Source organism: Knoellia terrae (assembly GCF_048606435.1).
GTDB lineage: Bacteria > Actinomycetota > Actinomycetes > Actinomycetales > Dermatophilaceae > Knoellia > Knoellia terrae.
Genome location: NZ_JBMBWH010000001.1, coordinates 335,004 through 449,259 on the forward strand (window position 1 = coordinate 335,004; position 114,256 = coordinate 449,259).

The window sequence follows — 114,256 nt, forward strand, 5'->3', positions numbered from 1 at the left end:
TGGACCTCGGTGATCGCGACCGTGCTCTTCGGTGCGATCTTCGGCGCCATCTGGGCCGCGGTCGGCTTCTCGGTCACCGGGGGGCAGCGCGACTTCACGTCCGTCACCCAGGTCGTTGCGACCAAGTACGAGGTGCTGACGGAGCACAAGCACGCCGCCCGAGGGCGGGAGCTGCTGCGCGAGATGGACCCCATGGCCGCCGCCCAGGCCGAGCTGCGACGCGCTCAGGAGTCGGCGCGGACGGCGCCGGCTCCGGACCGCGCCGGTGCTCCCGACGACGGACCGGCTTCGCAGAACCCCGTGTGAGGCAGCACCGCTCAGGTCTAGCCTGAGCGGCATGGATGCTCCCTCGTTCGGACCGCCGCTGGAACCGCTGCCCGAGGACTTCGCGTCGGTTCTCTGCGTCGTCGCCCACCCCGACGACATCGAGTACGGAACCGCGGCGGCGGTGGCCCGTTGGACCGAGGCCGGCAAGACCGTCACCTACTTCCTGCTCACCAGGGGCGAGGCCGGCATCGACACCATGGCGCCGGGTGAGGCAGGGCCGGTGCGCGAGGCCGAGGAGCGTGCGAGCGCGGCCGTCGTCGGGGTGACCGAGGTCGACTTCGGCACCCACCGGGACGGCACTGTCGAGTACGGCCTGGACCTGCGCCGGGACATCGCCCGCGAGATCCGGCGCCGCCGACCGGACCTCGTCGTGACCGGGGACTACGGCGACCGGTTCGTCGCGGGCATGCTCAACCAGGCCGACCACCGCGCGGTGGGACTGGCGACGGTCGACGCGGTCGCGGACGCGGGCAACCGCTGGATCTTCCCGGAGCTCGTCGACGACGGCTTCGAGCCGTGGCACGTCGGGATGCTCGCCTTCGCGGGCACGCCCCGGCCCACCCACTACGTCGACGTGTCGGACAAGGTCCAGCAGGCCGTCGAGTCCCTCGAGGCGCACACGGCATACAACTCCGCGCTGCCGGACGAGTTCCCCAAGCCCGACCAGCTCGTCCCGATGATCCTCGAGATGGGTGCCAAGGCGGTGCAGGCCGACGGCGTCACCCACGCCCTCGCGCTCGACGTGGTCGTCAGGCGCTGAGGTCACCGTCGCCCGAGCAGCGTTGCGACTCAGGCGTTCTCCTCGCGCACGTCCGCGATCCACGCCTCGACCTCAGCGCTGGTGCGGGGCATCGCGGCCGAGAGGTTCTCGCAGCCGTCGGCGGTGATGACGATGTCGTCCTCGATGCGCACGCCGATGCCGCGGAAACGCTCGGGCACCTTGAGGTCGTCGGCCTTGAAGTAGAGGCCGGGCTCGACGGTGAGCACCATGCCCTCCTTGAGCTCGGCGTCCATGTACTCGCTGCGCGTCGCCAGGGCGCAGTCGTGGACGTCGATCCCGAGGTGGTGCGAGGTGCCGTGGACCATCCAGCGGCGGTGGTACTGGCCGTGCTCGGTGTCGAGGGTGTCGTCGACGGACACGCCCTCGGGCAGCAGGCCCCACGCGTGCAGGTGCTCGGCGACGACGCGGATGGCGGCGGCGTGGATGTCCGAGAACTTCGCACCCGGCTTCGCGGCAGCGATCCCCGCCTCCTGCGCGGCATACACGGCGTCGTAGACCTCGCGCTGCGCCTCGGTGAAGGTGCCGCTCACGGGGAGGGTGCGGGTGATGTCGGCGGTGTAGAGGGCGTCGACCTCGACGCCGGCGTCCAGCAGCACGAGCTCGCCGTCGGTGACGTCGCCCGTGTTGCGGATCCAGTGCAGCGTGTTGGCGTGGTCGCCGGCGGCGCAGATCGAGTCGTAGCCGACGCCGTTGCCCTGGTGGCGGGCGTGCAGGCCGAAGACGCCCTCGATCCAGCGCTCGCCCCGACCGAGCGCGACGGCCTGCTCGAGCTCGGCGATGACCGCCTCGAAGCCGACGTGCGTCGCGGCGACCGCCTCACGCATCTGCTCGATCTCGTACTCGTCCTTGACCATTCGCTGCAGCGAGAGCGCGTGGGCGAGGGCGTCGTCCTGCTCGACGAGAGAGTCCTGCTCGGCGCCGTTGTCGACGCGGGCGGCGTCGAGGCGGGCGGTGAGCTCGCGGTCGGCGTCGCGCACGAGGCGCACGGTCACCTCGCCGGCGTCCTTGGCCGCGGCAGCCTCGAACTCGTCGATGTGGCGCGCCGCCAGTCCGAGCTCGAGCTCGATGTCGGCCAGGCTCGGGCGGGCGCCGACCCAGAACTCGCCGTAGCGGGCGTCGGCGAAGAAGTCGTCGCTGTCGCGCTCGCCGAGCGGGCGGAAGTAGAGGATCGCCTCGTGGCCGTCGTCGGTCGGCTCGAGGACGAGGACGGCGTCGGGCTCGCGGTCGGCACCGAGGCCGGTGAGGTGGGCGAAGGCGCTGTGCGGGCGGAAGACGTAGTCGGTGTCGTTGCTGCGCATCTTGAGCCCACCCGCGGGCACGATGAGCCGCTGCTTCGGGAAGGCGGCGCTGACGAGCGCCCGGCGCTGCGCGGCATACGGGGCGGACGCGGCCTGCTCGGTCGCCTGCGGGCGTCGCTCCGCCCAGTCCTCACGGACGAAGCCGCGGAACTCCTCGGTCGTGGGACGGGCGCGGTTCTCTGCCTGCTTCTGCTCTTCGCTCACCCGCCTATGGTGGCACGCGTGTCCGCCTACGACGGGGTCACCCTCGGTGACCGCATGCGCCACCATTTCGGGGACTCGACCGAGCACCTCTACGGCGTCCTCGTGCGGCTGCTCGCCGACGACTGGGACCGCGGTGGGGTCGTGCGCGACGTGCTCGCCGGTCACGAGGACGCGCCGCCAGGGGACATGGTGCAGCTGCGGCTGCTGGCCGGCATCCACCGCGTGGTGCTGCGCGGGGACGCACCCGAGCTGGCGGCGTTCTACCCGTCGGTGGGTTGGACGGCGGATCGGTATGCCGTGTGGCCGGCTCTCGAACCGGTGCTGCGGGAGCACGTCGCCGAGCTGCGCGCGGGGCTGGAGGTCGCTCCACAGACCAACGAGGTCGGGCGCTCGGTGGCACTGCTCGTGGGACTGTCGGAGGCGGTGCGGCGCACCGGGCTGACGCGGGTGCGGCTGCTCGAGCCCGGTGCCTCGGCCGGGCTCAACCTGCTCGTCGACCGGTTCCAATTCCTCGGGGACGGCTGGGTGGCCGGCCCGGTCGATGCTCGCCTCGTCCTCGACGGGTGCGGCGGTGCGGGATTCGTGCCGGCGGACTTCGAGGTGCGCGAGCGACGGGGCTGCGACCTGCACCCGATCGACGTGGCCGGTCCGGACGCGGAGGCCTATCTGCGCTCGTTCCTCTGGCCGCACATGCCCGAGCGCGACGGCCGCCTCGTCGCGGCGCTCGCCACGGCTCGCGAGCACCCGGTGGTGGTGGACCGTGCGGGTGGCGCGCAGTGGGTGCGCGAGCAGCTGGCGTCACCCGTCGCTGACGGCGTGCTCACGGTGGTGTGGCACTCGATCACCCGACAGTACTGGCCGGCGCCGGAGTTCGCCGCGATGCTCGCAGCCGTCGACGAGGCGCGCTCTCGTATGCCGGTCGTCCGGGTCGCGCTCGAGGACCCCGACCCGCTTCCCGTTGCTGGGAGCTGGGTGCCCCAGGTCGAGGTCGACGACGACGTCATCGCCCACTGCACCCACCACGGCCCACCCCTCATCCTCGCTCCCGCTCGCCTTTCGTGACCTATTGGTCGCAGGTTGCGCGCGGGAAGGTCAGAGGGCGGCGTCGGGGGCGAGGCGGCGGGCCTGCGCGGCGCTGAGGTCGTCGGGCATCGTCTGGCTCGACATCTCGGCCTCGACCCGGCGGTGGTAGATGTCGATCTCCTCCGCGACCCGGGCCGCGTCCCAGCCGAGGATCGGTGCGGCGAGGGCGGCCGCATGGGGAGCGGCGGCGAGCCCGCGGTCGCGGGCCTCGATCGAGATCCGGGTGCGCCGGGTGAGGATGTCGGTGAGGTGCACGGCGCCCTCGGTGGCCGCCGCGTAGACGATCTCGACCTTGAGGTGCGTCTCGCCGCCCGGCAGCAGCTCGCCGAGCGTGGGGTCGGCGTTGATGAGGGCGATGAGCTCCATCGTCAGCGTTCCGTAGCGCTCGAGCAGCGTCTCGACGTGCTCCTGGTCGATGCCGGCGGAGCGGGCGAGGATCTGCGGGCGCTCGCTCAGCCACTCCCAACCGACGGCCCCGGCGAGCGGCACCTTGTCGGTCGAGGACGGCGCGGCAGCGACCTCGAAGTCGCTGACGGCCTCGTCGACCGCGTCCTTGGCCATGATCCGGTAGGTCGTGTACTTGCCGCCGGCAACGAGTGTGAGGCCGGGCACCGGTGTGGCGACGACGTGCTCACGCGAGACCTTGGTCGTCTCGTCACGGTCGTCACCGGAGATCAGGGGGCGCAGGCCGGCATACACGCCGTCGATGTCGTCACGCGTGAGGGGAGTGACGAGGACGGAGTTGGCCGTCTCGAGGAGGTAGTCGATGTCGGCGGCCGTGGCGGCCGGGTGCGCCTTGTCGAGCTGCCAGTCGGTGTCGGTGGTGCCGATGATCCAGTGCTCGTCCCACGGGATGAGGAACAGCACGGACTTGTCGGTGCGCAGGATGACGCCGGTCTCGGAGCTGATCCGGTCGCGGGGGACGACGAGGTGGATGCCCTTGCTGGCCCGGACCCTGAGCGGACCGTCCTCACCGAGCATCGCCTGGATCTCGTCGGACCAGACGCCGGCGGCGGCGATGACCCGGCGGGCTCGCACGTCGAACTCCTCGCCGGTGCGGTTGTCGCGCGCCCGCACCCCGACGACGCGGGCGCCCTCACCCTCGCCCTCGCGCAGCATGCTCACGGCCGCGACCCGGTTGACGACGTGGGCGCCGTGCATGGCCGCCGTCCGGGCCAGCTCGAGGACGAAGCGGGCGTCGTCGACCTGGGCGTCGTGGTACTGGATCGCCCCGGTGAGGGCGTCGGGCCGCAGGCTCGGCATGAGCCGCAGCGCCGCCTTCTTGCCGAGGTGCCGGTGGCGGGGGAGTCCGGCCGTCTGCCGCACCCCGAACGCGAGGCCGTCGTAGAGCGCGATGCCCGACCCGACGTAGAAGCGTTCCCACGCGGGCTTGCTCAGCGGGTACATGAAGGGCACCGGCCGCACGAGGTGCGGCGCGATCGTGGTGAGCAGGAGGCGGCGCTCCTGCAGGGCCTCGTGGACGAGCCCGAAGTCGAGCATCTCGAGGTAGCGCAGACCGCCGTGGATGAGCTTGCTCGAGCGCGAGCTGGTCCCGCTGGCGTAGTCCCGCGCCTCGATGAGGCCGGTGGACAGCCCTCGGGTCACCGCGTCGAGCGCCACGCCGCAACCGACGACCCCGCCTCCGACGACGAGGACGTCGAGCTCCTCACCTGAACGCAGCCGCTCGATCGTGGACACGCGTGCCGCGGGGGAAAGGGTCACGGGTCCGAGCATAGGCGCAGGTGAGGGCCTACCCTGAGCCCCATGCCCGCCTCCCAGCCCGTCTCCCGCCGGGTGCTCGTCAGCTCCACGCTGACGTTGGTGGGGGCCGGCTTCGCGCTGCGGAAGCCGCCGGAGACCGCCTCGGCCAAGGCAGGCGGAGCCGCAGCACCGGCCGCCCCGTCGCCGTCGGTGGTGCCCACCGTCGACCGCGCCGCACTCACGGCTGCCCTCGAGGCGCACCGCACGGCCCGCGGCGGGACCATGGGCCTCGTCGTCCACGACCTGCGCAACGGGGCGCGCTTCTCGTGGCGCGAGTACACGAACGAGTCGCTCAGCACCATCAAGGTGCTCATCCTCGTCGCGTGCCTGCGCAAGTGCCAGGACACGGGAGTCGAGCTCACGGAGAAGCAGCACGGCCAGGCCCGCCGGATGATCCAGTCGAGCGACAACGCCGCCACCGACGCCCTGCTCGCCTGGGTGGGCACCCCCGCCGTCCAGCAGGCCGCCGGTCTGCTGGCGATGAGCGCCACGGTCGTGCGCGGTGGCTCGGCCGGCGGGTGGTGGGGTTACAGCACGACCACGCCGGCCGACCTCGTCACGCTGCTCGACGCACTCGCCGTCGGGACGCCGGTCATCCACGCCGGCCACCGCGGCTACATCCGTCACCTGATGTCGGGCGTGGTGCCCGCGCAGAGGTGGGGCGTCGCCGACCCGCCGCTGCCCGAGAGCGTCTACACGGAGACCAAGAACGGCTGGGGACCGATGACCGGCGGCTACCGGCTCAACTCGATCGGTCGCGTGGTCGGCGACGGCCGCAACTACACGATGGCCATCCTCACCCGCAGCCCCCAGGGCTTCCGCTACGGCAGGCAGACGGTCAACGGCCTGTCCGAGATCGTCCACGACGCGCTGGTCCTGCCGCTCTGACCGGCCGCTCCGCCCGGTCCGGAGCGGACGGACCCGCCGTCGCCGACGTGACGGACGCAGCGTCCCCGCATGTCCGACGCGCCCCGTGGGTACTGCCGGTGTCCCAGCCCACGCGTTGCCGGCTCGTGCCGGCGGGAAGGAGACGAGCATGTCGAGCGACAGCAGCCGGGTCACCGACGAGCCGTGGGAGGAGTTCCACCGCGTGGTCAACATGACCTCGCGCGAGCTGCGCGACTGGCTCATCGTGCGTGACGCCGACGAGCTCACCGAGGCGCTTCCCGACCGCGCCGGCAGCGACAGGGGACGCGCCGTGCTCGCCACCGCCGGCCAGGCGGCGTGGCGGCACCAGCTGATGTCCATCGGCCACGACCCGCTCAAGCCGGCCGACTGAGCGTGGTTCCCGCCGGAGCGGCCGGGCCTGCGACACCCGACACCGCCGACGCCTCGACGGTCCGTGCCGCCGCCGAGGAGCACTTCGGGCACGACCGCCTCCTGCCCGGTCAGGAGGAGGCGATCTCGGCCCTGCTCGAGGGCAGGGACGTCCTCCTCGTCTCGCCGACCGGGTCGGGCAAGTCGCTGACGTACCAGCTGGCCGGGCTCCTGCTGGGCGGCTGCACGATCGTCGTGTCCCCGCTGCTCGCCCTCCAGCAGGACCAGGTCGACTCGCTGCGCCGGGTGGGTCTGGGTGCGGCCCGCCTGAGCTCCGCCGAGTCGGAGACGGCACGGACGAAGGCGATCGAGGACGCCCGCGCCGGGAAGGTCCGCTTCCTCCTCCTCGCCCCCGAACAGCTGGCCGACCGGGACACGCTCACCCGGCTCGCTGCCCTGCGTCCCGCTCTGGTCGCGGTCGACGAGGCGCACTGCGTCTCGACGTGGGGGCACGACTTCCGGCCGGACTACCTCCGCCTCGGCGAGCAGGTGCGGCGGCTCGGCTCCCCACGCGTCGTCGCGATGACCGCGACGGCCGCCCTGCCGACGCATCGCGACATCGCCGAGCGGCTGGGCCTGCACGACCACGAGACGGTGGTCACCGGCTTCGAGCGCGACAACATCGCCCTCGCGGTGACCCGCTGCGACGACCCCGACGACCAGCGGCGACGGGTGCTGGACCTCGTCGACGAGCTGACCGCCGGGGACGGCTCGGGTCTGGTCTACTGCCGGACCCGCAAGGGCGCACAGGCATACTCCGACGCCCTCGCGGAGCGCGGCCACCGCGTCGGGTGCTACCACGCGGGCCTCGGCACCCGTCGGCGCGACGAGGTGCAGCAGGCCTTCATGTCGGACGCGCTCGACCTCGTCGTGGCGACCTCCGCCTTCGGGATGGGGATCGACAAGCCCGACATCCGCTGGGTGGTGCACGCCGACGTCCCGGAGTCGCCGGACACCTACCACCAGGAGGTCGGGCGGGCCGGTCGCGACGGGGAGCCCGCTCGTGGGGTCCTCGTCTACCGACCCGCCGACCTCGCGCTCGGTCGGTTCTTCTTCTCTCCGGTCCCGCGACGCCAGGACGTGGTCGCCGCGGCGGCGGCGATGGAGGCGACGGGCAGCGACGACCCGGCCACGGTCCGCACCCACGTCGACCTCGGTCCGCGCAGGACGGCCCGGCTGGTCAACCTCGTGGCGCTGGCCCGGCAGACGTCCGGCGACACCGAGCCCTCCCTCCACGAGCTGGTCGACACGGTGGTCGCTCGCGCCGAGGCGCAGAGGCGGCTCGAGAGGTCCCGCGTCGAGATGATGCGGGCCTATGCCGAGACGACCCGTTGCCGCAGTGCCTTCATGCTGGGCTACTTCGGTGCTCCCGTCCGGGAGCGCTGCGGCTCGTGCGACAACTGCGTCGAGGGGCTGGCCGGATCGGAGGGCCACGAGGACGACGCCCCGTATGCCGTGCAGAGCGTGGTGCGCCACCAGGAGTTCGGTGCCGGGACGGTGACCGACGTGGTCGACGACCGCCTCACGGTGCTGTTCGACGACGTGGGCTACCGGACGCTCGCCCTCGAGCTCGTCGAGGACGGCGGACTCCTGGAGGAGGCGTGAAGCGGACCTGCGGGGGTACGTGTCCGACATGAGGGCAGCAGTCGCCGCAACGGGGACGTGGACCGACCCCGACGGGATCCGGTCGCCGTCGGGGGAGGTTCATGCCTGGTTGTCCGGGACCAACCAGACGCTGTGCGGCCTCTCGTTGCACCGGTCGCAGCTCCTCCGCTTCCCGCACATCGAGTGGCTCGACGTCCAGCCGGCCACCGGTCGCGACGCCGACCGAGTGGCCGCGGTGTGCCCACGCTGCGCGGCAGGAATGGGTCGCCGCCGCGACGAGCGTCCATGGACCCGCGCCAACCCGCGGCCCTGACACCGCACCGGCACCGGACGACCGACCAACCCGGCCCAGCCACGCAGCTGAGGCGAACGCCGCTGTGAGGGAACGCACGCGGCATACGTGGTGTGCGAGGCACGGCGGCAGGCAAGGATGGGCGCCATGCAGTTCGGACGCAGCTACGAGGAGTTCGAGGTCGGCGCGACCTACCGGCACTGGCCCGGGAAGACGGTCACCGAGTACGACGACCACCTCTTCTGCCTGCTCACCATGAACCACCACCCGCTGCACCTCGACAGCAACTACGCCGAGGAGACGACGCAGTTCGGCAAGAACGTCGTCGTGGGCAACTACGTCTACTCGATCCTGCTCGGCATGAGCGTGCCCGACGTCAGCGGCAAGGCGATCGCCAACCTCGAGATCGAGAGCCTGCGCCACGTCGCGCCGACCTTCCACGGCGACACCCTCTACGGCGAGACCCGGGTCCTCGACAAGTGGGAGTCCACCTCCAAGGACGACCGCGGCGTCGTCCACGTCGAGACGATCGGCTACAACCAGGACGGCACGGTGGTCTGCATCTTCCGCCGCAAGGTCATGGTGCCGAAGGACAGCTATCTCGAGGCCCGGGGCGGCGAGCAGCCCGGGCGACCGGTGCCGCAGCCGGACAGGAACTGGCCCGGTCCGGACAGCCCCACCGCCTGAGCGCGGCTGGCACGCTGGCGCCCATGACGTCACGCATCGCCCACACGACCGTCGATGCCCGCGACGCGTACGCGCAGTCGCACTGGTGGAGCGAGGTGCTCGGCTGGTCGCAGGACCCCGAGGACCCCAACGAACCCGGTCATGAGGAGTGCATGATCTTCAGTCCGGACGGGAGGCAGCGGCTCCTCTTCATCGAGGTGTCCGAGGGCAAGACCGTCAAGAACCGGCTCCACCTCGACCTCACGCCCACCGACCGCTCGCGCGACGAGGAGGTCGAGCGGCTCCTCGCGCACGGCGCAACGATGCACCGGGACCTCCGCACGCCCGAGGCCGGCTGGGCGACGCTGCGCGACCCCGAGGGCAACGAGCTCTGCATCCTGCGCAGCGAGGCCGAGCGGCCCGACCCGTACGCCCACCTCGTGCGCTGAGCCCTGCTCCACCGGATCCCGAGCGGCTCGCGCCTAGGCTACGACCGTGAGAATCGACCTCCACACGCACTCGACGGCGAGCGACGGCACCCAGCCGCCGGCCGAGCTCGTCGCCGAGGCCAGGGCGGCGGGCCTGGACGTCGTGGCGATCACCGACCACGACACGACGGCCGGGTGGCACGAGGCGACCCGAGCAGCGGTCGAGCAGGGGGTCGACCTCGTGCGAGGCATCGAGATCTCGTGCAGCCGCCACCACGAGAGCATCCACCTGCTCGGCTACCTGCCCGATCCCGACGACCAGGAGCTGGCCCTCGAGCTGGCCCGGGCTCGCGAGAGCCGGATCGCCCGGATGGACCGCATGATCCGGCGGATGGCCGACGACGGCATCGACATTACCGTCGAGGAGGTCCGGGCACAGGTCGCGCCCGGTGCCACGCTCGGCCGGCCCCACCTCGCCGACGCCCTCGCGGCCAAGGGTGTCGTGGCCAACCGTGACGACGCCTTCCGCGAGCTGCTGCACGACGGCAGCCCCTACTACGTCGGCCACTACGCACCCGACCCGGTGACCGCGATCCGGCTGGTCCGGGAGGCCGGCGGGGTCCCCGTGCTGGCACACCCCTTCGCGATGCGCACGGGCACCGTGACCGACGCGATGGTGGAGGAGCTGGCCGGTGCCGGCCTGGCCGGTCTGGAGGTGCACCACCGCGACCACTCCGGCGCCGACGTCGAGCGCGCCCTGCGCCTCGCGCGGCGCCACGACCTCGTCGTCACCGGCAGCAGCGACTACCACGGCGCCGGCAAGCTCAACCGGCTCGGCGAGCGCACGACGGCACCCGAGCAGTGGTCCCGTATCGTCGAGCAGTCCCACGGCGTGGAGGTGGTCCGAGCATGACCGACGGCGTCGAGCGCCCTCAGCACAGGCAGGACGAGGTCGGGAACCTCGTCCTCACGCTGTCGTGCCCCGACCGGCCGGGCATCGTGGCAGCGGTGAGCCAGCGACTCTTCGAGCACCGCGCCAACATCGAGGAGAGCCAGCAGTTCAGCGACCACCGCACCGGCCGCTACTTCATGCGGGTCCGCTTCGCCACACCGCCCGACGGGCTCGACCTCGACGGCTGGCGCGAGCAGGTCGCTGCTGTCGCAGCGGAGTTCGACATGACGTGGGAGCTGCGACCGGCCGCGACGGCATACCGGGTGCTCGTCATGGTGAGCCGGTTCGGGCACGTCCTCAACGACCTCCTCTTCCGCTGGAAGTCCGGTCAGGTCAACGCCGACATCGTCGGCATCGTGAGCAACCACCCGGACCTCGAGCCGATGGCCCGCTCCTACGGCATCCCGTTCCACCACATCCCCGTCACCCGCGAGACCAAGACCGAGGCGGAGGCGCAGCTGCGGGAGGTCGTCGCCGCCCACGACGTCGAGCTCATCGCCCTCGCCCGCTACATGCAGGTGCTCAGCGACGACCTCTGCCGCGACCTCGGGGGCCGGGTCATCAACATCCACCACTCGTTCCTGCCGAGTTTCAAGGGGGCCAGGCCCTACCACCAGGCCTACGCCCGTGGTGTCAAGGTCATCGGGGCGACGGCGCACTACGTCACAGCCGACCTCGACGAGGGCCCGATCATCGAGCAGGACATCCACCGCGTCGACCACCGCATGGACGCCGAGGACCTCGTCGCCGCCGGCGAGGAGGTCGAGTCGCGCGTCTTCGCCCGGGCGGTGACGTGGCACTGCGAGAGCCGCATCATCCTCAACGTCGACCGCACCGTCGTCTTCAGCTGACCTGTGGACGACGTCCGGGACGTGTCGGTGCTGCTGGCTAGGTTGGCCGCGTGAGCGCCCAGAGTGCCGGGAGACCGGTCCAGACCGAGCTCGGAGGCATGCCGCCCAGGCTGTATGCCGCGAGCCCGTCACGCCTGCTCGCCCACGTCGACTGCCCGCGCCGCTACCGGATGCAGTACCTCGACCGGCCCCGACCGGCGCAGCGCGTCCAGCGGGCGCACACGTCGTTCGGCCTCGCCGTGCACAACGCCCTGCGCGACTGGTGGGACCTGCCGCGGGAGCGACGCACGGCCGAGGCCGGGCGCGAGCTGGTGCGCAGCTCATGGATCGACGTCGGATTCCGTGACCCCGAGCAGTCGGCGCAGTGGCGCCGCCGCGCGCAGGATCACGTCACGGCATACCTCTGCGGGGTGGACCCGGACCGGCAGCCCACGGGTATCGAGCGCACGGTCTCGTTCGTCAGCGGCGCGCTGCGGGTCACCGGGCGGATCGACCGGCTCGACGACCGTGACGGCGAGCTCGTCGTCGTCGACTACAAGACCAGCCGCAGGGCGCTCGGGAAGGACGACGCCCGGACGTCGCTGCCGATGGCGCTGTATGCCGCGGCCGTCTGGAAGATGTTCCGTCGCCCCTGCCTGCGGGTCGAGCTGCACCACGTCCCGTCGGGGGAGGTGGTCGGCCACACGCACACCCCGGAGTCGCTGACGCGCAAGGTCGACGAGGCGAAGTCGATCGCCCGCGACGCCCAGCGTGCCGACGCGGACTTCGCGCAGAGGGGTGTCGAGTCGGCGCTGTTCCCTCCGGTCGTCGGGCCGCTCTGCACGTGGTGCGACTTCCGCGCCCACTGCCCCGAGGGCCAGGCGGCCGGTCCGGAGAAGTCCGGCTGGGCCGCCCTCGAGGACGAAGGTGCACCCCGGGCGACCGAGGTCTGACAGGGCCCGGCGCCTTGTCTCCCATGAGGGCCTCGAAGCCGCTACGGTGAGCTGACCAGCGCAGACGTCGAGTCGAGAGGCTTCACGATGGTCCCGAAGGACACCACCTTCCTTGGCTGGCCCGTGCTGCGGCAGCTGGCCAGCGGCGACTTCCTGGGGCGGGGGGCGTCGGTCACGTCGCGCCGCACCCGCGACATCCAGCCACGGACGAGCACCGCCGACCGGGTCGTCCAGAGCGTGTGTCCCTACTGCGCCGTCGGGTGCGGGCAGCGCGTCTTCGTCAAGGACGAGAAGGTCGTGCAGATCGAGGGGGACCCGGACTCGCCGGTCAGCCGGGGGCGGCTCTGCCCCAAGGGTGCGGCCAGCGAGCAGCTCGTCAACTCACCGACGCGACAGACGCACGTGCTCTACCGTGCGCCGCGCGCCACCGACTTCCAGCGGATCGGCCTCGACGAGGCCATCGACATGGTGGCGGACCGCTTCCTCGAGGCGCGCCGCAACGGCTGGCAGGAGCTCGACGACAAGGGCCGACGCCTGCGCCGGACCATGGGCATCGCCTCGCTCGGGGGAGCCACCCTCGACAACGAGGAGAACTACCTCATCAAGAAGCTCTTCACCGCCGCCGGCGCCATACAGATCGAGAACCAGGCGCGTATTTGACACTCCTCCACGGTTCCCAGTCTGGGGGCCTCGTTCGGCCGCGGTGGCGCCACGCAGTCCTTGCAGGACATGGCGAACGCGGATTGCATCATCATCCAGGGCTCCAACATGGCCGAGTGCCACCCGGTGGGGTTCCAGTGGGTCTCCGAGGCCAAGGCCCGGGGCGCCCGGGTGATCCACATCGACCCGAGGTTCACCCGGACGTCGGCGATCGCGGACACCCATGTGCCGATCCGCGCCGGCTCGGACGTCGTGCTCCTCGGGGCGCTGATCAACCACGTGCTGTCGAACGACCTCTACTTCCGCGACTACGTCGTCGCCTACACCAACGCGGCGACCCTGGTCAGTGAGGACTTCGTCGACACCGAGGACCTCGACGGGGTGTTCTCGGGGTTCGACCCGGCGACCGGCAAATACGACATGTCGTCGTGGGGCTACGCCGAGCGGGAGGATGCCGACGGTGCGGCCGGCGCCGGCGGCGGTAGTGAGATCGACGACCCCGGCGGCGACGACGGTGCCAAGGACTCCGCCCGGGCCGCCCCTCACGCGCTGGGCGCCGCGGGCGCGGCGATGGAGCACGCCAAGGTCGTGAGGGACGAGACGCTCGAGCACCCGCGCTCGGTCTTCCAGGTGCTGAAGCGGCACTACTCGCGCTACACGCCCGAGCTGGTGCAGCAGATGTGCGGCATCCCCGTGGACCAGTTCCACGAGGTCGCCCGGGCCCTGACCGAGAACTCGGGGCGCGAGCGCACCACCTGCTTCGCCTACGCGCTCGGGTGGACCCAGCACAGCCTCGGTGCCCAGTTCATCCGCACCGCGGCCATCCTCCAGCTGCTCATGGGCAACATGGGCCGCCCCGGCGGCGGGATCATGGCCTTGCGCGGCCACGCGAGCATCCAGGGGTCGACCGACATCCCCACCCTGTTCAACCTGCTGCCGGGCTACCTGCCGATGCCGATGGCGGGGCTGCACGACAACCTCGAGCAGTACCTCGGGTCGATCTCGTCACCGAAGCAGAAGGGGTTCTGGACCGAGGCGGACGCCTACACGGCCAGCCTGCTCAAGGCCTGGTGGGGTGACGCCGCGACGCCGGAGAACGACTTCTGCTTCGACTACCTGCCGCGCCTGACCGGGGCCCACGGGACCTACCAGACGGCGATGGCGATGATCGATGACGAGGTCGACGGCTACTTCGTCCTCGGCCAGAACCCAGCCGTGGGATCGGCGCACGGGAAGATGCAGCGGGAGGCGCTCTCGCACCTCAAGTGGATGGTGGTGCGCGACTTCCAGCTCATCGAGACCGCGACCTTCTGGAAGGACGGACCCGAGGTCGCCTCGGGGGAGACCAGTCCCGAGGACATCGAGACGGAGGTCTTCTTCTTCCCGGCCGCCAACCACGTCGAGAAGTCCGGCACGTTCACCCAGACCCAGCGGATGCTCCAGTGGCACCACCAGGCGGTGAAGCCCGTGGACGACGTCCAGAGCGAGCTCGACTTCTTCCACGAGCTCGGGGTGCGCATCCGCGAGCGGCTTCGCGGGTCGACCGACGAGCGCGACCGGCCGCTGCTCGACCTCACGTGGGACTACCCCCGTGACGAGCACGGTGAGGTCGACGCCGAGGCGGTGCTGCGGGAGATCAACGGCCACCACGTCACGGGTGACCGTGCCGGCCAGCTGCTCGACAAGTTCGCCGACATGAGAGCGGACGGGTCCACCGCGGGCGGCTGCTGGATCTATACGGGCGTCTTCGCCGGCGGGGTCAACCGGTCCGCCAACCGGGTGCCCGGTCGAGAGCAGGACGAGGTCGCGCCGGAGTGGGGATGGGCCTGGCCGATGAACCGTCGGATCCTCTACAACCGTGCCTCCGCCGACCCGCAGGGCCGACCTTGGAGCGAGCGCAAGAAGTACGTCTGGTGGGACGAGACGGAGAGGACGTGGGTGGGCAAGGACGTCCCCGACTTCCCGGTCGACCGCGACCCGTCGTTCCGCCCCGACCCGGACGCGGGTGGGCCCGCGGCCATCGCCGGTGACGACCCCTTCATCATGCAGGCCGACGGCAAGGGCTGGCTCTTCGCCCCGAAGGGCATGGTCGATGGGCCCCTGCCCACGCACTACGAGGCACAGGAGTCACCGGTCACCAACGTCCTGTACGCCCAGCAGAGCAACCCGAGCCGGCTGATCTTCCCGCGCAAGGACAACCTGTGGAGCCCGTCGGGCGACGGTCCCGGCACGGACGTCTACCCCTACGTCTTCACGACGTACCGGCTGACCGAGCACCACACGGCGGGTGGGATGAGCCGCTGGCTGCCCTACCTGTCCGAGCTCCAGCCGGAGATGTTCTGCGAGGTCTCCCCGGAGCTCGCGGGTGAACGCGGCCTCGTCAACGGGGACTGGGCGACGCTGGTCTCGGCCCGCAGCGCCATCGAGGCCCGGGTGCTCGTCACCGACCGGATGAAGCCGCTGACGATCAACGGCCACACCGTCCACCAGATCGGGCTGCCCTACCACTGGGGCGTCGGCAAGGACGCCGTCGTCGAGGGTGACGGGGCCAACGACCTGCTCGGCGTCGTCCTCGACCCCAACGTGCAGATTCAGGAGTCCAAGGTCGGCTCCTGTGACATCCGACCGGGACGACGACCCCACGGGGAAGAACTGCTGCGCCTGGTCGCCGAGTACCAGTCGCGGGCGGGCACGACGGTCGAGACCGGTTCGGAGCACGCCGACCCCGTACCCGCCGAGACGGCGCGACGCCGTGCAGCCACCCGGGATCCCGGGGGCGGCGACGGCGGCGGGGACACCGAGGATCGTGGCGACGACAGCGGAGGAGGGCACTGATGCGGTACCTCGAACGACAGCTCAGCGGACCGACGGACCCGGCTCCGGACGCCGGGTGGAGTGACGCGCCCCGTCGCAAGGGGTTCTTCACCGACACCTCGATCTGCATCGGCTGCAAGGCCTGCGAGGTCGCGTGCAAGGAGTGGAACGCCGTCCCGCTCGACGGCCTGGCGCTGTCGGCGAACTCGTACGACAACACCGGCGGCCTCGGAGCGAGCACCTGGCGGCACGTCGCGTTCGTCGAGCAGACCTCCGACCGGATCAGCGCGGCCCGGGAGTCGGGCCGTCGGCTGGTCGAGCTGGGGATGCCGGGGGTCGGTGCGCCGGCCGAGCCCGCGCCCCCGACGGCGGCTGCCCCGGCCGGGTACGGCACGCTGCCGGCACCCGTCGACGGGCACGGGCCCGACCTGCGCGACATGCTCAGCGAGACCGTGGCGGTCGAGGACGGGGCCTCCCCGCACGGAACGACCGTCGACGGCGTCCCGATGGTCGGCGCCCTTCCTGAGTTCCGGTGGCTCATGGCCTCGGACGTGTGCAAGCACTGCACGCACGCCGGGTGTCTCGACGTGTGTCCCACCGGTGCGCTGTTCCGCAGCGAGCACGGCACGGTGGTGGTCCAGCCGGACGTCTGCAACGGATGCGGCTACTGCGTCGGCGCCTGCCCGTTCGGCGTCATCGAGCGGCGCTCCGACAGCAGCACCACCGTCCGGGGCGACGGGCACGTGCCCAACATGGGCGTCGCCCAGAAGTGCACCCTGTGCTACGACCGGCTCGAGCACGACCAGATGCCAGCGTGCGCGCAGACCTGCCCCACGACCTCGATCAAGTTCGGCGACCACGACGACATGGTCACCGCGGCGCGGGAGCGGGTCGCCCAGCTGCACGAGCAGGGGTTCCCCGAGGCCCGGCTCTATGGGGCCAACGAGAACGACGGCGTCGGCGGCACGGGTTCCGTCTTCCTGCTGCTCGACGAGCCCGAGGTCTACGGGCTCCCGCCCGACCCGGTGTGCGCCACCTCGCGCCTGCCCGAGATGTTCCGCGCGGCCGGGTATGCCGGCCTCGGCATGCTGGGAGCGGCTGCGGTCGCCTTCCTCGGGAGGCGCGGATGACGACCTCCGCCTTCGACAGCTACCGCCCCCCCGACGAGGGCGTCCGGCGTCGCAGGCGCACGACGACCTTGCGCGACTCCGTGTCCGGCGCGGCCCGAAGCGTCGCCCGCGGCGGGAGCGGCTGGCTCACCGGTGACGGCGGCGGACGCCGTGAGGCGCCGGCCGTGCCGGAGGCCGAGTTCTCGAGCTACTACGGTCGCTCCATCGTCAAGCCGATGCCCTGGAAGCACGAGATCCCCGCGTACCTGTTTCTCGGCGGAGTTGCCGCCGGCTCGGGCCTGCTCGCGTCGGGCGCGGCAGCGACCGGTCTCGACGCCCTGCGCCGACGGAGCCGCCTCACGGCGATGAGCACGGTGGCGCTCAGCGGGGCGCTCCTCGTCAAGGACCTCGGACGACCCGAGCGCTTCCTCAACATGCTGCGGACGGTCAAGCTGACCTCTCCGATGTCGGTGGGGACGTGGATCTTCTCCGGATATGCCGCCTTCGCCGGCGCCACGACGGCTGCCGAGCTGGCCAGGATGCTTCCGGGGGGCCCCGCTGGAGTCCTCGGTCCGGTCGCGCGGATGCTCCACGCCGTGGAGCTGCCGGCAGCGGTCGGCCAGGCGCTCTTCGCGCCGCCACTGGCGGCATACACCGCGGTTCTCCTGTCCGACACTGCCACGCCCGTGTGGCACGAGAGCCGTAGCCATCTTCCCTTCGTCTTCGTCGGGTCGGCCGCGATGGCCTCCGGAGGCATGCAGCTGATCCTGTCGCCCGTGTCGCAGTCGGCACCCGCGCGACGCCTCGCCCTCATGGGTGTCGCGAGCGACCTGGTCGCGATGCACCGCCTCGAGGCCCGTCTCGACGCCCTGGGCATCGCCGAGCCGACGACCTCCGGAGAGGGCGGCAGGAAGCTGCGAATGGCCAGGGCCCTGACCATCGCCGGCGGCGTCGGCGCCCTGTTCGGCGGCCGCAGCCGGCTCGTGGCGGTCGCCGCCGGGAGCGCCCTGGCCGCAGCCTCCGCGCTGACCCGCTTCGGGATGGTCGAGGCCGGCCTCGAGTCGGCCCGTGACCCCAAGTACACCGTCGACCTGCAGAAGGCGCGACTCGAGGAGCGCCGGGCGCAGGGCACCGTCCACGACAGCATCGTCACGGCGCGCTGAGCACCCACCACCAGGCAAGGAGGCCGCATGAGCACCACACGCACGCGCGAGCACGAGGGGGAGGGTCTGGCCACCGGCACCGGGAACCGCTGGCTCGTCCTCGCCGGAGGCGTCCTCGTCCAGCTCGCCATCGGCGCGGTCTACGCGTGGAGCACCTTCAGCAAGGCGATCCAGGCCGAACCGTCGGCCCTCGAGCTGAGCAAGGTGCAGTCCACCATCCCGTTCACGGTCGCCATCGGCATGATCTTCATCGGAGCCTTCCTGGGCGGCCGCATCCAGGACCGGCGTGGTCCACGCGTCGTGGCCCTCGTCGGCGTGACGATCTACTCGATCGGGATCATGCTGGCCAGCCTCGCCCGCGACGCCGGTGACCTGTGGCTGCTCACCCTCGGCTACGGCATCCTCGGAGGGTTCGGGCTCGGCCTCGCCTACATCGTGCCGATCGCGATGCTGCAGAAGTGGTTTCCCGACAAGCGCGGGCTCATCACCGGCATCGCCGTGGGCGGCTTCGGGTTCGGCGCGGTCATCACCTCACCGGTCGCGCAGGGGATGATCGCGGGCAGCGCCGACTACCAGCGCTACCCCACGAAGGTGTTCCTCTGGCTCGGGATGGCCTACCTCGTCGCTGGGCTCCTCGGTGCCTCGGTCTTCCGCAACCCGCCGGAGGGCTACACGGTGGCCGCCAAGGGCGGGGCCGACCCGGCCAAGACCACGAAGGCCAACGCTGCAGGCCGCGACTTCACCCCGCAGGAGGCGTTGCGCACGCCGCAGTGGTACATCCTCATGTTCATCCTCACCATCTCGGTCACCGCGGGAATCTCCCTCATCTCGGTCGCGGCGGGCACGGCGACCGACGTCGCCGGCTTCAGTGCCGCTGGTGCGGCCACGCTCGTGGGGGTCATGGGCCTGTTCAACGGTGGCGGGCGAATCCTGTGGGCGGCAGTCTCGGACCGGATCGGTCGCCGGCCCGCCTTCGTCGGAATTCTCGCGCTCCAGGGTCTCGCCCTGCTGGCCATCCCGCACGCAGGCAGCGCCGTGGCGTTCTACGTCCTCTGCGCGCTCGTCTACACCTGCTACGGCGGAGGCTTCGGGACCATGCCGTCCACGGCGGGCGACTTCTTCGGGGTGAAGCACGCGGGCGCGATCTACGGCCTCATGCTCGTGGGCTGGTCCATCGGTGGCATCGTCGGCCCTCTCCTCATCTCGGGCCTCATCGGCGAGGACGAGGCGTACACCCGCGGCTTCACGGTCGTGGGCCTCATCGCCCTCATCGGCGCCGCGCTGCCGCTCATCGCGCGACCGCCCAAGAAGGTGGACGCCGCTCGTCCCTGAGGGACCTCACTCGCGCACGTCGGCCGGACCGTCACCCAGTGACAGTCCGGCCGACTGCCACGCCTCCACGCCACCGACGACGTCGGTCGCGTCCACCCCGAGACGGCGGAGGGACTCGGCGGCGAACGACGAGCTGTAGCCCTGACGGCACACCAGGACCACGGGTGTCCCCGGACGTGCCTCCGGGATGCGGTGCGGTGACGTCGGGTCGAGACGCCACTCGAGGACGGTCCGGTCGATGACCACCGCACCGGGCAGCTCCCCCTGGCGCCGGCGCTGGACCGGGGTGCGGGTGTCGACGAGCAGTGCTCCGCGGCGCTGCGCCTCGACAGCCTCGCCCGCGGTGAGCCGACCGAGGTCCCGCCGCGCCTGCTCGAGGGCGGCGGAGACCCTCGACGGTGACGCAGCCCGCTCGCTCATGCCACCGCGACCACGACGCCCTCGCCGAGCGAGCCCGCCGGCACGGTCTCGCCGACGACCGGGAACCCGGGAACCTCGCCCACGACGAGCAGCCCACCGGACGTCTGCGCGTCGGCGAGCAGGACCAGCTCGTCCTCGTCCACCCCGGCAGCGACCGCCAGGTGCGGCCGCACCCAGTCGAGGTTGCGACGGGAGCCACCGGGCACGTGGCCGTCCGCCAACGCCGCGCGGGCCTCCTCGACGTAGGGCACCGAACGGGCCTCGATGCGGGCTGCGACACCCGATGCACGACCCATCTTGAACAGGTGCCCGAGGAGCCCGAAGCCCGTGACGTCGGTCGCGGCCCGGACGCCGGCCTCGAGGGCGGCTCGCGAGGCGTCGCGGTTGAGCGTGGTCATCACAGCGACGGCCTCCTCGCTCCGCTGTCCCGTGGCCTTGTGGCGGTTGTTGAGCACTCCCAGCCCGAGTGGCTTGGTGAGGCTGATCGGGAGCCCGGCCTCGGCGGCGTCGTTGCGCATCAAGCGCTCCGGGTCGGCCGTCCCCGTCACCGCCATGCCGTAGACGGGCTCCGGGCCGTCGATGCTGTGACCCCCGATCACGGGACAGCCGGCCGCGCTCGCCACGTCCAGCCCGCCCCTGAGCACCTCGCGCAGCAGCTCCATGGGCAGCAGCTCACGGGGCCACGCCACGAGGTTGATCGCCATGACCGGCGAGCCGCCCATGGCGTAGACGTCGGAGAGGGCGTTCGCCGCCGCGATCCGGCCCCAGTCGTAGGCGTCGTCGACCACCGGGGTGAAGAAGTCGGCGGTGGAGACGATCGCCAGCCCGTCCCGGACCTGCACCACGGCGGCGTCGTCGCCGTCGTCCAGCCCGACCAGCACCTCCGCGACGGCCGAGGACGGCGAGCTCCGCCCCAGGTGCAGCCCGGCGACCAGCTGCTCGAGCTCACCGGCCGGGATCTTGCACGCGCAGCCGCCACCGCGCGCGAACTGGGTCAGGCGTCGGACCTCCATGCGCACCGAGCCTAGCCACGTGTCTAGGCTGTGTGGCGGAGGCGTCTGGGTTCCTGGTGGGCCCCCCGGTCTTCAACACCGGTGAGACCGAGCATCTCGGTCTGGCGGGTTCGATTCCCGTCCGTCTCCGCCACACGTCGGGGGACCCATCCCCTTGTCGGACGAAGGGAGGCTGCGGTGAGCGAGGCCGATCCCCGCCGCGCCATCCCACGCACCGACGTCCTCCTCGGCGAGGCTCGGCTGCTCGCGGCGGCGCAGCACCTCGGTCACGACGTGGTGAGGCACGCGGTCGTCTCCGCGCAGGGGCGGGCCAGGCGCGGGGAGATCCGCCCGGCCGACGTGCTCGAGGACGCCGTCTCGACGCTGCCGGTGCGCGCGTCCTCGTTGACCCCGCTGCTCAACGCGACCGGAGTCGTGGTCCACACCAACATCGGTCGCGCGCCGCTGTCCCCGGCCGCGCTCAGGGCGGTCGCCGACGCGTCGGGTCATGTCGACGTGGAGCTGGACCTCCGGACGGGTGAGCGCGGACGCCGGGGAGCGGGGGCGGTGGCTGCCCTCCGTGAGGCGGTCCCCGAGGCGGAGGCCGCCCTCGTCGTCAACAACGGCGCCGCCGCCCTCGTCCTCGCCACCACGGCACTGGCGGCCGGCCGCGAGGTGGTCGTCTCCCGCGGCGAGATGGTCGAGATCGGCGACGGCTTCCGGCTGCCGGACCTCATCGCCTCCACGGGAGCCCGCCTGCGCGAGGTGGGGACCACGAACCGCACCCATGTCGGGGACTATCTCGACGCGGTCGGCCCGGACACCGGCTGCATCCTCAAGGTGCACCCCAGCAACTTCCGGGTCGACGGCTTCGTCGCCTCCGTCGGCCTCGAGGAGCTGCGCGACGCGCGACGGCCCGACGGGTCGGTCGTGCCCCTGGTCGCCGACATCGGCTCCGGTCTGCTCACCCACGACGCCGTGCTCCCCGAGGAGCCGGACGCCACGACGTCGCTGCGGGCCGGCGCTACCCTCGTCACGGCGAGCGGCGACAAGCTGCTGGGTGGCCCGCAGGCCGGGCTGGTCCTGGGCCGGGCAGAGGCGGTCGAGCGGCTGCGACGGCACCCGCTGGCCCGGGCCCTGCGGGTCGACAAGCTGACGCTCGCCGCACTGGAGGCGACGCTGCGCGGGCCCGTGACGCCGGTGGCCTCCGCGCTCCACCTCACCGCGGACCAGGTTCGCCCCCGCACGGACCGTCTCGCCGCGGCGCTCGGCCGTGAGGTCGTCGCCGTGGTCGGAAGGGTCGGCGGCGGGGGTGCCCCCGGGGTCCCCCTGCCCGGGTGGGCGGTGGAGGTGCCCGTCGCCGTGGTCGCACGGCTGCGGATCCCGGCGGACGACGTGCCCGTGGTGCTGGCCAGGGTCGAGGACGGTCGTGGTCTGGTCGACCTGCGCTGCGTCCCGTCGGACCGGGACGCCGACGTCGAACGCGCCGTGCGCGCGGCGCTCGCCGCGACGGGCGGGTCATCGTCACCATGAGGTGGGTCCTCGCGACCGCCGGCCACGTCGACCACGGCAAGTCGACCCTGGTGCGGGCCCTGACCGGACGCGACCCGGACCGGCTGGGCGAGGAGAGGGCACGGGGGCTGACGATCGAGCTCGGGTTCGCCTGGACCACCCTGCCCGGTGGGAACGAGGTGGCGTTCGTCGACGTCCCGGGCCACCAGCGGTTCGTCGGCACGATGCTCGCCGGGCTCGGCCCCACGCCGGCCGTCGTCTTCGTCGTCGCGGCGGACCAGGGCTGGCAGGCACAGAGCACCGAGCACCTCGCCGCCGTGCGGGCCCTGGGCATCCGCGACGGGGTCCTCGTGCTCACCCGGTGCGACCTCGCCGAGGAGCACCGGCAGGAGGAGGTTGCGGCGGAGGCGTCGCGGCGCCTGCGCGAGGCCGGGCTGGACGTCGACACCGTCCGGGTGTCCGCCACGACCGGAGCAGGTCTGGACGGGCTCGTCACGGCGCTGGAACAGCTCACCCAGCGCCTGCCGGCACCCGACGACGACGGACCGGTGCGACTGTGGACGGACCGGTCGTTCTCGATCGCCGGCGCGGGCACGGTCGTCACCGGCACCCTCGGCTCGGGCACCCTGCGGGTCGGTGACCACCTCACCCTGCTCGACCACGGTCGGGCCCGCGACGTCACCGTCCGTGGGCTGCACAGCCAGGACCTCCCGCACGAGCACGTCGGGCCGGTCTCCCGGGTGGCGGTCAACCTGCGCCGGGTCGAGTCCGGCATGCTCACCCGGTCCGCGGTCCTGGTGACGCCCGGGTCCTTCGCCCTCGGCCCGGTGGTGGACGTCGAGCTCGCCGAGGTCGGCCCGGACGAGGACGCCCCGTGGTCGTCGGCCCGGGCGGCGGCACGGTCGGTTCCGCCGCCCCCGCGATCGGCCGTCCTGCACGTCGGCTCGGCCGACGCCGCCGTGGGCGTGCGTCCCCTCGGCGCGCACCATGCACGCCTCACCGCTGACCATGCGCTGCCGTGGCGGGTCGGTGACCGGGCGATCCTGCGCGACCCGGGCAGCCGCCGACTCTGGGCGGTGCGGGTGCTCGACGTCGAGCCGCTGCCGCTGCGCCGCCGCGGAGCCGCGGCGCAGCGCGGCCGGGAGCTCGAGTCCGACCGCACCCCGGCCGACGTGCGGCTCGTCGGGCGCGGCGGTGACCACCCGGTGCTGCTGCGCCGACTGGGTCTGCCGGACCCGGTCGAGGGGGTCCGGGTGGGGGAGTGGTGGTTCGACGCGTCGGTGCTCGCCGAGTGGTCCACCCGGCTGCGGGAGGCCGTCGAGGCCCACCACGCCGCCTCCCCGCTGAGCGCAGGACTGACGACGGCCGAGGCGCTGCACCGGCTCCGGCTGCCCGACCACCTGCGAGCGGTCGAGGACGGCGGAACGGTGGCGGCCGGGCTGTCGGCCCCCGGGGCGGAGCTCCTCCGCCGGGTCGCCGGCTCGGCGGGCCTGGTCGTCCAGGAGGGGAGGGTTCGCGCCACGGGTGTCGACGCGCTCGACCTCGGCCCGGCCGAGCGCGCGGTCGTCCAGGTCGAGACGGCGCTGCGCGAGGCGCCCTTCGACGCGCCGGACCGTGACCGCCTCTGCGAGCTCGGCCTGGGGCCGCGCGAGCTCGCTGCGGCCCAGCGCACCGGACGCCTCCTGCGGCTGGACGACGACGTCGTCCTGCTGCCGGACGGTCCGGCCAGGGCGATGCGGGTCCTGTCCTCTCTCGGGCAGCCGTTCACCCTGAGCGCCGCGCGACAGGCGTTGGGGACGACTCGCCGCGTCGCCGTGCCGCTGCTGGAGCACCTCGACGCCCGGGGCTGGACGCGACGCCTCGACGGGCAGCTGCGCACCGTCGTCCGCTGAGCCGGCGGCATCGTCCACTGCCCTGGTCGGGGCCCACCCCCTGTCGGGCATCGGTGCCACGATGAGGTCATGACCGTGGACCACGTCGGAGCCACCTGTGCGGACCTGCTCGACCGCGAGTCACCCCTGCCCTTCACCGCTCGCGACGCCGAGTCGGTCCATGCCCTCCACGCCGCCACCGCGGACTGAGGCCGGGGTGGACCAGCGCATCTCCTTCGTCACCCTCGGGGTGGCGAACCTCGCCGCCAGCCGGCGCTTCTACGTGGACGGGCTGGGGTGGGTGCCGGAGCTCGAGGTCGAGGGCGAGGTCCTCATGTTCCGGGCCGGACCCCTCCTCGTGCTCTCGCTCTGGGACCGCGCCCACTTCGAGGCCGAGGTCGGCCCACTGGCCGACACCACCGGCCTCCTCCCGATCACCCTCGCTCACAACGTCGCCACCCCGTCCGAGGTCGACACCGTCCTCGACGGCGCCCGGGCCGCGGGCGCGACATCCGTCTCCGACGCCGTCGAGCGCGACTGGGGCGGCTACACCGGCTACTTCGCCGACCCCGACGGCTTCCGCTGGGAGGTGGCGTTCAACCCCGGGCCGATCGGGCAGTCCGTCCTGCCGCCCGTGTCCGACACCACCTGAGGGGTGGTCGGCTCGAGGGGAGGTGCCTGAGAGACTGGGGCGCGGGTCCCACGCTTTGCGTGGGCCGGCATACCTCACCTCGTTCAAGGACCTCCCCGTGCCCCCACGCAAGCGCCCCGCCGGCGCCACGATCCTCGCCGTCGCCAACCAGAAGGGTGGTGTCGCCAAGACCACGTCGGTCGCCTCGCTCGGTGCGGCGTTCGCCGAACTGGGCAAGCGGGTGCTCCTCGTCGACCTCGACGCCCAGGCCTGCCTGACGTTCAGCCTCGGGGTGGACCCCGACGCGGTGGAGGAGTCGATCCACCACGTCCTCCTCGGCCAGGCCGCGCTCGCGGACGTCGTCGTGGAGTGCGAGGACGGGGTGCACCTCGTCCCCAGCTCGATCGACCTCGCGGGCACCGAGGCCGTGCTCCTCGGCCGGCCGGCGCGCGAGTACGTCCTCCAGACCGCCCTCGAGAGCGCGCGCAGGGACTACGACATCGTGCTCATCGACTGCTCACCCAGCCTGGGGGTGCTCACCCTCAACGCCCTGACCGCGGCGAACGGGCTCATCATCCCCATGCCGTGCGAGATGCTGAGCCACCGCGGTGTCGGGCAGCTGCTCGACACCGTCGCCGACGTGAAGAAGTTCCTCAACAAGAAGCTCAAGGTCGTCGGCATCCTCCCCACCCTCTTCGACGGCCGCAGCAACCACGCGCAGGAGGTCCTCTCGGACGTCGGCGAGCGCTACGGCCTGCCGGTTCTCTCCCCGCCGATCCCGCGCACCGTGAGGTTCGCCGAGGCGCCCGCGGTCGGCCGGTCCATCCTCACGACCTCGCGCACCTCGAAGGGGGCCCGCGCCTACCGCGACGTCGCGGCGTCCCTCCTGCCGCAGCTCTAGCCGCGACCGTTCCACACCGGATCTCGCGGGTCCGGACGGACGTCCCGCGGGGTTACCGTGGAGCCATGCCCACCACCACCAACGCACTGTCCGTGCCCGCTGCCTCCGCTCCCTTCGAGGCGGTCCAGATCGAACGCCGGGACCTGCGCGACGACGACGTCCGCATCGACATCGCCTTCGCCGGCATCTGCCACAGCGACATCCACACCGTGCGGGACGAGTGGGGTGCCGCGCACTACCCCATCGTCACGGGTCACGAGATCGCCGGGACCGTCAGCGCCGTCGGTGACGGGGTGACGAAGTTCGCCGTCGGCGACCGCGTCGGCGTCGGCTGCCTCGTCGACTCCTGCGCGGAGTGCGAGAACTGCAAGAACGGCCAGGAGCAGTTCTGCCTCAAGGGGTCGGTCGGCACCTACAACGCCAGGAACTACGACGGCGAGTGGGCCGCGGGCGGCTACAGCCAGCAGATCGTCGTCACCGAGCGCATGGTCCTCCGGGTGCCCGAGGGCATCGAGCTCGACGAGGCCGCCCCGCTCCTGTGCGCCGGCATCACGTCCTACTCGCCGCTCAAGCGCTGGGGCGCAGGCCCCGGCCGCAAGGTGGCCGTCGTCGGCGTCGGCGGCCTGGGCCACATGGGCGTCAAGCTCGCCGCCGCCATGGGCGCCGAGGTCACCACCCTCTCGCGCTCGGCCGACAAGGCCGACGACGCCAAGGCCCTCGGCGCGACGACGCACATCGCGACGAGCGACCGGGCCGCCATGCGCGAGGCCCGGGGCAGCTTCGACCTCGTCCTCAACACGGTGAGCGCCGACCTCGACATGGAGGCCTACCTGCGCCTGCTGCGCCCGAACGGCGCGCTCGTCAACGTCGGCCTGCCGCCCAGCAACTTCTCGGTCAAGCCCGGCAGCCTCATCATCGGCAACAAGTCGCTGTCCGGCAGCAACATCGGCGGCATCGACGAGACCCAGGAGATGCTCGACTTCTGTGCCGAGCACGGCATCGGCGCCACGATCGAGCGCCTCGACGCGAGCGACACGACGACCATCGACGCGGCATACGACGAGGTCGTGGCGGGCAAGGTGCGCTACCGCTACGTCATCGACACCGCGACGATCCCCTCCGCCTGACCGCAGCGTCACGAGAAGCGGCCCCCACCTCTGTCGAGGTGGGGGCCGCTTCGTCGTTCTCGCAGGACGGCGTATGCCGTCCGCGCGGGTCAGTCCGTCGAGCCGGCCGGCTTGCCGCCACGGGTGCGCCGACGGCTGCGGTTGCGGGCCGGGGCGTCACCTCCCGGCGCGCCACCCTCGGCGCGGGGTGCCGGGGTGCTCGTGCGGCTCTCGCCGCCGCGTCCACGTCCACCGTCACGGGAGCCACCCTCACGGGCCCCTCCGTCGCGCCCGCCACGAGCGCCGTCGCGCGAGCCCCCGCGGGAGCCGCCGTCACGCGGGCCGCGCCCGCCGGTGGGACGGCGGCCACCGGACTTGCCGGTCTCGCCGAGGTCCTCGAGGGTCTCCGCGTCGAGTCCGGCGCGGGTCTGCTCGGACTTGGCCAGGCGGCCCTTGGAGCCGCGCGGGATGTCCATCTGCACGTAGAAGTGGTCGGACGAGGAGTAGGTCTCCTCGGGGTCCGGGATCCCGAGGTCGAGCGCCTTGTTGATCATCGTCCAGCGGTGCAGGTCGTCCCAGTCGACGAACGTCACGGCGATGCCGGTCTGGCCCGCGCGGCCGGTGCGGCCGATGCGGTGGACGTAGGTCTTCTCGTCCTCGGGGCACTGGTAGTTGATGACGTGGGTGACGTTCTCGACGTCGATCCCGCGGGCGGCGACGTCGGTCGCGACGAGGACGTCGACCTTGCCGGAGCGGAACGCGCGCAGCGCCTGCTCACGGGCTCCCTGACCGAGGTCGCCGTGGATGGCGGCGGCCGCGAAGCCGCGGTCGGCCAGCTCGTCGGCGACCTTGGCGGCGGTGCGCTTGGTGCGGCTGAAGACGATCGTCAGGCCGCGGCCGTTGGCCTGCAGCATGCGGGCCAGCATCTCGACCTTGTCCATCGCGTGCGCCCGGAAGACGTGCTGGGTGATGGCCTTGACGGTCTGCGAGGTGTCGCCCTCGCCCTCCTGCATCGCGCGGATGTGGGTCGGCTGCGTCATGTAGCGACGGGCCAGCGCGACGACGGCGCCGGGCATGGTCGCCGAGAAGAGCATCGTCTGGCGAGCGGGGGAGGTCATCGCGAGGAGCTTCTCGACGTCGGGCAGGAAGCCGAGGTCGAGCATCTCGTCGGCCTCGTCGAGCACGACGGTCTTGGCGTGGGAGAGGTCGAGGTGGCCCTGCTTGGCGAGGTCGATGAGGCGGCCGGGCGTGCCGACGACCACCTCGACGCCCTTGGTCAGCGCCTCGATCTGCGGCTCGTAGGCGCGGCCACCGTAGACGGTGAGCACGCGGATGCCACGCGTCTTGCCGGCCCGCTCGAGGTCGGCGGCGACCTGCACGGCGAGCTCACGGGTCGGGGCGACGGCGAGGGCCTGCGGCTTGCCCTGGTGGGCGAAGCCCTCCCACGCGGCGTCGCCACGGGCGATGACCTTGTTGAGCAGCGGGATGCCGAAGCCGAGGGTCTTGCCGGTGCCCGTCTTGGCCTGCCCGATGATGTCGTGCCCGGAGAGCGCGACGGGGAGGGTCATGGCCTGGATCGGGAACGGCGTCGTGATGCCGTGCGCGGCCAGGGCCGCGACGATGTCGGGGTGGATGGAGAAGTCGGCGAACGTCTGCACGTCCGCGGTCGCCTGCTTCGTGGCCTCGATGGCGACCTCGTCGGGGATCGCCTCGGCGCTCAGCGGGTCAGCGGGCATGGTCTGGCTGTCGGTCATGGGAACTCTCTGATCGGCGGCGTCACGCGCGGAAGGCTTCTCGCCGCTGTGGCGGGCCGATCGGAGTTCTTCGGGCGGGGTCCGACTTCTCGGGCCCTCACACAGGTTGTCGTCGTGCTCATCGTGCCGACCGGGCACCGTGGACGCGTCCAGCCTACCGTGCGGACGACGTCCGTCCCTCCACGCGCCATGGCTAGGCTGCCCGTCATGGAGACGAACGCCGCGACAGGACTCGAGGACCCGGCATACCGGGCCGCCGTGGTCGACCTGCTCGGGGTGCTCGCCTACGGCGAGCTGACCGCCTGCATCCGGATGGCGACCGACTCCGACCTCGCGCCGTCGCTGCGCCTCAAGGCGAAGATGGTGGGGTTCGCCGCGGCGGAGTACCGCCAGTACGAGCTCCTCGTCGACCGGCTCACCGAGATCGGCGCCGAGGCCGAGGAGTCGATGCAGCCGTTCGTCGTCCCCTTCTCGGCGTTCCACACCCGCACCGCCCCGAGGAGCTGGGTCGAGGGCCTGGTCAAGGCCTACGTCGGCGACGGCATCGCCAAGGACTTCTACCGCGAGATGGCCTCGTTCGTCGACGAGGAGACGCGCGAGGTGATGGACCGTGCGCTCGACGACGCTGGCACCGGGGAGTTCATCGTCGGGGTCGTGCGTGACGTCATCCGGACGGACCCGACCGCCAAGGGGCGGCTCAGCCTGTGGGGACGCCGGCTGCTGGGCGAGGCGCTCAGCCAGGGGCAGGCGGTCGCCGTCGAGCGCGACGCCCTCTCTGGGCTGCTCATCGGTCGCGGGGCCGACCTCGCGCAGATCGGCCAGATGTTCACCCGGCTCACCGACCGGCACAGCGAGCGGATGACCCGGCTCGGCCTGACACCCTGACCGACGTCGGGACACGTCCCGGACACGGCAGAGCCCCGGCCCTCACGAGGAGAACCGGGGCTGCCGTGGTGCGTCTGGCGTCTGGGTGTCAGACGCGCTTCCTGCCGGTCATCGAGGTGTAGGCCACGATGAGCAGGGCGGCGACGATGACGCCGATGATCAGGGCGATCCAGTCGATCCCGGCGGTGTCTCCGCCACCGAGCAGGCCGGTCCAGACCCAGCTGCCGATGAGGGCGCCGAGGATGCCGAGGATGACCGTGACGAGCGTGGAGATGTGCTGCTTGCCCGGAAGAACGAGGCGGGCCAGCGCTCCAATGATCGCTCCGAGAATCACAGTAACGATGATGGTGGTGACCATGGGAAACCTTTCCTTTCTGCGCCCTCACGGGCGGGTGCCGTCACCCTGTTGGGGACCTTGACAACCCGACCCTATGCCACAACGGAGCCCGAACAGCGCATGCGCGCCGCCCGAATCGCCGTGATGACGCCGCCTGTATCACGCCTGTTCAGGGACTCTTTTTCACCCCAAGGGGTGGGGCCGGTCAGATCTGGGTGAAGCCGACCCGGCTCTTCTCGGACTCGCCGACCTGGACCCAGCCGAGAGCCCGACCGGGCACGAGGATCGCGCGGCCCTTGGTGTCGGTGAGGCGCAGCACGCCACCCTCGGCGAGGGCTGCGTCGATGGCCTTGGCGACCTCGTCGGCCGACGCGTCGGTCTCGAGGGCGATCTCGCGTGCGACGTTCTGCACGCCGATGTTGACCTCCACGGTCTGGTCCACCTTTCGTTGGGAAGGCGCGCGGCACGGAGCCGGCGACCATTGCTGATGAGGCTAACCCTGGGCGTGCTCGGATCGTTCCCCACCCACGCGCGGCAGGCCGCCCAGGCCGCGCCACGCCAGGGCGCTCGCGAGCCGGGTCGCCTCCTCGCGGGACATCTCGGACTCCGCCGCCAGCCAGTGACGGGCGGTGATCTGCGACATGCCGGCGAGTCCGACGCCGAGCAGCATGGCCTGGTCGTCGGGGATGCCGGAGTCCACGGCGATGACGTCGGCGATGGCCTCGGCACAGGCGAGCTCGAGGTTGTCGAGCCGGGTCCTCACCTGCGGGACGCTCGTGAGGTCGGACTCGAAGATCATCCGGAAGGCGGCACCCTCGCGGGAGACGAAGTCGAAGTAGGCGCTCGTCGTCGCGGCCACCCGCTCCTCGTTGTCCTCGGTGGGTCGCGAGAGGGCCTCGCGGACGAGGCGCACCAAGGTGTCGCAGTGGGCGTCGAGCAGCGCGAGGTAGAGCTCGAGCTTGCCCGGGAAGTGCTGGTAGAGAACGGGCTTGGACACCCCTGCGTGCTCGGCGATGTCGTCCATCGCGGCGGCGTGGTAGCCGCGGTCCACGAAGACCGCCTGCGCCGACTCGAGCAGCTGGGCCCGGCGCTCCGATCGGGGCATCCGCTGTCCGCGGTGCGGGGTGGTGTCCATCAGGTTCCTGTCTGGCGGTGACGCTGAGGTGGGTGCCGCTCATGCTACGGAACAGGCCGCGGCGGGTCGTGCGACGCGACGTATCGTGAACGGGTGGACGGCGACTCTGGGCAACGCGGGCGTATGCCGCTCGCTCCCGTCGGTGCGCCGCTCCCTCCCGACCAACGCACCCGCTACGCCCGCCACCTCATCCTCCCGGGGGTCGGCGACACCGGGCAGCGGCGGCTGCGGGCGGCCCGGGTCCTCGTCGTGGGTGCCGGTGGCCTCGGGTCGCCGATCCTGCTCTACCTCGCCGCCGCGGGGGTCGGCCGCATCACCGTCGTCGACGACGACAGCGTCGACCTGACCAACCTCCAGCGCCAGGTGGTCCACGGGGTCGCTGACGTGGGCCGGCCCAAGGCACACTCGGCCGTCGACGCGCTGGCGGCGCTCGCCCCCGATATCCACGTGGAGCCCGTGACCCAGCGGCTGACCGCCGACACCGTGCTCGGTCTCGTCGCCGACCACGACGTCGTCGTCGACGGGGCCGACAACTTCCCGACGCGCTACCTCGTCGGCGACGCGTGCGCCCGTCTCGGGGTCCCGCACGTCTGGGGGTCGGTCTACCAGCACGACGCCCAGGTCAGCGTCTGGTGGGCGGGGGAGGGGCCCTGCTACCGCTGCGTCTTCCCCACGCCTCCACCGCCGGGTGCGGTCCCGTCGTGCTCCACCGGTGGCGTGCTCGGCGCGAGCTGTGGCGCGGTGGGGTCGGTCATGGCCGAGGAGGTCGTCAAGCTCGTCGTCGGCGTCGGGAGGCCGCTGGTCGGGCGGCTGCTCCTGCACGACGCGTGGGCCCAGGAGTGGAGCACGCTGCGGGTGGTCGCTGACCCGGACTGCGTGGTCTGCGGCGAGGCGGCCGACGTGCGGCGTCCGGTGGGCATCGAGACCGAGGCCACTCCCGCCGGCGACGAGGGCGACGAGGGCGAGGCGGACCTGCCCTCGCTCAGCGTCGAGGTCCTCGCGCGACGGCTCCGGGAGCGTGACGCCGGTGCCGACGACTTCCTGCTGGTCGATGTCCGCGAGCCGGGTGAGCGCGAGGTGGTGGTCATCCCCGGCGCCCTGCCCGTGCCGCTCGCCCAGGTGCGCACGGGCGAGGGCGAGGCGATCGGACAGGTCGGAACCGGCATACCGGTCCTCGTGCACTGCAAGTCCGGGGCACGGTCCGCCGAGGCGGTGCGCATCCTGCGCGGGCGTGGGGTGCCGGCGGTCGACGTCTCCGGAGGCGTCCTCGCGTGGGTGCGCGACGTCGACCCGAGCCTGCCCACCTACTGACCTGCCGTGGCGGGCGCGGTGTCGGACCGGCGTGATGGAGTTCTCGGGTGCTGACCCTGCGACGAGCCGCCTCGACCGAGGCCGCGCCACCTGACCTCGACGCCGTGCAGCAGTCGGTCGTCGACTGGCGCGGCACGGGCGTCCTGCGCGTACTCGGGGCTCCGGGCACCGGCAAGTCCACCTTGGCGGTGGAGCTCGTGGCCGCGCACGTCGCCGACGGCCTCCGCCCCGACCAGTGCCTCGTCCTGGCGCCGTCCCGTCGCGCCGCTGCCCGGCTGCGCGACCAGGTCACGGCGCGGGTGGGTGGGACGTCGACCGAGCCGCTGGCCCGGACGTTCGCGTCGTTCGGCTTCGGGGTGCTGCGGGCCGCGGCGGCCCTCGAGGGCGACCCGCCGCCCCGCCTGCTCAGCGGCCCGGAGCAGGACGTCGTCCTGCGTGAGCTCCTCGCGGGTCACGCCTCCGGCGACACCCCGGGTCCGCGCTGGCCCGAGCGGGTGCGGCTCGCGCTGCCCACGAGGGCCTTCCGCGCCGAGCTGCGCGACCTGCTCATGCGCGCGGTCGAGCTCGGGCTGGAGCCGGACGAGCTGGCGCGCCTGGGTGTCGAGCACGGCCACGACGAGTGGGTCGCGGGGGCCGAGCTGCTGCGCGAGTACGACGAGGTGACGGCGCTGCTGACACCCGGCGCCTTCGACCCGGCGTGGATCCTCGGAGCGGCGGCGAGCGCGTTGGAGGAGGTCGACCTGGCGGCGGCGCTCACGTCCGGACTGCGGCTCGTGGTCGTCGACGACGCCCAGGAGATGACGCCTGCGGCCCTGCGCCTGCTGGAGGTGCTGCGCCGCGTCGCGCCGTCGGCGGGTGTCGTGCTCCTCGGCGACCCCGACGGTGCGACCCAGACCTTCCGCGGCGGCGACCCCACGCTGCTCGCCCGCGACTGGGTCGTTCTCGGCGACGGACCGACCGTCGTGCTGCCGCGCAGCCACCGCCTCCCGCAGGACCTGCTCAGGGTGACCAGCGCCGTGGCGGGGCACATCGGTGTGCTCGGTGGGGGTGCGCACCGCCGGGTCGAGCCCTGCGGTGAGGGTGGGTCGGTGGAGGTCCACCTGCTGAGGTCGGCCAGCCAGGAGGCCGGCTTCGTCGCCTCGCGCCTGCGCGCAGCCCACCTGCTCGACGGGGTGGCGTGGTCGGACATGGCGGTCGTGGTCCGGGGGCAGGCTCGCAGCGCGGCACTGCGCCGAGCGCTGCAGTCGTCGGGGGTTCCCGTCGGTGCCGCCGAGGCCGAGCTCCCCGTGCGCGACGAGCCCGCGGTGCGACCGCTCCTCGCCCTGCTGCAGGTCGTCGTCGACCTCGGCCTGGGGCGCACCGAGGACGTCCCCGTCGACGTCGCCCTGGACGTCCTCGTGTCCCCGCTCGGGGCGGCCGACCCGGTGGAGCTGAGACGGCTGCGCCGGGCGCTTCGCCGCGAGGAGCTCGACGCGGGGGGCTCGCGCACGAGTGACGAGCTCCTCGCGGAGGTCCTCCTGCGTCCGGCCGTCCACGACCGGCTCGGCATCGAGGGGCGGTCGGTGCAACGGGTGGGGCGGATGATCCGGGCCGGGGTGGAGGCCTGCGCCGACGAGGACGGCAGGTGGGCCGCCGGCGCGAGCGCCGAGGGCATCCTCTGGGCGATGTGGGACGCCTCGCGCCTCGCCGGAGCATGGCGGGAGGCGGCGCTCGCGGGTGGCGCGGCCGGGGCGCGCGCCGACCGTGACCTCGACGCCGTCCTCGCGGTGCTGAGGGCTGCGGCCACCCACGGTGAGCGGCTGCCCGGCTCCTCGCCGGAGACCTTCCTCCAGCACGTCCTCGGCCAGGACGTGCCCGGTGACACCCTGGCGGCGCGGGCTCCCATCGGGGACGCGGTCTCGCTGCTCACGCCCCAGTCCGCAGCCGGACGCGAGTGGCCGCTCGTCGTGGTGGCCGGGGTGCAGGAGGGCAGCTGGCCCGACCTGCGGCTGCGTGGCTCGCTGCTGGGGTCGCAGGACCTCGTCGACGTCGTGCGGGGCAGGGCCGGCGGGCACCGGGCCGCCCTGGCAGCGGTCCGTCACGACGAGACCCGCCTGTTCCACGTCGCCGTCTCGAGGGCCGCCCGGTCCCTGCTCGTGACAGCGGTGCGCAGCGAGGACGAGCAGCCCTCGCCGTTCCTCGAGGTCGTCGACCCGTTGCCCTCGGGGCAGGACCGGCGCCAACCCAGCGACTGGTCGCGTCCGCTGACCCTTCCCGCGCTCGTCGGCGCCCTGCGGCGCGACGTCGTCTCCCACGACCCGCGACGACGGGGCGGCGCCATCACGGGGCTCGCGCGGCTGGCGAGAGCCGGCGTGCCGGGGGCGGACCCGGCCTCGTGGTGGGTGCTGCACGACCTCTCCGACGAGCGCCCGCGCCGGGAGCCCGAGCAGCCGGTTCGGGTGGGGCCGTCGTCGATCGACGGGTTCTCCTCGTGCCAGCTCAAGTGGGCCCTCACCAGGGCCGGTGGCGACGGCCCGATGATCGGCCAGCGCGACATCGGGACCCTCATCCACGAGATCGCGGCCGAGGGTGACGCCGACGCCGAGACGATGCGCCGCGCCCTCGCCGAGCGGTGGCCACGGCTGGGGCTGCCCGCCGGCTGGTCGACCGAGGTCAAGCGGCGCGAGGCCGGACGGATGCTCGACCGGCTCGCGCGCTTCTTCGACGAGAACACCGCCCAGGGATGGCGCCGTCTCGCGGCCGAGGAGTCGATGCGCGTCGAGCTCGGGCGCGTGGTGCTCAGCGGCACCGTCGACCGGCTCGACGTCGGGCCCGACGGCGCCGTGCGGGTCCTCGACTACAAGACCGGGTCGAGCAAGCCCCGCGCCTCCGACGTGCCGCGGCACGCGCAGCTCGGCGCCTACCAGCTGGCCGTCGAGGCCGGCGCCTTCGGCCACCTCGACGTGCCACCCGAGTCCGCGGGGGCCGCCCTGCTGCACCTGGGCAAGGCGGCGGGCACGAAGACGACGATCCAGGTCCAGGCGCCGCTGGCGCGCGACGAGGACCCGGCCTGGGCCGGCCGGCTCGTCCTCGAGACCGGTGAAGCGATGGCCGGCGCCACGTTCACGGCGACGCCGAGCGACGAGCTCTGCCGGACCTGCCCGGTGCGCAGCTCGTGCCCGGCGCAGGCCGAGGGGAGGGCGCTGTGAGCACCACGTTGACGAGCACCCGTGCGTCGGTGCGCTTCTCGGCTGCGGAGGTGGCCAGGGCCATCGGCCTGCCGCACTGCCCGACGCCCGAGCAGACCGCGGTCATCGAGGCACCGCTGCGCCCGCTGCTCGTCATCGCCGGGGCCGGTTCGGGCAAGACCGAGACGATGGCCGCCCGCGTCGTGTGGCTCGTCGCCAACGGCTTCGTCGAGCCCGAGGACGTCCTCGGGCTGACCTTCACCCGCAAGGCGGCGACGGAGCTCGCCGACCGCATCGGCAACCGCCTGGCCCAGCTGCGCAGCGTCGGCCTGTGGACGCCTGCCGCCGTCGACGGCGCGCCGGCCCTGGGGGCAGCAGTGAGCGTGTCGACCTACCATTCGTATGCCGGCCGGCTCGTCCGCGAGCACGGGCTGCGGCTGGGCTACGAGTCCGACACCCGCCTGCTGTCGGAGGCCGCCGCCTGGCAGACCGCCCACGAGGCGGTGGTGCGCTACGACGGACCGATGGACGAGGTCGAGAAGGCCGAGTCGACGGTGACTGCGGCGGTGGTCGACCTGGCGGGTGAGATGGCGGAGCACCTCCAGACGCCGGACGCCGTCGCGGCCCACCTCGACGAGGTCATCGACCACCTCGAGTTGCTGGAGCGGGGCGACACGAAGAAGAAGGTCAACCCGGCTGCCGGGGAGCTGGCCAACCTGCGGCTGCGCCGCGCCGTGGTCCCGATCGTCAAGCGCTACGCGCAGCTCAAACGCAGCCGGGACGCGATGGACTTCGCCGACCAGATGGCCCTGGCGGCTCGGCTGGCCCTGTCCTTCGACGACATCGGGGCCATCGAGCGTGCCCGTCACCGCGTCGTGCTGCTCGACGAGTTCCAGGACACCTCCGAGGCGCAGCTCGCGCTGCTCAAGGCGCTCTATGCCGCGCCGGGGGAGTCGTGTGCCGTCACGGCGGTCGGCGACCCGCACCAGTCGATCTACGGCTGGCGCGGGGCCAGCGCGACGACGCTCACCCGGTTCGCGGTCGAGTTCGCCGACCCCGAGCCGGCGACCAAGCTCGACCTGTCGACGAGCTGGCGCAACGACACGGCGATCCTCGACGTGGCCAACCACCTGGCGCGACCGCTGCGGGCCACCTCCCGCGTGACGGTCGAACCACTCTCTGCCCGACCCGGCGCCGGTGCCGGGTCGGTCGAGGTCGCCCGGCTCCTCACGGCCGCCGACGAGGCCGACCACGTCGCCCGGTGGCTCGCCGGCCAACGGGCCCGCGGTGACGTCAGCGCCGCGGTGCTCTGTCGCAAGCGCGCCGAGTTCGCGACCGTCACCGCGGCCCTCGAGGAGCACGGCATCCCCCACGAGGTCGTCGGTCTCGGCGGTCTGCTGCTCACCCCCGAGGTGGAGGACCTCGTCGCGCTGCTGCACGTCGTGCAGGACCCGGCCCGGGGCGACCACCTCGTGCGGCTGCTCACCGGGCCCATGACCCGGCTCGGGATCGCCGACCTCGACGCCCTCGCCGCATGGTCCCGCCACCAGCAGCGCCGCCGCGGTGGCGACGTCGCCCGGCACGAGCGCGACCTGGCCCCCGATGCCGCGGACGCGCCCAGCATCGTCGAGGCGCTCGACGACCTCCCGACCGCCGGCTGGGTGGGCGCGGAGGGCGAACGGCTCTCCGACCTCGCCCACCAGCGGCTCACCGGGCTCGCCGCGACGGTGCGCCGGCTGCGCGGCCTGACCTTCCTGCCCCTGCCCGACCTCGTCCTCGAGGCCGAGAAGGCCCTGGGTCTCGACATCGAGGTGCTGTCGCGGCCGGAGTACACCCCTGCGGCCGCGCGGGCCCACCTCGACGCCTTCGGTGACGTGGCGGCGCAGTTCTCCGCCGGTGCCGACCGGGCGACGCTCGGTGGGTTCCTCGACTGGGTCAGGGCGGCCATCGACGAGGAGCGGGGCCTCGACCGCGGCTACTCCGAGGCCACGGCCGACGCGGTGCAGGTGATGACGATCCATGCGGCGAAGGGACTCGAGTGGGACGTCGTGGCGGTGCCCGCCCTCGTCGAGAGCACGTTCCCCGCGCACAACCTGCACTCACCGAGCTTCAAGGACGGGCAGTGGCGGATCTCGGCGCCCAAGGACAAGGGGTGGCTCGCGGGGCTCCAGGACGGCGGCCTGCCCTACGCGTTGCGAGGTGACCGCGACGGACTCCCGGACTTCGGCTGGCGGCACGCCGGCGGCTGGGACGACCTCGCGGCCCGGGTTGAGGCGTTCGCCGTGGCCGGTGGGGAGCACGCCGTCGCCGAGGAGCGGCGGCTCGCCTATGTCGCGGTGACGCGGGCGCGGCAGGCGCTCCTGCTCACGGCGAGCGTCTGGAGCCGGCCGAAGACGCCTCGGGTGACCTCCCGCTTCCTCGACGAGGTCGTCGGCCTCGTCACCCCGGAGGACGGGGACACGGGCCCGCGTCCGGTCCGGCGCGGTCCGTGGGAGGAGCTCCCGGTGCCACCCGAGGACAGGTCGCCACTGGTGAAGCCGGGGAGCGCGGAGGGCGCCGAGTTCGTGTGGCCGGTCGACCACCTGGCCCATCGTCGGACCCGCGCGGCCGCCGCGGCTCGGGCTGTGGACGACGCGGTGGGTGCGGTTCCCGACGGGGGTGAGCCCGGGCCCGACGGCGGCCCTTGGGCGCGCGAGACCGCGCTCCTGCTCGCCGAGCGCGCGGCCCGCCGGGCGCGGCACGCCGACGTCGTCGAGCTCCCCTCGCACCTGTCGACCTCGTCGCTCGTCGCCCTGGCGCGTGACCCCGAGCGCTTCACCGACGAGCTGCGGCGCCCGATGCCGTCGGCTCCCGCGCCTGCCGCTCGCCGCGGCACCGCGTTCCACGCCTGGGTGGAGGAGCACTACGCCAGGGCAGCCATCGTCGACATCCTCGACCTGCCGGGCAGTGCCGACGAGGACCCGATGACCGACGAGGAGCTCCCGGCGATGCGCGAGCGCTTCCTCGCCAGCCCGTGGGCAGGGCGCCAACCCGTGGAGATCGAGACGGCCCTCGAGACGGTGCTCGACGGCGTCGCGATCCGCGGCCGGGTCGACGCCGTCTTCGCGGATGTCGAGGACGCGGACTGGGTCATCGTCGACTGGAAGACCGGGCGCAGGCCCACCGGTGAGGTGGCCCGGGTCCGCGCACTCCAGCTGGCGGCCTACCGGATCGCCTGGGCACGGCTGCGGGGCATCGATCCCCAGCGGGTGCGTGGGGCGTTCTACTACGCCGAGAGCGGCGAGACGGTCTGGCCCGAGCTCGTCGGCGCGGCCGAGATCAGCGCTCTTCTCGCTGCCGTTCCCGGTCGGTGACGTCGGCCTCCTCGACGTCGTGCTCGGTTCCACCGCCGTCCGTGGCGTCGGGGACGGCGACGTGGGACCCGGTTCGAGCACCCTCGCTCGGGCGGTGCTCGCTGTCCAGGTCCGCGGCGGCCGCGTCGTCGCTGTCGTCGTCGTCCTCGGCGAGCTCGACGACGGCGGGGGAGTCGGGTGCCAGCGAGCGAGGCGTCCAGGCGACCTCTTCCTCGGGTGACTGGTCCTCGGCGGAGCCGTCGCCGTCACCGCTGTGCCGGTGGTCCTCCTCCTCCGGTACGCCGGTCCACACGTGTGCACCGGATGCGACAGTCGGGTGCTCCTCCGGAGCGTCATCCGACCTGTCGTCCACCGAGGGTGCATCGTCGGAGCCGTCGTCGGAGGCGTCGTCGGGATCCGAGAGGCCGAAGGCCACGCCGTCGTCCTCGTCGTCGTCCTCCACCATGGGAGGGGGCATGGCCCGGGCGCGCAGAGCGACGGGAGTGAGCGAGGTGCGGCGGTAGTCGTCGGCGGGGTCCTCGGCATGCACCTCGTCGTCGAGTCGGCGCAGGCGCGTGGAGAGCCCCTCGACCGCAGCCTCGTCACCGCGGGCGTCCGCCCGCATCAGCTCGGCGAGGACGCCCAGCTCGGCGGCCAGCCGGGCGCGGACGAGCAGGTTCGGGTCGGGCCGCTCCACGCGCGCGTGGGCGTAGGCCTCGGCGACGGTCTCGATGGTGGCCGGGTCGCACTCGTTGACGACGGCCGCGAAGTCGTCGGCCGGGTCGGCCACCTTGGCGTTCTCCCAACCGGTGACCCCGCGGATGCGGCCGGTGGAGGCGTCGGAGTCGTCCTCGAAGACGGCCAGCACGTGGTCCCCGGTCAGGTCGCCGTGGACGGGCGTCGGCGCGAACCGCCAGAGCCCGACGTCCTCGAGGGCATGCTCCCAGCGCGCGAGCAGGGCCGTGGGCACGCGGCCGGACTCGGCCGCACGGTCGAGCTCGGCAAGCCGCCGCGTGCGGTAGGAGTCCGTGTCATAGGTGGGCATGCCGGCCTCGTCGAAGAGGCGGACGTCGGTGTTGTGCAGCGACGCCAGGCAGCGCCCGAGGTCGGCGGCGGGGCCGGGTCCGGCGGGCAGCTCCTCGAAGGCGAGGTTGTGCCCCGGAAGGAACGGGTAGACCATCGCGCGCCCGCCGCCCTTGAGCTCGACGAAACCCCGCGGGACCGGGATGGCGAAGGGGACACGGCGCGCGAGCATCTGCAGGAGCGTCACGCTGAGGTCCATCCGCGCCCCGGCGGCCTCGGTGCGCGGCGCCCGGACCACCCACCGGCGGTGCTCGCTGTCCTGGACGAAGGCGACGTCGTAGTCCTGGTCCTCCACGCTGGGCAGCGCCTCGACGCTCACCGGGTCCAGGCCGGGGACGGCGGCGCTGGCCAAGGCTGCCAGAAAGCTCGGGGTGCGTTCCACGCGTTCACCGTATGCCGTGTCGCCGCCTAGGGTGGGAAGCGTGGCCACAGCAGCAGCGAGTCTTCCCTCCCTGGCCCTCTCCCGTGGCGGTCTCGACCGCCGCAGTGAGCTCCGTACCGAGCCCGGTCTCCTCGACGCGCTGCTGGACGACCCCGCGACGCGCGTTCTCGAGCTCGTCGACGGCCGCGCCGAGGTCGACGCCCCGGACGACGACTCCGAGGTCCGCCTGAGGTACCGCTCGCCGGAGCCCGGCGACCGCGACCGCTTCGTCGCCTACCTCGGCCACGACGCGACCGTCGGCGGGACGGCATACCTGCTCTCGGTCGCGGACGGCGTGGACACCGCGCACGACGAGCCGACCCGCAGCGGGCTGCGCGCCGTCGGTGCGCGGCTCGGCGACCTCGACGCCGGTGTCCTCACCACGGCGACCGGCCTGGCCAACTGGCACGCCAGCCACGGCTTCTGCCCGAGGTGCGGCTCCCCGACCCGGCCGGCCCGGGCGGGATGGATCCGGGTGTGTCCGGTGGACGCCAGCGAGCACTACCCGCGCACCGACCCCGCCGTCATCATGTCCGTGGTCGACGCCGACGACCGCCTCCTCCTCGCCCGCGGGACCGGCTTCGCCGCGCAGGGCATGTCGGTGCTCGCCGGATTCGTCGAGCCGGGCGAGAGCCTCGCCGCGGCCGTGGCACGCGAGGTCCAGGAGGAGGTGGGCATCGTCGTGGACGACGTCACCTACCTCGGCGACCAGCCGTGGCCCTTCCCGTCCTCCCTCATGGTCGGCTTCACCGCGCGCGCCGTCTCGACCGATCTCCGGCTGCAGGAGGACGAGATCGAGGCGGCCCGCTGGTTCACCCGTGACGAGCTGCGCCGAGCCCTCGACGACGGGTCGCTGCGCATCTCGAGCCGCATCTCCATCGCCCGTCGGCTCATCGAGCACTGGTACGGCGAGGAGATCGACGTCGCCGAGGCGACGCTGCGCGGCTGACCGGCGGCGGGCTCAGGCGCCGAGGCGCTGCTTGACGTCGGCGATCGAGGGGTTGGTCGCCGCCGAGCCGTCGGGGAAGACGACGGTGGGGACGGTCTGGTTGCCGCCGTTGACCTGCATGACGTAGACGGCGGCGTCCTCGTCGCGCTCGATGTCGACGACGGACACCTCGATGCCCTCGCGGTCGAGCTGCGACTTCAGCCGGCGGCAGTAGCCGCACCAGGTGGTCGAGAACATCGTCAGGGTTCCCGGGGCGGGCGTGTGCGTGCTCATGGCGCTCCTGTGGACGGTCGGGGGTGGCGGGTCGGACGCTCCACCTAGGATCTCACCGATGTCCTCGTTGCCCGCACACCCCTCCGCCGACGCGGTCCTCGACGGCCTCGACCCGGAGCAGCGCGAGGTCGCGGCCAACCCGACCGGGCCGATGGTCGTGCTCGCCGGTGCCGGCACGGGCAAGACCCGGGCGATCACCCACCGGATCGCGTATGCCGTCCTGTCCGGTGCCCAGCAGCCGCAGCGCACGCTCGCGGTCACCTTCACCGCCCGGGCCGCGGGCGAGATGCGCACGAGGCTGCGCGACCTGGGCGTCGGTGGGGTGCAGGCGCGGACGTTCCACGCCGCGGCGCTGAGGCAGCTGCACTACTTCTGGCCGCAGGCCATCGGGGGCGCCGCGCCGGAGGTGATGCCACACAAGGCGGGCGCCGTCGCCGAGGCCGCGGGCCGCCTGCGGATGCGCTTCGACCGCACCGGCATCCGCGACCTCGCCGCCGAGGTCGAGTGGGCCAAGGTGAGCATGCTGACCGCCGAGACCTATCCCGCGGCGGCGCGGGCAGCAGGTCGGGAGGCGCCGGGGCTCGACCTCACGGCGATGTCGCGGGTCCTGTCCTCCTACGAGGACGTCAAGGCCGAGCGTGGCGTCATCGACTTCGAGGACGTGCTGCTCGTCCTCGTCGGCATCCTCGACGAGAACGACACGGTGGCCCGCGCGGTGCGGGAGCAGTACCGCAGCTTCGTCGTCGACGAGTACCAGGACGTCAACGCCCTCCAGCAGCGTCTGCTCGACCTCTGGCTGGCCGACCGCCAGGACATCTGCGTCGTGGGCGACCCAGCCCAGACGATCTACTCGTTCACCGGAGCCTCCCCGGCGCACCTCCTCGGCTTCCGGTCGCGCCATCCTGCGGCCCGGCAGGTGGAGCTGGTGCGCAACTACCGGTCGACGCCCGAGATCGTCGGCCTGGCCAACCTCGTGCTCCGTTCTCCGAGTGGGGGGCGCCGCAGCGGCTCGGTCGTGCTCGAGGCGCAACGGGCCACAGGCGTCGCTCCGAGCCTGACCAGCCACCCCGACGACCCCGCGGAGGCCGCCGCGGTGGCCGCCCAGGTCGCCGACCTCGTCGAGGCGGGCACCGCACCCGCCGACGTCGCCGTCCTCTTCCGCACCAACGGCCAGTCGGAGCTCGTGGAGTCCGCGCTCGCCGAGCGTGGCATCCCCTACCTCGTCCGCGGCGGTGAGCGCTTCTTCCAGCGCAAGGAGGTGCGCGAGGCGATCGTCCTCATGCGCGGAGCGGCACGGTCCGACGACGGGTCGGTGCCCCTGCCCGACCTCGTGCGCGACGTGCTCCTGGGCGCCGGGTGGTCCCGTGAGGCCCCGGCCGCCGGCGGTGCCTCCCGCGAGCGCTGGGAGTCGCTGAGCGCGCTGGCCGCCCTCGCCGACGACGTCTTCGCCGCCGACGCCGAGGCCCGGATGCCGGCCTTCGTCCGTGAGCTCGACGAGCGGATGGCCTCGCAGCACGCTCCCTCGGTGCAGGGCGTCACGCTGGCCTCGCTGCACGCCGCGAAGGGGCTCGAGTGGGGCACGGTCTTCCTCATCGGGTGCTCAGACGGCTACCTGCCCATCACCATGGCCGACACCCCGGAGGCGATCGAGGAGGAGCGCCGCCTGCTCTACGTCGGGGTGACCCGGGCCCGGGACCGGCTCGTCCTCTCGTGGTCGGGTGCCCGCACCCCGGGTGCCCGGGCCACGAGGCGCCCGTCGCGCTTCCTCGACGGCACGGCGAGCATCCTCGGTGAGGGCGCCCGCTCCCAGCCCAAGAGGTCCTCCCGCGTCGGGGGTGTCGCCGGCGGCACCAAGGCGCCCAAGGTCCGTCGCCGCAGCACGTGCCGCACCTGCGGCGCGGACCTCGAGACCGCGGGAGAGCGCACGGTCGGGCGGTGCGCGTCGTGCCCCGCGACCTACGACGAGGCGACCTTCGACCGCCTGCGCGAGTGGCGGCTGGCCACCGCGCGGTCGGCGAGCGTGCCGGCATACGTCGTCTTCACGGACGCCACGCTGACGGCCATCGCCGAGCAGACCCCCTCCGACCTGGCCGCGCTCTCGTCGATCAGCGGCGTGGGCCAGCGCAAGCTCGACCTCTACGCGGGCCAGGTCCTCGCCGTCCTGAGCGGCGAGACGCCCGAGTCGGTGGTCACTTCTGCAAAGAATCCTGCGGACGGATCCAGTTCTGCCGCAACGTGATTCGTCGGATGACGCGGATCTCCGAGAAATCAGCTCGATAATTCCGTTGCACGCGTTCTGCGCGACCCCCTAGCCTGATCTCACACCGCGGCGCCAGCCGTGTCGTGAGAGCACCATTTCAGTGAGGAGGGTTGGCCGCATGGACATCATGAAGAGCATCGCAACGGACCACATGGTCCCGTTCCGCACGCGTGAGCTCCAGGGCGCTCTGCCGACCCTCTCGCCCAACCGCGTCCCGGTCCAGGGGACCACTGTGCCCGCTGCCGGACAGACGGCCGCCCTCCGTGGCGCCGGCGTCCGCGCCGATGCAGCCTTCGTCCCCACCACGGGTGTTCCCTCCGTCGCCTCCTCGGCGTCGCCGCTGTAGCTCAGCAGCGACTGGCCCTCAGGCCGCGGAACCCACCCGGGATCCGCGGCCTTTTTCGTGCGTCCGTCGATCCACCCAGATTCCCAGACAACCGAACGAAGTACACGATCCGCCCCGACTGGGCGGAGAAGGAGGTGACACCCGTGCAGCTGACCGACCTCATCGACGCACAGGAGCTCACTGCCCGACTCGGGAGCTCCGTGCCCTGTCGGGAGAACGACGCCGAGATCTGGTTCGCCGACACCCCCGTGGGCGTCGAGTTCGCCAAGACCCTCTGCGGCACCTGCCCGATCCGTGTCTCCTGCCTCGCGAGTGCCCTCGAGCGCCAGGAGCCTTGGGGCGTCTGGGGCGGCGAGCTCTTCGAGCAGGGCGTCGTCATCCCGCGCAAGCGCCCCCGTGGCCGCCCACGCAAGGAGCCCGTCGCAGCATGACCGATCACGACCGCGACAAATGACCACATGACCACCCATCTGGATCCGTGGAGGAACCATGTACCGCAGGCGAATGCAGCAGGTTCGTCGCACCGCGCACGAACGGGACGCCCACGAGGCGCAACGTCGGGCGCAGCGCCACCTCGAGCGAGAGCGACAGCTCGCCGAGGTCCGCATGATCGTGCGATGACCGACCGAGTCGGCGCCGCTCCCCCCGCCGGTAGCGGCGTCGTCGCATGTCCGGGACGCCTCGGTCGCCCGACCGGCGCTCGACTGGCGCCCGGCCGGCGCCCGACCGGCCCGCCTTCGCCGGAGCCTGCACCGGCACCGATCTACGCTGGGCGCATGGCCACGTTGACGATCGCCCAGGACCCCGCCGCCGACAAGGTGCTCAGCGAGGACCCGTTCGCCCTGCTGACCGGCATGCTGCTGGACCAGCAGTTCCCCATGGAGCGGGCGTTCGCCGGACCGGCCAAGGTGCTCGAGCGGTTCGGGACCCTCGACGTCGGCGCCATCGCGGCAGCCGAGCCGGAGGCCTTCGCGGACCTCTGTGCGACGCCGCCGGCCGTGCACCGCTACGGGCGCTCGATGGCGGGCCGCATCCAGGCGCTCGCGACGGTTGTGCGCGACGAGTACGACGGCGACGCCAGCCGCATCTGGACCGGGGTCGACTCCGGCGGCGAGCTGTTCGCCCGCGTCGCGGCGCTCCCGGGGTTCGGCGAGCAGAAGGCCAAGATCTTCGTCGCGCTCCTCGCCAAGCAGCTCGGCGTCCGACCCGAGGGCTGGGAGCGGGCCGCGGGCGCCTACTCGGAGGAGGGCAGCTTCCGGTCGGTCGCGGACGTCGTCGACGCGGAGTCCCTGCAGAAGGTCCGGGACTTCAAGAAGGCGGCCAAGGCCGAGGCGAAGGCGAAGCAGGCGCCGGCCTGAGACGGTGACCGCCGCTGTCGCCCCACGGCGAAGACCCGGCGGTCAGACGGCGTATGCCGTCCGCTCACGTCGCGGGCGGGATCCGGTCCTCGTCGATGCCGGGCACGTGGGCGAAGATGAGGTCGCGCATCGGGACCGTGCCGCCCACCTGGCACAGCACGCCGATGCAGCCCAGCCACACCCGGTGGATCAGCAGGTAGTCCGGCGGCAGGTTGAACCGCAGGCTCACGAGGAACTCCTCGCGCCGCGGATCCTGGATCGTCCCGGAGACCGAGCGCAGCCAGCTGCGGCTGAAGGTGAAGGTCTCGTGCTCGAGGGGGTCGACGAAGGTCCGCATGAAGTGCAGGAGCGCGGTGTCGGAGACGTCGACCCTCGGCCGGATGAAGCCCGCCCGGCGCAGCACCTCGCCGAGCGCGGCCGCGTCACCCGCGAGGGTGGCGGTGATGATCTCGCCCATCGAGGACGGCATGCCGTCGGGCAGGCGGTTGACCGCGCCGTAGTCGAGGACGCCGAGGCGCCCGTCAGGGGTGATGCGGAAGTTGCCGGGGTGGGGGTCGGCGTGCAGCAGGCGTGCCCGGTTGGGTCCACGCAGCAGGAACTCGAGGTAGAGACGGGCGGCCTCGTCGCGCTCGGCCGGCGTGCCGTGCGAGATGACCTGCGACAGCGGCCGCCCCTCGACCCATTCGGACACGATGACCTGCGACGCGTGGGCGAGCACGTCCGGGACGAAGACGTCCTCGTCGTCGCGGAAGGCCCTCGCGAAGACCTTCTGGTGACGTGCCTCGAGGTCGTAGTCGAGCTCCTCGCTCATCCGGGCCTTGACCTCGTCGAGGATCGGCCCCATCGCGATGCCGGGGATCCACGCGCCTGCCAGGCGGGCGACGCGGGAGAGCTGGTTGATGTCGGAGAGCAGCGCAGCGCCGGCGCCGGGGTACTGGATCTTGACGGCCACCTCGCGCCCGTCGCGCCAGACCGCCCGGTGGACCTGCCCGATCGAGGCCGCGGCGACCGGGACGTCCTCGAAGGACTGGAACTTCGACGTGCGCCAGCGAGGCCCGAGCTGCTCGGCGAGGATCGCGTGCACCCGGTCGACCGCCATCGGGGGTGCGGCCTCCTGCAGCTTGGTGAGGGTGGCGCGGTAGGGCCCCGCCAGCTCCTCCGGCATCGCGGCCTCCATCACCGACAGCGCCTGGCCGAACTTCATCGCTCCACCCTTGAGCTCGCCGAGCACGGCGAACAGCTGCTCCGCGGTGCGCGCCTGGAGCTCGGCGGCGATCGCCTCGGCCGGGGCCCCGCCCACGCGACGACCGAGTCCCACGGCGGCGCGCCCGGCGTGCCCGAGGGGCAGACCGACGAGCTTGGCGGTGCGCTTGAGCGACCGCCTCGGGATCTCACTCACCCGGCCATTGTGTCCTGACTCCGTGGGAGCCTCGACGGCGCCACCTCGGGAGAGCAGTCGGTGCACAGGGGGTGCCTGCCCCAGTGCCGGTGCACCACGCTCGGGCCGGTGACGTCGATGTCGGTCGAGACGCCGGCGAGACCCGGCGCTCCGGCCACCGCCGCGAGGACGACGGTCGCGGTCACGGCGGCGGTGAGCACCCCGAGGCTGCCGGTCGGGAGGGCGACGTGGTCGACGCCGGCCTGCCCGGCGCCCGGCGCGCCCAGGGCGTCGAGGTCGTGCGCGGTGAGGGCGTGGCACCGCCAGCATCCACCGGCGCCGGGGACGACCAGCGGCCCGACGACCGCGACCCGCCCGTCACAGGTCACCGGCAGGTGGAGGACAGCGGCCCGCTGCCAGGGGAGGGTCGCCTCGACGGCCACACGGGAGCCGGCCACGAGGACCACGGCCGCCGGACGTTCACGCGGGTGGTGAGCGAGGTGGGACTCGGCGGCGTCGGCGGCGAAGGCCCCGCCGTGGACCCGGGCAGCGGCCAGCCGGAGCTGGCGGCAGATCTCGTCGGGAAGGCCACCCCGGCCGTCCACGACGATCGCCGGTCGGGCCATTGGTGCCTCCCGGGGACGTGTGGTCCGCCAAATCTCGCACAGCCGCCACGTCCTCCTGCCCGGTCGTCCACAGGCCCGGGACGCGGCGCGGCCCCCGGTGTCACCGGGGGCCGCGGGGCACGTGGGCTGGGGCGCTCAGGCCTTGCCGAGGATGCGGTTGAGGTTGGTCCCGCAGACCGGGCACTTGCCCTTGGCCATGCGACGGCCGTTGTCGGAGACGACGACGTTGCCCTCTGCCTCGCGCTTCTCCTTGCACTTCACGCAGTAGAACTCGCCCTTGTAGGTCTCGTCAGCCATAGCAACTCCTTGGTCGTGGTGCCGCTCGTGGGCGGCGATGACCTTTGCACCCTAGACCAGCCCGAGCACGGATTCGTGCTCAGCCACGCGTCCCCCACGGGGGCCCGAACGGGTGTGGTCATGCCTGTCCGAGCCCCATCGGCCACACCGGCCCCATTTGCACCGCCGTGTGCGCCCCGGCTCTCGTCCCGTGGTCCGTGACCCGACTCCGGTATGCCGTCCACGCCCGTCTTCGCGACTGCCACCTCCCGCCCTCCTCACCGTGCGCCGCCGCGTGCCTTCCTCGGTGATGTCAGCGTCCTGCCCTACCGTGGACGGGTGAGCACCGAGGACGTCGAGGTCCGCCGCAGCACGCGGCGCCGACGCACCGTGAGCGCACGCCGTGAGGCCGGACGGGTGGTCGTGCTCATCCCGGCGTCGATGAGCCGCGCGGAGGAGCGCGTCTGGGTGGCGCGCATGCTCAAGAAGCTGGAGGCGGGCGAACGGCGTCGTCGTCCGAGCGACGCGGACCTGCTGGCGCGGGCGAGCGACCTGTCGCAGCGCTACCTCGGCGGCCACGCCCGCCCCACGAGCATCCGCTGGGTGTCCAACCAGCGCTCCCGCTGGGGGAGCTGCACCCCGGCCGACGGCTCGATCCGGCTCTCGGACCGGTTGCGCGGCATGCCGTCCTACGTCGTCGACTACGTCATCCTCCACGAGCTGGCGCACCTGCTCGTCGCGGGGCACAACCGCGCCTTCTGGACGCTCCTGCGGTCCTACCCCCGGCTCGAGCGGGCTCGCGGCTTCCTCGACGGGGTGGCGCTGGCCCAGGGGATCGACATCGCCGACGACGACGTCGAGGAGCCGGGCGTCGAGGACGTCACCGCCTGACGTCCTGTCAGAGCGACAGGGCCCGGCGGGCGGCGGCGAGCAGCGCACCCAGCTCGGTCCTCGTCGACTCCGGCAGGCGGTCGGCCGGCCACCACGCCACCTCGAGCGACTCCCGGCTGGTCTGCGGGACCGCGTCACGCTCCACCACGGCCGCGAAGCGGACGTCGAGGTGCTCCCGGCAGCGCCCGAAGTCCCCCTGCAGGGGGTGGCGGTCGAGCTGGACGACCGGCGGTGCAGGTCTCACGCTGCCGATCCCGGACTCCTCCCGTGCCTCCCGGGTCGCGGCTGCGTGGAGGCTGCCGTCCCCGACCTCGAGGTGACCGCCGAACTGGAACCAGCTCCGTGCCCGCCGGTGGTGGGTGAGGAGCACCTCGTCGGCTCCGGGGGAGAGGACCAGGCAGCTCGCGGTGAGGTGCGCCGGCGGACCGGCCTTGGCGACGGCGTCCGGGTGCGCCTGGAGGTGCTCGAGGTAGCTGAGGCGCAGCCGCTCCTGATGTCCGTCGGGCGCCTGCCACCCCTCCAGGGTCGACCGGGCGTCGGCGAGCAGGTGTGCGAACGCGCCGGCGACGTCCGCGTCCCCGACGGACGCGCGGACGTCCCGGCTCACGAGGACGTGGGACCGTCGGTCGGGTTGCCGGGCGCCTCACCGCGCAGCAGCGCGTCCAGCTCGGCGTCGAGGTCGCTCGCCGACGTGGAGCCCTGTCGCTCCACATAGCCCAGGGGGTCGTCGAGGTCGGCCGCGTCGGGCGCGACGTCGGGATGCGCCCAGACGGCGTCGCGCGCAGTCGCTCCACCCGACGACTCGAGGGCGGCGAAGAGGTTGGCCGCGTCGCGGAGGCGACGCGGGCGCAGGTCGAGGCCGACGAGGGCGGCGAAGGTCTTCTCGGCCGGCCCGCCACTGGCCCGCCGACGACGCACGGCCTCGCCCAGGGCGTCGGCCTGCGGGAGGTGAGCTCGCACGGCAGCGCCGGTCACGACGTCCACCCATCCCTCGACGAGGGCGAGCAGGGTCTCCAGCCGGAGCAGGGCGGCCTTCTGGGCCGGGGACTGCTGCGGGGCGAAGAGCCGGCCGGCGACGGCCTGCTGCACGGCCTCGGCGTCGGTGGGGTCGATGGAGCGCAGCCCCTCCTCGATGGCGTCCGTGTCGATGGTCGTGTCCCGGGCGTAGTCACGCACGGCCGCCAGGACCTGCGAGGCGAGCCACGGCACGGAGTGGAACAGGCGCGTGCGGGCGCTCTCGCGCACGGCGAGGTGCAGGCGCGCCTGAGGCACGTCGATCTCCAGCCCCTCCGCGAAGGCGGTGATGGCCTCGGGCATGAGCACGACGTCGGGAGCGGTCACGAGCGGGAGCGAGACCTCGCACCCGGTGAGGACCTCGTCGGCGAGCGTGCCGACGGCCTGACCGAGCTGCACCGAGAACATCGAGGCCTGCATGCGCCGCAGCATCGGCTGCATCTGCCCCATGAGCGCAGCCGGGTTGGTGCCCGGAGGAACCAGCCCCTCGGGCAGGCCGCCCTCGCCCAGCGCCCCGAGCTGCTTGGTGATGGCCGCACCCATGGCATCGCTGACGCCGATGGCGATCGGGTCGACGAGCTCGCGCCACACGGGCATGGTGGCGTCGACCCACTCCGACCGGCTCCATGCGCGGCCCACGAGACCGGGGTGGCCGACGTCCGTGACCGCGTCGAGCCAGAGGTTCGCGACGTCCACGGCCTGGCGGGTGTCGTTGCTCGTCGTGGCGGTGATGCTCGGGTCACCCTTGGCCGCCACGGTCTTGCGGGCGATGTCGGTGGCGGCCGCGACGTCCACGGAGCCGCTCTCGTCAGCGCCCGCGAACATGGCCTGCACCTGTCCGGCCACCATCTGCAGCATCTGCGGGTCCACCTGGTCCAGCCCCATCCCGCGCATCATCTCGACCATCTGCGGGTCGAGCTCCTGACCGCCGGTCAGACCCTTGAGGACCTCCGCCAGCTCCGGCGGGAGGCCGGCGTCCTCGGGCTCGTCCGGGCGGTCGGGGGAATCGGTCACTGCGGTACTCCTGGAGGTGGCGGTGAGAAGATGTGGTCTCATCAGTACCCAACCACGAATGGTCCGGCGATAGTTCCGAGGAGAAGCTCGTGCAGCACGACCCGACGACCGCCGCGACCACCGGGACCGTTGCGCTCGCGGAGATCCGCGAGCAGCCCCTGTCGGTCGACGAGGTGATCACCGCGGTGCAGGACCCGACCTGCGGCGGGATCACGGTGTTCATCGGCGTCGTGCGTGACCATGACCGGGGGCAGGACGTGTCCTCCCTCGACTACTCGGTCCACCCCACCGCGCTGGCCCGCCTCACCGAGGTCGCCGAGCTCGTGGCCCAGCGCTCGGAGGCCGTGCGGGTGGCCGCCCTGCACCGCAGCGGCCACCTCGAGGTCGGTGACGTGGCCGTCGTCGTGGCAGCGGCGGCCCCGCACCGTGACGCCGCCTTCGCCTCGTGCCGGGACCTCATCGACACCCTCAAGGCCGAGGTCCCCATCTGGAAGCACCAGCACCTCGGTGACGGAGCGACCGAGTGGGTCGGCCTGCCGTGAGCGAGCATGACCCCGCCGCTGACAGCGGTGGTGTGCACGACGCTGCCGGGACGGCCCCGCGGCAGGAGGGGCCCCACCGGTACGCGGTGAGCCGCCGCAGCGGGGGGCTGCTGTCGCTGCTCTTCGTCGGCATCGCGCTGGTCGCCGGGATCTCGCTCATCCCGCTGCCCTACGTCGTCCTGCAGCCGGGCCCCATCTTCAACACGTTGGGCGAGCTGGACGGCCAGCCGATCGTCAAGGTCGAGGGCGCCACCGCCTATCCCGCCAAGGGCACGCTCGACTTCACCACGGTGCAGGTCATCGGTGGGCCGGGCGTCAAGGTCGACGCCTTCGACCTGGCCGTGGCCGCGATCCGCGACGACCGGGAGGTCTTCGCCCGCGAGGAGATCTATCCGGAGCCGGTGACCCGCGAGGAGATCGAGCAGGAGAACGCCGCCGAAATGGTGGACTCGCAGGAGGTCGCTGCCGCGATCGCCCTGCGCGAAATGGGGCGTGAGGTGCCGGAGCGCGTGGTCGTCTCGCAGCTGCCCGAAGGGTCGCCCGCCGCCGGAGTCCTCGAGGCCGGAGACGAGTTCGTCTCCGTGGCCGGCACCGCGACACCCGACGCCGCCGCCGTCCAGGGAGCCGTCCGGGCGCAGAAGGCGGGTCGGCCGATCCCCGTCGTGGTCCGGCGCGACGGCGCCGAAAGGACCCTCTCCGTCCCGACCCGCGACAACGACGGCACCACCGTCGTCGGCGTCATCCTGGGTCGCGACTACCAGCTCCCCGTGGACGTCACCATCACCGCCGGCGGCGTCGGAGGGCCCTCGGCCGGGACGATGTTCGGGCTCGCGGTCTACGACGTGCTCACCCCGGGAGACCTCACGGCGGGCAAGCGCATCGCCGGTACCGGCACCCTTGAGCCGGACGAGTCGGTCGGGCCGATCGGGGGAGTCCGCCAGAAGCTCGCGGGTGCGAGCGACGGGGGAGCGGACTTCTTCCTCGCGCCCGCGGACAACTGCGACGAGGTCGTCGACCACGTGCCCGACGGCCTCACGGTCGTGCGGATCGCGACCTTCTCGGAGGCACTCGGCGCGGTCCGGGCGATCGCGGCGGGCCGCGCCGAGACCCTCCCGGGGTGCTCGACGGACTGACGCCCGAGCCCGGCCCGCCGACCGTCCCGGACAGGTCAGTCGGTGAGGGTGGCTCGCAGGGCCTGGACGAGCCCCGGTGCGATGTCGCTGCCCGTGGCCACCCGGTCGTCGCTGTCGTGCTCGCGCTGGCGGAGCAGGCAGATGCTCGACCCGTCGCGGGTGACGGCGGCGAGCAGCCGCACGTCCCGCCGGTCCGGGTGCCCGGAGAGCTCCGCCACGGCCGCGTCGTGGTCGGAGGGCAGGTCGCGCTCGGCCTCCGGTGGCACGACGAGCCGCTCGACGACGATGGCGCAGCCGACGACGGTGTCCGGCCAGGCGATCTGGCCGAGCAGGGACTCGATCGAGTCGGTCTCGGGCAGGTCCTCCTGCTCGATCGCCGTGAGGGCGCCGGCGATCTGGTCCGACACGGTGAGCCCGGAGGCGAGCTGGGGCTCCCGGGTCAGGAGCTCGGCCGTCGGCACCAGGGCGAACAGGCGCGGCGGCTGGTCCCAGCCGGCCGACCCGACGTGGCGTTCGGTGTCGAGGGCGGCGAGCGACAGGGGGTCGGTCACGGGCTGCGAGGCGGGCGTCACGCACCCATCGTGCCGCACACAAGTTGGGAAGATAGGTTGACCCCTCAAGCCCGGGCCAGCCCGGGACCTGCGCGATGTGGAGTCATCAGAAGTGAGCCGGCCAGAGTGGTTCGACGGGATCAACCCGGACGACGCGAACAAGGGAGCCGGTGCGCCGGGCGGGCGCGACGGTGAGGGATCGAGCCGACCCGGTGGACCGGGTGCGGGTGGTGCAGGGTTCGGCAGGCCGGTGCGCCCCGGCGGTGCCGGGGTTCCCCCCAAGCGCGGCCCCTTGGGCATCACCCTGGGCATCCTGGCCGTCCTGACCGTCCTCACCCTCATGGCGGCGGGCGTCGTCACCGACGTCTGGTGGTACGACTCCGTCGGCTTCCGCGACGTCTTCCTCACCCAGCTCGGGACCCGCGTCCTGCTCTTCGTCGCGGCCTTCGTCCTCACCGCCGGCGCGGTCGGTGCAAGTCTCGTGACGGCATACCGCACGCGCCCGCTGCGCATCGCGCCGTCTCCGTCCTCGCAGGTCCTCGACCAGTACCGCCAGGTGCTCGACCCGCTGCGTCGCCTCGCCACGGTCGTCGTCCCCTCCGTCCTCGGCCTGCTCGCCGGCGCCGCCGCCATGGGGGCGTGGAAGACCTTCCTGCTGTGGCGCAACGCCGTCCCGTTCGGCACCACGGACCCCCAGTTCGGCCTCGACGTCGGGTTCTACGTCTTCACGCTCCCGTGGCTGCGGTTCCTCGTCAGCTTCTTCACCGTCGTCCTCGTGCTGGCCCTCATCGCGGCCGCCTTCACCCACTACGTCTACGGCGGGCTCCAGCTCCCCGGGCGCGGCACGACCACGCGGGCGGCCTTCATCCAGCTCGCGACGATCGCGTCGCTGCTGGCGCTCGTGCGGGCCGCCGCCTACTGGCTCGACCGCTACAGCCTCACCACCCACGAGTCCAGGCTCTTCACCGGCATCACCTACACCGACGCCAACGCCGTGCTGCCGATCAAGGCCATCCTCGCGGTCGCGACGGTGATGTGCGCCGGCTTCTTCATCGCCTCCATCTGGACGCGCAGCTGGCGCCTGCCCCTCATCGGCGTGGGCCTGCTCACCGTGCTGTCCGTCGTCGCCGGCGGGCTCTACCCGGCCGCCGTGCAGTCGCTCAAGGTGCGACCCTCCGAGAAGTCGCTCGAGGCCCAGTACATCCAGCGCAACATCGACGCGACCCGCAAGGCGTTCGCCATCGACGGCATCGACAAGACTCCCTACGCCGCGACCACCGACGCGGCGCCGGGCCAGCTGCGCGCCGACGCCGACACCATCCCGGGGATCAGGCTGGTCGACCCCAACGTCGTCTCGCCGACCTTCCGCCAGTTCGAGGGCCTGCGCCAGTACTACGCCTTCCCCGACATCCTCGACGTCGACCGCTACGCCATCGACGGCAAGAAGAGCGACTCCGTCGTCGCGGTCCGCGAGCTCAACCTCGACGGCGTCCCGGAGGGCCAGCGCAACTGGCTCAACGACCACACCGTCTACACGCACGGCTTCGGTTTCATCGGCGCCTACGGCAACCGCCGCACGAGCGAGGGTGACCCGCAGTTCTTCTCGAGCGGCTTCTCGACCAAGGGCCCGATGGGCGCGGACTACGAGCCGCGCATCTACTTCGGTGAGGAGTCGCCCACCTACTCGATCGTCGGTGCACCGAGCGACGCCAAGCCGCGGGAGTTCGACTTCCCGGACGACCGGAGCGAGGGCGGTCAGGCGAACAACACCTACGAGGGTGACGGCGGGGTCGCCATCGGCTCGTTCGTGCGCAAGATCGCGTATGCCGTGAAGTACCGCGAGCCCAAGTTCCTGCTCTCGGACGCGGTCAACAGCGAGTCGCGACTGCTCGACCACCGTCAGCCCCGCGAGCGCATCGAGCGCGTCGCGCCGTTCCTCACGATCGACGGCAACGCCTACCCGGCCGTCGTCGACGGGCGCATCAAGTGGATCGTCGACGCCTACACGACGTCGGCCCGCTACCCCAACAGCCGCCTGACCGACCTCGAGGAGGCCACGTCCGACTCGGTGAGCGAGCGTTCCAACGTCGTCGTCGCCGGCGCCGGCCAGGTCAACTACATCCGCAACTCGGTCAAGGCCACGGTCGACGCCCACGACGGCTCCGTCAGGCTGTACGGCTGGGACACGCAGGACCCCATCCTCAAGGCGTGGAGCAAGGCCTTCCCGGGCGCGGTCTCGCCGATGTCGGAGATGTCCTCGCAGCTCATGTCGCACGTGCGCTACCCACAGGACCTGTTCAAGGTCCAGCGCCAGCTGCTGGCGAGCTACCACGTCACCGACGCCAACTCGTTCTACGGCGGTGGCGACTTCTGGCGGGTTCCCAAGGACCCGACCCACGCGACCCAGGACCAGCCGGTCTTCTACCAGTCGCTGGCGATGCCCGACCAGGACGCCCCGGCGTTCTCCCTCACGACGACGTTCATCCCCTCGGGTACCGGCCGCGAGATCCTGCGAGGCTTTCTCGCCGTGGACTCCGACGCCGGGTCGACGGCCGGCAACCCGGCCGACACCTACGGCGCCATGCGGCTGCTCGAGCTGCCCCGCAACTCGGCCGTCGACGGGCCGGGCCAGGTGCAGAACCAGATCGAGGTCTCGACGGCCCGCTCGCAGAGCCCGAGCGAGCCGCTCAACCTCAGCCAGTTCATTGCCCAGAACCGGCAGTCGGGCAAGCAGCTGACCTACGGCAACCTGCTCACCCTCCCCGTCGGCGAGGGGCTGCTGTACGTGCAGCCGATGTACGTGCAGGCATCTCGAGAGGGTGGCTCCTTCCCGCAGAACAAGGCGACGGTCGCCGTCTTCGGCAAGCGCATCGCCTGGGGCGAGACCCTCGACCAGGCGCTCGACGGTCTCTTCGGCGGCAACTCCGGCGCCACCGCGGGTGACAGCGGGTCGGAGCCGGGCACCACCCCGCCCGGGGGAACGCCTCCCGCCACCGGAGGCACGCCGCCGGACCAGAGCGTGACCGCCCAGCTCGCCGAGATCATCGCGGACATCGAGGCCGCCAACGTGGCAGGCCAGGCGGCCCTCAAGAAGGGTGACTTCGCGGCATACGGCGTTGCCCAGCGGGACCTGCAGGAGGCGATCACGCGTGCGTCGGCCCTCAGCCCGCAGCTGGGTGCGGCGCTCTCACCGAGCGTCTCGCCCTCGGCGACACCGGCGCCGAGCCCGAGCCCCAGCGCGTCGCCCTGACGTCGCCCGAGGCGATTTGGTCCTGGGGCACCCCGTCACGTAGCGTGTGACCTACCGAGAGGCCGCAAGGTCCTCAACCCGACGCGGGGTGGAGCAGCTCGGTAGCTCGCCGGGCTCATAACCCGGAGGTCGCAGGTTCAAATCCTGCCCCCGCTACACAGGTCAGGCCCGGAGAACTTCTGTTCTCCGGGCCTGACGCCGTGTGGGGGGGGCGCTCAGATGCCGCCTCGGGAGTCGGTGCGCGGGTCCTCCTCGACGACGACCGCCTCGGCGACGACCGGCTCGGAGACGAACGCCTCGTCGTCCGTGACCACCGGCTCCGAGACGAAGGTGTCCTCCTCGACGACCGGTGCCACGACCTCGTCCGTCGCGGGGGAGGCCTGGCTCTCCTCGTCCGACCCGCCGCCACGCGTGGCCGCGACCGCGGCCGCACCGGCGGCCACGGCGGCCGCACCGGCGGCCATCGCGGTCTTGGAGACACCGGCCTTGCCGCTGTCGCCCTGCGAGGTGGCGCTCTCGACGCCCGGCGTCCCCACCGTGGCGCCCTCGACGTCCCCGCGCCAGGCGCCGGTGGCCGTCGCGCGGCCCTCGATGAAGGTCTTGAAGGACTCGACGTCCTTCTCGGCCTGGCGCTCGACGATGCTCAGGGCGTCGCCGGCCTTCTCCACGACGCCCTCCGGCTCGTACTCGAGCTCGAGGGTGATGCGGCTCTGACCCGTGCCGACCGGGGCGAAGTAGACGGCACCCGCGTTGGTGGCGCCCTCGGTGGCGGCCCACGCGATCTTCTCGTCCGGCCGCTGCTCGAGGATGCGGGCCTCCCACTCGCGCCGGACGCCGCCTATCTGGGCGACCCAGCGCAGCCGCTGGTCGTCGAGCTGCTCGACCTCCTGCACCGCTCCCATGAACTCGGGGAACTCCTCGAACTGGGTCCACTGGTTGTATGCCGTGCTGACGGGCACGTCGACGACGACGCTCTTCTCGACCTTGGTGGTCATTGCTCTCCTCCTTCGGGCGGTGCGCGCCTTGCGCGCGCCGCGGTGGACGTGGTGCCTGTCCCTTGCCCCCTGCGCGGCGGGCTCAAACATCCGCATGAACCAGTCGCGTCCCGCCGTCCGATAGCATGAGAGGGTCGACAGGCGCCCCAGACACGGTGGTGAGAGGACCTGTCGCCACACGACAACGGTGGGTCGGCGACAGCCTGGCTCGCCGTTTCGTGGTTTTCCCGGGTGGAGGTCACCCGGCGCTCCTGAGGAGGCACAGCATGGCCCCGCACCGCGTCGTCGTCATCGGATCCGGTTTCGGCGGGCTCTTCGGCACACAGGCGCTCAAGCGGCGTGACGACGTCGAGATCACCCTCGTCGCCAAGACCACCCACCACCTGTTCCAGCCGCTCCTCTACCAAGTGGCCACCGGCATCCTCTCTGAGGGTGAGATCGCGCCGAGCACCCGCGAGATCCTCGCCCGCCAGGACAACGCCCGGGTCATCCTCGGGACCGTCACCGACCTCGACCTGGAGGCCCGGACGGTGACGAGCGAGGTGCTCGGCCGCCGGACCGTGACTCCCTACGACACGCTCCTCGTCGCCGCCGGCGCCGGGCAGTCCTACTTCGGCAACGACCACTTCGCCGAGTACGCCCCCGGCATGAAGAGCATCGACGACGCCCTCGAGCTGCGCGGCCGCATCTTCGGTGCCTTCGAGTGGGCCGAGCTGACCACCACCCGGGCCGAGCGTGACCGCTTCCTGACGTTCGTCGTCGTCGGGGCCGGGCCCACGGGTGTCGAGATGGCCGGCCAGATCGCCGAGCTGGCGCACCGCACCCTGCGACGCGACTTCCGGGCGATCGACACCCGCGAGGCGCGGATCATCCTCCTCGACGCGGCGCCCCAGGTGCTGCCGTCGTTCGGTGACCGGCTCGGCGGCGCGGCGAGGTCGCGGCTCGAGAAGATGGGCGTCGACGTGGAGCTGGGCGCCAAGGTCGTCGGCGTCGACTCCACGGGGCTCGAGATCGAGCAGGCGGACGGCACGCGCCGTCGGATCGAGAGCGCCACCAAGGTGTGGGCGGCCGGGGTGCAGGCGTCCGAACTGTCGACGATGCTCGCCGCCCAGTCCGAGGCCGAGCTCGACCGGGCCGGCCGGGTCAAGGTGCTGCCGGACCTCACGCTGCCCGGCCGGCCCGAGGTCTACGTCGTCGGCGACATGATGGCCCTCGACAACCTGCCCGGCGTCGCCCAGGTCGCCATCCAGGGAGCCCGCTACGCCGCCAAGCACCTCAAGGCGCGTCTCGACGGCAAGGAGGCGCCCGAGCCGTTCCGCTACTTCGACAAGGGGTCGATGGCGACCATCTCCCGCTTCAGTGCGGTCGCCAGCATCGGCAAGGCCCGCTTCTCGGGGTTCGTCGCCTGGCTGCTCTGGCTCGCCATCCACCTCGTCTACATCATCGGCTTCAAGCACCGTGTGACCACGCTCCTGCACTGGGTGGTGAGCTTCATCGGCCGTGGGCGCTCCGAGCGCACGGTCACGGCCCAGCAGATCCTCGCGCGCAACATCATCCGCAAGCTGCCCCCCGAGGACCTGCCGACCCTTCCGGTCGTCGAGTCCGACACGGCAGCGACGTCCGAGGCGCCGTCGGTCGAGCGAGCCGGCTGACCTCACACGCAGGCGGCCGGGAGGCCCCGGCCGCCACGTAGGGTGGCGCCATGCCGCTCGACTACCCGGTCCACGAGCGCACCCTTCCCAACGGGCTGCGCGTCGTCGTCTCACCGGATCCCAGCGTCCCGAACGTCACGGTCAACATCTGGGTCGGGGTCGGCTCGCGGCACGAGGCGCCCGGCCGCACCGGCTTCGCCCACCTGTTCGAGCACCTGATGTTCCAGGGCTCGCGCAACGTCCGGAGCGGGGAGCACTTCGAGGCGCTCATGGCCGAGGGCGGACGGCTCAACGCGACGACGTGGTTCGACCGCACCAACTACTTCGAGACCGTTCCCAGGGGTGCGCTCGAGCTCGCCCTCTGGCTCGAGGCGGACCGTCACGGCCACCTCCTCGACGCTGTGAACCAGGCGAACCTCGACAACCAGCGCGACGTCGTCAAGGAGGAGAAGCGCCAGCGCTACGACAACCAGCCCTACGGCAACGCGCTCCTCGACGTCTACGCGGCCGTCTTCCCCGAGGGTCACCCCTACCACCACGCGACGATCGGCTCGATGGAGGACCTCGACGCCGCGAGCGTCGACGACGTGCACCGCTTCTTCCGGGCGCACTACGCCCCCGACAACACGCTGCTCACCCTGTGCGGTGACGTCACGCCCGAGGACGGCTTCGCCCTCGCCGAGCGCTACCTGGGCGCCATCGAGGAGAACGCGCAGGAGCGCCGGCCCCCGGTGGACCCGCTCGGCCCGCTGCCGGCGCCGGTGCGCGTCGAGCGCTGGGAGGACGTCCCCAACGACCGGCTGCACGTGGCCTTCCGCCTTCCCGTCGACGAGACCGAGGAGTTCACGGCCGCGGGCCTCGCCCTCGACGCGCTCGGCGGCCTGACGTCGTCGCGGCTGGTCCGCCGCATGGTGCGCCGGGAGCAGACCGCCCTCGGGGTCCACGCCACCTCGTGGGGCTTCGTCGACGGTGTGTCCCTCGGGTTCCTCGTCATCGACGTCGCCGCGGAGTCCGACACCGACGCGGTGGAGGCGACCCTGCTCGAGGAGCTCGAGCGCTTCGCCGTCGAGGGCCCGACCGAGGCCGAGATGGACGCCGCCATGGCGCAGGCCGAACGCGGCTGGCTGCACATGCTCGCGAGCCAGGAGGAGCGCGCCGACGCGCTGTCCCACTACGCCCTGCTCCACGGCGACCCGCGGCTCGTCAACACCCACCTCGACCGGCTCCGGGCCGTGACCCCGGAGCAGGTGCGTGCCGCCGCTGCGCGGTGGCTGCGCCCCGAGAGCCGCGCGGTGGTCGCCTACCGCACCGACGTCTCGACCGAGGAGGTCGCATGAGCACAAACGCGCTCCAGAGGCCGGAGGTCGCGCCGCCGGGGCCGTGGGCCTTTCCCACGCCACGGGAGACGGTGACGGACAACGGCATACGCCTGCTCTCGTATGCCGTTCCGGGCCAGTACGTCGTCTCGCTGCGCCTCGTCGTGCCGTTGTCCATCACCGACGAGCCCGAGGGCCGCGAGGGTGTGGCGGCGATGACGGCGCGGCTCCTCGACGAGGGCACGGCCGAGCACTCCAGCGACGAGTTCGCCGAGCAGATGGAGCGCGCCGGCATGGCGCTCGGCGCCTCGGTCAACGACGGCGCCCTCAGCGTCGACGTCGACGTCCCACAACGGTTCCTGCCACGGGCCCTCGACCTGCTGCGCCAGGTCCTGTTCGAGCCCGCCTTCCCGCCGGACGAGGTCCGCCGCATCCTGCGCAGCCGCCTCGCCGAGATCGAGCAGGAGCGGGCCTCGGCCCCACACCGCGCCGCGCGCCAGGTGACGGCGTCGCTGTGGGCGCCGAGCGAGCGGGCCTCGGTCCCCACCGCCGGCACGACCGCGTCCATCACCGCGATCACGCGCGACGACATCGTCGACTTCCACCGCACCCGGGTGGGGCCGCGCGGCGCCACGCTCGTCGTCGCCGGCGACCTCGACGGCCTCGACGTGCCCGGTCTCGTGTCCACGGGACTCGGCGGCTGGGTCAACCCGGACCACCTGCCGGCGACCCCGCCCCGGGCACCCGTGCCGACCGGTGGCGCCACCCGCGTCATCCTCGTCGACCGCCCGGGTTCGGTGCAGAGCGAGCTGTCGGTCGCCGCCCCGGGACCCGACCGCTCCGTCGCGTCGGGGTGGGCCCCGTACCCCGTCCTGTCCTTCGTCGTCGGCGGTTCCCCGAGCGCCCGTGTCGACGCGGTCCTGCGGGAGGACAAGGGCTACACCTACGGCATCCGGGCGGCCTTCCGGCCCCGGGTGCGGGGAGGCTCGTTCGTCACGGCCGGGTCGGTGCGAGCGGACGCCACCGTGGACGCCCTGCGCCTGCTCGTCGAGATCCTCGAGAAGGCTCGGGAGGGGTTCACCGAGGCCGAGGTCCGCGCCGGGGTCGACTACGTCGTCCAGACCGCACCCGGGCGCTACGCGACGGCGGACGCGGTGGCCGACGAGGCGTCGGCCCTCGCGATGGAGGGACTGCCGCTCGACTTCCAGACGACGACCCTGGCCGCCATGCGTGAGGTCGATGCGGACCGCCTGCGGACGGCATACGGGGCGGTGGTCACGGGGGAGTGGCTCATCGTCGTCGTCGGTGACGCCGCCAGCCTGCGTGCGGGGATCGAAGGTCTCGGGCTGGGGCCGGTGACGGTCGTCCCCAACTGAGGGGTCGGCCCGGTCAGAGACCGATCCGGGCCAGGACCTCGTCGTGGAGGAGGCCGTTGGTGGCCACGGCGTTGCCGCCGAAGGGCCCGTCCTCACCGGTCAGGGAGGTGAACCGGCCGCCAGCCTCGGTGACGATGGGCGCCAGCGCGACCATGTCGTGGAGGTTCAGCTCCGGCTCGGCCGCGATGTCGACGGCACCCTCGGCGAGCAGCATGTAGGACCAGAAGTCCCCGTAGGCCCGTTCCCGCCAGCAGTCGCGGGCGAGGTCGAGCACCGCCTCCTGGCGACCGATCGCGTCCCACGAGGTCAGCGAGCTGCACGACATCGACGCGTCCTTGACCTCGGACACCCGGGAGACCGAGATGCGGCTGGCGGACGTCAGGCTGCGCCCGGCCCACGCGCCGCTGCCGACGGCCGCCCACCAGCGACGGTTGAGCGCGGGGGCGGCCACGAGCCCGAGCACCGGCCGCCCGGCATCGAGCAGGCCGATGAGCGTGGCCCAGACCGGCACGCCCCGCACGTAGTTGTGGGTGCCGTCGATCGGGTCGATGACCCACTGACGGGGACCGTGCCCGGTCGTCTCCATCTCCTCGCCGATCACGGCGTCCCGGGGGCGCGTGCGCTTGAGCTGGCTGCGGACCAGCTCCTCGGCGCTCCGGTCGGCGTCACTCACGAGGGTGAGGTCGGGTTTGGACTCCACGACGAGGTCGTCGGCACGGAAGCGGGAGACCGTCACCCGTTCGACGGCGTCGGCGAGGACGTGGGCGAGTCGCAGGTCGTCGTCATAGGTCGGCACGTCCGTCACCGTAGCCGCTCGGCAGAGTCACAATCGGGTCTCGGGTCGGTCACGCCTCTCCCGTCCGGGACGCATCTGGGCTTAGGTAGGGACCGCGCGCCCTCCCCGGGGTTCGCGGGGGCCACCCGACCGGGACCGGCTCTCATTGATGTCCGTTCACTTCCCTGGGACGGATCGACACGTAGGAGGACATCCATGCGAGGAACCACTCGCACGGTGGCCGTTGCCGGCATCTCGGCGGCAGCGCTGCTGCTCGCAGGTTGCGGCGGCGGCGGCAACGAGGACAGCGAAGGCGAAGGCACCACCGGCACGTCGGCCAAGACCGGCGGAGCCATCACGGTCCGCGGTTGCAACCCTGAGAACCCCCTTGTCGCGGGCAACACGTCCGAGACGTGTGGCGGCAACGTTCTGGACATCGTCACGGCGAAGCTCGTCGAGTACAACGTCGAGACCGCTGCTCCCGAGAACGACATCGCGGAGTCGATCGAGACGACGGACAACCAGACCTTCACGGTCAAGCTCAAGAAGGACTACAAGTTCCACGACGGCACGGTCGTCAAGGCCAAGAACTTCGTCGACGCCTGGAACTACACCGCCTATGGCCCCAACGCCCAGCAGGGCTCGTACTTCTTCGAGCCGATCGAGGGCTACGCCGACCTCCAGTCCGAGGACCCGGACGCCGACGGCCCGCAGAAGGCTCCGGAGCCCAAGGCCAAGGAGATGACCGGCCTCAAGGTCGTCGACGACACCACCTTCACGATCAAGACCGCCGAGAAGGTCTCCAACCTTCCCGTTCGCCTCGGCTACACGGCCTTCGCGCCGCAGCCGGACGCGTTCTTCGCGGACCCCAAGACCTTCGGTGACAAGCCGATCGGTGCCGGGCCCTACAAGGTCGACGCGTGGACCAAGAACGCCGAGATCAAGCTCTCCAAGTTCGCTGACTACAGCGGCAAGACCAAGGGCAACCTCGACAACATCACCTTCAAGATCTACCAGGACAGCAACGCGGCCTACGCCGACGTCCAGGCCAACGCGCTCGACGTGACCGACGAGGTCCCGGCCAGCGCCCAGATCGACGAGAAGTACAAGACCGACCTTCCGGACCGCAACCTCCAGAAGCCGGTCGGCGTCATCCAGACGATCACCACGGCCCCGGAGAAGGTGGACCCGAACTACGGTCCCGAGATCCGCAAGGCCATCTCCATGGCGATCAACCGCGAGGCGATCATCAAGGCGATCTTCAACGGCACGCGTCAGCCCGCCACCGGCTGGGTCTCCCCGGTCGTCGACGGCTACAAGGCCGACGTCTGTGGCGAGTTCTGCCAGTACGACCCGGCCAAGGCCAAGGAGCAGCTCGCCAAGGCGGGTGGCTTCAAGGGTGGCAAGATGACCCTGTCGTACAACGCGGACGCGTCGCACAAGGAGTGGACCGAGGCCACCTGCAACAGCATCAAGCAGGCGCTCGGCGTGGACTGTGTCGCGACCCCGGTCGTCGACTTCTCCACCTTCCGCACCCAGATCGGTGAGGGCAAGATGAAGGGCATGTTCCGTACCGGCTGGCAGATGGACTACCCGTCGATCGAGAACTTCCTCGCGCCGCTCTACGGCACGGGCGCCTCGTCGAACGACAGCCTCTACTCCAACCCGGAGTTCGACGCCAAGCTCAAGGAGGCCGCTGCGGCCACCGACGCTGCCGAGTCGAACAAGCTGTACCAGGAGGCCGAGGCGATCATCGCCAACGACATGGTCACCATCCCGCTGTGGTACTCCACCACCACCGTCGGCTGGTCCGACAAGGTCACCAACGTCAAGGTCACGCCGTTCGGTGTGCCGGACTACGCGAGCATCTCGCTGAAGTGATCCCCGCGCGTCGGGAAAGAACCTGACCCGACGTACGCAGGCTGTCGGCCTGCCGGCTCTCGCCGGCAGGCCGACCGCATGCCGGGGCTGGGTTCCCGGCTCCACGGGGCTCTGTGCCCCCTCCCGGCGCCGCGGCACATCGTGCCGATCGGCTTCAGGTATGTTCAGTTCTGGCCCGGCCCACGAGGCCGCCATCAGACTTTCCGAGACGCGCGCACGCGGTCTCGCCGTGCCCCCCCCGTCACCACGGACCCGGGGCCGAACGTGACACAGGAGGTGACATGGGCAAGTACATCGTCAGGCGGATCCTGCAGATGATCCCGGTGATTCTCGGGGCCACCTTCATCATTTTCGCCATGGTCTTCGCCCTGCCCGGAGACCCGACGGCCGGCAAGTGCGGTGAACGTCCCTGCTCTCCCGAGTACGTCGCGGCGTTCCGCGAGGAGCACAACCTCAACGACCCGCTGCCGGTCCAGTACGGGAAGTACCTCGGCAAGTTCGTCCAGGGTGACCTCGGCACGAACTACTACGGGATCCCCGTCAAGGAGGACCTCGCCAAGCGCTACACGATCACCGGGCGCCTCGCCGTCATGGCGATCGTCTTCGAGATCGTCATCGGCATCCTCGCCGGTGTGCTCGCCGGTGTGCGCAAGGGGAGGTTCATCGACAACCTCGTCACGGTCAGCACCCTGTTCGTCATCTCGATCCCGGTCTTCGTCATCGGTGTGCTGCTCCAGTACCAGTTCGGCATCAAGCTCGGGCTGTTCCCGGCAACCGTGCCGAGCCTGGACGCACCCACCAGCTCGCTCATCCTCCCGGCGTTCGTGCTGGGGTCGCTGTCGATCGCCTACGTCGCCCGCCTGACGAGGACCAACGTCGTCGAGAACCTCCGAGCCGACTACGTGCGGACGGCCGTGGCCAAGGGCCTGACGAAGCGACGCGCCGTCGGTGTGCACACGCTGCGCAACTCGCTGATCCCGGTCGTGACCTACATCGGTGCCGACTTCGGCGCGCTGCTCGGCGGCGCCATCGTCACCGAGCGCATCTTCAACATCCAGGGAGTGGGTGGCTACATCTGGAAGGGGATCAACTCCCGCGACGGTGTCGCCGTCGTCTCCACGGTGACCGTGCTCGTCATCGTCTACCTGCTCGTCAACCTGCTCGTCGACCTGCTGTACGGCGTGCTCGACCCGAGGATCAGCCATGACTGAGTCCATCGCCGCCACCGTCCAGCCTGCCGCCGGCGACGACGTCGGCGAAGCGCGGTCGCTCGGCCAGGACGCCTGGCGCTCCCTGCGCAAGAACGTCATGTTCTGGATCTCGGTGGCGCTCATCGCGGCGTTCATCCTCATGGCAATCTGGCCGTCACTGTTCACGAACACCGACCCGACGTTCGGTGACATCAACAACGTGCGTGAGAAGCCGAACGCCGACGCGTGGTTCGGCAAGGACACCCAGGGCTACGACATCTTCGCCCGCACGATCTACGGCGCACGCGCGTCGGTGATCGTCGGCATCTGCGCGTCCGCTGCCACGCTGCTCGTCGGTGGCGTCATCGGGGTCATGGCCGGTTTCTACGGCGGATGGCTCGACGCCGTCGTCTCGCGCATCACCGACATCTTCTTCGCCATCCCGCTGCTCCTCGGCGGCATCCTCTTCATGGCGAGCTTCCCCAACGGGGCGGACACGCCCTACCTCGTCATCGTCGGCAAGGTCGTGCTCACCCTGACGATCTTCGGCTGGCCCTCGATCGCGCGACTCATGCGCTCGAGCGTGCTGCAGGTCAAGCCGAACGAGTACGTCCTCGCGGCTCGTGCCCTGGGCGCCAACCCCTGGCGGATCATCAGGTCGCACATCCTGCCCAACGCGCTCGCGCCGGCGATCGTCGTCTCCACCATCAACCTCGGTGCGTTCATCGTCGCCGAGGCGACGCTGTCGTTCCTCGGCATCGGCCTCACGCCACCGGCCATCTCCTGGGGCGTCGCGATCAGTGACGCGCTCGTGGCGGTGCGCACCTATCCCCACATCCTTCTCTTCCCCAGTCTGTTCCTCAGCCTCGCGGTCCTGGCCTTCATCCTGCTCGGCGACGCCGTGCGGGACGCCTTCGACCCGAAGTCCCGATGAGCAGGAGGAGCACCACGTGACCACCACCACCAAGTCCGTCGCGCCCGCGTCCGACTACCGCCCGGACGCCGAGGGACGGCTGCTCGAGGTCGAGGACCTCTTCGTCGAGTTCCACACGGCCGAGGGTGTCGCCAAGGCCATCAACGGCGTCTCGTTCGACCTGCGCCAGGGCGAGACCCTGGCGATCCTCGGCGAGTCCGGCTCCGGCAAGTCCGTGACGGCCCAGGCAATCATGGGCATCCTCGACATGCCGCCGGCCGTCATCCCCGGCGGGGCCATCCGGTACTGCGGGCAGGACCTCCTGACCATGCCGGACGAGCAGCGACGCAAGGCTCGCGGCCCGGAGATCTCGATGATCTTCCAGGACGCGTTGAGCTCGCTGAACCCGACCTTCCCGGTCGGCTGGCAGATCGGCGAGATGTTCCGCCAGCACCGCGGCATGAACCGGTCCGACGCCTATGCCCAGGCCGTGCGCCTGATGGAGCGGGTCGCCATCCCCGGCGCCAAGGAGCGGGTCAAGAACTACCCGCACCAGTTCTCCGGCGGTATGCGCCAGCGCATCATGATCGCCATGGCCATCGCGCTCGACCCGGCGGTGCTCATCGCCGATGAGCCGACGACCGCCCTCGACGTGACGGTGCAGGCCCAGATCATGGCCCTGCTCGCCGAGCTCCAGGAGGAGCGCCAGATGGGGCTCATCCTCATCACCCACGACCTCGGCGTCGTGGCGGACGTCGCCGACCGTGCGGCGGTGATGTATGCCGGCCGGATCGTCGCCAAGGCGGACATCGAGGACCTCTACGCCCGCCCCGCCCACCCGTACACGCGTGGCCTGCTCGAGTCGATCCCACGGCTCGACCAGAAGGGGCAGACGCTGGCCGCCATCGGTGGCCTGCCGCCGAACCTCACCCGGATCCCGCCGGGCTGCACGTTCAACCCCCGATGCCGCCTGTCCCAGGACATCTGTCGCGAGCAGGAGCCCGAGCTGCTCCACATCGCCGGACAGCAGTCCCGCTGCCACTTCGCCGAGGAGGTCCTCAATGGCTGACGTCATTCTCAAGGCCGACGACCTGTACAAGCACTACCCGATCAAGGGTGGTGTCCTGCGCACCACGGTGGGCCACGTCAAGGCCGTCGACGGTGTCTCGTTCGAGCTCCACCGCGGTGAGACGCTCGGCATCGTGGGTGAGTCGGGCTGCGGCAAGTCGACGCTCGGTCGCGTCCTCATGCGCCTCGAGGAACCGACCAGTGGCACCGTCAACTTCGACGGCATCGACATGTTCTCGCAGAGCGGGTCCTCGATGCGCAAGCTGCGTCGCGACATCCAGATCGTGTTCCAGGACCCCTACACCTCGCTCAACCCGCGCAAGACCGTCGGGGACATCATCGGGGAGCCGTTCGAGATCCACCCCGACGTCGTTCCCAAGGGCGGCCGCAAGAAGGCGGTCCGTGAGCTCCTCGACCTCGTCGGGCTCAACCCCGAGCACATCAACCGCTACCCGCACCAGTTCTCGGGCGGCCAGCGCCAGCGCATCGGGATCGCCCGAGGCATCGCCCTGCGGCCCAAGGTGCTCATCTGCGACGAGCCGGTCTCCGCGCTCGACGTCTCGGTGCAGGCCCAGGTCATCAACCTCATGGAGAAGCTGCAGGACGAGCTCGGTCTCTCGTACATCTTCATCGCGCACGACCTCTCGGTCGTCCGGCACATCTCGGACCGGGTCGGGGTCATGTACCTCGGTCGCATGGTCGAGCTCGGGACCGAGGAGGAGATCTACCAGCGTCCGACCCACCCGTACACGCAGGCCCTCCTGTCCGCGGTCCCGGTCCCGGACCCCACGATGCGCGGCAAGCGCGAGCAGATCGTCCTCTCGGGCGACGTCCCGTCACCGGCGAACCCGCCCAAGGGCTGTCGCTTCCACACCCGGTGCTTCAAGGCGCAGCCGAAGTGCTCGGTGGACGACCCGACGCTGATCGACCGTCCCGACGGCGCGGGAGCGCACCGCTCCGCCTGCCACTTCGCGGAGCCGCGCGTCATCGTCGAGACGATCGATGTCAGTGACGTGGAGGTGGACACCCGGTTCGCGAGCACCGACGTCGTGGACCACGACGCCTTCAGCGAGAACGGCGGGCTGCTGCCGGCCGACTCCTCGGTCATGGCGGAGCGCTCCCACGCCACCGGGCAGTCCGAGGGCCCGCTGGACCGTCCGAACGACATCCACCGCCTCGTCGACAACGACCCGAGCGAGAAGCGTCACCCGCAGGCCTGAGGTGCGCGGCGCCCCCGACCGGGGGCGGCGACGAACGACGAGAGGGTCCGCAGGCGCCAGCCTCCGGACCTTCTCGTCGTTCGTCGGACCCGAGAGGTCAGTCGCCGCTCTGGAGCTGGCGGGTCCGCAGCAGGCGGCGCAGCGACTCCAGGCGCGAGGCCCCGGCCGGTCCTGCGCGGCCACTCGCGACCCAGGCGTCGAGGCCACATTCCTCCTCGTCGTGGCTGCACCCCCGTGGGCACTCGTCGGTGCCCGCCTCGAGGTCGGGGAAGTGCGTGATGATCCGCTCCGGGTCGACGTGCGCCAGGCCGAACGAGCGGATGCCGGGCGTGTCGATGACCCACCCGTCGCGGTCGGGCAGGCGCAGCGCGACCGCGGACGTCGAGGTGTGCCGCCCGCGCCCGGTCACGACGTTGACGACGCCGATCGCCCGGTAGGCGTCGGGCACGAGGGCGTTGACGAGCGTGGACTTGCCGACGCCGGAATGCCCGACGAGGACGCTGACGCGGCCGCGCAGCGCGTCACGCAGACCCTCGAGCCCGTCGGTGCCGCCGGTCTCGGTCGTCGAGGTGACGACGGCCGGCACCTCCAGCGGGGCGTAGTCCTGCAGGAAGGGCACCGGGTCGGCGAGGTCGGCCTTGGTCAGGGCGAGCAGGGGCGACATGCCGGCGTCGTAGGCCGCGACGAGGCAGCGGTCGATGAGCCGCGGCCTCGGCTCGGGGTTGGCCAGGGCCGAGACGACGACCAGCTGGTCGGCGTTGGCCACGATGGCACGCTCGACCGGGTCGGTGTCGTCGGCGGTCCGCCGCAGCAGGGTGCGGCGCGGCTCGACCCGCACGACGCGGGCCAGCGCGTCCGGGCTGCCCGAGACGTCGCCCACGAGAGCGACATCGTCCCCGACGACGATGCCCTTGCGGCCCAGCTCGCGGGCCCGCATCGCCGTCACCACGCGCTCGCCGTGGACGCCGACACCACCGTCACCGGCGTCGGTGTCGCTGACGAGGACGGTGTAGCGACCCCGGTCGACGGCCGTGACCATGCCCGGGACGGCGTCGAGGTGGGCCGGGCGGTCCTTGGACCGTGGTCGGCTGCCGCGCTTGTTGGGGCGGATCTTCGCGTCGGACTCGTCGTAGTCGCTCGTCGCCCTCGCCATCAGGCGGTGCGCTCCTGCACCCCGTGCTGGCCGAGCATCGCCGACCACATCCCGACGAAGGTCGGCAGGGTCTTGGCGACCGTGTCGGGGTCCTCGACGACGAGCCCGGGGACGGCCAGCCCGAGGACCGCGCCGGCCATCACCATGCGGTGGTCCCCATAGGTATGGAAGGTCGCGGGGGACAGCGGACGCGGCACGATGTGCAGGCCGTCCTCCGTCTCGGTCACCTCGGCGCCCAGGGCTCCGAGCTCGCGGGCCAGCGCGGCGAGCCGGTCGGTCTCGTGGCCACGGATGTGGGCGACGCCGCGGATCCGTGACGGCCCGTGAGCCAGCGCTGCCAGCGCGGCGACGACGGGGGTGAGCTCGCTGGCATCGTGCAGGTCGAGGTCCACCCCACTGAAGCCGTCGACGGCGCTCACGGTGAGCCCGTCGCGGGCCAGCCTGACCTCGGCCCCCATGACGTCGAGGATGTCCCGGATCTCGTCGCCCGCCTGGGTCGTGTGCTGCGGCCACCCCGGGACCCGGATCCGTCCACCCGTGACGAGGGCGGCGGCGAGGAACGGCGCGGCGTTGGAGAGGTCGGGCTCCACCTCGACGTCGAGGGGGTTGAGCGGTCCCGGCTCCACGCGCCACGTGTCGGGCTCCGTGTCGTCGAGGTCGGCGCCCGCGTCGCGCAGCGCCTCGACGGTCATGTCGATGTGGGGCTGGCTCGGGACCGGACCGCCACGGTGGCGGATCGTCACCCCCGACTCGTAGTGAGCCCCGGACAGCAGGAGGGCCGAGATGAACTGGGAGGACGCCGACGCGTCCAGCTCGACCTCCCCGCCACGAACCGAGCCCGTGCCGCCGATCGTGAAGGGCAGTGCCCCCCGCCCGTCGTCGTCCACGACGACGCCGAGGGTGCGCAGGGCCCGGAGAGCCGGGCCCATCGGACGCGTGCGGGCGTGCGGGTCACCGTCGAAGCGCACCGGGCCGGGAGCCAGCGCCGCCAGCGGCGGGACGAACCGCATGACCGTCCCCGCGAGTCCGCACTCGACGTCGACGTCACCGACCATCGCCTCGGGGGTGACCAGCCAGTCGTCGCCGTCGACGTCCTCGACACCGACACCCAGCGACCGCAGGGCATCCGCCATGAGGAGGGTGTCGCGCGACCGCAGCGGGGACCGCAGGCGCGAGACGCCTCCGGCTCGCGCCGCGAGGACGAGGAAGCGGTTGGTCAGCGACTTGCTGCCCGGCAGGTCGACGGCCGCGTCGACCGGGCCGTCAGCAGTCGGGGTGGTCCAGTCAGCTGAGGGCATTCTTGGCCTGGGCCGCCTTGAGTCGTGCCTCGCGTCGTGCCGCCTTGGTCGCATGTCGTGCCTCGCGCCGGGTGGTGCGGGCGGTCCGCTGCGCGCTGGCACCGACACGGTGCGCACGGTAGGCCAGGCTCGGCCGGCCGTCGGTGTCGACCGCGGCGAGGAGCAGGCCACCGAGCAGCCCGAGGTTCTTGAGGAACTGGATCCTCTGCTGGGCGCGGACCTGGGGGTCGGACTCGGTCCAGAACGGGTGCGCGGCCACGGTCGTCGGGATCAGGCTGGCTGCGAGCAGCGTCGAGGCGATGCGCGGGACGTGGCCGGTCGCCAGGAGGGCGCCACCACCCACCATGGCCACGCCGTTGGCGCGCACGAGGAGCTCGGGGTCGTCGGGCAACCCTGCCTTCCTGGCCTGGTCGAGCACGGGGCGCGCAGCCTTGGCCTTCGCACCGGGGTGCTTGAGCTGGTCGAGACCTCCGACGACGAACATGGCGGCGAGCATGGGACGGGCAACGCGACGCACGAGTGACATGCGTTCTCCTCACGGATCGGGGACGGACCACGGACCTGCTCCTACCGTAGTTGCTGGGCCGCGGTCCGTGTCCGTGGAGGTCGGCGCCGCTGCGTAGATTGGACTCATGTGCGGGCGCTACGCAGCCACGGCCAACCCTGACGAGCTCACGCTGGAGTTCGAGGTCGACGACGACCGGACCGCCGAGCCGGCGCGCAGTGTGCTCGCCAACCCCCAGTCGCCCCCACCCGGCACCCCCGACCACAACATGGCCCCGACCAAGCAGGCCCCGGTCGTCCTGACCCGGGCGCCGCGCGGAGACGACGCCGACAGCCCCCGGCGCCAGCTGCGCCTGCTCACCTGGGGGCTCGTGCCGAGCTGGTCCAAGGACCCGAAATCCGGGGTGCGGATGATCAACGCGCGCGCGGAGTCGGTGCTGGACAAGCCGGCATACGCCAAGGCGGCGGCACGCCGTCGCTGCCTCGTGCCCGCGGCGGGCTGGTACGAGTGGCAGGCGTCGCCCACCGCGACCGACGCGAAGGGCAAGCCGCTCAAGCAGCCGTTCTACACCTCGCGTGCGGACGGCGACGTCTGCGCGTTCGCCGGTCTCTACGAGTTCTGGCGCGACCCGGCCGTCACGGAGCCCGAGGATCCGGCTGCGTGGCTGACGACGTTCACGATCCTCACCACGGAGGCCGAGCCCGGTCTGGACCGCATCCACGACCGGCAGCCCCTCGTCCTCGACCGCGACGACTGGGCCGCGTGGCTCGACCCGGCGCTGACCGACACGGCCGCGGTGGCCGCCCTGCTGGAGCCGAGGGCTCCCGGCCGGTTCGCGGCACACCCCGTCTCGCGGGCGGTGAGCAGCAACCGGTCCAACGGTCCCCAGCTGATCGAGCCCGAGGACCCGGCCAACCTGCGCGGTGTGGTCGACCCGATGACCGGTGAGATCATCGGCCCGCCCACGTGACCATGCGCCGGCTCGTCGAGGTGGCGACACCTCTCGGTCCTGCCCACGCCCACGTCGCGCGACCCCCACGTGCGCGAGGAACCGTCGTCCTCACCCACGGTGCGAGCGGACGGCTCGGTGGCCGCGACCTCGAGGCCGTCCGCGACGGGCTGCTCGAGTCGGGATGGGCCGTGGCGTCCGTCCAGCAGGCGTGGGGCGTGGCCGGACGGCGTATGCCGCCCCGTCCCGTCCCGCAGGACCAGGCCTGGCTACCCGTCGTGCTCGCCCTGCGCTCCGGTCGAGGACGCCTTCCCGGCCCGCTCGTGCTGTCGGGCAAGAGCAACGGGGCGCGGGTCAGCTGCCGGACCGCGGCCGGCCTGGACGCCGACGGTGTGCTCTGCCTGTCGTTCCCGCTGCACCCGCCGGGCCGACCCGAGGTCTCGCGCGCCGACGAGCTGCGGCTGCCGGGAGCCGCGGCGATCCCGCTGCACGTGGTGCAGGGGCAGCGTGACCCCTTCGGGAGCCCGGAGGAGGTGCGGGCCGAGCTCGCGGACCCGACGCAGGTCACGGCGGTCGCGGGGGAGCACACCATCACGGTGACGGCCCCGCTCGTCGCCGCGGCCCGGGCCTTCGTGGAGTCGCTCGCCTGAGGGCGGGTGGGTGCGCAGGGTGCTCGCCCCACGCCTGCGGGAATGGTGGCCCGGCGAGCCCTGTTGACACGGAGGTCCCGCACCGTGCCCCCCACCGGTGCCAGCGTGTTCCAGAGAGGTGTGCCCGTGCTCGTGCTGCACACGACGTCCCCCGCCGAGACGGGTCTAGGGTGGAGTGCGATGACGACACCACAGACCACGTCCGACGACACCACCGTCGACGTCGCGACCGAGACGCCCGCCCAGCGACAGGCCCGCTTCGAGGCCGAGGCGCTGCCCTTGCTCGACCAGCTCTACGCGGCGGCGATGCGCACGACGCGCAACCCCGCTGACGCCGAGGACCTGCTGCAGGAGACCTACGCGAAGGCGTTCGCGGCATTCCACCAGTACAAGCCCGGGACCAACTTGCGCGCCTGGATGTACCGCATCCTCACCAACACCTACATCAACACCTACCGCAAGAAGCAGCGTGAGCCGCAGCAGTCGGACGCCGCCGACGTCGAGGACTACCAGCTGGTCCGGGCCGAGTCCCACACCAGCTCGGGGCTGAAGTCCGCCGAGGCGCAGGCGCTCGACCACCTCCCCGACTCGGAGATCAAGCGGGCGCTGCAGGACCTGCCGGAGGACTTCCGCATGGCGGTCTACCTCGCCGACGTCGAGGGGTTCGCCTACAAGGAGATCGCCGAGATCATGGGAACGCCCATTGGCACCGTGATGTCCCGTCTCCACCGTGGTCGACGTCAGCTCCGTGAGATGTTGACCGAGTACGCCGCCGAGCGCGGCTTCGGCAAGGAGGTCTCCTCGTGAACCAGCAGTACCCCGTCGGATCCGGCGAGTCCGCCGCAGAGTCGCACTCCGGCTCGCATGCCGAGTGCTCCGAGGTCCTCCACCGGATCTACGAGTACCTCGACGGCGAGATGCAGCCGGCCGATGTCGCGCGTGTGGCCCAGCACCTCGAGGCCTGTGGGCCGTGCCTGCACGAGCACGACCTGGACCGGGCGGTGAAGGCTGCGGTGCGTCGTTCGAACAGCACCGACCAGGCCTGCCCCGACCAGCTGCGGGTGCAGATCCGCCAGCGGATCACCATGGTGCGCCTCGAGCTCGACGGCTGACACCCCGGCACGACGAAGGGGCGACCACCTCGCGGTGGTCGCCCCTTCCTCGTGCGGTGCGTGTGCTCAGGCGTTGGGCTTGCGGCCGTGGTTGGCCTTGTTGCCCTTGCGCGAGCGGCGCTTGCGGGCGCGCTTGCTCATGGGGACTCCTCTGCGATCGGGGCGAAATCGTGACCATGTGCCGATGTCATTCCGGCAACACTCCAGATCACATGTGCCATACATTGTCGCACACCCTCGCGACGTGCGAGGATGGACACAATCCAGTTTCGGCCTCCCCTGGGCCGGGATTACCCGAAAGGTCACTTCCATGCGCGCTGTTCGTGTTGTCGCCGCTTCCGTCCTCATCGCCGCCGTCTCGGCTCTGGGCGCCACCTCGGCGCAGGCCGCGAGCAAGTCCAACATCTCCGCCGCGGGCTGGCAGTGGTCCGCCTCCGGCTGGCAGTGGTGATCCCTCCCTCACGCCGTTGAGGTCGGTCCCCCCGACCACATGGCTCAACCGCCACGGCGCCGCGATCTACATCGCGGCGTCCGTGGCGTTTGCTGTGGGGCTCGCGTTCCTGTGCCACGCACGCTACGGGTGGCCCTCGGACTGGCGAGCACTGGGCGTGCTCGCCTTCGTCGGCGCCCTCACGTGGTGGCTCCCCTCCACCTCGAGCGACGGGCGCATCCACTTCACGGCGGACAACGTCGTCGTGCTCGCGGCCATCCCCATCGTGGGGCCGCTGGGCGCCGGTGTGGTCGGGCTGGTGATGGCCGCGCTCACGCGGCGACGGATTCCGCTCGTGCGACGGCTCTTCAACACAGCCATGGCGTCGTCGTCCGCGATGGTCGGCGGTCTGGCGTACGAGATCGTGGGCGGGTCCTTCGACGTCAGCGGGCTCTTCGGCGCGCTGCCGCTTCTCTGGCAGGTCGGCCTCCCGATCGTCGTCGCCGATGCCGTGAACCTCGTCGCCAACGCCCTGCTCGTCGCCGGTGTCATCAGGCTGACCGCCGGCGTGCCCCTGCAGCTCCAGCTCGTCGACATGCTGACGAGCTCCGGCCCGACCCAGTTCGCCTACGGGATCATCGCGTTCCTCGTCGTCATCATGTGGCAGCCCGGCGGGCTCGACGCCGTCGCGATCCTCGTGGCGCTCGTTCCGCTGGCGGGCGCACGGTGGGCCCTGCTGCAGTACGGCGACGAGCGGGCCGCTCGGGAGCGGGCCCTCGAGGCCCTGGTCAGTGCCATCGAGACCAGGGCGCCCGAGCTCGAGGGGCACAGTGCCCGCGTCTCGTCCCTGGCCGCGCTCATGGCGCAGGATTTCGGGCTGGGGCCCAAGGAGGTCGCCGACGTGCGCACCGCCGGTCTGCTCCACGACCTCGGTCGGGTGGTCGTCGCACCCGGGACGGCGGGGGAGGACCAGGTGGCCAGCGCAGGGCTGCGTGGGGCCAGCATGCTCCAGGACCTGCCGTTCCTGCGGGGTGCGTCATCGCTCATGGAGGAGGTGGCCCGGGTCGAGATCGAGCCCACCACGCCCTCCCTCGCGGCTGAGCTCGTGCGGGTGGCCGACGAGTACGACCTGCTCCGACACGGAGCACCACCCGTCGGGCAGGAGGACGTCATCCTGCGGTTGCGGGCCGGCCGCGGGGACCCCCAGAGCCAGCGGGTGTACCAGGCGCTGTCCCGCGCGCTGAGCGACCAGGAGCACCCGCGCGCCCAGTCACGGACGGCATCATGAGGTTGCGCGTGAGCCGCACCGAGGGCGCCGTCGTCGGCGTGGCGGTGGTCCTGGTGCTGGTTGCCTCCGTGGCCGAGCATGCCGCGATGGCCGCTGCCCTCCGGCACCATGCCGCATTGCTGGCCGCCTTCGTCATGGCGATCGCGGTGGGGGAGCTGATCCGGGTCCGCATGCCGTCGGGGCGGGTGGCCTCGCCCGTGGCGTCGGGCTCGGCGATCGGACTGGCCGTGCTCGGTCCGATGCAGGGGCACGCGCTCTTCGAGGTCCCCGCCGGCGTCGTGACCCTCGTGGTCGCCGTCGCCCTCGGGCTCGGCATGGTGCTGCGCTCGCTGCTCGGCCGGTCCGTCGAGTGGTACATCATCGCCGCCCGCACGGTCGGCGTCGCGGTCACGGTCATCCTGTTCCGCAGCATCCCCCTGGACGGGCAGACTGCCTGGACCTGGTTGGCCGAGGGAACGCGGGAGCCTGCGGTCGTCGCGCTGACCATGCTGGGTGCCGCAGCCGCCGGTCTCTACGCCGACCTCCTGCTCACGGGTCTGGTGCGAGCACAGCGGTCGGGCGTGCCGATCTCCGGGGCCGTCCGCGAGGAGCTCGAGGAGGCGCGGGCGGTCACCTTCGGGGTGCTCGCCGCCGGCCCGCTCGTCGCCTTCCTCGCACCCGTGGTGGGGCTGCTCGCGCTGCCGCTCGGACTGCTGCCGATGATGCTCACCAACGTCGCGGTGAAGCGCTACTCCGCGAACCGGGCCACCTACCGGCAGACCATCGCGACCCTCTCCCGGTTGACGGACGTGGCCGGCTACACCCCGACCGGCCACGCCGCACGGGTCGCGGAGCGCTCGGTGTCGATCGCCCGCTGGATGGGACTGCACGCCGACGCGGTGCAGGACCTCGAGTACGCCGCGCTCCTGCACGACCTCGGCCAGGTCGGTCTGCGCTCGCCCATCCCGGACGGCGCCACCGTCCTGGCCGCCCCCGACGACCAGCGCCGGATCGCCTCCGAGGGCGCGCGCATCGTCCGTCGCACCGAGGTCCTGGACCGGGTGGCCGACCTCATGGAGGGTCAGACCACACCGTTTCGTCACGTCCGCGAGTGGGGTGAGGAGGTTCCGATGGCGAGCCGGATCATCAAGGTCGCCAACGCCTTCGACGACTTCTCGCACGGGCGCACCGATCCGCAGTCGGTCGAGGCCGCGCTCGAGCGCATCCACCTCGGTCTCGGCTACGAGTACGACCCCGAGGTGGTCGAGGCGCTGATCCGCACGATCGGGATGACGGGCCGGGACTGAGTCGCAGACCGGCGGGTGTGCGGTGCGGCCACGCGACGACGAGGGCCCCGGCACGACGTGCCGGGGCCCTCGTCGCAGCTGGGGGTCAGGCCTTCTTGGTCTCCTTGAAGATGGCGTCGATCTCGTCGATCTTGGCCAGCAGCTCGTCCGCCGTGGCGGCGTCGAGGGTGCCCTTGGTGCCGGAGGCGCCGGCCAGCTTGGTGGCCTCGTTGAACAGGGTGTGCAGCTGGGGGTACTTCTCGAAGTGCGGGGGCTTGAAGTAGTCGGTCCACAGGACCCAGAGGTGGTGCTTGACGAGCTCCGAGCGCTGCTCCTTGATGAGCACCGCGCGCGTGCGGAAGTCAGGGTCGTCGTTGTCGGCCACCTTGGCGATGATCGCCTTGATCGACTCGGCCTCGATGCGGGCCTGCGCGGGGTCGTAGACGCCGCAGGGCAGGTCGCAGTGGGCGCTGACATCGGTGACGCGGAAGAGAGCGGGGAGGCGCATGAACGTCCCTTTCGTTGGGCGGGTTGTCGGCCACCACCCAACCTACAACGCGCCTGACCCGGGTGGTCAGGGCGTCTCCCGGGTGCGCAACCTCCCCGGTCGGGGGGCGATGCGAAGCAGGACCCGCGCGAGGACGTCGGCAGCCGGCAGCGACCCCACGTCGAAGGAGGTGAGGCCCTCGCGGGGGTTGTCGGCGTCGAGCCACCAGCGTTGCGGGGCGTCGGGGTCGCGGCCGTGGACCCGTTTGACCGAGAGCGGACGGGCAGCACCCTCGGCGTCGTCCGGCAGGCGGACCACCGCCACGTCGCCGGCGCGGACGGCGCCACCCCACAGCGCGAGCAGCAGGTCACCCTCCTGCAGTGTCGGCTCCATCGACCGGCCGCGGACCCTGACCACCCGCGGGCGCGGGAGCCGTCGCAGTCGCACGCGGCGATTGTGGCACGGCGCACTCCGTCAGCAGCAGACGTCCCGGTGCGGTGCGTGCGAGGATGGCGGAGCGGCACACCTCCCGCCCACGCCGTCCCGCACCAGGGATCCGGCCCGTCGCCTCCGACGTCGTCGCCGGCGCCACCGTCAGCTCCAGGGAGTCCCGTCATGTCTGCGTCCTCGTCGTACCCGCGCTTCGACTTCGAGGGTCCGGTCTTCCGGGCCCACGAGGGCGGCAAGCTCGGCGTACAGGCGACGCAGCCGCTGCGGGACCGGGACGACCTGTCCCTGCTCTACACCCCCGGCGTGGCCGACGTGTGCCGCGCCATCGCCATGGACCCGAGCCTGTCGGCCCGCTACACCGCGCGGCGCAACACCGTCGCCGTCATCACCGACGGCACGGCCGTGCTCGGCCTGGGCGACATCGGTCCCCTGGCGGCCATGCCGGTGATGGAGGGCAAGGCCATCCTCTTCAAGCACTTCGCCGGCATCGACGCCGTGCCCGTGTGCATGGAGACCGGCACGGTGGACGAGCTCGTCGAGGCGATCGCCCGGCTGGCTCCCTCCTACGGCGGGATCAACCTCGAGGACATCTCGGCGCCACGCTGCTTCGAGATCGAGACCCGGCTCAAGGAACGCCTCGACATCCCCGTCTTCCACGACGACCAGCACGGGACCGCCATCGTCGTGCTCGCGGGGCTGCTCAACGCCGCCACCGTCGTCGGCCGGACGCTGCCGGACCTGCGCGTCGTGGTCGCCGGGGCCGGTGCTGCCGGAGTCGCCGTCACCGCGCTGTTGCAGCGGGCGGGGGTGCGCGACGTGGTCGTCTGCGACTCCCGGGGGATCATCTCGCCGTCACGCGCCGACCTCATCGGGCACAAGCACCGGATCGCGGCGTCCACCAACCCGCGGGGGCTCTCGGGTTCGCTCGCGACGGCCCTGGTCGACGCCGACGTCTATGTGGGAGTGTCCGGCGGCACCGTCCCGGAGGACGACATCGCCCGGATGGCGCCGCAGTCCATCATCTTCGCCCTCGCCAACCCGGACCCCGAGGTGCACCCCGACGTGGCCCACCGCCACGCGGCGGTCGTCGCGACGGGGCGGTCGGACTTCCCCAACCAGATCAACAACGTCCTCGCCTTCCCGGGAGTCTTCCGCGGGGCGCTGGACTCGGGAGCGAGCCAGATCACCGAGGCGATGAAGCTCGCGGCGGCCTCGGCCATCGCAGGACTGGTCCCTGTCCCGTCCGCCGAGGAGATCGTGCCCAGCGTCTTCGCGGACGGTGTCGCGGAGGCGGTCGCGGCGGCGGTGGCGGAGCTGGCCTGACGGCTCACCCGCGGACGGCGTGCGCGATCCCACGTATGCCGTCCGCGCCGATTCCGCAGCACCCGCCGATGTAGCCGGCCCCGAGCCCCTGCCAACGACGGATCGTCGCCGGGGAGAACCGCGGGGTTCCACCGTCGGTCCAGGTCTTGGTCTCCGGTTCGTAGACGGCGCCGGCGTTGGGGTAGACGACGAAGGGCACGGTGGCCCGCGCCGAGTCCAGCAGCTCGTCGATGTGCTCCGGCGCGGTGCAGTTCACCCCGACGGCGACCGCCGGGCCATCGACCACCCCGACGGCCTCGGCGAAGGGTGCCCCCCCGGTGAGCCGGCCGCCGCCGGTGGCGGAGAAGGATACCCAGTACGGCATGTCGGGCGCGATCTCGCGCAGCAGGTCGACGACGACCTCGGCCTCGAGCAGCTCGGGGATCGTCTCGACGGCGACGACGTCGGGTGCGGCCGCCACCAGGCGCTCGAGGCGGCGGGCGTGGAACTCGCGCAGCTCGACCCGACCCACGTGCGGGTAGCCGGTGTACTCGGACCCGTCGGCGAGGTGGGCGCCGTACGGGCCGACCGACGCCGCCACGCTGGCGCGCCCGTCGGCCCCCTCGCGCGCCAGCCGGACCGAGGCCTCGAGGTCGGCGTCGCACTGCTCGGCCGTCAGCCCCGCGCGGGCGTAGCCGGCGTGGCTCGCCTGGTAGGACGCGCTGATGACGACCTCGGCTCCGGCGTCGACGAAGCTCCGGTGCGCCGCGACAACCTCCTCGGGGGCGTCGCGCAGGAGGCGCGCCGACCACAGGAGGCCGGAGAGGTCGTGCCCGCGCGCCTCGAGAGCGGTGGAGAAGCCACCGTCGAGGACGACCGGGTCCGGGCGCGCGTCGCTGCTCATCGCCACATCGTCGCACTGAGGCGTGGGAGGGGACAGGGGCGTGGGTAGGGTCGGGTCATGCTCGCCGCCTACGCCGTGTCGCAGTCCTCCACCGACCCGCTCTCCGGTCTCGAGGTGGGGGAGCGGCCCGACCCACAGGCTCCGGACGGGTGGGTCGTCGTCGACCTCGTCGCCTGTGCGCTCAACCACCACGACGTCTGGTCGCTGCGGGGTGTGGGGCTTGCGGCCGACCGGCTGCCGATGGTCCTGGGGTGTGACGGCGCGGGCCGCGACCCCGACGGCAACGAGGTCATCGTGCACGCCGTCATCCCCTCGGACGGCTGGCGTGGTGACGAGACGCTCGACCCGCGTCGCACCCTCCTGTCCGAGCTGCACGACGGCACGCTGGCGACCAAGGTGGCGGTCCCACGCGCCAACCTCGTGGCCAAGCCGGAGTCCCTGAGCTGGGAGCAGGCGGCCTGCCTGCCGACCGCCTGGCTGACGGCATACCGGATGCTGTTCACCAACGCGCAGGTGCAGCCCGGAGGCACGGTCCTCGTCCAGGGAGCGGCCGGAGGGGTGGCGACGGCGCTCGTGCAGCTCGGCTCGGCCGCCGGCCTGCGCGTCTGGGTGACGAGCCGCGACGAGGCCAAGGGGGAGCAGGCCGTCCGGCTCGGCGCAGACCGCGCGTTCGCGTCCGGCGAGCGGCTGCCCGAGCGGGTCGACGCCGTCCTCGAGACGGTCGGCGCGGCGACGTGGTCGCACTCCGTCAACGCCCTGCGCCCGGGAGGGACCATCGTCATCTCCGGTGCGACCTCCGGTGACGCACCCGCGAAGGCCGAGCTCACCAAGATCTTCTTCAAGCAGCTGCGCGTCGTCGGCTCGACCATGGGGACGGCCGACGAGCTGCAACGGCTGGCCTCGTTCGTCCGGACACGGGGGATCGAGCCGCTCATCGACTCCGTCCTGCCGCTGACCGACGCCCGCGACGGGTTCGCCCGGATGGTCGAGGGTCAGGTCGCCGGCAAGGTCGTCTTCACGACCTGAGGTGGCCGCCGCTCAGATGCGCAGCCACTCGTTCCAGCCGTTGTGCAGCACGAGCCAGGCGATGAGGCCGTAGCCGGCCTGCCCCGGGTGGTGCCCGTCGCGGCTCGCGGCCAGCTCGGAGCGCCACTGGTCGTGACCGAGCAGCGGCCGGTAGCAGTCGACGAAGGGCACCGAGCGACGTGAGCACACGTCCGCCTGCGACTCGACGAGGACGCCCAGCTTGTCGTTGAACGCCGGGTCGCTGCTCGGCGGCGGGCTGACCACGAAGGTCGAGACGCCGTTGCTCGCCGCCTCGTCGAGGATGTTGGCGAGGTTGAGGCGGTGCCGCGCGAGGGTCACCCCGGACGCGATGTCGTTGGCGCCGACCGAGACCACGAGCCGCTTCTCGCCGCGGTCCTTCCAGCGGGGTGGGCACTCGGTGTGCCAGCGGGCGAGCACGTCACCACTGGTCTGCCCCCGCACCCCGAGGTTGTATGCCGTGAGCTCCAGATCCGGGTGCGACGTGCGGCCGACGACGCGGGTGACCCATCCCTGGCCCTTGGGATCGCCCACCCCGGCGACCATCGAGGCGCCGAGGAAGACGATGGCGACGTCGCGCGGACCGTCGGGGGAGACGCTGAACTCGGCGCTGGGCCGGAACTCGAGGTCTGCACCGTCGCCCTCGTTGGCGGGATGGGGGGAGGTGCGGTCGTTGGTCATCGGTCAGTCGTCCTCGTCGTCGAGCCGGGCCAGCCAGGTGGCGAGTCGCTCGACGGGGGTCTCGAAGTCGGGGTGGAGGTCCACGAAGGTGCGGAGCTGCTCGGCGAGCCAGGCCAGGGTGACCTCGTCGTCGCCGCGGCGTGCCTCGAGCTCCTCGATGCCTCGGTCGGTGAAGTACACGACGAAACCCTAACGCGCAGCGCTCCGGGCGTCGGTCACCGACGCTCGGAGCGCTGCGCGTCCTCCCCCTCGGACGTGACCGCTGTCAGCGGGCGAAGGCCGCCGCGACGAGCTCGGACTGCTCGCCCTGGTGCTTCTTGGACGAGCCGGTCGCCGGGGAGGCCGACGCCTTGCGCGAGAGGACGCGAAGCGGACGCTGGACGTCGTGCTCGGCGAGCGCCGCCGGGAGGTTGAGCGCGAGGAACGGCCAGGCGCCCTGGTTCTGCGGCTCGTCCTGGACGACGACGAGCTCGGCGTCGGGGTACTTCGCCAGCTCGGCGGCGAGCTCGCGTCCGGGGAGCGGGTAGTACTGCTCCACGCGCAGGATCGCCGTGGAGGTGTCGCCGCGCTTGCCGCGCTCCGCCTCGAGGTCGTGCACCACCTTGCCCGCGGCGAGCAGGACCCGGTCGACCGTGCCACTGGTCGCGTCGGCCCGGTCGGGAAGGATCGGCCGGAACGTGCCCTCGGTGAAGTCCTCCGGCATGCTCGAGGCGGCCTTGAGGCGCAGCATCGACTTCGGCGTGAAGACGATGAGCGGGCGGCGCGGGCGGGCGTACGCCTGGCGGCGCAGCAGGTGGAAGTACGACGCCGGGGTCGACGGGTAGGCCACCGTCATGTTGTCCTCGGCGCACATCTGGAGGAAGCGCTCGATGCGGGCCGACGAGTGGTCCGGGCCCTGGCCCTCGTAGCCGTGCGGCAGGAGGAGGACGACCGAGCTCCGCTGGCCCCACTTCTGCTCCGAGCTGCTGATGAACTCGTCGATGATCGTCTGAGCGCCGTTGAAGAAGTCGCCGAACTGCGCCTCCCACAGCACGAGCGCGTCGGGCCGCTCGACGGAGTAGCCGTACTCGAACCCCATGGCGGCGAACTCGGACAGCAGCGAGTCGTAGACCCAGAAGCGGCCCTGGCCCTCACCGAGGTAGAGCAGCGGCGTCCACTCGAGCGCCGTCTTCTTGTCGATGAGGACCGCGTGGCGCTGGACGAAGGTGCCGCGACGGCTGTCCTGCCCGGCGAGGCGCACCGGGGTGCCCTCCTTGAGCAGGGAGCCGAAGGCGAGGAGCTCGCCGGTCGCCCAGTCGATGCCACCCTGGCTCACGCTCGCGACACGCTTCTCGAGCATCTGCTGGAGCTTGGGGTGGACGGTGAAGCCCTGCGGCGGGTTGGCGAAGACCTCGCCGATGGCCTTGAGCTCCTCGGGAGAGATGGCCGTGTCGGTGGCCGAGCGGCTCGTCGCGTCGGTGGTCTGCGCCGTGGGCGGCTCGAGGCCGGTGTGCCCCTCGACGTCGGTGCCGGTGTAGTTGTCGTCGGCTGCCCGGGCGGCCTCGGCCTCGTTCTCCTTGAGGGCGGCCTTGGTCTCGACGAAGACGCGCTCGAGCTGCTGCTGGTAGTCGCGCAGCGCTGCCTCCGCGTCCTCGACGGTGATGTCGCCACGCCCGATGAGCGACTCCGTGTAGAGCTTGCGGACGGAGCGCTTGGCCTCGATGAGGTGGTACATCAGCGGCTGGGTCATCGACGGGTCGTCGCCCTCGTTGTGACCGCGGCGGCGGTAGCAGACCATGTCGATGACGACGTCCTTGGCGAACTCCTGCCGGAAGTCGTAGGCGAGCTCCGCGACGCGCACGCACGCCTCCGGGTCGTCGCCGTTGACGTGGAAGATCGGCGCCTGGATCATCCGGGCCACGTCGGTGGAGTACGTCGACGAGCGCGACGAGCTCGGCGAGGTGGTGAACCCGACCTGGTTGTTGATGACCACGTGGACGGTGCCGCCGGTGCGGTAGCCGCGCAGCTGCGAGAGGTTGAGCGTCTCGGCGACGACGCCCTGCCCGGCGAAGGCAGCGTCGCCGTGGAGCAGCACGGGGAGGACGGTGAAGCCCTCGCCCGCGAGGTCGAGGCGGTCCTGCTTGGCGCGCACGATGCCCTCGAGCACCGGGTTGACGGCCTCGAGGTGTGACGGGTTGGCCGCGAGGTAGACCTTGGTGGTCGCGCCCCCCTCGGCGGTGAAGGTCCCCTCGGTGCCGAGGTGGTACTTCACGTCGCCGGAGCCCTGCACCGAGCGCGGGTCCTGCTTGCCCTCGAACTCGCGGAAGATCTGGCCGTAGGACTTGCCCGCGATGTTGGCGAGGACGTTGAGCCGCCCGCGGTGCGGCATACCGATGCAGACCTCGTCGAGGTCGTCCTCCGCGGCACGCGACAGGACGCGGTCGAGCAGGGCGATGACCGACTCGCCACCCTCGAGCGAGAAGCGCTTCTGCCCGACGAACTTGGTCTGCAGGAAGGTCTCGAACGCCTCGGCGGCGTTGAGCTTGCGCAGGATGCGGAGCTGCTCCTCGCGGGTCGTCTTGGCGTAGCCGACCTCGATCCGGGACTGGATCCACTCGCGCTGCTCGGGGTCCTGGATGTGCATGTACTCGACCCCGATGGTGCGGCAGTAGCTGTCGCGCAGGATGCCGAGGATCTTGCGGAGCTTGAGGAACGGCTCGCCGCCGAAGCCCCCGGTGGCGAAGAAGCGGTCGAGGTCCCAGAGCGTCAGGCCGTGGCTCGTGACGTCGAGGTCCTGGTGGCTGCGCTGCTTGTACTCGAGCGGGTCGGTGTCGGCCATGAGGTGGCCACGCACGCGGTAGGCGTGGATGAGCTCCTGGACGCGGGCGACCTTGTTGATGTCGTCGTCGTGGGAGGCGGAGATGTCCTGGACCCAGCGCACCGGCTCGTAGGGGATGCGCAGGCTCTCGAAGATCTCGTCGTAGAAGCCGTTCTCGCCGAGCAGGAGCTGGTGGATCACCCGGAGGAACTCACCGGACTGCGCGCCCTGGATGATGCGGTGGTCGTAGGTGCTCGTGAGCGTCATGACCTTGGAGACCGCGTTGCGGTTGAGCGTCTCGTCGCTCGCGCCCTGCCACGCGGCGGGGTAGTCCATCGCGCCGACGCCGATGATGGTGCCCTGGCCGGCCATGAGCCGCGGCACGGAGTGCACCGTCCCGATGCCGCCGGGGTTGGTGAGCGAGATCGACGTGCCCTGGAAGTCCTCGACGGTGAGCTTGCCACCGCGCGCCTTCTTGACCATCTCCTCGTATGCCGTCCAGAAGTGCGCGAAGTCCATCGTCTCGGCCGCCTTGATGGACGGGACGAGCAGCTGGCGGGTGCCGTCCGGCTTCTCGAGGTCGATGGCGAGGCCGAAGTTGACGTGGGCCGGGGTCACGAGGACCGGCTTGCCCTTGTCGTCGGTCGCGTAGCCGTTGTTCATGGCCGGCATCGCGCCGAGAGCCTTGACGACGGCGTAGCCGATGAGGTGGGTGAAGCTCACCTTGCCGCCCCGCGAGCGGGCGAGGTGGTTGTTGATGACGATGCGGTTGTCGACGAGGAGCTTGGCCGGGATCGCCCGCACGCTCGTGGCCGTGGGGACGGTGAGCGAGGCCTCCATGTTGGTCACGACGCGGGCACTCGCGCCGCGGATCGGGGACACCTCGGGCTGGTTGACCGCGCCCTCCGACCTGGCCGCGGCGGGCTCACGGGTCTTCGGCTTCTCGCCGGAGCCGGTGGCCGGGGTCTCGGTCTTCGCGGTCGGCTTGGCGGCGGGCGCGGCGGCCCGGGGCTCGTCCGCCTTGCTCGGAGCAGGCGTGGGCTCCGCCTTGGCCGGCGCAGCCTTGGTCTCGGCCTTGGCCGCCGGGGCCTTCGGAACCTCGGCGGTCCGCGGCGCCGTGCGCGCAGGGGCGGGCTGGGCCGACGTTGAGGTGGTCGGCTGCGCGCCGCTCGGCGCCGAGGACGGCGACGGCAACCCGTTGCCCGCACCCGGGTGGGCCGCCGCGGGGTCGTAGTCCGCGAAGAAGTCCCACCACGCCTTGTCGACCGAGTTCTTGTCCTTCTTGTACTGCTCGAACAGCTCGTCCACCAGCCACTCGTTGGGTCCGAAAGCGGTCAGGGGGTCGTTGGATGCGGGCTGGTCAGGCACGGCGGATACGCCTCTTTCTGCGTGTCGACATCGACGTTCACGTGTCCGACCAGCCTAGCCCTCCGGCCTCCGCGCGCGAGCGGTGGTCCGGCCCGCCGCGTGGCGTGCGCCGACAGCTAGCTGATGTCCTGGCGGACGGTCCGCCACGTGCCGAAGGCGGTGAGTGCCGCGGCATACCCGGCGAGCACGAGTGCGCCGGCCCACCACGGGAGGTAGTCGACCTGGGATCCGCCCTGCGTCACGCCGTTGACCATCGCGTTGGTGGCGTTGCTCGGGAAGTACGGCACGACGTCCTTTGCGGCGTCGACGTAGCTCAGCCCGAGACCGAGGAGGGGCTCGACGATCCACGCGACGCCCACCCCCACGAGGATCGCCGCCACCTGGTTGGGGATGAGGATGCCCACGCCGAGCCCGATGAGCGCCCAGAGGCCCAGGGCCAGCAGGCTCAGGGCCAGGGTCCGCAGCACCTCGGTGGACGGGAACGGGTCGATGTCCCGGAGGGTCAGCACGACGGCGCCGACCACGACCGAGCCGAGAAGGCTGATCAGGCCGTAGAGACCGCCGATGCCGAGCAGGGCGACGACCTTGGCCAGCATCGCCCGAACCCGCTGGGGCGTGGCGAGGAAGGTCGCGGTGATGGTCTTGTGCCGGTACTCGGCGCCGATCTGCAGGATGCCCATCGTGAGGAGCAGGAGGTAGCCCACGCCGAGACCGGCCGTGTAGACCGAGTTGACGACCTGGGTGGTGTTGCCCTCGAGCGCAGGACCGCCGCCGGGGCTGCCCGCCTGCTCCGAGGTGAGGACCCAGCCGAAGAACCCGGCGAAGAGAGCCCCCGCGACGAAGATGCCGATGGCCATGCCCCACCACAGCCGGGTGGTGAAGATCTTGCGGAACTCGGACCTGATCGCGGCGCCCATCACTCGTTCGCCCCTTCCAAGCCGGAGACGGCATCGTGTTCGATCGGTGGTGGCGGGGGGTCTGCGCCGTCGCCGAGGTTGCGGTTGGTGCCCTCGGTCAGGTCGAAGAAGAGCTTCTCCAGGTCGGCCTTGCGGTCGCGCAGCTCCCAGACCGGCAGCCCGGCGCGCAGGGCGACGTCACCGACGAGGCGCTTGTCGGTCGTCTCGACGACGAGCTCACCGTCGTCCCCGGGGGCCGCCATGACGTCGGCGACCCGGAGGGCGCCGACGAGGCGGTCCGGGTCCGACGTCCGCACGATGGTGGACGGTGCTCCGCGCAGGTCGGACATCGCGCCGGAGCGCACGAGGCGTCCGTTGGCGATGATGACGACGTCGTCGACGGTCTGCTGCACCTCCTGGAGCTGGTGGCTCGAGACGAGGATCGTCTTCCCCTCGGAGCTCAGGTGGCGCAGGAAGCCGCGCAGCCAGCGGATGCCCTCCGGGTCGAGGCCGTTCGACGGCTCGTCGAGGAGCAGGACCCGGGGGTCGCCGAGGAGCGCCGCCGCGAGCCCGAGCCGCTGGCGCATGCCCATGGAGTACTCACCGGCGCGCTTGCGTGCCGCAGCAGGTATGCCGGTCAGCTCAAGGAGCTCGTCCACCCGGCTGTCGGGCAGGCCACCTGCGGCGGCCAGCACCCGCAGGTGGTCGCGGCCGCTGCGGCCGGGGTGGAAGTTGGTCGACTCGAGCGCGGAGCCCACGGTCGCCGAGGGGTTCTCGAGGTCGCGGTAGACCTGGCCGTCGATCGTCGCCGTGCCGGACGTCGCGTGCACGAGCCCGAGGAGCATGCGCAGCGTCGTCGTCTTCCCGGCGCCGTTGGGCCCGAGGAAGCCGGTGATCCGACCCGGTTCGACGGTGAAGCTCAGCCGGTCGACTGCGGTGAAGCTGCCGAAGGTCTTGGTGAGGTCGCGCACCTCGATCCGCGCGCCTCGTGTCGCGCTCGTCGTCGTGGTCATCGCGAACCGTCCCCCTGGTCGTGTGTGGCCATGGCCAGAGTCTTGCAGGCCGGTCGGACGCTGAGGTCCACCGAGGGGTGGACCCACCCGGGCCGCACCGCGCGTCCCGGCACCTCCCTAGGATGGGTCCACTATGACCGAGTGGCTGCTCGTCCTCGCCGGCATCGCGCTGACGCTGGGGACAGCCCTGTTCGTCGCCGCGGAGTTCGCCCTTGTCGCCCTCGACCGTCCGACGGTGGAGAAGAGCATCGAGCGGGGTGACACCCGGGCCCGCACCGTCCTGGCCTCGTTGCGGACCCTGTCGACGCAGCTGTCCGCCTCCCAGGTCGGGATCACCCTCACGACCCTGGTGCTCGGCTTCCTCGCGAACCCCTCGATCGGTGCGCTCCTGCGTGGACCGCTGCAGACGGCGGGCCTCGCCGAGTCGGCCGCCTCCCGCGTCGCGGGTGTCCTCGCGATGCTCATCGCGACCGTCTTCTCGATGATCGTGGGCGAGATGGTCCCCAAGACCCTCGCGATCTCGACTCCGCTCTCCACCGCCAAGGTCGTGGCGGGGCCGGTGCGCTGGTTCGCCATCGCCCTCAAGCCGCTCCTCTTCTTCCTCAACGGCACCGCCAACTCCGCGCTGCGCGCCATCGGCGTCGAGCCGCAGGAGGAGCTGTCCGCCGCACGGAGCCCGGCCGAGCTGGCCTCGCTGGTGCGGACGTCCGCCGAGGCGGGCACCCTCGACCTGCGCACCGCACGCCTGGTCACCGCGTCGCTGGGGTTCGGCTCGCAGACCGCGGCCGACGTCATGACCCCGCGCTCGCGCGCCACGGCGATCGACCGCTCCGCCTCCGCGAGCGAGTGCGTCGAGCTGGCCCGCCAGACCGGGCACTCCCGCTTCCCGGTCATCGACGACGACTGGGACGACGTCGACGGCGTCGTCCACGTCAAGAAGGCCATCGCCGTGCCGCACGACCGCCGCGTCGACGTGCCCGTGTCCGCGCTGATGACCCCGCCGCTCGTCGTGCCCGAGACCATCCGGCTCGACCCCCTGCTCATCCAGCTGCGCGACAGCGGCCAGCAGTTCGCGATCGTCGTGGACGAGTACGGCGGCACGTCCGGCGTCGTGACCCTGGAGGACCTGGTCGAGGAGATCGTCGGTGAGGTGTCCGACGAGCACGACCGCAGCCAGACGACCGGGCGGCAGATGTCCGACGGGTCCTGGACCGTGCCCGGCCTCTGGCGACCCGACGAGGTCCTGCGCCGCACCGGGATCGAGATCCCCGAGGGGCCGGCCTACGAGACCGTCGCCGGTTTCGTCATGTCGGAGCTCGGACGCGTGCCGGCGGTCGGTGACGTCGTCGAGGTGGACGGGTGGCGGCTCGCGGTGATCGACATGGAGGCACGTCGGGTCGACCGTCTCCGGTTCACCCCCCTCACGCCCCGGCAGGGCGACGCGGCTCGGTCGCGCGACGAGGACGAGGGGGCGCCGGCATGAGCCTCGGAACCGTCCTCATCACCGTGGTCCTGCTCCTGGCCAACGCGTTCTTCGTCGGGGCGGAGTTCGCCGCCATGTCCGCCCGCCGCAGCCAGCTCGAGCCGCTGGCGGAGCAGGGGAGCCGTGGGGCTCGCGCCGCCCTGGACGCCCTGTCACGCACGGGGATCCTGCTCGCGACCGCACAGCTCGGCATCACCGTCTGCTCGGTGCTCCTCGGCGCCATCTCGGAAGCGGCGCTGCACCACGCCCTCGTCGGACCACTCGAGGCGGTCGGCGCGCCGGAGGAGCTCGCCGACGTCCTGGCCCTCGTCCTCGCGCTGCTCATCGTCGTCTTCCTCCACGTCGTCGTCGGCGAGATGATTCCCAAGAACCTCTCCATCGCGACCCCCGAGCGGGCTGCGATCGCTCTCGTCCCCGCGCTGGTCATGGTGTCCCGCGTCGTCAAGCCGGTCATCAACGCCATGGACTGGGTCTCCAAGGCGATGGTCCGCTCCTTGGGGGTGGAACCACGCGACGAGGTCGCCTCCGCGTTCACGGCCGAGGAGGTGGCGCAGATCGTCTCCGAGTCGCACAAAGAGGGGCTGGTCGAGCCGGAGCAGTACGGCCTGCTCGGTGCTGCGCTCGAGTTCAGCGACAAGGACGCCGGCGACGTGGGCGTGCCGCTCGACCGGCTGGTGACGGTCGACATGGCCACGACCCCCGACGACATCGAACGGCTCGTGGCGCGGCACGGCTTCTCGCGGTACCCGGTCGTCGACACGGCCGGCACGCTCTCGGGCTACCTGCACCTCAAGGACGTGCTCTTCGCCGACGAGCAGGAGCGGCTCGAGCCGGTCCCGGCCAAGCGCGTCCGTCGCATGGCCAACGTCCGATGCGACGACGAGGTCGAGTCCGTGCTGGCCACCATGCAGCGCACCGGCTCCCACCTCGCCCGGGTCGTGGCCGACGACGGCGAGGTCATCGGGGTCGTCTTCCTCGAGGACGTCATCGAGGAGCTCGTCGGCGAGGTGACCGACTCCTCCCACGGAGACCGGATGACCCGCCGCCGCGTCTGACGTCGTGCCCACGGCAAAGGCCTTGGCCGGCGCTGTCGCGCTGGCCAAGGCCTTCGTCCGAATGGTGCCCCCGGCAGGATTCGAACCTGCGCCCCCGCCTCCGGAGGGCGGTGCTCTATCCCCTGAGCTACGGGGGCCCGAACCGTGATGTCGATGGTGTCACGAGAACGCGCCTTCTGGGACTGCCACGGAGGGTAGCAGCCTAGAGTTGCACCCATGGAATCCGGGCAGGCAGCGTCGACCTCCCACGACCGCCCGTTGGTTCTCGTCTGCGACGACATCGACTCGATCCGCGAGATCATCCGGATCAACCTCGAGCTCGAGGGCTTCGACGTGCTGCTCGCCGCGGACGGCCACGAGGCCATGAGCCAGCTCATCGACCCGTCGTCCCGCACTCCCGACGTCATCGTCCTCGACGCCCAGACGCCCAAGCGGGACGGGTGGTGGGCCATCGCCGCGATCCGGTCCCACCCCCGCCTCGCGCAGGTGCCGAGCGTGCTCGTCACCGCGTCCACGACGGCGCACGACCGCAGCGAGGCGGCCCTCGCCGGCTTCGACGCCTTCGTCGCCAAGCCGTTCGACCCGGTCGAGCTCGTCGACGTCGTCTCACGGCTCGCGGTCGAGGGAAGGCCCCACGAGAGCGACCAATAGACTTCGGGCGTGACTCCCGAAGAACTGTCCTCCGCGATCCGGGCTGCCCTGGTCGAGGCCGCGTCCGCCGGTGAGCTGGCCGCCCCGGTGCCCGAGAGCGTCCGCGTCGAGCGACCCCGCAACCGGGACCACGGTGACTGGTCGACCAACATCGCGCTCCAGCTCGCCAAGCCGGCCGGCATACCGCCGCGTGAGCTCGCCACGAGCCTGGCCTCGCGCCTCCTGAGCGTCCGGGGCGTCTCGGCGGTCGACGTCGCCGGACCCGGCTTCCTCAACATCACGCTCGACACGGCAAGCGCCGGCGAGCTGGCGCGCAGCATCGTCGAGGCGGGAGCGGCCTACGGCCGCAACGACTCCGAGGCGGGTCACACCATCAACCTCGAGTTCATCTCGGCCAACCCGACCGGGCCACTGCACATCGGCCACACGCGGTGGGCGGCCCTGGGTGACGCCATGCGCCGGCTCCTCGTCGCGTCGGGGGCTGACGTCACGGCCGAGTACTACATCAACGACGCCGGCGCGCAGATGGACGTCTTCGGCGCGAGCGTCCTCGCCCGCGCCAAGGGCGAGCCGACGCCGGAGGGGGGCTACCCCGGCGCCTACGTCGACGACCTCGCCGCGGCGGCGCTCGCGCAGCGTCCCGACCTCCTCGACCTGCCCCACGACGAGGCGCGCGCCGAGGCGCGGCGGATCGGCTACGAGGCGCAGCTGGCGGACATCCGCGCGACGCTCCAGAGCTTCGGCGTGCACTTCGACGTGTGGTTCTCGGAGGCGACGCTGCACGAGGGCGGCGCCGTCGAGAAGAGCGTCGACCGGCTGCGCGAGCAGGGTCACGTCTTCGACGAGGGCGGCGCGGTGTGGCTGCGCACCACCGACTTCGGCGACGACAAGGACCGGGTGCTGATCCGGGCCAACGGGGAGCCCACCTACTTCGCCGCCGACGCCGCCTACTACCTCAGCAAGAAGGACCGCGGCTTCGACGAGAAGATCTACCTCCTCGGCGCCGACCACCACGGCTACATCAACCGGCTCAAGGCCATCGCGGCCGCGGCCGGCGACGACCCCGAGCACAACATCGAGGTCCGCATCGGGCAGCTGGTCAACCTCGGGGGAGCCAAGCTCTCGAAGCGCGCCGGCAACATCGTCGAGCTCGCCGACGTCATCCGGTGGATCGGCAGCGACGCCATCCGCTACAGCCTCGCCCGCTACCCGGCGGACAGCCCGCTGAGCCTCGAGGGCGAGGAGCTGCGCAAGCAGACCAACGACAACCCCGTGTTCTACGTCCAGTACGCCCACGCCCGCACCGCCAACGTGGCCCGGCTCGCGGCCGAGGACGGGGTGCGCGCCGAGGACGGCTTCGACCCCTCGCTGCTGGCCGACGCCACCGAGGCGACCCTGCTGGCCACCCTCGGCGACTTCCCGCGGGTCGTGGCCCATGCGGCGCAGCTGCGCGAGCCGCACCGGGTGGCCCGCTACCTCGAGGACCTCGCCGGCCGCTACCACAAGTGGTACGACACCTGCCGCGTCCGGCCGATGAACGCCGAGGAGGAGGTCACCGACCTCCACCGCACGCGGCTGCGGCTCAACGACGCCACCCGCCAGGTGCTCGCCAACGGACTCGACCTGCTCGGCGTGAGTGCGCCCGAGCGCATGTGAGGAGCTGAGCGATGCGTTCGCACGAGGCTGGTGCCCTCCACGCCGAGGGGTACGGAGGTCCGCCGCTCTACCTGCCGTTCCCCGACGACGTCATGGCGCTCCTGCCGCAGCTCTGGCCGGAGACGGTGCGCCGCGACGAGGAGGGCCGCCTCACGGTGGCCGGCCTCGACGTGGTGAGCATCGCGCGCGAGTTCGGCACGGCGGCCTACGTCGTCGACGAGCAGGACTTCCGGGCGCGGGCACGGGCGTTCCGTGACGGCTTCGGTGAGGCGTTCGGCTCCGTCGGCGGGGGAGCGGACGTCTACTACGCCGGCAAGGCGTTCCTCTGCACGGCCGTGGCGACGTGGGTCGCGGAGGAGGGGCTCTCGCTCGACGTGTGCAGCGGCGGAGAGCTGGCGGTGGCGCGTCGGGCAGGCTTCCCGCCCGAGCGGATCGGCTTCCACGGCAACAACAAGTCGATGGACGAGATTCGGGACGCCCTCGAGTACGGCGTCGGCCGGATCGTCCTGGACTCGTTCGTCGAGATCGAGCGGGTCTCCGCCGTGGCGGCCGAGCTCGGCGTCACCGCGCCGGTGATGATCCGCGTCACCGTCGGCGTGGAGGCGCACACGCACGAGTTCATCGCCACCGGGCACGAGGACCAGAAGTTCGGCTTCAGCCTGTCCAGCGGGCAGGCGTTCGAGGCGGCCCGCCTGGTGCTCGACCACGAGCACCTGGACCTGCGCGGCCTCCACTCGCACATCGGCAGCCAGATCTTCGACACCGGCGGCTTCGAGCTGAGTGCGCGACGGCTCGTCGGGCTGCACGCGAGGGTCGCCGACGATCTCGGGCACCACTGCCCCGAGATCGACCTGGGAGGCGGGTTCGGCATGGCGTACACGTCACAGCACACGCCACTCCCTCCGGCGCTGCTCGGGAAGCAGATGGCCGACATCGTCGCGCGCGAGCTCAAGGCGGTCGGCGACGGGAACCTGTCGCGCGTCCCTCGCGTGTCGGTCGAGCCGGGCCGGGCGATCGTCGGTCCGTCGACCTTCACCCTCTACGAGGTCGGCACGGTCAAGCAGGTCGAGCTCGACGAGCAGCACTCCCGCGCCTACGTCTCCGTCGACGGTGGGATGAGCGACAACGTGCGCCCGGCGCTCTACGAGGCCGACTACTCCTGCACGCTCGCGAACCGGAGCTCGGCTGCGCGCCCGATGCTCGCCCGGGTCGTCGGCCGTCACTGCGAGAGCGGCGACATCGTCGTCCAGGACGAATGGCTGCCTGCCGACACCCGACCCGGCGACCTCATCGCCGTGCCCGGCACCGGCGCCTACTGCCGAGCGCTGTCCAGCCAGTACAACCACACACCGCGGCCGCCGGTGCTCGCGGTCCGAGACGGCTCGGCACGGGTCCTCGTGCGCCGTGAGACCATCGACGACCTGCTCGCCCTCGACGTCGGGAGCAGCTGATGACCCAGCGCCGTGCCGTCGAACCCGTGACGCCCGAGGAGAGCACCCAGATGGCCGTCCCCGACCCTTCGCCGGCGCCCACCCTCAAGGTGGCCCTGCTCGGCTGCGGCGTCGTCGGCTCCTCCGTCGCGACGATGCTCGTGACGAACGGGGACGACCTGGCCGCGCGCGTCGGCGCCCGCCTCGAGCTCATCGGCATCGCCGTGCGCCGCCCCGAGCGGGTGCGGCCCGACGTGCCGGTCGACCCGTCGCTCTTCACCGCCGACGCCGACACGCTGGTGCGCAGCGCCGACGTCGTCATCGAGGTCATCGGGGGCGTCGACCCCGCACGTGAGCTCATCCTCACGGCCCTCGAGCACGGCGCCTCGGTCGTCACCGCCAACAAGGCGCTGCTCGCCGAGGACGGGCCCACCCTGTATGCCGCGGCGGCCGACGCGGGCGTCGACCTCTACTACGAGGCCGCGGTCGCCGGGGCCATCCCGATCGTGCGCCCGATGCGCGAGTCGCTCGTCGGCGACGACGTCCAGCGCGTCCTCGGCATCGTCAACGGCACGACCAACTTCGTCCTCGACAAGATGGACAGCTCCGGTGCCGGGTTCGCCGAGACCGTCGAGCAGGCGCAGGCGCTGGGCTACGCCGAGGCCGACCCCACCGCCGACGTCGAGGGCTTCGACGCCGCGGCGAAGGCCGCCATCCTCGCGTCGCTGGCGTTCCACACCCGCGTCTCGAGCGCCCAGGTGCACCGCGAGGGCATCACCGAGGTCACCGCCGCCGACGTGCAGGCCGCCAAGGACATGGACTCCGTCGTCAAGCTGCTCGCGATCTGCGAGCTGCTGCGCGACGAGTCGGGGACGCCGAGCGGAGTCAGCGTCCGGGTCCACCCGGCGATGATCCGTCGCTCGCACCCGTTGGCCTCGGTGCGCGACGCCTACAACGCCGTCTTCGTCGAGGCCAGCGCGGCCGGCGAGCTCATGTTCTACGGCAAGGGCGCCGGCGGCGACCCGACGTCGTCGGCCGTCCTCGGCGACGTCGTCGCCGTCGCGCGCCACCGGCTCGCGGGAGGCCACGGACCGACCGAGTCCGCCTATGCCGACCTCCCTGTGGTGCCCATGGGCGACGCCGTGACGAGGTACCACATCAGCCTCGCCGTGGCCGACCGCCCGGGCGTGCTCGCCGCGGTCGCCTCGGTGTTCGCCGAGCACGACGTCTCCATCGAGACCGTGCGCCAACGCGTCCTCGGCGAGGGCGACAGCTCGCGCGCCGAGCTCGTCGTCGTCACGCACCGCGCTCCCGACTCGGCGCTCTCCGCGACGGTCGCCGCGCTCACCGGGTTGGACACGGTCGACGAGGTCGTCTCGTGGATGCGCGTGGAAGGAGCCTGACGTGGCACACCAGTGGCGCGGAGTCATCCGTGAGTATGCCGACCGCCTGCCGATGCTGGCCGGCTCACCGGTCGTGACCCTGCACGAGGGTGGGACGCCGCTCATCCCGGCCGAGCACCTCTCGGAGCTCGTCGGGGCCAACGTGCTCGTCAAGTACGAAGGCCTCAACCCCACCGGCTCGTTCAAGGACCGCGGGATGACGACGGCCATCTCGCACGCCAAGGGCCGCGGTGCCCAGGCGGTCATCTGCGCGAGCACCGGCAACACGAGCGCGTCCGCCGCGGCCTATGCCACCAAGGCCGGCATGACCTGCGCGGTGCTCGTGCCCGAGGGCAAGATCGCGATGGGCAAGCTCAGCCAGGCGATCGCGCACGGGGCGACGCTGATCCAGGTCGACGGCAACTTCGACGTCTGCCTCACCGTCGCGCGCAAGCTCGCGGAGGTGCACCCCGTCGAGCTGGTCAACTCCGTCAACCCGGCTCGCATCGAGGGCCAGAAGACCGCGGCGTTCGAGATCGTCGACGCCCTTGGTGACGCCCCCGACATCCACGTGCTGCCGGTGGGCAACGCCGGCAACATCACCGCCTACTGGCGCGGCTACCGGGAGTACGCGACCGACGCCGAGGGCCTGCCCGCCGTCGCGACCCGCACCCCGCAGATGTGGGGGTTCCAGGCCGCCGGGGCCGCGCCGATCGTGCTGGGCCACCCGGTGGACGACCCCGAGACGATCGCCACCGCCATCCGCATCGGCAACCCGGCCTCCTGGCGCCAGGCCGAGGAGGCGCGCGACCAGTCCGGTGGGCGCATCGAGTCGGTCACCGACGCGCAGATCCTCGCGGCCCACCGCCTGCTCTCGTCCACCGAGGGGATCTTCGTCGAGCCCGGGTCCGCCGCGAGCATCGCCGGCCTCCTGCAGGCCGGCGAGCGGGGTGAGGTGCCGGCCGACGCGACGATCGTCTGCACGGTCACCGGCCACGGTCTCAAGGACCCGCAGTGGGCCCTGCGCACCGCCGACGGCTCCGAGGTCGAGCCGGTCAAGGTCGCCGCGGAGGCGCAGGCCGTCGCCGAGGTCCTCGGCTTCGCGGACTGACGTGGGGGAGTGGCAGCCGGGCGCCGGTGTGACCGTCCGCGTGCCGGCGAGCAGCGCCAACCTGGGTCCGGGTTTTGACTCCGTGGGGGTGGCGCTCGGGCTGTGGGACCGTTGCCGCGCAACCATTCTCGCCACCAACGGCCTCGAGATCGACGTCACCGGTGAGGGTGCCGGGTCGGTCCCCACCGACGCCACGCACCTCGTCCACCGCAGCCTCGTCCACGCCTTCGAGGAGCTCGGTGAGACGCCCCCACCGGGCCTCCGGCTCGAGTGCGCCAACGAGGTCCCGCACGGTCGCGGGCTCGGCTCGTCCGCGACGGCCATCGTCACCGGCGTCGCCCTCGCGCACGCGCTCCTCGCGCTGCGGGACGGTCGTGCCGTGGACGACGTCGACCTCACCCCGGTCAACGACCTCGCCGCGCGCCTGGAGGGCCACCCGGACAACTCCTCGGCGAGCGTCTTCGGCGGCGTGACGCTCTCGTGGTCGGACGATCCCGAGCAGGGCACCACGACGCTGCGGCTCGTCCCGCACCCCGACGTCGTGCCCGTCGTCTTCACTCCCGAGGTGCAGCTCTCGACCGCGACGGCGCGGGCCGTGCTGCCGGCCCAGGTGCGGCTGGCCGACGCCGCAGCCAACTCGGCGCGAGCAGCCCTGCTCGTGCACGCCCTCACCCACGAGCCGCGACACCTCCTCGACGGCACCCGCGAGTGGCTGCACCAGGAACCCCGTCGCGCCTCGTACGCCGCCTCCATGGCGCTCGTGGACGACCTGCGCGCCGCGCGACATGCCGCCGTCATCTCCGGGGCGGGACCCTCGGTCCTCGTGCTCGCGACACGCGACACCGCGGCCGAGGTGGGCTCCATGGGAGGCGCGTCATGGCGGGTGCGACAGCCCGGCATACCGAGTCGTGGCGTCGAGACCGCGGTGCTGGACGTGCGGTCCCCCACGGCGTGGTGACGTCGTGGAACACCACCCGGAGGCGGTGTGACGCGCGGCGCCGCCTCACCGTGCGTGTCGAACGCCGGGTGTTACTCTGATGCTGCGGTCGAAGTTGATGCCGGATGAGCTTTCTGTCCTCCGATGCCTACCGCGACACGCATCCACCACATTGGGCCGGTCGACCGGTGCAGCCATTCGCTGACGTCGACTCCCCGTGGACTCATCCGTCAGGTCCCTGACACCCATATTCGGCCCTGCCCAGCGGGCTCGGGCCACTGACGAGGGGAAGGATCCTTCGTGACAGACACCACCACCCTTGAGGCATCCGCGGCGTCCGGGCAGAGCCCACGTCGGTCGGGCTCGCTGACGGCCATGCGCCTCGCCGAGCTGCAGGGGCTCGCCTCGAGCATGGGCATCTCCGGCACCGCCAAGATGCGCAAGGGCGACCTCGTCGCCGCGATCAAGTCGCGCCAGAACGGTGACAGCGGCCCCGTCGCCACCGAGCCCGAGACGGCACCGACGCAGCGTCCGCGCCAGCGCCGGGCCGCGTCGTCCGGCCAGGGCGCGCCGCAGGTGGCCGAGGCCGCGGCCCCGGCCCCGGCCCCGACCGCGACCGAGACCGCGCCGCGCGATGAGCGCGCCGACCGTGGTCCGTCGACGAGCCAGGCTCGCGCCGAGGACCGCGAGCCGCGCGGTCAGCGGGAGTCCACCCGTGAACCGCGCGAGCAGCGCGAGCAGCCTGATGCCGACCGCCAGCCGCGGGAGCGCACCTCGAGCCGCGACGAGCGTTCCGACGAGCGCGACACCCGGGGCGACCGTGGCGAGCGCAACGGCACCCGCCGCGAGCGCGGTGCCGACACCGCGACCGAGCGCGAGGACCGCTCCACCGACCGTCGTGACCGCGACTCCGACGGGGGCGAGCGCTCCTCCGACCGCGGTGACCGCAGCTCCGACCGGGGCGAGCGCTACGCCGACCGCGGAAACCAGGGCAACCAGGGCGGCCAGCCTCAGGGCCACCAGAACGGCCCCGACGACGACGACGAGGGTGGCCGCAGCGGTCGCCGCCGCCGCAACCGCAACCGCAACCGCGACAAGCGCCGCGGCGGTCAGGACGAGCGCCAGGGCGACACCGAGAACGATCAGCAGCTCGCCGAGGACGACGTGCTCGTCCCCGTGGCCGGCATCCTCGACATCCTCGACAACTACGCATTCATCCGGACGTCCGGCTACCTGCCGGGCACCAACGACGTCTACGTGCCGCTCGGCATCGTCAAGCGCTACAACCTGCGCAAGGGTGACGCCGTCGTCGGCGCGACCAAGGCGCCGCGCGAGGGCGAGGAGCCGCAGCAGCAGACCGTCGGGACGCGCAACACGCGTGCCAAGTACACGCCGCTGGCGCACCTCGACACCATCAACGGGCTCAGCCCCGACGAGTCGCGCAAGCGCGCGGAGTTCGGCAAGCTCACCCCGCTCTACCCGCAGGACCGCCTGCGCCTCGAGACCGAGCCGCACATCCTCACGACCCGGATCATCGACCTCGTCGCGCCGATCGGCAAGGGCCAGCGAGGGCTCATCGTCGCCCCGGCCAAGGCCGGCAAGACGATGGTCATGCAGGCCCTGGCCAACGCGATCACGACGAACAACCCCGAGGTCCACCTCATGGTCGTGCTCGTCGACGAGCGCCCGGAGGAGGTCACCGACATGCAGCGCGCGGTCAAGGGTGAGGTCATCGCCTCGACCTTCGACCGTCCGGCCGAGGACCACACCACGGTCGCCGAGCTGTCGATCGAGCGGGCCAAGCGCCTCGTCGAGATGGGTCACGACGTCGTCGTCCTGCTCGACTCGATCACCAAGCTCGGTCGCGCCTACAACCTCTCCGCACCGGCGAGTGGCCGCATCCTCTCGGGCGGCGTGGACTCGGCGGCGCTCTATCCGCCGAAGAAGTTCTTCGGCGCCGCGCGCAACATCGAGGACGGCGGCTCCCTGACGATCCTCGCGACGGCCCTGGTCGAGACCGGGTCGCGCATGGACGAGGTGATCTTCGAGGAGTTCAAGGGCACCGGCAACATGGAGCTCAAGCTCGACCGTGGTCTGTCCAACCGCCGCATCTTCCCGGCCGTCGACATCAACGGCTCCGGCACCCGCCGCGAGGAGATCCTCCTCGCCCCGGAGGAGCTGAAGATCATGTGGAAGCTGCGTCGGGTCCTCTCCGGCCTCGACAGCCAGCAGGCCATCGAGCTGCTGCTCGACCGGCTCCGCAAGAGCAGGACCAACTACGAGTTCCTCAAGCAGGTCCAGCAGACCAGCTCGAACCGGCTCGAGGACGAGGACGACGACTGAGCCGTCGTCGCCAGCACCGACCACGAGGCGGTCTCCCGGTCCGGGAGACCGCCTCGCGGCATACCCGCATGTCCGCCGTTCGCGCCACGTCAGGGCCGCGCTGCGGGAATGAACGGGGGCGTCCTCGCCGTTTAGGCCATCGTGTGCCTGCTCTGGCACACTTGACCGCTGGACCGGTTCACGGCACAACGCGTTTCCTGAGCATCACCCTCACGAGTGGATGCAGGCGGGGCGCTACCGGGTCTGCATCACCCTGATGGACCCGCCGACCCGGAGACACCCAGATTCCTCGAGGAGACACATCGTGAAGAAGGACATCCACCCGAACTACGCCGAGACCACGGTCACCTGCACCTGTGGCGCGACGTTCACCACCCGCAGCACGGCCGAGTCCGGCCAGATCCACGCCGAGGTGTGCAGCCAGTGCCACCCGTTCTACACCGGCAAGCAGAAGATCCTCGACACCGGTGGCCGCGTGGCCCGCTTCCAGGCGCGCTACGGCAAGAAGGCCGACGCGTAGCACCCTCGATGCGCCGACCCGTCGATCCCGCAGGGGATCCGGGTCGGCGCATTCGTGTCTCCCGACATTGACACCTCACGCATCCGCCGACCGCACCGTCCCGAGAGGACCCCCTGATGTTCGAGTCCGCCGCGGCCCTCGCCCGGGAGCACGCCGAGCTCGAACGCGCGATGGGCGACCCCGCGGTCGCCTCCGACCCGGACCAGCTGCGCGAGCTCAACAAGAGGTATGCCGCGCTGGGACCGACGGTCACGGCATACGCGCAGTGGCAGACGGCCACCGACGACCTCGAGGCGGCGCGCGAGCTGGGGGCCGAGGACGCCGGCTTCGCGGCCGAGGTGCCGGGGCTCGAGGCGGCGGCGGACGAGGCGGCCGACCGCCTGCGACGGCTGCTCGTGCCGCGCGACCCCGACGACGACCGTGACGTCATCGTCGAGGTGAAGGCGGGGGAGGGCGGCGAGGAGTCGGCCCTCTTCGCCGGTGACCTGCTCCACATGTACCTCCGCTACGCCGAGCAGCGCGGCTGGCGCACCGAGGTCCTCGACGCGACCGAGACCGACCTCGGCGGCTACAAGGACGTCCAGGTGGGCGTCAAGGCCAAGGGCACCCCCCAGCCGGGCGAGGGTCCGTGGGCGCGCCTCAAGTACGAGGGCGGCGTCCACCGCGTCCAACGGGTACCCGTCACCGAGACCCAGGGCCGGATCCACACGAGCGCCGCGGGCGTCTGGGTCATGCCGGAGGTGGAGGACGTCGAGGTCGAGATCCACGCCAACGACCTGCGCATCGACGTCTTCCGCTCCTCCGGCCCCGGCGGCCAGAGCGTCAACACGACCGACTCCGCGGTGCGGATCACGCACCTCCCGACCGGCACCGTCGTCTCCTGCCAGAACGAGAAGTCCCAGCTGCAGAACCGCGAGGCCGCCATGCGCGTGCTGCGCGCCCGGCTGCACCAGATCGCCACCGACGCGGCGGCCGAGGCGGCGGCAGGGGTCCGCGCCAGCCAGGTGCGCACCGTCGACCGCAGCGAGCGGATCCGCACCTACAACTTCCCCGAGAACCGGGTCAGCGACCACCGCACCGGGTTCAAGGCCTACAACCTCGAGGCCGTCCTCGGCGGTGAGCTCGACGCGGTCGTCGAGTCGGCGATGGCGGCCGACGAGGCCGCGAAGCTCGCCGCCCTCGGCGAGGGCCCCGCGTGAGCGACCTGCGCGGCGCCGTCCGCGACGCGACCCGTCAGCTGGCCGACGCGGGGGTCGCCTCGCCCGAGCACGACGCCGTCGCGCTGGCCGCGCACGCCCTGCGCGTCGAGCCCGGTGAGGTCCGGCGGCTCATGGTCCTCGGTGCTCCCGTCCCGGAGGCGTATGCCGGCCTCGTCGCCGAGCGCGCAGCGCGCGTCCCGCTCCAGCACCTCACCGGCCGGGCCTGGTTCCGGGGGCTCGAGCTCGAGGTGGGTCCCGGCGTCTTCGTGCCGCGGCCTGAGACCGAGGTCGTGGCCGGCTGGGCCATCGACGCGGTGCGCGGGTGCCTCGACGCCGGCGTCGACAGGCCCGTCGTCGTCGACCTCTGCAGCGGTTCGGGCGCGATCGCGTTCGCGGTCAAGGCCGAGGTGCCGCAGGCCCGAGTCCACGCGGTCGAGCTGAGCGACCTCGCGGTGGCGTGGGCGACCCGCAACCGCGACCGGCTGGCCCTCGACGTCGAGGTCGTCCTCGGCGACGCGCTGACCGCCCTGGGCGAGCTCTCGGAGGTCGACGTCGTGGTCTCGAACCCGCCCTACATCCCGACCACCGCCGAGCCGGTCGACCCGGAGGTGCGCGACCACGACCCGCACGTCGCGCTGTACGGCGGCAGCGAGGACGGTCTCGCGATCCCTCGCCTCGTCGCCGCCCGGGCCTCGGGCCTGCTGCGCCCCGGTGGGGTCCTCGTCATGGAGCACGCCGACAGCCAGGGCGAGTCGCTCCCGTCTGCCCTGCGGGCCACGGGGTCGTGGGCGAGCATCGAGGACCGCAGGGACCTCGCCGGCCGCCCCCGGGCCACCGTGGCCGTCCGCGCCTGAGCCGCGTCCTCGCGACACGCACTGCGGCCCCCACCCGGGACGGGTCGGGGGCCGCAGGGTTGTCGGGCGTCAGAGGATGTAGATGAGCAGGGCGATGATCAGAAGAACACCGACGATTGTCCAGATGAGTCCGGAACCACGCATTGCCATGCACCTCCGTTCGGGAAGACAGGGACGAACACGTCGACCCTATTGACCGGGAGCAGGGAAATGCGGGAAGCCGGCGTGGCGATTTCCGGGGAAGTGCGCAGGTCACGCGACCGACCGCTCCCCGCGGGCGGCCGCCCACCGGCACGGTCCTAGGCTGAGCCCCATGAGTCCGGTCTTCGACTGCACGACCCCCGAGGGGCGCCGCGACGGCATCACCAAGGCCACCGCCGGTGTGCGGCAGGGCGATCTCGTGGTCCTGCCCACGGACACCCTCTACGGCATCGGCGCCGACGCGTTCACGCCCGACGCGGTCCAGCGGCTCCTCGACGCCAAGGGCCGGGGCCGTGAGATGCCGCCGCCGGTGCTCGTGGCCGACGTGCGCACGATCGACGGCCTCGCCACCGACGTCCCGGCGTACGCCCGGGCCCTCATCCAGAAGTGGTGGCCCGGCCCGCTGACCCTCGTCCTCAAGGCGCAGCCCTCCCTCATGTGGGACCTCGGTGACACCGGAGGAACCGTCGCGGTGCGCATGCCCGACCACGAGGTCGCCCTCGAGCTGCTTCGCGAGGTCGGTCCGATGGCGGTGAGCAGCGCCAACCGCACCGGGCACCCGGCGTCGCGCACCGTCGTCGACGCTGCCACCCAGCTGGGTCCGTCCGTGCAGTTCTACCTCGACGGCGGCCCCGTGACCGGCGGACTGCCCTCGACCATCGTCGACTGCACCCACGACGCACCGGTCATCCTGCGCCACGGTGCCATCGACGGCGAGGAGATCCTGGCCGTCGCGGCGGAGCACCTACAGTTGCCGACAGACCCGACCTCAGAGCCGACAGGACCGCCGGAGCCGACGGACACCACGGATTCCACAGCAGCACCGACCCCAGACCTCTCGGAGGAGAGCAACCATGAGTGACACCTTCTACGGTTCGGACTTCGCCGCGCTGGAGTCCTTCGACCCAGAGATCGCCGGGGTCCTCGTCTCCGAGCTCGACCGGCTGCGCGGTGGCCTGCAGCTCATCGCCAGCGAGAACATGTCCTCACCGGCCGTGCTCACCTCGCTGGGGTCGACCCTGTCCAACAAGTACGCCGAGGGCTACCCCGGCCGTCGCTACTACGGCGGGTGCTCCGAGGTGGACAAGGCCGAGTCGCTGGCGATCGAGCGGGCCAAGTCCCTCTTCGGCGCCGAGCACGCGAACGTCCAGCCGCACTCGGGCGCGAGCGCCAACCAAGCCGTCTACGGTGCCTTCCTCAAGCCCGGCGAGACGATCCTCGCGATGAGCCTCCCGCACGGCGGGCACCTGACGCACGGCACCAAGGTCTCGTTCTCGGGCAAGTGGTTCAACGCTGTTCACTACGGCGTCGACAAGGAGACCGAGGACATCGACTACGCCGAGGTCGAGCGGCTGGCCAAGGAGCACCGTCCCAAGGTCATCCTCGCGGGTGGCTCCGCGATCCCGCGCCTCATCGACTTCGAGTTCTTCCGCCGGGTCGCCGACGAGGTCGGCGCGATCTTCTGGGTCGACGCCGCGCACTTCATCGGCCTCGTCGCCGGCAAGGCGATCCCGAGTCCGGTGCCGCACGCCGACGTCGTCAGCTTCACGACGCACAAGGTGCTGCGCGGACCGCGCAGCGGTGCCATCGTGTGCACCGAGGAGCACCGCGCCGCGATCGACAAGGCCGTCTTCCCGATGATGCAGGGAGGCCCGCAGATGCACACCATCGCGGCCAAGGCGACGAACTTCAAGGAATGCGCGACGCCCGAGTACGCGGCGTATGCCGCCCAGGTCGTCGCCAACGCCCGGGTCCTCGCGCAGACCCTCGGGGAGAGGGGCATCCGCCCGACCACCGGCGGCACCGACACCCACCTGTCGCTGCACGACCTCCAGCCCGTCGACGTCACCGGCGCCGACGCCGAGGCCCGCTGCGACGCCGCAGGCATCACGCTCAACAAGAACGCCATCCCGTTCGACCCTCAGAAGCCGAGCGTCGCGAGCGGCATCCGGGTCGGCACGCCGTGCGTCACGACGCAGGGGATGGGCGAGGACGAGATGCGCACCATCGGGGAGCTCATCGCGCGCGCCGTGGTGGAGGGTGACGCCGACCCCGACCACGAGGTCTCGAAGGAGGTGCGCGCGCAGGTCACCGACCTCGTGACGCGCTTCCCGGCATACGCCCGCTGACCCCAGCCCGGAGGGCGTCAGGAGGGGTGCTGCCGGCGGTCGTCGGCTGCCTGCTCCGCGGCCTCGAGCTCGAGCGCTGCGGCCTCCTCGGCCGACGGCCGCAGCCGCGGCGTCGTGCCCGAGGCCGACACGACCGTCCAGACGCTGCGCGCGAGGACCTCGAGGTCGAGCAGCGGCGACATGTGCTTGAGGTAGTAGAAGTCGTAGGAGAGCTTCTCGATCGTCTCCTCCTCCGACGCGGCGTAGCCGTGCCGCACCTGGGCCCAGCCGGTGATCCCCGGGCGGACGAGGTGGCGCTGGTCGTAGAAGGGGATCGCCTCGCGGTACTTCTCGACGAAGGTCACCTGCTCGGGGCGCGGTCCGATGAGGGAGAGCTCGCCGCGCAGGACGTTGAAGAACTGCGGCAGCTCGTCGAGCCGCACACTGCGCAGGAACCGCCCCAGCCGGGTGATGCGGGGGTCGTCACCCGAGGCCTGGCGGGCGCCCTCGGCCTCGGCGTCGGCACGCATCGTGCGGAACTTGAAGAGCTCGACGAGCTCACCCCGGCGGCCCACCCGGACCTGGCGGAAGATCACCGGGCTCCCGTCGGCGAGGCGGACGACGATGGCGGTGACGGCGACGACCGGCATCCAGAGGGGGATGGTGAGGACGACGAGCACGAGGTCGACGGCGTACTTCAGGGGCAGGAACGGCAGCTTGCGCAGCAGCGAGGTCTCGACCTCCCAGCCCTCGGAGAGGTGCCCGAGGGGCATCCGGCCGGTGTGCTGCTCGTAGACGTCGTTGAGCGTACGCACCTCCCGCCCGGCGACCGAGGTGGCGGAGACGTAGCGGGTGACCTCGCGAGACCATGCCGCGCTGAGGTCGACGACGAGGACGGTGTCCGGGGGAGGGGGTGACAGGGGGCCGGTCGCGTCGGGGTCGATGACCCCCACGACGGTGATGTGCGGGGTCGCGTCAAGCGAGCGCACGATGCCGTCGGAGTGCGAGACGACGAGGATCTGCTCCGTCCACGGGCGCAGCCGCAGCACCGCGCGCAGCAGCAGCACGAGGACGAGCCAGATCCCGAGCGTCGTGAAGAGGTGCGGCCGCGAGTAGTACGGCCGTACGAGCACGATCACCGCCGTGATCGCGAAGAACGCGAAGAGGGCGGCGAGCACCGCGCGGCTGTAGGTCGGGCGGGGAGGGCCCTGCGGCATGACGGCGACCATGAGGGCGCTCCCGAGGAGGGAGCTGACCAGTGAGATGACGAGGATCTGCACGAGGCCCCGCGCCTGGGTCTGCACGACCACGGCGTCGCTGAACGGGTGGCCGCCGAACTGCCTGACGGACGCCGCGACGAAGGCGACGAAGAGGAGTGCGGCGTCGGCGCAGGCCAGGCCGACCAGGAGCCGCTGTCTCATGCCGGGAAGTGTATTGGCACGTGCCCGCGTCCCCGGGACGCCCTCGGGGCTCGGCAGGTTGGCCGCGCGGGGGCGCTTGTGATAGTTTTCACAAGCCCGGACCGCCCCTCGACGAGAGCGACGCCAGTGACCTCGCCCCCCGCGCCACGGACCCCGGTCCGGATGATGCTGCGGGGTGCTCTCCTGCCCGGGATGATCGCCCTCCCCGTCCTCGCCGGGGCCTTCTGGGCGTATGCCGGTGAGCAGGCCGCGCTGTCCGCGCTCGCCGGCGCCCTGACCGTCTTCGTCATCCTCGTCGTCGGCCTCCTCGGCATCACTGCCGTCGTCCTCGGACCGGCGGCGACGTCGATGGCCGGCGCCGGCGTCGTCTACCTCGGCCAGCTCATCCTCATCGTCACCGTCATCCTCGCGCTGCGCGGGGTCGACTGGCTGGACGGCCGCGCCTTCGCGCTCTCGGCCATCTGCCAGACCCTCGTGGTGCAGGTGGGCCAGGTCGTCGGCTACGTGCGCTCGCGCCACGAGATCGCCCCCGGTTCGCTCGACGGGGGGGCGGCGTCATGACCGACGACGACCGCAAGCTGCCCAAGGGCGTCGAGGGCCACGAGCCCTTCGCCACCTGGCACGACGACCCGGAGCTCCCGAGCGCCACCGCCCGGGCCGACGCGCTCGGCGCCACCGTCATCGCCTACCTGCTCACCGGACCCGCGGTCTTCGGCGCGATCGGGTGGGGCCTGGACGCCCTCCTCGGCACGGGGTTCCTCGTCGTCGTGGGCATCCTGGCGGGGATGGCTCTGTCGCTGTACGTCATCTGGCTCCGGTACGGTACGTCGTGACGCCCCTGACCATCGGCTGCAAGCGGCTCCTGACTGAGCCGCGATTGCAGGGTGCCGCCACCACCATGAACGAGGAGACCCACCTGTGATCCTGACTGCGCTTGCTGCAGGGACCACGACCGCCGTCGGTGCCGCCGAGGGTGGCGAGGGGTTCGAGACCCCGACCCCCGACATCTTCTGGCTTCCGCTGATCGGCGAGGGAGACTGGGCCATCACCGAGCAGATGGTCTGGGGCGGCGTCTCCGTCCTCCTGCTGAGCGTCGTCATGGTGGCCCTGTCCAAGAAGGCCGCGATCGTCCCCTCCAAGGGCCAGTTCTACATGGAGGGCTTCTACAACGTCGCGCGCAACGGCATCGCCCGCGACATGATCGGCACCAAGCACTTCCTCAAGTTCGTGCCGCTGCTCTTCAGCCTCTTCTCGCTCATCCTGCTCAACAACTGGTTCGGCATCCTGCCGCCGGTGATGAACCCGACGTTCGGTCGCATCGGCTTCCCGATCGCGCTGACCCTCGTCGTCTACGTCGTGTACCACTGGATCGGCATCAAGAAGATGGGCCTCGGCGGCTACTTCAAGCACCTCGTCCCGCCGGGCCTGCCGGGCTGGATCAAGCCCGCGATCTTCGTGCTGGAGTTCATCACCTACTTCATCACCCGCCCGCTGACGCTGGCGCTGCGACTCTTCGGCAACATGTTCGCCGGGCACATGCTCATCGTGCTCTTCGTCAGCGCCGGCGCGTTCTTCCTCACCCAGGGGATCGCCTTCAAGCTGCTGTCCCTCCCGACGTTCGTCATGGCCGCCGCGATGTTCGTCTTCGAGGCGCTCGTGCAGTTCCTCCAGGCGTACGTCTTCACCCTGCTCGCCGCCAGCTACATCGCCGGCGCGCTCGCCGACGACCACTGAGTCGTCACCTCCCCAGCTGCTCGACCCACAACTGCATAGCTCGACCCCATCTCTTCCCCGCGGCAGACGGCTTCGGGGGACCACAGAAACACGAAAGAGGAATCATCGTGGAAGGCAACCTCTCGCTCGTCGGTTACGGCCTTGCGACCATCGGCCCGGCCATCGCCGTCGGCCTGATCTTCGCTGCCTACATCAACGGCGTCGCCCGTCAGCCCGAGGCGCGCAACCTCCTGCAGCCGATCGCCATCCTTGGCTTCGCGCTCGCCGAGGCGCTCGCGATCTTCGGCCTGGTGCTCTTCTTCATCTGACGCCAGCGGCCCACCGGGCCACGGCCCATCCCCGAACTGGTTCGAAGCACTAGGAGTATCCGTGCAGTTCACCGCCACACCGTCGACGGTCGTCTCTCTGGCGACTGCCGAGGGCGCCAAGATGCCCCTCATCCCGCACATCCCCGAGCTGATCTTCGGCCTCGTGATGATCGGGATCCTCTACTGGGTGGTGTCGACCAAGGTCGTCCCCAACCTGGAGAAGGCGTACGAGGAGCGTCGTGCCGCCATCGAGGGCGGCATGGAGCAGGCCGAGGAGGCCCAGGCCCAGGCCCAGGCCGCCCTGCAGCAGTACGAAGCACAGCTGCACGAGGCCCGCACCGAGGCCAACGCCATCCGTGAGGAGGCGCGTGCCGAGGGCGCCTCGATCGTCACCGAGATGCGCGAGAGGGCGCAGGCGGAGGCGGGCCGGATCACCGAGTCGGCCAAGCGGCAGATCGAGGCCGAGCGCCAGCAGGCCTCCGTCCAGCTCCGCTCCGAGGTCGGCGCCCTGTCCACCACGCTGGCCAGCCGCATCGTCGGAGAGTCGCTCGAGGACGAGGTCCGCCAGAAGGGCATGATCGACCGTTTCCTCGCCGAGCTCGAGAGCGGCGCGGTCCGCCCCGAGAAGGTCGGTGCAGGCGCGCCGGTCACGACCGACGGCCCCCGGTCCGAGCCGCCCTCCCAGGGTGTGCTCGACCTCGGCCAGGACGGCACCGCAGGACGGGACGCCTGATGCGTGGCTCGTCGCGGGGTGCGCGGGTGGCGGCCGAGAAGGCCCTCGACTCGGCCCTCGAGGGAGTCGACCGCGCTGCGCTCGCGGAGGAGCTCTTCGCGATCTCCGGCGCGATCGACGGTGACATCGGCCTGCGCCGCGCGTTCGCCGACCCCTCCCGTGAGGGAGACGCCAAGCGGGCCCTGGCTGACCGGCTCTTCGGAGGCAAGGTCAGCGAGGCGGCCGTCACCCTCACCGGTGAGGTCGTCGCGCAGCGCTGGAGCGAGGAGGGCGACCTCAGCGACACCCTGGAGGCGCTCGCCGTCAGTGCCCTGCTCGCCAGCGCCGAGAAGGCCGGTGCCATCGACGACGTCGAGGACCAGCTGTTCAGGTTCGAGCGCATCGTCGCCGGGGACGCGCGCCTGCGCGACACCCTCGGCAGCCGCAACACCGATGTGGAGGGCAAGGCCCGCATCGTGCGCACCCTGCTGGAGGGCAAGGTCGCCGTCGGGACGATCCGGCTCGTGGAGCAGGCCGTGCTCAAGTCACGTGGCCGTCGGCTCGACCGCATCCTCGAGGGCTACCTCAAGCTCGCGGCCGCTCGTCGTGACGAGCTCACCGCACTGGTCACCGTCGCCATCGCCCTGGACGACGACCAGGAGACCCGTCTCAAGGCGGCGCTCGAGAACATCTACGGCAAGCCGGTGAGCCTCCAGACGGTGCTCGACCGGACCGTCGTCGGAGGGATCCGCATCCAGATCGGCGACGAGGTCGTCGACGGGACGGTCGTGCGCAGGCTCGACCGCGTCCGACGCGACCTCGCCGGCTGAGCGCCACACCGCAGCACTGCTCGACACCTGAACAGCACGACCAGAGACATTCCACACTTCGGTCCCACCGGGGCCGGTAACCGAGGAGAAGAGATCACATGACGGAGCTCTCGATCCGTCCGGAGGAGATCCGGGACGCACTGGACACCTACGTCCAGTCCTACGAGCCCGGCGCGGCCTCCCGCGAAGAGGTCGGCCGAGTCAGCGACGCCGGTGACGGCATCGCCCACGTCGAGGGCCTTCCCTCGTGCATGACCAACGAGCTGCTCGAGTTCGAGGACGGCACGCTGGGCCTCGCCCTCAACCTCGACGTCCACCAGATCGGTGTGGTCATCCTCGGTGACTTCTCCAAGATCGAGGAGGGCCAGCAGGTCAAGCGCACCGGGGAGGTCCTCTCGGTCCCCGTCGGTGACGCGTACCTGGGCCGCGTCGTCAACCCCTTGGGCAACCCCATCGACGGCCTCGGCGACATCCAGAGCGACGAGCGCCGCGCGCTCGAGCTCCAGGCGCCCTCGGTCGTGCAGCGCAAGTCGGTGCACGAGCCGCTGCAGACCGGCCTCAAGTCGGTCGACGCCATGACCCCCATCGGTCGCGGCCAGCGCCAGCTCATCATCGGTGACCGCCAGACCGGCAAGACCACGGTCGCGGTCGACACGATCATCAACCAGAAGGAGTTCTGGGAGACCGGCGACCCGTCCAAGCAGGTCCGCTGCATCTACGTCGGGATCGGCCAGAAGGGCTCGACGATCGCGTCGGTCCGCGCCACCCTCGAGGACGCCGGCGCGATGGAGTACACCACCATCGTCGCCGCCCCGGCCTCCGACAGCGCCGGCTTCAAGTACCTCGCCCCCTACACCGGCTCGGCCATCGGTCAGCACTGGATGTACCAGGGCAAGCACGTCCTCATCGTCTTCGACGACCTGTCCAAGCAGGCCGAGGCCTACCGCGCCGTCTCGCTCCTCCTGCGCCGTCCGCCGGGCCGCGAGGCCTACCCCGGTGACGTCTTCTACCTGCACTCCCGCCTGCTCGAGCGCTGCGCGAAGCTCAGCGACGAGCTGGGCGCGGGCTCGATGACCGGCCTGCCGATCATCGAGACGAAGGCGGGTGACGTCTCGGCCTACATCCCGACCAACGTCATCTCCATCACGGACGGCCAGATCTACCTCCAGGCCGACCTCTTCAACTCCAACGTCCGCCCCGCGGTCGACGTGGGTGTCTCGGTCTCCCGCGTCGGTGGCGCGGCCCAGACCAAGGCGATGAAGTCGGTGTCCGGTCGACTCAAGCTCGACCTGGCCCAGTTCCGTGCGCTCGAGGCCTTCGCCATGTTCGCCTCGGACCTCGACCCGGCCTCCAAGGCCCAGCTCGCCAAGGGGGCCCGTCTCGTCGAGCTGCTCAAGCAGCCGCAGTCGGCGCCGTTCCCGGTCGAGGAGCAGGTCGTCTCCGTGTGGGCCGGCACCACCGGTCAGCTCGACGACGTCGCGGTCGCGGACATCCGCCGCTTCGAGGCCGACTTCCTCGGTCACCTCCGTCGCAGCAAGGGCGAGCTCCTCGACGCGATCCGCGAGACGGGCAAGTTCGAGCCGTCCACCGAGGAGGCCCTCAAGGCCGAGATCGACTCCTTCAAGAAGGGCTTCGAGCCCTCCGACAAGGAGAACCTGCCGATCGGCGACGAGACCGAGAGCGGCGCCGACGCGCAGGACTCCGAGCAGGAGCAGATCGTCAAGCAGAAGCGCTGACCCGTGGTCCGGGTGGTCACCTCGGTGACCACCCGGACCGGCAGGCGCGGGCGCCCACGGCGACCCGACGGCATACGAACTTTTCGCAGAGCAGCACAGAAACCACGAAAGGCGGAAACCTATGGGAGCGCAGATCCGGGAGTACCGGCAGCGCATCCGCTCCGTCAGCGCGACGAAGAAGATCACGCGGGCCATGGAGCTCATGGCCGCGGCGCGCGTCGTCAGGGCCCAGCAGGCCGTGCGCGCGTCGAGCCCCTACGCGCGCGCCATCACGCGGGCGGTCTCGGCGGTCGCGACCTTCTCCAACGAGGAGCACGTCCTCACGACCGAGAAGGAGACGGTGACCCGCGCGGCGGTCGTCGTCATCACCTCGGACCGCGGCCTCGCCGGTGCATACAGCTCGGCGGTGCTCAAGGAGTCCGAGCGTCTCATCGCGCGGCTGCGTGACGAGGGCAAGGAGGCCGTCCCCTACCTCCTCGGACGCAAGGCCGTCGGCTACTACTCCTTCCGCGGACGCGAGTTCGCGGCCGAGTGGACCGGTGACTCCGAGAAGCCCGCCTTCGAGCGTGCCCGCGAGATCGGCCAGCGCCTCGTCGACGACTTCCTCAAGGACACCGACTCCGAGGGCGGGGTCGACGAGGTGCACATCGTCTTCTCACGCTTCGTGTCGATGGTGACCCAGGAGCCCGAGGTCATCCGGCTGCTGCCGCTCGAGATCGTCGAGGGCACCGAGGCCCCGAGCGAGGGCGACCTCTTCCCGCTCTACGAGTTCGAGCCCAGCGTCGAGGAGGTCCTCGACGCCCTGCTGCCCAAGTACGTCAACTCGCGGCTGTTCAACGCCATGCTGCAGGCCGCGGCCTCCGAGCTCGCCGCCCGCCAGCGGGCGATGAAGTCCGCGACGGACAACGCGGACGAGCTCGTCAAGAAGTACACCCGGCTGGCCAACCAGGCCCGCCAGGCCGAGATCACCCAAGAGATCAGCGAAATCGTCGGTGGCGCGAGCGCCCTGGCCGAGAGCAAGTGAGAGAGAACCTAATGACTGCCACTGTCACTGACACCGACCACTCGGGCAACGACAAGACCCCCGGCGGCGTGGGCCGCGTCTCGCGCATCATCGGCCCGGTCGTCGACATCGAGTTCCCCGTCGACGCCATGCCGGAGCAGTACAACCTGCTCACGACGAGCGTCGAGCTGGGCGGCGAGAGCAAGAACCTCAACCTCGAGGTCGCCCAGCACATCGGCGACAACATGGTCCGCGCGATCTCGCTGCAGCCGACCGACGGCCTCGTCCGCGGTTCCCAGGTGCAGGACACGGGCGGCCCGATCACCGTGCCGGTCGGCGACGCGACCCTCGGCAAGGTCTTCAACGCCACCGGCGAGGTGCTCAACCTCGAGGAGGGCGAGACGTTCGAGGTCACCGAGCGCTGGGGCATCCACCGCAAGGCGCCCGACTTCGACCAGCTCGAGCCGAAGACCCAGATGTTCGAGACCGGCATCAAGATCATCGACCTCATGACCCCCTACGTGCAGGGTGGCAAGATCGGCCTCTTCGGTGGGGCGGGCGTCGGCAAGACCGTCCTCATCCAGGAGATGATCGCCCGCGTGGCGCGCAACCACGGTGGTGTGTCGGTGTTCGCCGGTGTCGGCGAGCGCACCCGTGAGGGCAACGACCTCATGGTGGAGATGGAGGAGGCCGGCGTCCTCGGACAGACCGCCCTCGTGTTCGGCCAGATGGACGAGCCGCCGGGCACGCGTCTTCGCGTCGCCCTCTCGGCCCTGACCATGGCCGAGTACTTCCGTGACGTCCAGAACCAAGATGTGCTGCTCTTCATCGACAACATCTTCCGGTTCACCCAGGCCGGGTCCGAGGTGTCGACCCTGCTCGGTCGTATGCCGTCCGCCGTCGGCTACCAGCCGACCCTCGCCGACGAGATGGGCACCCTCCAGGAGCGCATCACCTCGACGCGAGGCAACTCGATCACCTCGATGCAGGCGATCTACGTGCCGGCCGACGACTACACCGACCCGGCGCCGGCGACGACGTTCGCCCACCTCGACGCGACGACCGAGCTCTCCCGCGAGATCGCCTCGCTCGGCATCTACCCGGCCGTGGACCCGCTGACCTCGACGTCACGCATCCTCGACCGCCGCTACATCGCCGACGACCACTACGACACCGCGGTGCGCATCCGGCAGATCCTCCAGCGCAACAAGGAGCTGCAGGACATCATCGCGATCCTCGGCATCGACGAGCTGTCCGAGGAGGACAAGATCCTCGTCAACCGGGCCCGTCGCATCCAGCGCTTCCTCGGC

105 protein-coding genes and 3 tRNA genes (2 of these 108 only partly in view) are annotated in these 114,256 nt (G+C 71.8%); 76 read left to right on the forward strand and 32 right to left on the reverse strand.

Going from position 1 to position 114,256, the window contains the following annotated elements; translation table 11 throughout:
* Together ACOJV9_RS01735 and ACOJV9_RS01740 are read left to right on the forward strand one after the other, a co-directional pair.
* Positions 1-306: the end of a YflT domain-containing protein gene (locus ACOJV9_RS01735; RefSeq protein WP_420183447.1), read on the forward strand. The gene continues 306 nt to the left of window position 1, outside the view; 306 of the gene's 612 nt are visible here — the last part of the coding sequence; the start codon falls outside the window, past its left edge; it ends in the stop codon at positions 304-306.
* Between the two features lie 31 nt (positions 307-337).
* Positions 338-1,087, forward strand: a complete 750-nt coding sequence (locus ACOJV9_RS01740; protein ID WP_420183448.1) for a PIG-L deacetylase family protein — start codon at positions 338-340, stop codon at positions 1,085-1,087.
* A 29-nt stretch (positions 1,088-1,116) separates the two neighbouring features.
* Here ACOJV9_RS01740 and ACOJV9_RS01745 read toward each other — a convergent pair whose 3' ends face one another.
* Positions 1,117-2,610: an aminopeptidase P family protein gene (locus ACOJV9_RS01745; RefSeq protein WP_420183449.1), complete on the reverse strand. Its 1,494-nt coding sequence runs from the start codon at positions 2,608-2,610 to the stop codon at positions 1,117-1,119.
* 18 nt (positions 2,611-2,628) lie between these two features.
* On the opposite strand from ACOJV9_RS01745, the gene ACOJV9_RS01750 reads away from it, so the two are divergent.
* Positions 2,629-3,672 carry a DUF2332 domain-containing protein gene (locus ACOJV9_RS01750; RefSeq protein WP_420183450.1) on the forward strand — a complete coding sequence of 348 codons (1,044 nt, stop codon included), beginning with the start codon at positions 2,629-2,631 and terminating at the stop codon, positions 3,670-3,672.
* 30 nt (positions 3,673-3,702) lie between these two features.
* Here the strand turns inward: ACOJV9_RS01750 and ACOJV9_RS01755 are convergent, their stop codons facing one another.
* Positions 3,703-5,427, reverse strand: coding sequence for a glycerol-3-phosphate dehydrogenase/oxidase (locus ACOJV9_RS01755; RefSeq protein ID WP_420183451.1), 1,725 nt, complete (start codon positions 5,425-5,427; stop codon positions 3,703-3,705).
* 30 nt (positions 5,428-5,457) lie between these two features.
* Between ACOJV9_RS01755 and ACOJV9_RS01760 the strand changes: the two genes are divergently transcribed.
* The 13 genes from ACOJV9_RS01760 (at position 5,458) to ACOJV9_RS01820 (ending at position 19,575) form a co-directional block, all read left to right on the forward strand.
* Positions 5,458-6,342, forward strand: a complete 885-nt coding sequence (locus ACOJV9_RS01760) for a serine hydrolase (RefSeq protein ID WP_420183452.1) — start codon at positions 5,458-5,460, stop codon at positions 6,340-6,342.
* Between the two features lie 148 nt (positions 6,343-6,490).
* The gene (locus ACOJV9_RS01765; protein WP_420183453.1) at positions 6,491-6,733 is read left to right on the forward strand and encodes a DUF3140 domain-containing protein; all 243 of its coding nucleotides are present in this window, start codon (positions 6,491-6,493) and stop codon (positions 6,731-6,733) included.
* Positions 6,734-6,735: 2 nt separating this feature from the next.
* On the forward strand, positions 6,736-8,376 hold the full coding sequence (locus ACOJV9_RS01770; RefSeq protein WP_420183454.1) for a RecQ family ATP-dependent DNA helicase: 1,641 nt from the start codon (positions 6,736-6,738) through the stop codon (positions 8,374-8,376).
* A 28-nt stretch (positions 8,377-8,404) separates the two neighbouring features.
* Positions 8,405-8,689: a hypothetical protein gene (locus ACOJV9_RS01775; protein ID WP_420183455.1), complete on the forward strand. Its 285-nt coding sequence runs from the start codon at positions 8,405-8,407 to the stop codon at positions 8,687-8,689.
* Between the two features lie 126 nt (positions 8,690-8,815).
* Complete coding sequence (locus ACOJV9_RS01780) at positions 8,816-9,355, forward strand: MaoC family dehydratase (protein ID WP_420183456.1); 540 nt, start codon at positions 8,816-8,818, stop codon at positions 9,353-9,355.
* 23 nt (positions 9,356-9,378) lie between these two features.
* Positions 9,379-9,783, forward strand: coding sequence for a VOC family protein (locus ACOJV9_RS01785; protein ID WP_420183457.1), 405 nt, complete (start codon positions 9,379-9,381; stop codon positions 9,781-9,783).
* Between the two features lie 46 nt (positions 9,784-9,829).
* Complete coding sequence (locus ACOJV9_RS01790) at positions 9,830-10,675, forward strand: PHP domain-containing protein (protein WP_420183458.1); 846 nt, start codon at positions 9,830-9,832, stop codon at positions 10,673-10,675.
* Positions 10,672-11,565: a formyltetrahydrofolate deformylase gene (purU, locus tag ACOJV9_RS01795; protein ID WP_420183459.1), complete on the forward strand. Its 894-nt coding sequence runs from the start codon at positions 10,672-10,674 to the stop codon at positions 11,563-11,565. Before ACOJV9_RS01790 ends, purU begins: the two co-directional genes overlap by 4 nt.
* 50 nt (positions 11,566-11,615) lie before the next feature.
* Positions 11,616-12,497 (forward strand): RecB family exonuclease, encoded by an 882-nt coding sequence (locus ACOJV9_RS01800; protein WP_420183460.1) that lies wholly within the window; start codon positions 11,616-11,618, stop codon positions 12,495-12,497.
* Between the two features lie 87 nt (positions 12,498-12,584).
* Positions 12,585-15,992 (forward strand): formate dehydrogenase, encoded by a 3,408-nt coding sequence (gene fdh, locus ACOJV9_RS01805; RefSeq protein ID WP_420183461.1) that lies wholly within the window; start codon positions 12,585-12,587, stop codon positions 15,990-15,992.
* Positions 15,992-17,101, forward strand: a complete 1,110-nt coding sequence (locus ACOJV9_RS01810; RefSeq protein WP_420183462.1) for a 4Fe-4S dicluster domain-containing protein — start codon at positions 15,992-15,994, stop codon at positions 17,099-17,101. Before fdh ends, ACOJV9_RS01810 begins: the two co-directional genes overlap by 1 nt.
* Positions 17,098-18,243, forward strand: coding sequence for an NrfD/PsrC family molybdoenzyme membrane anchor subunit (gene nrfD / locus ACOJV9_RS01815; protein ID WP_420183463.1), 1,146 nt, complete (start codon positions 17,098-17,100; stop codon positions 18,241-18,243). Before ACOJV9_RS01810 ends, nrfD begins: the two co-directional genes overlap by 4 nt.
* Before the next feature lie 27 nt (positions 18,244-18,270).
* Positions 18,271-19,575 carry an L-lactate MFS transporter gene (locus ACOJV9_RS01820; protein WP_420183464.1) on the forward strand — a complete coding sequence of 435 codons (1,305 nt, stop codon included), beginning with the start codon at positions 18,271-18,273 and terminating at the stop codon, positions 19,573-19,575.
* Positions 19,576-19,581: 6 nt separating this feature from the next.
* Here ACOJV9_RS01820 and ACOJV9_RS01825 read toward each other — a convergent pair whose 3' ends face one another.
* Positions 19,582-19,995, reverse strand: a complete 414-nt coding sequence (locus ACOJV9_RS01825) for a rhodanese-like domain-containing protein (protein ID WP_420183465.1) — start codon at positions 19,993-19,995, stop codon at positions 19,582-19,584.
* Positions 19,992-21,008, reverse strand: a complete 1,017-nt coding sequence (gene selD, locus ACOJV9_RS01830) for a selenide, water dikinase SelD (RefSeq protein WP_420183466.1) — start codon at positions 21,006-21,008, stop codon at positions 19,992-19,994. The genes ACOJV9_RS01825 and selD overlap by 4 nt, the downstream gene beginning before the upstream one ends.
* A 37-nt stretch (positions 21,009-21,045) precedes the next feature.
* Here selD and ACOJV9_RS01835 point away from each other — a divergent pair.
* From ACOJV9_RS01835 to ACOJV9_RS01860, 6 genes are all read left to right on the forward strand, one after another.
* Positions 21,046-21,141, forward strand: a tRNA-Sec gene (locus ACOJV9_RS01835).
* A gap of 44 nt (positions 21,142-21,185) precedes the next feature.
* Complete coding sequence (selA, locus tag ACOJV9_RS01840; protein ID WP_420183467.1) at positions 21,186-22,520, forward strand: L-seryl-tRNA(Sec) selenium transferase; 1,335 nt, start codon at positions 21,186-21,188, stop codon at positions 22,518-22,520.
* Positions 22,517-24,391: a selenocysteine-specific translation elongation factor gene (selB, locus tag ACOJV9_RS01845; protein ID WP_420183468.1), complete on the forward strand. Its 1,875-nt coding sequence runs from the start codon at positions 22,517-22,519 to the stop codon at positions 24,389-24,391. Before selA ends, selB begins: the two co-directional genes overlap by 4 nt.
* A gap of 196 nt (positions 24,392-24,587) precedes the next feature.
* Positions 24,588-25,022 (forward strand): VOC family protein, encoded by a 435-nt coding sequence (locus ACOJV9_RS01850; protein WP_420183469.1) that lies wholly within the window; start codon positions 24,588-24,590, stop codon positions 25,020-25,022.
* Between the two features lie 22 nt (positions 25,023-25,044).
* A complete protein-coding gene (locus ACOJV9_RS01855; protein WP_420183470.1) occupies positions 25,045-25,902 on the forward strand; it encodes a ParA family protein in 858 nt (285 codons plus the stop codon).
* A 65-nt stretch (positions 25,903-25,967) separates the two neighbouring features.
* Positions 25,968-27,029 (forward strand): NAD(P)-dependent alcohol dehydrogenase, encoded by a 1,062-nt coding sequence (locus ACOJV9_RS01860; protein ID WP_420183471.1) that lies wholly within the window; start codon positions 25,968-25,970, stop codon positions 27,027-27,029.
* Between the two features lie 89 nt (positions 27,030-27,118).
* Here the strand turns inward: ACOJV9_RS01860 and ACOJV9_RS01865 are convergent, their stop codons facing one another.
* Complete coding sequence (locus ACOJV9_RS01865; RefSeq protein ID WP_420183472.1) at positions 27,119-28,762, reverse strand: DEAD/DEAH box helicase; 1,644 nt, start codon at positions 28,760-28,762, stop codon at positions 27,119-27,121.
* A gap of 207 nt (positions 28,763-28,969) precedes the next feature.
* On the opposite strand from ACOJV9_RS01865, the gene ACOJV9_RS01870 reads away from it, so the two are divergent.
* Complete coding sequence (locus tag ACOJV9_RS01870; RefSeq protein ID WP_420183473.1) at positions 28,970-29,647, forward strand: ferritin-like fold-containing protein; 678 nt, start codon at positions 28,970-28,972, stop codon at positions 29,645-29,647.
* An 88-nt stretch (positions 29,648-29,735) separates the two neighbouring features.
* Here the strand turns inward: ACOJV9_RS01870 and ACOJV9_RS01875 are convergent, their stop codons facing one another.
* From ACOJV9_RS01875 to ACOJV9_RS01885, 3 genes are all read right to left on the reverse strand, one after another.
* Positions 29,736-30,005 (reverse strand): GlsB/YeaQ/YmgE family stress response membrane protein, encoded by a 270-nt coding sequence (locus ACOJV9_RS01875; RefSeq protein WP_420183474.1) that lies wholly within the window; start codon positions 30,003-30,005, stop codon positions 29,736-29,738.
* A 184-nt stretch (positions 30,006-30,189) separates the two neighbouring features.
* Positions 30,190-30,426, reverse strand: a complete 237-nt coding sequence (locus ACOJV9_RS01880; RefSeq protein ID WP_420183475.1) for a DUF3107 domain-containing protein — start codon at positions 30,424-30,426, stop codon at positions 30,190-30,192.
* A 51-nt stretch (positions 30,427-30,477) separates the two neighbouring features.
* A complete protein-coding gene (locus ACOJV9_RS01885; protein ID WP_420183476.1) occupies positions 30,478-31,119 on the reverse strand; it encodes a TetR/AcrR family transcriptional regulator in 642 nt (213 codons plus the stop codon).
* A gap of 93 nt (positions 31,120-31,212) precedes the next feature.
* Here ACOJV9_RS01885 and ACOJV9_RS01890 point away from each other — a divergent pair, with 93 nt between their 5' ends.
* The 3 genes from ACOJV9_RS01890 to ACOJV9_RS01900 are packed head-to-tail and all read left to right on the forward strand — an operon-like array spanning position 31,213 to position 38,950.
* Positions 31,213-32,430, forward strand: a complete 1,218-nt coding sequence (locus ACOJV9_RS01890) for a ThiF family adenylyltransferase (RefSeq protein WP_420183477.1) — start codon at positions 31,213-31,215, stop codon at positions 32,428-32,430.
* 47 nt (positions 32,431-32,477) lie between these two features.
* On the forward strand, positions 32,478-35,618 hold the full coding sequence (locus tag ACOJV9_RS01895; RefSeq protein WP_420183478.1) for an ATP-dependent helicase: 3,141 nt from the start codon (positions 32,478-32,480) through the stop codon (positions 35,616-35,618).
* Complete coding sequence (locus ACOJV9_RS01900; RefSeq protein ID WP_420183479.1) at positions 35,615-38,950, forward strand: UvrD-helicase domain-containing protein; 3,336 nt, start codon at positions 35,615-35,617, stop codon at positions 38,948-38,950. Before ACOJV9_RS01895 ends, ACOJV9_RS01900 begins: the two co-directional genes overlap by 4 nt.
* Here ACOJV9_RS01900 and ACOJV9_RS01905 read toward each other — a convergent pair.
* Positions 38,916-40,394, reverse strand: a complete 1,479-nt coding sequence (locus ACOJV9_RS01905; RefSeq protein ID WP_420183480.1) for a macrolide 2'-phosphotransferase — start codon at positions 40,392-40,394, stop codon at positions 38,916-38,918. The genes ACOJV9_RS01900 and ACOJV9_RS01905 overlap by 35 nt on opposite strands.
* Positions 40,395-40,434: 40 nt before the next feature.
* On the opposite strand from ACOJV9_RS01905, the gene nudC reads away from it, so the two are divergent.
* A complete protein-coding gene (gene nudC, locus ACOJV9_RS01910) occupies positions 40,435-41,382 on the forward strand; it encodes an NAD(+) diphosphatase (RefSeq protein ID WP_420183481.1) in 948 nt (315 codons plus the stop codon).
* 12 nt (positions 41,383-41,394) lie between these two features.
* Here nudC and ACOJV9_RS01915 read toward each other — a convergent pair whose 3' ends face one another.
* Positions 41,395-41,655 carry a mycoredoxin gene (locus ACOJV9_RS01915; RefSeq protein WP_420183482.1) on the reverse strand — a complete coding sequence of 87 codons (261 nt, stop codon included), beginning with the start codon at positions 41,653-41,655 and terminating at the stop codon, positions 41,395-41,397.
* Between the two features lie 58 nt (positions 41,656-41,713).
* Here ACOJV9_RS01915 and ACOJV9_RS01920 point away from each other — a divergent pair, with 58 nt between their 5' ends.
* The 4 genes from ACOJV9_RS01920 (at position 41,714) to ACOJV9_RS01935 (ending at position 45,619) form a co-directional block, all read left to right on the forward strand.
* A complete protein-coding gene (locus ACOJV9_RS01920) occupies positions 41,714-43,894 on the forward strand; it encodes an ATP-dependent DNA helicase UvrD2 (RefSeq protein WP_420183483.1) in 2,181 nt (726 codons plus the stop codon).
* A gap of 139 nt (positions 43,895-44,033) precedes the next feature.
* Positions 44,034-44,261, forward strand: coding sequence for a hypothetical protein (locus ACOJV9_RS01925; protein ID WP_420183484.1), 228 nt, complete (start codon positions 44,034-44,036; stop codon positions 44,259-44,261).
* 143 nt (positions 44,262-44,404) lie between these two features.
* Complete coding sequence (locus tag ACOJV9_RS01930) at positions 44,405-44,692, forward strand: WhiB family transcriptional regulator (RefSeq protein ID WP_420183485.1); 288 nt, start codon at positions 44,405-44,407, stop codon at positions 44,690-44,692.
* 345 nt (positions 44,693-45,037) lie between these two features.
* Complete coding sequence (locus ACOJV9_RS01935) at positions 45,038-45,619, forward strand: HhH-GPD-type base excision DNA repair protein (protein ID WP_420183486.1); 582 nt, start codon at positions 45,038-45,040, stop codon at positions 45,617-45,619.
* 64 nt (positions 45,620-45,683) lie between these two features.
* Here ACOJV9_RS01935 and ACOJV9_RS01940 read toward each other — a convergent pair whose 3' ends face one another.
* From ACOJV9_RS01940 to ACOJV9_RS01950, 3 genes are all read right to left on the reverse strand, one after another.
* A complete protein-coding gene (locus tag ACOJV9_RS01940; RefSeq protein ID WP_420183487.1) occupies positions 45,684-47,018 on the reverse strand; it encodes an ABC1 kinase family protein in 1,335 nt (444 codons plus the stop codon).
* A complete protein-coding gene (locus ACOJV9_RS01945; RefSeq protein WP_420183488.1) occupies positions 47,015-47,623 on the reverse strand; it encodes a TOMM precursor leader peptide-binding protein in 609 nt (202 codons plus the stop codon). The genes ACOJV9_RS01940 and ACOJV9_RS01945 overlap by 4 nt, the downstream gene beginning before the upstream one ends.
* A 135-nt stretch (positions 47,624-47,758) precedes the next feature.
* A complete protein-coding gene (locus ACOJV9_RS01950) occupies positions 47,759-47,920 on the reverse strand; it encodes a DUF5679 domain-containing protein (protein ID WP_009775774.1) in 162 nt (53 codons plus the stop codon).
* Between the two features lie 318 nt (positions 47,921-48,238).
* Between ACOJV9_RS01950 and ACOJV9_RS01955 the strand changes: the two genes are divergently transcribed.
* Positions 48,239-48,790 carry a M48 metallopeptidase family protein gene (locus ACOJV9_RS01955; protein WP_420183489.1) on the forward strand — a complete coding sequence of 184 codons (552 nt, stop codon included), beginning with the start codon at positions 48,239-48,241 and terminating at the stop codon, positions 48,788-48,790.
* A 7-nt stretch (positions 48,791-48,797) separates the two neighbouring features.
* On the opposite strand, the gene ACOJV9_RS01960 is transcribed toward ACOJV9_RS01955, so the two are convergent.
* Positions 48,798-49,397: an NUDIX hydrolase gene (locus ACOJV9_RS01960; protein ID WP_420183490.1), complete on the reverse strand. Its 600-nt coding sequence runs from the start codon at positions 49,395-49,397 to the stop codon at positions 48,798-48,800.
* A complete protein-coding gene (locus tag ACOJV9_RS01965) occupies positions 49,394-50,818 on the reverse strand; it encodes a zinc-dependent metalloprotease (RefSeq protein ID WP_420183491.1) in 1,425 nt (474 codons plus the stop codon). The genes ACOJV9_RS01960 and ACOJV9_RS01965 overlap by 4 nt, the downstream gene beginning before the upstream one ends.
* Positions 50,819-50,907: 89 nt before the next feature.
* Here ACOJV9_RS01965 and ACOJV9_RS01970 point away from each other — a divergent pair, with 89 nt between their 5' ends.
* A complete protein-coding gene (locus ACOJV9_RS01970; protein ID WP_420183492.1) occupies positions 50,908-51,360 on the forward strand; it encodes a molybdenum cofactor biosynthesis protein MoaE in 453 nt (150 codons plus the stop codon).
* A complete protein-coding gene (locus tag ACOJV9_RS01975; protein ID WP_420183493.1) occupies positions 51,357-52,493 on the forward strand; it encodes a YlbL family protein in 1,137 nt (378 codons plus the stop codon). The genes ACOJV9_RS01970 and ACOJV9_RS01975 overlap by 4 nt, the downstream gene beginning before the upstream one ends.
* Before the next feature lie 35 nt (positions 52,494-52,528).
* On the opposite strand, the gene ACOJV9_RS01980 is transcribed toward ACOJV9_RS01975, so the two are convergent.
* Positions 52,529-53,065, reverse strand: a complete 537-nt coding sequence (locus tag ACOJV9_RS01980; RefSeq protein ID WP_420183494.1) for a PPA1309 family protein — start codon at positions 53,063-53,065, stop codon at positions 52,529-52,531.
* Positions 53,066-53,156: 91 nt separating this feature from the next.
* On the opposite strand from ACOJV9_RS01980, the gene ACOJV9_RS01985 reads away from it, so the two are divergent.
* Entirely contained in the window at positions 53,157-56,294 is a 3,138-nt protein-coding gene (locus ACOJV9_RS01985) for a UPF0182 family membrane protein (protein WP_420183495.1), read from the forward strand.
* A gap of 82 nt (positions 56,295-56,376) precedes the next feature.
* Positions 56,377-56,450 (forward strand) — tRNA-Met (locus tag ACOJV9_RS01990).
* A 59-nt stretch (positions 56,451-56,509) separates the two neighbouring features.
* Here ACOJV9_RS01990 and ACOJV9_RS01995 read toward each other — a convergent pair.
* Positions 56,510-57,289 carry an SRPBCC family protein gene (locus ACOJV9_RS01995; RefSeq protein WP_420183496.1) on the reverse strand — a complete coding sequence of 260 codons (780 nt, stop codon included), beginning with the start codon at positions 57,287-57,289 and terminating at the stop codon, positions 56,510-56,512.
* Between the two features lie 266 nt (positions 57,290-57,555).
* Between ACOJV9_RS01995 and ACOJV9_RS02000 the strand changes: the two genes are divergently transcribed.
* The 3 genes from ACOJV9_RS02000 to ACOJV9_RS02010 are packed head-to-tail and all read left to right on the forward strand — an operon-like array spanning position 57,556 to position 61,633.
* On the forward strand, positions 57,556-58,941 hold the full coding sequence (locus ACOJV9_RS02000) for an NAD(P)/FAD-dependent oxidoreductase (RefSeq protein ID WP_420183497.1): 1,386 nt from the start codon (positions 57,556-57,558) through the stop codon (positions 58,939-58,941).
* Positions 58,942-58,991: 50 nt separating this feature from the next.
* Positions 58,992-60,278 carry a M16 family metallopeptidase gene (locus tag ACOJV9_RS02005; RefSeq protein ID WP_420183498.1) on the forward strand — a complete coding sequence of 429 codons (1,287 nt, stop codon included), beginning with the start codon at positions 58,992-58,994 and terminating at the stop codon, positions 60,276-60,278.
* Complete coding sequence (locus tag ACOJV9_RS02010; protein WP_420183499.1) at positions 60,275-61,633, forward strand: M16 family metallopeptidase; 1,359 nt, start codon at positions 60,275-60,277, stop codon at positions 61,631-61,633. The genes ACOJV9_RS02005 and ACOJV9_RS02010 overlap by 4 nt, the downstream gene beginning before the upstream one ends.
* Positions 61,634-61,646: 13 nt before the next feature.
* On the opposite strand, the gene hisN is transcribed toward ACOJV9_RS02010, so the two are convergent.
* Positions 61,647-62,429, reverse strand: a complete 783-nt coding sequence (hisN, locus tag ACOJV9_RS02015) for a histidinol-phosphatase (protein ID WP_420183500.1) — start codon at positions 62,427-62,429, stop codon at positions 61,647-61,649.
* 195 nt (positions 62,430-62,624) lie between these two features.
* On the opposite strand from hisN, the gene ACOJV9_RS02020 reads away from it, so the two are divergent.
* From ACOJV9_RS02020 to ACOJV9_RS02040, 5 genes are all read left to right on the forward strand, one after another.
* Positions 62,625-64,289, forward strand: a complete 1,665-nt coding sequence (locus ACOJV9_RS02020) for a peptide ABC transporter substrate-binding protein (RefSeq protein WP_420183501.1) — start codon at positions 62,625-62,627, stop codon at positions 64,287-64,289.
* Between the two features lie 281 nt (positions 64,290-64,570).
* A complete protein-coding gene (locus ACOJV9_RS02025; protein ID WP_420183502.1) occupies positions 64,571-65,500 on the forward strand; it encodes an ABC transporter permease in 930 nt (309 codons plus the stop codon).
* Positions 65,493-66,413 carry an ABC transporter permease gene (locus ACOJV9_RS02030; protein ID WP_420183503.1) on the forward strand — a complete coding sequence of 307 codons (921 nt, stop codon included), beginning with the start codon at positions 65,493-65,495 and terminating at the stop codon, positions 66,411-66,413. Before ACOJV9_RS02025 ends, ACOJV9_RS02030 begins: the two co-directional genes overlap by 8 nt.
* A gap of 16 nt (positions 66,414-66,429) precedes the next feature.
* On the forward strand, positions 66,430-67,461 hold the full coding sequence (locus tag ACOJV9_RS02035; RefSeq protein ID WP_420183504.1) for an ABC transporter ATP-binding protein: 1,032 nt from the start codon (positions 66,430-66,432) through the stop codon (positions 67,459-67,461).
* Positions 67,454-68,680, forward strand: coding sequence for an ABC transporter ATP-binding protein (locus tag ACOJV9_RS02040; protein ID WP_420183505.1), 1,227 nt, complete (start codon positions 67,454-67,456; stop codon positions 68,678-68,680). Before ACOJV9_RS02035 ends, ACOJV9_RS02040 begins: the two co-directional genes overlap by 8 nt.
* A 97-nt stretch (positions 68,681-68,777) precedes the next feature.
* Here the strand turns inward: ACOJV9_RS02040 and rsgA are convergent, their stop codons facing one another.
* From rsgA to ACOJV9_RS02055, 3 genes are read right to left on the reverse strand one after another with little or no spacing between them, the layout of a single operon-like run.
* On the reverse strand, positions 68,778-69,833 hold the full coding sequence (rsgA, locus tag ACOJV9_RS02045) for a ribosome small subunit-dependent GTPase A (protein WP_420183506.1): 1,056 nt from the start codon (positions 69,831-69,833) through the stop codon (positions 68,778-68,780).
* A complete protein-coding gene (gene aroA / locus ACOJV9_RS02050; RefSeq protein ID WP_420183507.1) occupies positions 69,833-71,131 on the reverse strand; it encodes a 3-phosphoshikimate 1-carboxyvinyltransferase in 1,299 nt (432 codons plus the stop codon). The genes rsgA and aroA overlap by 1 nt, the downstream gene beginning before the upstream one ends.
* The gene (locus tag ACOJV9_RS02055; RefSeq protein ID WP_420183508.1) at positions 71,118-71,657 is read right to left on the reverse strand and encodes a DoxX family protein; all 540 of its coding nucleotides are present in this window, start codon (positions 71,655-71,657) and stop codon (positions 71,118-71,120) included. The genes aroA and ACOJV9_RS02055 overlap by 14 nt, the downstream gene beginning before the upstream one ends.
* A 106-nt stretch (positions 71,658-71,763) precedes the next feature.
* On the opposite strand from ACOJV9_RS02055, the gene ACOJV9_RS02060 reads away from it, so the two are divergent.
* The 4 genes from ACOJV9_RS02060 (at position 71,764) to rsrA (ending at position 74,347) form a co-directional block, all read left to right on the forward strand.
* Positions 71,764-72,606, forward strand: a complete 843-nt coding sequence (locus ACOJV9_RS02060) for an SOS response-associated peptidase (RefSeq protein WP_420183509.1) — start codon at positions 71,764-71,766, stop codon at positions 72,604-72,606.
* Between the two features lie 2 nt (positions 72,607-72,608).
* Positions 72,609-73,235 carry an alpha/beta hydrolase family protein gene (locus ACOJV9_RS02065; RefSeq protein ID WP_420183760.1) on the forward strand — a complete coding sequence of 209 codons (627 nt, stop codon included), beginning with the start codon at positions 72,609-72,611 and terminating at the stop codon, positions 73,233-73,235.
* Between the two features lie 180 nt (positions 73,236-73,415).
* Entirely contained in the window at positions 73,416-74,042 is a 627-nt protein-coding gene (locus ACOJV9_RS02070; protein WP_420183510.1) for a sigma-70 family RNA polymerase sigma factor, read from the forward strand.
* On the forward strand, positions 74,039-74,347 hold the full coding sequence (gene rsrA, locus ACOJV9_RS02075; protein WP_420183511.1) for a mycothiol system anti-sigma-R factor: 309 nt from the start codon (positions 74,039-74,041) through the stop codon (positions 74,345-74,347). The genes ACOJV9_RS02070 and rsrA overlap by 4 nt, the downstream gene beginning before the upstream one ends.
* 66 nt (positions 74,348-74,413) lie before the next feature.
* Here the strand turns inward: rsrA and ACOJV9_RS02080 are convergent, their stop codons facing one another.
* Positions 74,414-74,488, reverse strand: coding sequence for a 50S ribosomal protein bL37 (locus ACOJV9_RS02080; protein ID WP_009775747.1), 75 nt, complete (start codon positions 74,486-74,488; stop codon positions 74,414-74,416).
* Positions 74,489-74,657: 169 nt separating this feature from the next.
* On the opposite strand from ACOJV9_RS02080, the gene ACOJV9_RS02085 reads away from it, so the two are divergent.
* The 3 genes from ACOJV9_RS02085 to ACOJV9_RS02095 are packed head-to-tail and all read left to right on the forward strand — an operon-like array spanning position 74,658 to position 77,351.
* Complete coding sequence (locus tag ACOJV9_RS02085; RefSeq protein WP_420183512.1) at positions 74,658-74,798, forward strand: hypothetical protein; 141 nt, start codon at positions 74,658-74,660, stop codon at positions 74,796-74,798.
* A gap of 16 nt (positions 74,799-74,814) precedes the next feature.
* Positions 74,815-76,065: an HD-GYP domain-containing protein gene (locus ACOJV9_RS02090; RefSeq protein WP_420183513.1), complete on the forward strand. Its 1,251-nt coding sequence runs from the start codon at positions 74,815-74,817 to the stop codon at positions 76,063-76,065.
* 8 nt (positions 76,066-76,073) lie between these two features.
* On the forward strand, positions 76,074-77,351 hold the full coding sequence (locus tag ACOJV9_RS02095; RefSeq protein ID WP_420183514.1) for an HD-GYP domain-containing protein: 1,278 nt from the start codon (positions 76,074-76,076) through the stop codon (positions 77,349-77,351).
* Between the two features lie 85 nt (positions 77,352-77,436).
* Here ACOJV9_RS02095 and sodN read toward each other — a convergent pair whose 3' ends face one another.
* Both sodN and ACOJV9_RS02105 read right to left on the reverse strand, forming a co-directional pair.
* Positions 77,437-77,838, reverse strand: coding sequence for a superoxide dismutase, Ni (sodN, locus tag ACOJV9_RS02100; RefSeq protein WP_420183515.1), 402 nt, complete (start codon positions 77,836-77,838; stop codon positions 77,437-77,439).
* Positions 77,839-77,904: 66 nt separating this feature from the next.
* Complete coding sequence (locus tag ACOJV9_RS02105) at positions 77,905-78,264, reverse strand: S24/S26 family peptidase (RefSeq protein WP_420183516.1); 360 nt, start codon at positions 78,262-78,264, stop codon at positions 77,905-77,907.
* Between the two features lie 168 nt (positions 78,265-78,432).
* On the opposite strand from ACOJV9_RS02105, the gene ACOJV9_RS02110 reads away from it, so the two are divergent.
* Positions 78,433-79,590, forward strand: a complete 1,158-nt coding sequence (locus ACOJV9_RS02110; RefSeq protein ID WP_420183517.1) for an NAD(P)-dependent malic enzyme — start codon at positions 78,433-78,435, stop codon at positions 79,588-79,590.
* Between the two features lie 4 nt (positions 79,591-79,594).
* On the opposite strand, the gene mmuM is transcribed toward ACOJV9_RS02110, so the two are convergent.
* A complete protein-coding gene (gene mmuM, locus ACOJV9_RS02115) occupies positions 79,595-80,473 on the reverse strand; it encodes a homocysteine S-methyltransferase (RefSeq protein ID WP_420183518.1) in 879 nt (292 codons plus the stop codon).
* Between the two features lie 57 nt (positions 80,474-80,530).
* Here mmuM and ACOJV9_RS02120 point away from each other — a divergent pair, with 57 nt between their 5' ends.
* Positions 80,531-81,499, forward strand: coding sequence for a zinc-binding dehydrogenase (locus tag ACOJV9_RS02120; protein ID WP_420183519.1), 969 nt, complete (start codon positions 80,531-80,533; stop codon positions 81,497-81,499).
* 12 nt (positions 81,500-81,511) lie between these two features.
* Here the strand turns inward: ACOJV9_RS02120 and ACOJV9_RS02125 are convergent, their stop codons facing one another.
* The 5 genes from ACOJV9_RS02125 to ACOJV9_RS02145 all read right to left on the reverse strand — a co-directional run bounded on the left by ACOJV9_RS02125 (position 81,512) and on the right by ACOJV9_RS02145 (position 88,272).
* Positions 81,512-82,198 (reverse strand): GDSL-type esterase/lipase family protein, encoded by a 687-nt coding sequence (locus tag ACOJV9_RS02125; RefSeq protein ID WP_420183520.1) that lies wholly within the window; start codon positions 82,196-82,198, stop codon positions 81,512-81,514.
* A gap of 3 nt (positions 82,199-82,201) precedes the next feature.
* Positions 82,202-82,378: a DUF6104 family protein gene (locus ACOJV9_RS02130; protein WP_420183521.1), complete on the reverse strand. Its 177-nt coding sequence runs from the start codon at positions 82,376-82,378 to the stop codon at positions 82,202-82,204.
* A gap of 85 nt (positions 82,379-82,463) precedes the next feature.
* Positions 82,464-86,363: a multifunctional oxoglutarate decarboxylase/oxoglutarate dehydrogenase thiamine pyrophosphate-binding subunit/dihydrolipoyllysine-residue succinyltransferase subunit gene (locus ACOJV9_RS02135; RefSeq protein WP_420183522.1), complete on the reverse strand. Its 3,900-nt coding sequence runs from the start codon at positions 86,361-86,363 to the stop codon at positions 82,464-82,466.
* A gap of 116 nt (positions 86,364-86,479) precedes the next feature.
* Positions 86,480-87,280, reverse strand: coding sequence for an ABC transporter permease (locus ACOJV9_RS02140; protein WP_420183523.1), 801 nt, complete (start codon positions 87,278-87,280; stop codon positions 86,480-86,482).
* Positions 87,280-88,272, reverse strand: coding sequence for an ABC transporter ATP-binding protein (locus ACOJV9_RS02145; RefSeq protein ID WP_420183524.1), 993 nt, complete (start codon positions 88,270-88,272; stop codon positions 87,280-87,282). The genes ACOJV9_RS02140 and ACOJV9_RS02145 overlap by 1 nt, the downstream gene beginning before the upstream one ends.
* Before the next feature lie 133 nt (positions 88,273-88,405).
* On the opposite strand from ACOJV9_RS02145, the gene ACOJV9_RS02150 reads away from it, so the two are divergent.
* Complete coding sequence (locus tag ACOJV9_RS02150) at positions 88,406-89,755, forward strand: hemolysin family protein (RefSeq protein ID WP_420183525.1); 1,350 nt, start codon at positions 88,406-88,408, stop codon at positions 89,753-89,755.
* Positions 89,752-90,810, forward strand: a complete 1,059-nt coding sequence (locus ACOJV9_RS02155) for a hemolysin family protein (RefSeq protein ID WP_420183526.1) — start codon at positions 89,752-89,754, stop codon at positions 90,808-90,810. The genes ACOJV9_RS02150 and ACOJV9_RS02155 overlap by 4 nt, the downstream gene beginning before the upstream one ends.
* 62 nt (positions 90,811-90,872) lie before the next feature.
* Here the strand turns inward: ACOJV9_RS02155 and ACOJV9_RS02160 are convergent.
* Positions 90,873-90,947, reverse strand: a tRNA-Arg gene (locus tag ACOJV9_RS02160).
* A 79-nt stretch (positions 90,948-91,026) separates the two neighbouring features.
* On the opposite strand from ACOJV9_RS02160, the gene ACOJV9_RS02165 reads away from it, so the two are divergent.
* The 12 genes from ACOJV9_RS02165 to ACOJV9_RS02220 all read left to right on the forward strand — a co-directional run bounded on the left by ACOJV9_RS02165 (position 91,027) and on the right by ACOJV9_RS02220 (position 105,223).
* Positions 91,027-91,461, forward strand: a complete 435-nt coding sequence (locus ACOJV9_RS02165; protein WP_420183527.1) for a response regulator — start codon at positions 91,027-91,029, stop codon at positions 91,459-91,461.
* 9 nt (positions 91,462-91,470) lie between these two features.
* Entirely contained in the window at positions 91,471-93,117 is a 1,647-nt protein-coding gene (gene argS, locus ACOJV9_RS02170; RefSeq protein WP_420183528.1) for an arginine--tRNA ligase, read from the forward strand.
* Between the two features lie 11 nt (positions 93,118-93,128).
* A complete protein-coding gene (gene lysA / locus ACOJV9_RS02175) occupies positions 93,129-94,568 on the forward strand; it encodes a diaminopimelate decarboxylase (RefSeq protein ID WP_420183529.1) in 1,440 nt (479 codons plus the stop codon).
* A gap of 50 nt (positions 94,569-94,618) precedes the next feature.
* Positions 94,619-95,950 carry a homoserine dehydrogenase gene (locus ACOJV9_RS02180; RefSeq protein ID WP_420183761.1) on the forward strand — a complete coding sequence of 444 codons (1,332 nt, stop codon included), beginning with the start codon at positions 94,619-94,621 and terminating at the stop codon, positions 95,948-95,950.
* 1 nt (position 95,951) lies between these two features.
* Complete coding sequence (gene thrC, locus ACOJV9_RS02185; protein ID WP_420183530.1) at positions 95,952-97,040, forward strand: threonine synthase; 1,089 nt, start codon at positions 95,952-95,954, stop codon at positions 97,038-97,040.
* Between the two features lie 40 nt (positions 97,041-97,080).
* Positions 97,081-97,998, forward strand: a complete 918-nt coding sequence (gene thrB, locus ACOJV9_RS02190; RefSeq protein WP_420183531.1) for a homoserine kinase — start codon at positions 97,081-97,083, stop codon at positions 97,996-97,998.
* Positions 97,999-98,277: 279 nt separating this feature from the next.
* Positions 98,278-100,320 carry a transcription termination factor Rho gene (rho, locus tag ACOJV9_RS02195; protein WP_420183532.1) on the forward strand — a complete coding sequence of 681 codons (2,043 nt, stop codon included), beginning with the start codon at positions 98,278-98,280 and terminating at the stop codon, positions 100,318-100,320.
* Positions 100,321-100,624: 304 nt separating this feature from the next.
* Positions 100,625-100,840 carry a 50S ribosomal protein L31 gene (rpmE, locus tag ACOJV9_RS02200; protein ID WP_035939769.1) on the forward strand — a complete coding sequence of 72 codons (216 nt, stop codon included), beginning with the start codon at positions 100,625-100,627 and terminating at the stop codon, positions 100,838-100,840.
* 116 nt (positions 100,841-100,956) lie between these two features.
* Complete coding sequence (gene prfA / locus ACOJV9_RS02205) at positions 100,957-102,039, forward strand: peptide chain release factor 1 (RefSeq protein ID WP_420183533.1); 1,083 nt, start codon at positions 100,957-100,959, stop codon at positions 102,037-102,039.
* Positions 102,036-102,893: a peptide chain release factor N(5)-glutamine methyltransferase gene (gene prmC / locus ACOJV9_RS02210; protein ID WP_420183534.1), complete on the forward strand. Its 858-nt coding sequence runs from the start codon at positions 102,036-102,038 to the stop codon at positions 102,891-102,893. Before prfA ends, prmC begins: the two co-directional genes overlap by 4 nt.
* 313 nt (positions 102,894-103,206) lie before the next feature.
* The gene (locus tag ACOJV9_RS02215) at positions 103,207-103,956 is read left to right on the forward strand and encodes an L-threonylcarbamoyladenylate synthase (protein WP_420183535.1); all 750 of its coding nucleotides are present in this window, start codon (positions 103,207-103,209) and stop codon (positions 103,954-103,956) included.
* Positions 103,949-105,223: a serine hydroxymethyltransferase gene (locus tag ACOJV9_RS02220; RefSeq protein WP_420183536.1), complete on the forward strand. Its 1,275-nt coding sequence runs from the start codon at positions 103,949-103,951 to the stop codon at positions 105,221-105,223. The genes ACOJV9_RS02215 and ACOJV9_RS02220 overlap by 8 nt, the downstream gene beginning before the upstream one ends.
* Positions 105,224-105,240: 17 nt before the next feature.
* On the opposite strand, the gene ACOJV9_RS02225 is transcribed toward ACOJV9_RS02220, so the two are convergent.
* Entirely contained in the window at positions 105,241-106,623 is a 1,383-nt protein-coding gene (locus ACOJV9_RS02225; protein WP_420183537.1) for a sugar transferase, read from the reverse strand.
* 126 nt (positions 106,624-106,749) lie between these two features.
* Here ACOJV9_RS02225 and ACOJV9_RS02230 point away from each other — a divergent pair, with 126 nt between their 5' ends.
* The 9 genes from ACOJV9_RS02230 to atpD all read left to right on the forward strand — a co-directional run.
* Positions 106,750-107,184 carry a hypothetical protein gene (locus ACOJV9_RS02230; RefSeq protein ID WP_420183538.1) on the forward strand — a complete coding sequence of 145 codons (435 nt, stop codon included), beginning with the start codon at positions 106,750-106,752 and terminating at the stop codon, positions 107,182-107,184.
* Positions 107,181-107,456: a hypothetical protein gene (locus ACOJV9_RS02235; protein ID WP_420183539.1), complete on the forward strand. Its 276-nt coding sequence runs from the start codon at positions 107,181-107,183 to the stop codon at positions 107,454-107,456. The genes ACOJV9_RS02230 and ACOJV9_RS02235 overlap by 4 nt, the downstream gene beginning before the upstream one ends.
* 85 nt (positions 107,457-107,541) lie before the next feature.
* On the forward strand, positions 107,542-108,357 hold the full coding sequence (gene atpB, locus ACOJV9_RS02240) for a F0F1 ATP synthase subunit A (RefSeq protein WP_420183540.1): 816 nt from the start codon (positions 107,542-107,544) through the stop codon (positions 108,355-108,357).
* Positions 108,358-108,458: 101 nt separating this feature from the next.
* Positions 108,459-108,665, forward strand: coding sequence for an ATP synthase F0 subunit C (locus tag ACOJV9_RS02245; protein ID WP_211254743.1), 207 nt, complete (start codon positions 108,459-108,461; stop codon positions 108,663-108,665).
* A gap of 61 nt (positions 108,666-108,726) precedes the next feature.
* A complete protein-coding gene (locus ACOJV9_RS02250; RefSeq protein ID WP_420183541.1) occupies positions 108,727-109,398 on the forward strand; it encodes a F0F1 ATP synthase subunit B in 672 nt (223 codons plus the stop codon).
* On the forward strand, positions 109,398-110,207 hold the full coding sequence (locus ACOJV9_RS02255) for a F0F1 ATP synthase subunit delta (protein ID WP_420183542.1): 810 nt from the start codon (positions 109,398-109,400) through the stop codon (positions 110,205-110,207). Before ACOJV9_RS02250 ends, ACOJV9_RS02255 begins: the two co-directional genes overlap by 1 nt.
* Before the next feature lie 98 nt (positions 110,208-110,305).
* On the forward strand, positions 110,306-111,943 hold the full coding sequence (gene atpA, locus ACOJV9_RS02260; RefSeq protein WP_420183543.1) for a F0F1 ATP synthase subunit alpha: 1,638 nt from the start codon (positions 110,306-110,308) through the stop codon (positions 111,941-111,943).
* A gap of 121 nt (positions 111,944-112,064) precedes the next feature.
* Positions 112,065-112,967, forward strand: a complete 903-nt coding sequence (locus ACOJV9_RS02265; protein WP_420183544.1) for a F0F1 ATP synthase subunit gamma — start codon at positions 112,065-112,067, stop codon at positions 112,965-112,967.
* An 11-nt stretch (positions 112,968-112,978) separates the two neighbouring features.
* Positions 112,979-114,256 carry the 5' portion of a F0F1 ATP synthase subunit beta gene (atpD, locus tag ACOJV9_RS02270; protein WP_420183545.1) on the forward strand. Its footprint extends 189 nt past the window's final position, so 1,278 of the gene's 1,467 nt are visible here — the first part of the coding sequence; its start codon is at positions 112,979-112,981; its stop codon lies beyond the right edge, outside the window.

Coding starts and splice junctions, on each gene's coding strand:
- sodN (WP_420183515.1), bottom strand. CDS start 77,838: ATGCGCCTCCCCGCTCTCTTCCGCGTCACCGATGTCAGCGCCCACTGC.
- ACOJV9_RS02150 (WP_420183525.1), top strand. CDS start 88,406: ATGACCGAGTGGCTGCTCGTCCTCGCCGGCATCGCGCTGACGCTGGGG.
- ACOJV9_RS02220 (WP_420183536.1), top strand. CDS start 103,949: ATGAGTGACACCTTCTACGGTTCGGACTTCGCCGCGCTGGAGTCCTTC.
- ACOJV9_RS01950 (WP_009775774.1), bottom strand. CDS start 47,920: ATGGCTGACGAGACCTACAAGGGCGAGTTCTACTGCGTGAAGTGCAAG.
- ACOJV9_RS02000 (WP_420183497.1), top strand. CDS start 57,556: ATGGCCCCGCACCGCGTCGTCGTCATCGGATCCGGTTTCGGCGGGCTC.
- ACOJV9_RS01920 (WP_420183483.1), top strand. CDS start 41,714: ATGTCCTCGTTGCCCGCACACCCCTCCGCCGACGCGGTCCTCGACGGC.
- ACOJV9_RS02120 (WP_420183519.1), top strand. CDS start 80,531: ATGCTCGCCGCCTACGCCGTGTCGCAGTCCTCCACCGACCCGCTCTCC.
- ACOJV9_RS02180 (WP_420183761.1), top strand. CDS start 94,619: ATGGCCGTCCCCGACCCTTCGCCGGCGCCCACCCTCAAGGTGGCCCTG.
- ACOJV9_RS02145 (WP_420183524.1), bottom strand. CDS start 88,272: ATGACCACGACGACGAGCGCGACACGAGGCGCGCGGATCGAGGTGCGC.
- ACOJV9_RS02265 (WP_420183544.1), top strand. CDS start 112,065: ATGGGAGCGCAGATCCGGGAGTACCGGCAGCGCATCCGCTCCGTCAGC.
- selB (WP_420183468.1), top strand. CDS start 22,517: ATGAGGTGGGTCCTCGCGACCGCCGGCCACGTCGACCACGGCAAGTCG.
- ACOJV9_RS01885 (WP_420183476.1), bottom strand. CDS start 31,119: ATGGACACCACCCCGCACCGCGGACAGCGGATGCCCCGATCGGAGCGC.
- ACOJV9_RS02125 (WP_420183520.1), bottom strand. CDS start 82,198: ATGACCAACGACCGCACCTCCCCCCATCCCGCCAACGAGGGCGACGGT.
- ACOJV9_RS02025 (WP_420183502.1), top strand. CDS start 64,571: ATGGGCAAGTACATCGTCAGGCGGATCCTGCAGATGATCCCGGTGATT.
- rsgA (WP_420183506.1), bottom strand. CDS start 69,833: ATGGCGAGGGCGACGAGCGACTACGACGAGTCCGACGCGAAGATCCGC.
- selD (WP_420183466.1), bottom strand. CDS start 21,008: ATGGAGGTCCGACGCCTGACCCAGTTCGCGCGCGGTGGCGGCTGCGCG.
- ACOJV9_RS01760 (WP_420183452.1), top strand. CDS start 5,458: ATGCCCGCCTCCCAGCCCGTCTCCCGCCGGGTGCTCGTCAGCTCCACG.
- lysA (WP_420183529.1), top strand. CDS start 93,129: ATGCGTTCGCACGAGGCTGGTGCCCTCCACGCCGAGGGGTACGGAGGT.
- aroA (WP_420183507.1), bottom strand. CDS start 71,131: ATGCCCTCAGCTGACTGGACCACCCCGACTGCTGACGGCCCGGTCGAC.
- ACOJV9_RS02030 (WP_420183503.1), top strand. CDS start 65,493: ATGACTGAGTCCATCGCCGCCACCGTCCAGCCTGCCGCCGGCGACGAC.
- ACOJV9_RS02110 (WP_420183517.1), top strand. CDS start 78,433: ATGTCTGCGTCCTCGTCGTACCCGCGCTTCGACTTCGAGGGTCCGGTC.
- ACOJV9_RS02255 (WP_420183542.1), top strand. CDS start 109,398: ATGCGTGGCTCGTCGCGGGGTGCGCGGGTGGCGGCCGAGAAGGCCCTC.
- ACOJV9_RS02020 (WP_420183501.1), top strand. CDS start 62,625: ATGCGAGGAACCACTCGCACGGTGGCCGTTGCCGGCATCTCGGCGGCA.
- ACOJV9_RS02065 (WP_420183760.1), top strand. CDS start 72,609: ATGCGCCGGCTCGTCGAGGTGGCGACACCTCTCGGTCCTGCCCACGCC.
- ACOJV9_RS01865 (WP_420183472.1), bottom strand. CDS start 28,762: ATGACCGACAGCCAGACCATGCCCGCTGACCCGCTGAGCGCCGAGGCG.
- ACOJV9_RS02140 (WP_420183523.1), bottom strand. CDS start 87,280: ATGGGCGCCGCGATCAGGTCCGAGTTCCGCAAGATCTTCACCACCCGG.
- ACOJV9_RS01780 (WP_420183456.1), top strand. CDS start 8,816: ATGCAGTTCGGACGCAGCTACGAGGAGTTCGAGGTCGGCGCGACCTAC.
- ACOJV9_RS01875 (WP_420183474.1), bottom strand. CDS start 30,005: ATGGTCACCACCATCATCGTTACTGTGATTCTCGGAGCGATCATTGGA.
- nrfD (WP_420183463.1), top strand. CDS start 17,098: ATGACGACCTCCGCCTTCGACAGCTACCGCCCCCCCGACGAGGGCGTC.
- ACOJV9_RS02005 (WP_420183498.1), top strand. CDS start 58,992: ATGCCGCTCGACTACCCGGTCCACGAGCGCACCCTTCCCAACGGGCTG.
- mmuM (WP_420183518.1), bottom strand. CDS start 80,473: ATGAGCAGCGACGCGCGCCCGGACCCGGTCGTCCTCGACGGTGGCTTC.
- ACOJV9_RS02055 (WP_420183508.1), bottom strand. CDS start 71,657: ATGTCACTCGTGCGTCGCGTTGCCCGTCCCATGCTCGCCGCCATGTTC.
- ACOJV9_RS02040 (WP_420183505.1), top strand. CDS start 67,454: ATGGCTGACGTCATTCTCAAGGCCGACGACCTGTACAAGCACTACCCG.
- prfA (WP_420183533.1), top strand. CDS start 100,957: ATGTTCGAGTCCGCCGCGGCCCTCGCCCGGGAGCACGCCGAGCTCGAA.
- ACOJV9_RS01785 (WP_420183457.1), top strand. CDS start 9,379: ATGACGTCACGCATCGCCCACACGACCGTCGATGCCCGCGACGCGTAC.
- ACOJV9_RS01925 (WP_420183484.1), top strand. CDS start 44,034: ATGGACATCATGAAGAGCATCGCAACGGACCACATGGTCCCGTTCCGC.
- ACOJV9_RS01755 (WP_420183451.1), bottom strand. CDS start 5,427: ATGCTCGGACCCGTGACCCTTTCCCCCGCGGCACGCGTGTCCACGATC.
- atpA (WP_420183543.1), top strand. CDS start 110,306: ATGACGGAGCTCTCGATCCGTCCGGAGGAGATCCGGGACGCACTGGAC.
- ACOJV9_RS01825 (WP_420183465.1), bottom strand. CDS start 19,995: ATGAGCGAGCGGGCTGCGTCACCGTCGAGGGTCTCCGCCGCCCTCGAG.
- ACOJV9_RS02070 (WP_420183510.1), top strand. CDS start 73,416: ATGACGACACCACAGACCACGTCCGACGACACCACCGTCGACGTCGCG.
- ACOJV9_RS01765 (WP_420183453.1), top strand. CDS start 6,491: ATGTCGAGCGACAGCAGCCGGGTCACCGACGAGCCGTGGGAGGAGTTC.
- ACOJV9_RS01820 (WP_420183464.1), top strand. CDS start 18,271: ATGAGCACCACACGCACGCGCGAGCACGAGGGGGAGGGTCTGGCCACC.
- ACOJV9_RS01945 (WP_420183488.1), bottom strand. CDS start 47,623: ATGGCCCGACCGGCGATCGTCGTGGACGGCCGGGGTGGCCTTCCCGAC.
- ACOJV9_RS01740 (WP_420183448.1), top strand. CDS start 338: ATGGATGCTCCCTCGTTCGGACCGCCGCTGGAACCGCTGCCCGAGGAC.
- ACOJV9_RS01860 (WP_420183471.1), top strand. CDS start 25,968: ATGCCCACCACCACCAACGCACTGTCCGTGCCCGCTGCCTCCGCTCCC.
- ACOJV9_RS02155 (WP_420183526.1), top strand. CDS start 89,752: ATGAGCCTCGGAACCGTCCTCATCACCGTGGTCCTGCTCCTGGCCAAC.
- ACOJV9_RS02225 (WP_420183537.1), bottom strand. CDS start 106,623: ATGAGACAGCGGCTCCTGGTCGGCCTGGCCTGCGCCGACGCCGCACTC.
- purU (WP_420183459.1), top strand. CDS start 10,672: ATGACCGACGGCGTCGAGCGCCCTCAGCACAGGCAGGACGAGGTCGGG.
- ACOJV9_RS02235 (WP_420183539.1), top strand. CDS start 107,181: ATGACCGACGACGACCGCAAGCTGCCCAAGGGCGTCGAGGGCCACGAG.
- ACOJV9_RS02165 (WP_420183527.1), top strand. CDS start 91,027: ATGGAATCCGGGCAGGCAGCGTCGACCTCCCACGACCGCCCGTTGGTT.
- ACOJV9_RS01775 (WP_420183455.1), top strand. CDS start 8,405: ATGAGGGCAGCAGTCGCCGCAACGGGGACGTGGACCGACCCCGACGGG.
- ACOJV9_RS01870 (WP_420183473.1), top strand. CDS start 28,970: ATGGAGACGAACGCCGCGACAGGACTCGAGGACCCGGCATACCGGGCC.
- ACOJV9_RS01810 (WP_420183462.1), top strand. CDS start 15,992: ATGCGGTACCTCGAACGACAGCTCAGCGGACCGACGGACCCGGCTCCG.
- ACOJV9_RS01995 (WP_420183496.1), bottom strand. CDS start 57,289: ATGACCACCAAGGTCGAGAAGAGCGTCGTCGTCGACGTGCCCGTCAGC.
- ACOJV9_RS01915 (WP_420183482.1), bottom strand. CDS start 41,655: ATGAGCACGCACACGCCCGCCCCGGGAACCCTGACGATGTTCTCGACC.
- ACOJV9_RS02010 (WP_420183499.1), top strand. CDS start 60,275: ATGAGCACAAACGCGCTCCAGAGGCCGGAGGTCGCGCCGCCGGGGCCG.
- ACOJV9_RS01935 (WP_420183486.1), top strand. CDS start 45,038: ATGGCCACGTTGACGATCGCCCAGGACCCCGCCGCCGACAAGGTGCTC.
- ACOJV9_RS02085 (WP_420183512.1), top strand. CDS start 74,658: ATGCGCGCTGTTCGTGTTGTCGCCGCTTCCGTCCTCATCGCCGCCGTC.
- ACOJV9_RS02060 (WP_420183509.1), top strand. CDS start 71,764: ATGTGCGGGCGCTACGCAGCCACGGCCAACCCTGACGAGCTCACGCTG.
- ACOJV9_RS02215 (WP_420183535.1), top strand. CDS start 103,207: ATGAGTCCGGTCTTCGACTGCACGACCCCCGAGGGGCGCCGCGACGGC.